This is a genomic window from Geobacter anodireducens (genome assembly GCA_001628815.1).
Lineage (GTDB): Bacteria > Desulfobacterota > Desulfuromonadia > Geobacterales > Geobacteraceae > Geobacter > Geobacter anodireducens.
Map to the genome: position 1 here is coordinate 1,582,572 of CP014963.1, position 115,343 is coordinate 1,697,914.

Genomic DNA, 115,343 nt, shown 5'->3' on the forward strand with positions numbered 1-115,343 from the left:
TTCACGGCTACTACTTCTATCTCGGCCTGCTTCTCTTTGTAGTGGTTTCCCTGGTCAATCTGGAGGGGACGTATTCTCATGCCTCTCTCCTGGAGCGCTGGCGAATCAAATTCGATTTCATCGGCGCGACCAGTTACCTTGCGCTTCTGGTGCTCTACTACAGCCAGGGGCTGCTCCATCGTTCCCTCAACATGGGGCTGTTGCCGGTACGGTCCCTGATCCTGGCCCTTGCCGCCGCCATGATGCTCTATTCGCTTCTCGCGCGGGGCAGCGGCGTGCGGATCGCGGTCTCGCGGAACATGGCCTACAAGTCGGTGGTGCTGGTTGCCGTAGGGCTGTACCTGGTTGCCGTGGGGGTGATGGGGGAGGGGCTGCGCTACTTCGGGAAGGCTTCCCCAAGCAATGGCCATTGCCACCCTGTTCTGCATGGGTATCGCCCTGGTGGTCATTCTCCTGTCAGAGACCCTGCGGCGCAGGGTCCGGGTCTTCATTCACAAGAATTTTTACCGGAGCAAGTACGATTACCAGACCCAGTGGCTCCACTTCACCGATCTGTTGGCCTCTGCCCGCAGCTCTGATGGTCTCATGGAGGCAATCCTCGCCGGCTACAGCGGGGTTTTCGGCATGAACAGCGGAGTTCTTTTCCTTAAAAGCGGAGACAACGGCCCATTCCGCTGGGCCGTTGCCCGGGAGCAGGCACCGGTTGGTGCTTTTTTCTCGTCTAACGATCTTCCGGTGCGCCGGATGGCGGAGGAAGGGTGGATCGTCAATCTCCGCGAGGCAAGCCCTGAGGAGTTCTCCGGCGCCGGTGAGTTTGTGCGGGAGAACAGCGTCGTATTCCTCATCCCTCTGTCGTCCGGCGAGGGGCTTGAGGGAATCGTCGCCCTGGGGCGGCCCGTCCATGAAGGAGAGCTCTACCACTACGAAGATTACGACCTGATGAAGACCATGGCCCGCCAGGCCGCGTCGGCCCTCATGAACCTGCGCCTCTCCGAGGAGCTGGCAAGCGCTCGGGAACTGGAGGTTATGGGGCGGGTGTCGACGTTCATCCTCCACGATCTCAAGAATCTGGTCTACACTCTCTCGCTCACCGTGGACAATGCCCGCGACCACATCGCGGATCCCGAGTTCCAGGACGACATGCTCGGTACCCTCGGCAATACGGTGAACCGGATGAAGCTCCTCATTGCACGGTTGCGCGGCCTTCCCGAGAAGCAGTCCCTGAACCGGGAGGAGGTGGACCTCCTTCTGCTTGCCGGGGAAAGTGCGGGGCTGGCCGGGGGCCGGGACTGCGTCCGGGTCGGCGGGTCAGCGGTTTGCGCCCACGTGGACCGGGAGGAGATCCAGAAGGTGGTTATGAACCTGGTGGTGAACGCCCTGGAGGCCACGGAAGGGAAGGGCCCGGTGATGGTGGAGGTGGGCTGCGGCAACGCCCCCTACATCCGCGTGAGCGATTCCGGCTGCGGCATTCCCGAGGCCTTTCGCGCCCACCTGTTCTCGCCCTTCAGGACCACCAAGAAAAAAGGGCTTGGCATCGGTCTCTACCAGTGCCGCCGGATTGTGGAGGCCCACGGCGGGAGGATAGACGTGGAGAGTGCGCCCGGACAGGGTGCGACGTTTACGGTGTGGCTGTAAGGGGGTGGGAGATTCCATGGAAAAACTGCTGATCGTCGACGACAACGAGGATATCCGCAAGCAACTGAAGTGGGGCATCGGCAAGGAGTACACGCTGTTCCTGGCGGCCGATGCCCGGGAGGCCATTGATGTTTTCCGCAAGCAGCGGCCGGCGGTGGTTACCCTTGACTTGGGGTTGCCACCCCATGAGGACAGCTCCGAGGAGGGTTTCCGCTGCCTGGAGGAGATGCTGCGCATTGCTCCCGATGTGAAGGTAATCGTCATTACCGGTAACGATGGCAGGGAAAACGCGGTCAAGGCAGTTCAACTGGGGGCCTACGATTTTTACCAGAAGCCGATCGATCTCGACGAATTGAAGGTGATCGTGAAGCGGGCGTTTCATCTCCAGATGCTGGAGGAGGAGAACCGGCGCCTCCAGAGCGTTCTGGACGGCGGTTCCACCGAATTCAGGGGGCTTGTCGGCCAGTGCCCCGAGATGCAGCAGGTCTTTTCCACCATCCGCAAGGTTGCGGCTTCCGATATCTCGGTGCTGATCCACGGCGAGAGTGGCACGGGTAAGGAACTGGTGGCCCGGGCGATCCACGCCATGAGCCTGCGCAAGGACGGGCCATTCATTCCCATCAACTGTGGCGCCATCCCTGAAAACCTTCTGGAGGCGGAGCTCTTCGGTCACGAGAAGGGGGCGTTCACGGGCGCCCTCAATCGAGTGCTGGGCAAGGTCGAGTACGCTCATAAGGGCACCCTTTTCCTCGATGAAATCGGTGAGTTGCCGCTCAATCTTCAGGTAAAGCTTTTACGTTTTCTGCAGGAGAAGGTTATCCAGCGGGTCGGCGGCAGGGAGGACATCGCCGTTGATGCCCGCATCGTGGCTGCCACCAATGTGGACATCGCCCGCTCCATGGCCGAGGGGACCTTCAGGGAAGACCTGTTCTACCGGATCGGGGTGGTCTCCATCACCCTGCCGCCCCTCAGAAGCCGGGGAGAGGATGTAATGCCCCTGGCAAATCTGTTCCTGAAGCGGTTTTCGGTTGATTTGCGCAAGAAGGCGAAGGGGTTCAGCTCGACCTCGCGCGAATATCTCGAAGCCTACGCCTGGCCCGGCAATGTGCGTGAGTTGGAGAACAAGGTGCAACGGGCCGTGCTCATGGCCGCATCGCCGATTATCGAGCCGGATGATCTGGGATTCACCGAACGGCCGATGCCGCGGGCTTCCGCGTCGCTGGAGGGGGTATCGCTCCGCGAGGCGCGGGATCGGGTGGAGCGTGAGATGGTGCGGGAGGCCATATCAAGGTGCAAGGGGAACATTGCCCGGGCGGCCGAGGAGTTGGGGATCAGCCGGCCCACTATCTACGACCTGATGAAAAAACACGGGGTCAGCGGATGAGGGGGGCGGGCAGGTCAGGGGTGCATTGACAGGGGCTGTTTCTTTTTGCCGCCCGCGGCCCGTGACCCGTTGCCGGTTTTACCGTTGGGTCCATGGCCGGTTTCTTTGGCTTTTTCCCGCTGAACCTCCAGGACGGCTTCAAGGGCTTCCACGACGCGAGGATCGTACACGGTCCCCGCTTTTGTTTTGATTTCCTGCAGGGCGTGCCGGACGGGCACCCGTTTGCGGTAGGGGCGGTCCGAGGTCATGGCGCAGAAGGAATCGACCACTGCCAGGACGCGCGAAATGAGAGGGATGTCGTCCCCCTGGAGCCCGTCGGGGTACCCGCTGCCGTCAAGGTGCTCGTGATGGTGGAGGATGCCGCGCTTGACCTCTTCGGAGAACTCGATGGCATTAATCAGCCCGACCGTGGTGTAGGGATGGACCTTGAGGCTGTTGCGCTCGGACGGCAGAAGCGTTTCCCGTTTGTTCAGGATGCTCTTTTCCATGACCACGAGCCCCAGGTCGTAGACCATGGAAGCATAGAGCGCCACCCTGCACATGTCCTCGCCGGCACCCAGCCGCTCCATGATCCGCACCGTCAGTTCCGGCAGGATCGAGTCCTTTTTGTGGTATTTCTTCTCTGCTGAGATCAGGTTGTCAAACGATGTCATGAAGTTGCGGAAATTGTCCTCATGGTGTTCGCCGGCATGGAGCCGTTCGATGAAGTAGGATACCCGCTCGCTCAGAAGCGAGGCAACGTCGTAGTCACGCCGGGTGAAGGGGGTTGCGGTGCGCTTGTTGTTGAGGTTGAGCACGCCGATGACCTTGCCGCCGACCCTGAGGGGGAGCGAGATAAGGGATTTGTTGTTGTACTGGGAGATGTTTCTTCTGCCGAACCGCGAATCCTTCTCGATGTCTTCGATGAAGAGCGGTTTCCCCTCCAGGGCGACCCAGCCGGCGATCCGGTCGCCCAGCCGCACCCGCGTCTGCTTGATGAGATAATCTTCAAGCCCCCGGGCACTCTTGATGACCAGGTCGCCGGAGATATCGTCGCACAGCATGATGGAACAGATATTCAGGTCGAGCACTTCGGCGATGAACTCCAGGAACATCTCAATGGTATTGTTCATGACCGCGTCGACCTTCTGCCGGGTGCTCTTGGGAATCGCCAGGTTGACGACGAGCCCCTGCTCCCGGTTCTCCGCGGTCAGCTCCCACTGGTGGAGGTCCACCACCTTGCGGGCAAGGTAGAGCTTCAGCTTTTCGTCGGGCTGCGTAGCCTGGAAGATGTGGCTCGAACTGAAGAGGAAGGGGAGAATGGCCTCGGGGATCTGACGCGGCAGTTGGATGGAAACCTCCACGCTGTCGTTTTCGCCCACCGTCACGGTCATGGTGTCGCCCCGGTCGAGGAAGTGGCAGAGCCCTTCGATGACGTTCAGGAAGAACTGGACGATCCGCACCTTGTCACCGACAATGTCCGAACTTTCCTCGTCGATTGTGATGCCGACCATGACATTCTTGCGGGCCAGGAACGTTTTGAGGTTTTTCGACCCGAGGACTTCGTTGAGAACCTCCTTGAGATTGACCACGGTCTTGGTGATGATCATGGTTTCATCTTCGAAGCGGAGGAAATCGAGCTGGTTTTCAACGATGGCGATGAGCTTGTCGGTTTCAGTGGCAATGATGTCGTAGAACTCCTGCTGCTCCAACCGGGTCAGCCGGTCCGATTGCTGGAGGTAGTAGACGGAACCCTTGATGGAATTGAGAGGGGTGCGTAACTCGTGGGACACGCGGGTGATGAACTCGGTCTTGATCACATCGCTTTCGATGAGTTTGCGGTTGATTCCCTCCTGTTCACCCGCCTTGAACCGGAGCTGGTTGACCAGCATGGCGTTTTCCAGGGCGATGGCCGCTTGGTTGGCAATGATCTTGATGAGGGAGAACTCGTCGTCGAGAAACGCCGTGCCGTCAGCCTTGTCGTTGATGTTGAGCAGCCCCAGCAGGCGATCCTTGATGACGATGGGGCACGAGATGAACGAGGGGGTCTTGTACCGGTCGCGGGTCATCCCCTGAAACCGGGGCTCCTGGTCGATGTCCGTCACCAGGACGGGCACGCGTCCCTTGGCAATAACGCCGGCGATTCCCTCCCCGAGTCGTGCCCGGTAGGTTTTCATGAGTTGGAGGTCTATGCCGCGGCCCGCGAGGATGAACAGCTCGTCCCGCTCGTTGAGAAGCAGGAGAGATCCCTTTTCCGCCTTCGTATAATTCACGGCCAGATCGAGCATCAGGTTGGCGATGGCGCTGATGTTGTCGGTCACGACGAGCGCGCTCGATATTTCCTGGATGATCGCGAACTTTTTCTCGAAGAGGCGCAGATTTTCTTCGGCGAGGGTCATTGTTGGCCGTTTCCTGATCGCGTAACGAGTGCCGGGGAGTCTACGTCATCTGGACCAGTTCCTGACAGAGGAAAAGCAACTAGAGTGCCAGAGTGTTGATTGTAAAAAAGCTAATGATTCTTGCTTGTTGGTTTGACGGCGCCCGTTGTTGTCGAATGGAGTGTCGGAAATACTTACATTAATGGGGGGTACTATACCCCGTTGAGACGGAAAAATTGACACTCTTGCTTTACGGCTTCAGCTTTCTCTCCAGCTCAAGATCAAGGGTTTTGAGCTTTTCCAGGTTGAGCCTCAGTTCCTTGTTTTCCCTGGTCAGGGACAGGTTCAGGTCGCGCAGCGTTTTGAGCTGGCGGCGCAGCTCGCCCGCTGCCTCGATGCGGGCCGGAATCTCAGCGATGAAGTCGCTGAGGGGAAGGGCCTGGTGGGCCCAGGGGCTGTCGGGATAGTCCCGTTGCAGTTGGTCCAGAAGCTTTGTGGCCTTGGCGATGTCTCCGGTGCGGGGCTCGCTGGGCAGCCGCAGCAGGGCCAGGCGGAAGAGGGCCTCGTCGGTGACGCCGCGGACGGGTTTTTCGATAATGATGGCGTCGAGAAGCACGGCGGCGTTGTCGGTACGCCCCCGGGCGATGAGTTCCACCGCCAGGCTCAGCTTTTCTTCCTGGGCCGAGCGTTGCCGAATGTCCGTCACTGCTTTGCGCACGGGAGCGCAGCCGGTCGGCAGGATCAGGATCAGGACAGCCGCGAGCAGGCGAAGTTTCATCGTTTTCCTTTGCGCCGGTTGATGAGGTAGTTGCTGCCCGGCTTGCTTTTCAGCAAGTCTTTGATGTCGGCGGCCGCCTTGGCGACATCAACGGCTGAGGCGAATTTCTCGCGACTGCAGATGACCACGGCGATTGAAATGCTCATGATGGGGAAGGTACGCGGTACGCCGTAACGGTCGACCCCCTCGATGGCGCCTTTGGCCAGGTCCTCGGGGCTGTAATGCTGGCGGATGAAGTCGTCGAAGCGGGTGATGACGCGCTCGCATACCGGTCCGCCCTTGTCGGAAGCCACCACCATGACGAAGTCGTCGCCCCCCACGTGGCCCACAAAGGCATCGCCTCCCGCCACCTGCCGGACTATATCGTGGATCAACTCTGCCGTCAATTTTATCACTTCGCTTGCTTTTATATACCCGTAATGGTCGTTGAACGCCTTGAAATTGTCCAGATCGGCGTAGCAGACCGCAAAGGGTTCACCCGACTGGAGCCGACGGTTGAGGACCCGCTCGATGGCGATGTTGCCCGGCAGCCTCGTGAGAGGGCTGGCGTCGAGGCTCATCTGTTCCAGTTCCTTGAGCTTTTTCCCCATGCGGACGAAGTCGCCGGCCAGGGCGCCGATTTCGTCTCCGGCTGGCAACTGGGGATCGTAATCGAAATCCCCCTCGGCGATCCGGTGCATCCCCTTTTTGAGTTTGGTAATGGCGGTCGAGATTGAATGAACGGTCAACGAGGCCACGGTGAGGGCGAGGATGAAGCCCGAAAAGGCCAGGATCAGGGCCAGGCGTACCGTGGCCGATTTGCGCCGGTCCGCCTCGGCCAGCTTCTGGTCGAGGAGCGTGCGCCGCAGGGCCGAGATGGCGTCGATGCGGGCGGCAACTTCGTCCGAGTCCTTTCGGGCGGCCAGGGGGTCGCCGTTGCCGGTGGCGAAGATGCGTTCGGTGACCTGCCGGTACTTTTCATAGCTGGCAACCAGGTCGCGGAAGGCTGATCGTTGCCCCGTCTTCCCAATTCGCCGAGAATTGTCATGAACTCGCTCTGGCGCTGGTTGAAAAGATCTTTGAATTCGCCACTTTTGAGGATCAGGTAGCGCCCGGCAAAGCGGTCCTGGGCGCTGAGCGACTCGCGGAGTCGATAGGTGGCGCTGATGACGAAAAGGTCGGTCCGGGCGATTTCCTTTGCAGTCCTGTTTTGGGAGTAAAGACCCAGCAAAGCGAAGACCAGTGCCGCGGTCGTGAGGAATATGACGACCGCGTAGCTGGCGATCAACTTCTGGACGATGCTGAAGCGTCGCTGGAATGTGGGCATTGAATGGCGCCTTTCCGATGAGAAAAACGGTTTATTCTAATCCAGAGGGGGTGGTAAGTCAACGACTGGCTCTCGGCAGAGGGGTCGGTCCGCGCACCGCCGTAAACCGCGTGATGGCGCGCCCTCTTTGCGGTTGCGGGGTTCCGCGTCCTGTGCTATATAAGGCTCAATTTACCCGCGCGTCTGAAGCGCGCGGAGCCCAAGCGAGGTGCACCGGCATGACCGGCCTTGATTCCATTATCGACAACGCCTCCGGGAAGATATCCATACCGGCGACATCACGACCCTTTCCGTAGTCCCCGAGCCGCGTCCTGCCCGCGCCCGCCTGATTGCCAAGGAGCCGCTCGTCCTTGGGGGCATCGGCGTGGCGGCACGCGTTTTCCACCGTCTCGACCCGACCGTCAGGTTCGATGCCCGTTTCCCCGACGGTGCGCGAGTGGAGGCGGGTGCACTGCTCGCCGAGATGGCCGGTGATTCGGCCATGCTGCTGCAGGGTGAGCGGGTGGCGCTCAATCTTCTTCAGCGCATGTGCGGCATTGCAACGCTCACCGCCCGCTACGTGGAGGCGGTGGCCGGAACCGGAGCCCGCATTGTGGACACCCGCAAAACCATGCCGGGCCTTCGCATCCTGGACAAGTACGCGGTGCGGTTGGGCGGGGGCATCAATCACCGGACCGGCCTGTACGACGGCGTTCTCATCAAGGAAAACCACATTGCCGCTGCCGGCGGGATTGCCGAGGCGATTCGCCGGGCCCGGGCCTACATTCCCCACACCATGAAGATCGAAGTGGAGACCGAATGCCTTGAAGAGGTTGCCGAGGCCCTGGGGGCCGGGGCTGACATCATCATGCTGGACAACATGGACCTGGCTGCCATGCGCAGTGCGGTTGCCCTCATCGCGGGCCGGGCTCTGGTGGAGGCATCGGGGGGGGTGAACCTGGAAACGGTGCGGGGAATCGCCGAAACCGGGGTCGATATCATTTCCGTGGGCGCATTGACTCACTCGGCCCGAGCCATGGACATCTCCATGCTGTTGGAGGCCGAGTGAGCGGGGAGCGCCCACGCCCCGCAGAGGCGGCCGACCGGGACATGGACCGGAAGATCCTGGAGCTGTTCCGGAGCCGTTCGGGCGGGTTCGTCTCCGGGGAGGTCCTGAGCACTCTGCTGGGTGTTTCGCGGACGGCGGTCTGGAAGCATATCAAGAATCTCAAAAATCTGGGCTATCGCATCGAGTCGGTTCCCTCACGCGGCTACCGTCTCGTGGCCTCTCCCGATATCCTTACCCCGGCCGAAATCTCCGCCGGGCTCGCGGTTCGCCGGATCGGCACCCATGTTGTCTGTTTCAGGGAAACGGGGTCCACCAATACGGTGGCCTCGCAACTGGCCGCCGAAGGCGCTGCCGAGGGGACCGTGGTGCTGGCGGACGCCCAGACCGGCGGCAAGGGACGACTGGGCCGGCGCTGGGAATCTCCGCCGGGGGTAAACGTCTACTGCTCGGTCATCCTCCGTCCTCCCATCTCGCCGCTTCATTCACCGCAACTCACCCTTCTGTCGGCCGTGGCCACGGCCGAGGCCATCGAGCGCACCTCGGGGCTTGTGCCCGCCATCAAGTGGCCCAACGATATCCTGGCGAACGGCTTCAAGGTGGCGGGAATGCTCAGTGAGTTGAGCGCCGAGACGGAGCGGGTGGAGTACCTCGTTCTGGGGATCGGTGTCAACATCAACATGGAGCGGGATCAGTTCCCCGACGGTCTTCGCTACCCGGCCAGTTCCCTGGCCCTGGAGGCGGGGCGGACCGTGGAGCGCATTCCGTTTGTCAGGTCGCTGCTGGAGTCACTGGATCGCCTGTACGATGAGTATCTGCTGAAGGGGTTTCCTCCCGTGCGCGATGCCTGGCTGGCCCGCAGCGCCGTCATGGGGCGGCGGGTGACGGTGGATGGCGGTGCCGGCATCCTCGCCGGTACGGTTGAAGGGATAGACGAGATCGGCGCCTTGCTGGTAAGGACCGCCGGAGGCTCACTGGAGCGGGTGCTGGCGGGGGATGTTTCGCTCGAAGGGTGAGGGTGCGGCGGTAACGCCGTATTCCCGGAGGACGTCTCACAGTGTGGAGGACGTAGTGCTTCTTGTCATAGACGTGGGGAATACCAACATCGTGCTCGGCATCTACGACGGCGAGCGTCTGGTACGGGACTGGCGTCTCTCGACCGACAAGGCCCGTACCGCAGACGAGTACGGTATTCTCATAAATGAGTTGTTCCGGTTGGCCGGTCTCGGGCTCGATCAGATCCGCGCGTGATCATTTCCTCGGTGGTGCCGCCCCTCACCGGCGTGCTGGAGCGCCTTTCCCTGGGGTATTTCGGGATGCGCCCCCTGGTGGTGGGTCCGGGCATCAGGACCGGCATGCCGATCCAGTACGACAACCCCCGCGAGGTGGGGGCCGACCGGATCGTGAACGCGGTGGCGGGGTACGAGAAATACCGCACCTCTCTCATTATCGTCGATTTCGGCACCGCTACTACGTTCGACTACGTGAACCGCAAGGGAGAGTACTGCGGGGGGGCCATCGCGCCGGGACTCGTCATTTCCACCGAGGCCCTGTTCCAGCGGGCCAGCAAGCTGCCCCGGGTTGATATCGTGCGTCCGCCTGTCATCATTGCCAGGAACACGGTCAATTCGATGCAGGCGGGAATTTACTATGGCTACGTGGGACTCGTGGATGAGATCGTCACCCGGATGAAGGCCGAGAGCAAGGATGCGCCCCGGGTCGTCGCCACCGGGGGGCTGGCGTCGCTCTTGGCTCCCGAGTCCAAGACCATCGATGCTGTTGAGGAATATCTGACACTGGAGGGATTGCGCATACTGTACGAACGAAACAGGGAGTGAGACAGCGGATAATTGCAGCGGATGTGAAGTGCCCACTGTGGGAATCACGGGTCGGCGTCGACCCCTACCTTACACGTCACGGGAGGATGTATGGGCAAGTATGATACCGCGAAGCTGAGAAACCTTGGAATTGTGGCCCACGGGGCGCCGGCAAGACCTCGCTTGCCGAGGCCATCCTGTACACGGCCGGGATGATCGACCGCCTCGGCCGGGTGGACGACGGCACCTCCACCATGGATTTCGAGCCCGAGGAAATCAAGCGCAAGATCACGATTTCGTCCTCCCTGGACCACTGCGAGTGGAACGGTCATTCACTGCATATCGTCGACACCCCCGGCTACGGCAACTTCATCGCCGATACCCGGGCCTGCATGCGTGCCCTGGGTGGCTGCGTCGTCATCCTCTCCGCCATCTCGGGGGTCAAGGTACAGACCGAGGAGGTCTGGGAGTGGGCCAACGAGTTCGAGCTGCCGCGCATCGCCTTCGTGAACAAGATGGACCGGGAATATGCCAATTTCCTGCGGGCCATCGACGACATGGAGAAATCGCTCAAGGCCCGTGGGGTTGCCGTCCAGATGCCGCTTGGCGCGGCCGAGACCTTCGAGGGGGTCATCGACCTGATCACCATGAAGGCGTATCGTTACGCCAAAGACACCTCCGGCACCTTCACGGAAGAAGACATTCCCGCCGAGTACCGTGACGAGGCCCAGCGGCTCCGCGAACATCTGGTTGAAACCGTGGCCGAGGCCTATGACGGCCTCACTGAGAAGTACCTGGAAACGGGCGAGCTGACCGAGGAGGAGATCCTGGACGGCCTGCGGGTGGGAACCCTGCGGTACACCTTCACGCCGGTCTTCTGCGGTTCGGCCACCATGAACATCGGGGTGCGCCATCTGCTGGACTATATCTGCGCCTGCCTGCCATCCCCCCTGGACCGTGGAGCCGTTGCCGGCACCAATCCCAAGAACGGCGAACCGACCGAGCGGCGACCGGAGGAGAGTGAGCCCTTCTCGGCCCTGGTCTTCAAGACCACCTCCGATCCCTACACCGGCAAGATATCCATCTTTCGGGTCTATTCCGGCACCCTCAACTCAGACTCCACCATCTACAATCCGGTCCGCGAATGCGAGGAGCGGATCGGCCAGATCTATGAGCTGGAGGGCAAAAAGCAGAAGCCGATCAAGCAGGCCGTTGCCGGCGACATCGTTGCGGTGGCCAAGCTCAAGGAAACCCTCACGGGCGACACCCTCTGCGACAAGGATCACCCCATCGTCTACGAGCCGGCAAAACCGCTCCAGCCGGTAATTTCCTACGCGGTCCAGCCCAAGACCAAGAATGACGAGGACAAGATCCACGGCGCGCTCCAGCGGCTCATGGAAGAGGACCAGACCATCCAGGTCCGCCGCGACGAGAAGACCCGCGAGCTGATCCTTTCCGGCATGGGGCAGGTTCACCTGGAAGTGACCATCGAGAAGCTCAAGCGGAAGTTCAACGTTGACGTGGAAATGAAGACCCAGAAGGTTCCCTACCTGGAAACCTTCAAAGCCCAGGTCAAGGCCCAGGGCAAGTATAAGAAACAGTCCGGCGGCCGGGGTCAGTACGGCGACTGCTGGGTGGAATTCTCGCCGCTCGGCCGGGGAGACGGGTTCCAGTTCGAAGACAAGATCGTGGGCGGCGTCATCCCCCGCCAGTATATTCCGGCCGTGGAAAAAGGGATATTCGAGGCCTCCCAGGACGGCTTCCTGGCCGGCTACCCCCTGGTGGACTTCAAGGCGGCGGACTCATCGGAAATGGCATTCAAGGTGGCCGGCTCCCTGGCGTTCAAGAAGGCCATGGAGACGGCCAAGGTGGTACTGCTGGAGCCAATGATGAACATGAAGGTCACCGTGCCCGAAGAGACCATGGGCGACGTCATCGGTGATCTGAACTCCCGGCGGGGCAAGGTGGTGGGTGTTGAGCCCAAGGCCAATTCCCAGATCATCCGTGCCGTGGTCCCCATGTCCGAGGTGCTGGCCTATGCCAACGATCTCAAGTCCATGACGAGCGACCGGGGGCTGTTCACCATGGAGTTCTCCCACTACGAGGAAGTGCCGACGCATCTGGCCCAGAAGGTCGTTGCCGAGGCCCAGAAGGCGGAAGGCAAGAATAACCATTAAGCTGCTGCGGTCACGGGCGGCGGAGCGTACGGCACGCTGCTCCGCCGCCCTGCGCACGGCAGCGGTTTCCGGAGGAGGTAACGAGCGTTATGAACATCGAATTCGATCAGGAGCCCGCGGGCCGGGAGCCTGAAAACAAAGGGGGCAACACACGGGTACTCCTGCTCGTTCTCCTGCTGCTCGTGGCGGTATTCGGGTACCTCTACTATTTCACCGGTTTCATCAAGCCCCGTGAAGAAGCGAAGGCTCCCGCACCGGTTCAGCCGGTTCAGGTCAAGCAGCCCATCCCTCCGCGGCCCGAGGGGCAGCCTGCCGGTGAAGGTGCCAAGGACGCGGCGACAAACGAGCTTGCCGCTGCCCCGAAAGCCGAACCCGCCAAACCCGAGCCTGCCAAGCCGGAGGCCGGGAAAGCCGAGGCTCAGAAAGAGCCGGCCCCGAAGGCCGCGCCGCCCAGGGATGCTGTAAAAAAGCCCGAACCCGCATCTGCCAAGGCCGCGAAGCCGGTTCACGCGCCCCAGGCAGTGGCCAAGGCCGCTCCGGCTAAACCCGCACCGGCGCCTGCCGCAGTGGGCAAGGCCAAGGCGGAAGCCGCAAAGAAAGCCGCGCCAGCCGCAAAGCCGGCTGCCGACAAGGGGGCAAAGCCCGAAGCCGCTGTTGCCGCAAAGGCGGATGGTGGTGCTTCCGGCAAGAAAAAGCCTTTAACAGCCGAACCGGTCGCAGCAGCCGCCAAGATCGGCGACACAAAAGGGACTGCTGCGACAGCCAGGAAGGAGAAGCCCACGGCCGCCGCTGTGGCGAAAAGCGCAGCCACCGGCGCGAAAGTACCTGCCACGGGGCCGTACACCCTCAGAATCGGCGAATATGTTGTTCCCTCCGCCATGGACAAGGATAAGGACCGGGTCCGGAACGCCGGGCTCGCACCGGTTGTGAAGGAAGGGAGCAAAAAGAAGGAACCGATGGTCCGCCTGTTGCTGACCGAGGCCGCTGATCAGGAAGGCGCCCGCCGGGAGCTTGCCCGCCTCAAGGATGCCACGGTGGAAGGGTTTATTCTGAACGAAGGCGGTATCTATCGGGTCTATGCCGGATCCTATTTCGTTGCCGAGCGGGCCCACCGCGAACAGGCCCGGCTGGCTTCCCTGGGGATAAAGGTGGCCCTGCGCAAGGCGTCGGTATCCGTGCCCACCCTTGTGCTGACCGCCGGCACGTTCGAGACGAAGGACGAGGCACTCAAGGCCGCGGCAATGCTCAGGAAGGCCGGGCTCAAGCCTGTCCTTACCGGGGCCGGCAAGTAGCGGGAGGAACGTCCTGGCAGTTACCCTGAGAATATCATCCGCTGCAGCGGCACTTCTGCGCAAGGATACACCCCGGGAGGAGAAACTGAGGGTCACCGCCGGAGCGCATGCGCTTCCCGCTGCCGAGGAGGTGACGGTCCTGTTTTTTCTTGCCCTGGATGCAGATACGGCGGTCCACGGGAGCGCGAGAAAACGGTTGAGAGACATGCCGTTGGCCGTCCTGGCCGGTGCAGTGGCGTGCCGTACCCTTCACCCCCGCGTTCTGGATGCCCTTGCGCGTCTCCACTACCGGCACGGGGAACTGGCCGCCCACATCGCCGTTCACCCCAATTGCGACGATGGTACCCGTGCCTTTCTGGCCGAACGGGGGATTGCCGCGGCAACGGGAACGGCGGCAGTGCACCCTGTGCACGCTGCAGAGCACCCGCCGCAGGATGAATCGGCCCTCGAAGAGGATGATGAACCGGTGGACGAGGAGAGTGAGCAGTTCAAGAGCAAATATCAGCTCGCCAAGGTGATGGGGGTTGCCGAGAAGATCAAGATAGGCCAGACCGGCGACAAGGAATGGCGGATGATTCTCATCAAGGACTCCAACAAGCTCGTGTCGGGGACGGTTATCAGAAACCCGCGCATTACCGAGTCGGAAGTCCTTGCTATTGTCAAGTCATCGATCCAGAACGATGAGATTCTCAGGGTCGTCTGCGCCAGCAAGGAATGGCTCAAGAATTACCAGATCCGCAAGGCACTGGTCGAGAATCCCAAGACCCCGATCCATTCAGCGCTTCGCCTGCTGACGACCCTGACCGAGAAGGACCTGGCCCATCTGGCCAAGAGCAAGAACATCCAGACGGTTCTCTCGACCCAGGCGAGGAAGCTGCTCATTGCAAAAAAAGAGAAGCGGTAGCGGGGGCAACTGCGCCTTGACGCACCATCTTTCCGGAGATTCCCATGGCCCTGCTCAACAGCGCGAAACGCGAGATCAACGCCAAGATCGTCTTCTTCGGCGCACCCCTTTCCGGTAAAGCCACGCTGCTTCGCCATATCCACGGCAAGCTGAAGCAGGAGCACCGGGGGCCCCTCAAAACCGTGGGGGGGCACCGGGATCGCCTCTTCTTTTTTGATGTGATGCCGCCGGAACTGGGCGAGGTGAACGGCAGCCGGGTCCGTTTTCATCTCTACACGGTGCAGGGCGAGGTTGCCGATCTCGCCACCTGGAAAATGGTGCTCAAGGGTGCGGATGGGGTGGTGTTCGTCGCGGACGCCTCTCCCGGCGGTTTTGCCGGCACCCGGCGGAGTCTTGAGGATTTGAGGGAGATTTTCCGCGGGTACGGCCAGGACCTTTCGACGCTGCCATTTGAGATGGTGTGCAACAAGAGCGACCTGCCGGATGCCGTTTCCGCCGACGACCTGCGCTGCGAGCTGGGAGTCGATGCGGTTGCGCTCCCCTGCTCTGCTGTCACGGGGGAAGGCATCCTGTCCGCCTTGTCGCGCGTGGTCTCGTCGGTGATCCGGAACCTGCGGGCCCGGCAGGCGTCTGACGGCGAAGGGGTGGAGGGCTTCACTGCGGACGTGGGGGAACCTCCTGGCGATGGGGTCGCCCGGCAGTCGGAGCGCGGGGATACAGCATCGTCCGCCGTCGGCGGCCAGCCTGTGTCCCCTGAGGTTCCGGTCATCGGCGGGGGAGAGCCCGAGTTGCACCTGGTCGGCACCCCGACCGTCAGTGACGGGGGCTGCCGCATGACTCTCGCGGTTCGGGCCGGTGGCCGCGAGTCCCGCTACACCCTGACCATTGCGCTCGCGCCGGAGCCAGCCGCCGGCTGACACCACCCGCCGTCGGACCACGTGCCGACGCCTGTGAGGAACCATGGATTTCACGTTGGAGATGATAGGGAGACTTGTTCTCGCGTCCGTCCTTGGCGCCCTCATTGGTTTGGAGCGCGAACTCCACGGCCGGCCCGCCGGTTTCAGAACCCACCTGCTCGTTTCCCTCGGAGCTTGTCTCTTTGTTGCCACTTCCATCGAGTTCCATCGCCTCTATGCCAACACGAGCGGCATAGGCCCCATAGGCGTCGACCCCGGCCGTGTGGCGGCCCAGGTGGTGACCGGCATCGGCTTTCTGGGAGCCGGGGCCATAATCCGTGAAGGGACCTCCATCCGAGGGCTTACCACTGCTGCCTGCCTCTGGGTCGCCGCTGCCATCGGATTGTCCTGCGGCATCGGCCTGTTCGCCATCCCGCTGTTCGTGACTGCCATCTCGCTGGCGGCTCTCCTTCTGCTCAAAAGGGTCGAGGGACTGCTTTCCCGGGATATGTACACGTCCGTCAAGGTCTGGAGCGACGACCTGGAAGGACAGTTGGAACGTATCGAACATATCTTGCAAGAGTGTCGCCTCCAGGTGCTTACGATGAGTGTGGAACGGGATGTGACTGCCGCGAGTCTCCGGATCTCCTACCAGGTCAAAGCCACTTCCCGCAGTCCCGCATGCGGCATCATGGATGCAGTGGCGTCCGTGTCCGGCGTTAAACGGGTCAGGATCGTCTGATTTCCCGGGTCGGCGTCGCAAGCGGGTTATCGCCCGCTCGTGTCTTTCGGTGCGTTTTAGCGTTCTGTTATGAGTATGTTTAAAAGATGTAATAACAATGCATTTGAGACCGCAGTGCGCAGGCGCGGCACTATGGGGAAGGGCCTATGACAAGGGGGATATCCCTGTCCCTTGACCGCAGGCTCACCCTGGTCACCATGGCCACCTGCGTGACAGTGCTGATCCTGGCGTTTGCCGGATTCGTGGCGCGGGACCTGACAATGGAGCCCGCAGAACTCCGGAAACGGCTGGAGATCATTGCAGAGGTCGTTGGCGATAAAAGCGCGGCCAGCATCGTGTTTAACGATGTCCGCACCGTATCGGAGATGCTGGATGTCCTCAAGGCGGACCCGCACATCATCGTGGGGCGTATCTACCTCAAGGATGGTTCGATCTTTGCGCATTACCGGCGGAAGGGGTCACTGGCATCGCCCGCCTCAGACTCGTCGGCAGATGATGTGACCACCTGGATCGAGTATCGGCAACAGATGGTGGAAAAGGTGGGAGATCCCCTCCCCAGTCACCGCTGGCATGGCGATCACCTCGACGTGTTCAGGCCGGTAACGTTAGACGGTGAAGTCATCGGCACCGTCTATCTGCGGGCCGATCATCGGGAGATCCGTTCGCGTTTGCGCTGGTATGCGCTGAGCGGAGGGGCGTTGCTGATTATGCTCTCCGCCTTTGCCTACGTTCTTTCGTCAAAGCTGCAGCGACGGGTTTCTGCGCCTATTACCGAGCTGCTTGAGGTTACGCGGCGCGTTTCTGAAGAGCACAACTACTCGGTACGGGCCGCGGGGGGGGGCGTCGACGAGATCGGCGAACTCGTGTCGGGCTTTAACAGGATGCTTCAGATCATCGAAGAGAGCGACGCGAGTCTGAAGCGGAATCGCGAAGACCTGGAGGCGGAAGTCACCCGCCGCACCGAGGATCTGTCGCGGACCAACGAGGAACTGGGACGGGCTGTTGCCGACCTGAGCAAGGCAAAAGAGGCCGCTGATTCCGCCAGCCAGTCGAAATCACGGTTTCTGGCCAACGTGAGTCACGAAATCCGTACGCCCATGAACGGCGTTCTCGGCATGGTCAGCCTCCTTCTCGAAACCGACCTTCAACACAAGCAGCGCGAGTATGCGGAGATCATCCGATCATCCGGCGAACTGCTCATGCAGGTCATTAATGATCTGCTCGATTTTTCCCGTATTGAGTCGGGAAAGCTGAAGATGGAACAACTGCCCTTTGCGGCCCGCCGTGTCTTTGAAGAAATGGCCACCATCTATGGTGAGCGGGCTCGCCAGAAGGGGGTCTTCCTGGAATACGCCATGGAAGGGGAGGTGCCCGACCGGCTTATGGGTGACCGTCACAGGCTCCGCCAGGTGTTGGGGAATCTTCTCGACAATGCCGTGAAATTCACCCTCAAGGGGACCATCACCCTGACTGTTCGCGGGAGCGTGGAGGGGGGGATCTGCCGACTCAATTGCATCATAAGCGATACGGGGATCGGCATTCCCCAGGATATGCTGCCCCGTCTGTTCCACCCGTTCACCCAGGCCGATGACTCCAATACCCGCCGATTCGGGGGAACCGGGCTGGGGCTCGCCATTGTCCGCCACCTGGTGGAGCTCATGGGGGGTACGGCCAGTTGCGACAGTGAGCCGGGGTGCGGGTCGATCTTCCGGTTTACGGTCACCCTGCCGCTGGTGCCGGATACGGGTGAGCCGGAGCCGGAACCGTCCCCTGAAGCAGTCGGGTCTTTCCCGTTCCGCCTGCTGCTGGCAGAGGATAACGCCGTCAACCGAACGGTACTGCAGGAGATGCTCCGGAGCCTCGGCGCGGATGTCGTGGTGGTCCCGGACGGTGCCGACGCAGTGGCTGCCATCTCGGCGGATCGGTTCGACATGGTGTTCATGGATTGCCAGATGGCAGGCATGGACGGGATTGTCGCCACCACCGAAATCCGCCGCATGGAGCGCGCCGGACAGCTCGCAGGCCGAACTCACATCATCGCCCTCACCGGAAGGGTAGAGGCTGGGGACCGGGAGGCCTGTCTGGTGGCGGGAATGGATGATTACCTCATCAAGCCGGTTCTGCGCCATGACCTGGTGACGGTTCTTAGGCGCTGGCTGAGCACGCCTGACGGAGCGGCGCCGTTCACAACATGCGCTGGCACGGATGGAGAGGGGAGCGGGGAGGCGGAAGGCATCCTCGACCGTCACATTCTGGATGGCATTCGTGCCCTGGAGGCGGGCGGATCCGAGGGGCTCCTCGACCGTGTCATTGATATCTTCATTTCCGATTCACCGCGGCACCTGCGTGACATGAGGGAGGCACTGGCACGGGAGAACCTGCCTGCTGCGCGTCGGGCCGCCCACACCCTCAAATCGGGATGCCTCAATCTGGGAGCCGTTGCCCTCGCAGCCCTGTGCGGGGAGATGGAACGACCCGGCGAAGGGGAAGACGCCCTGCCGTTGCGGCTGCTTTCACGCATGGAGTCGGAATTCATCAGGGTGTGTGCCGCGCTGGAGCATGAGCGCACCGGAGCGTGAGATGAGAAAAGAGGGCAAGGACGGGGCCTCAACCACCGTAATGATCATTGACGACGATGAGCTGGTGCGCGTCCTTGCCCGGCGCGCCGTGGAGCAGGGGGGCTTCGCGGTGGTCGAGGCCGGCGACGGCGCTACCGCCATTGAGATGTTCAGCCGGCTTGTCCCCGACATCGTTCTGCTCGACGTGGTGATGCCCGGCATGGGCGGGTTTGACGTCTGCCGGCGTATTCGCCGTCTGCCGGGAGGAGACCGCGCTCAGATCGTCGTCATGACGAGTCTCGATGATACCGGTGCCATTGATGAAGCCTACGAGGCAGGGGCCTCGGACTTCCTGGCCAAGCCGATCGACTGGGTTCTGCTGCCCCGTCGTATCCGTTATCTGCTGCGCGCCAAGCTCGCTTTCGATGAGCTTCACAAGAGCAGGACCATGCTGTACAACGCTCAACGCATTGCCCGCCTGGGAAACTGGGAGTTCGACCTGGAGACCAACGTCTTTACCTGCTCCGAGGAGTCGTGCCGCATTTTCGGCATCAGGGACCATCGGCAGGGGAAGAGTCACCGGGCCCTGATGCGCCGGGTGCATCCCGAAGACCGGGTAACGGTCAAGAAGGCCATCTTTCAGGCGTTCCGGACCGGTATCGGCTACTGCATGGATCACCGGATCGTTCTCGATGATGGTGTTGAGCGGATCGTCAGCCAGCATGCCGAGCTTCTGTCCGCAGATGACGGGCGGACGTCAAGGCTGGTGGGAACGGTCCACGACATAACCGACCGCACCCTTGCCGAAGAGCGGATTCGCTACCTTGCCCATCACGATACCCTGACGGCACTGCCCAACCGGTTCCAGTTCGAGGAGCGGATGGAGCAGGCCCTGGCCTTTGCCCAGCGCAACGGCTTCATGATGGCAGTCCTGTTCCTGGATCTCGACCACTTCAAAAAGGTTAACGATACCCTGGGGCACCATGCGGGCGACCGGCTGCTTCAGGAGGCGGCCGGCCGGCTGATGAAATGCCTGCGGCGCAGCGATACGCTCACCCATGCCTCCCACGAGGATGCGAGCCCCTTCATCTCCCGCATGGGCGGGGACGAGTTCACCATTCTGCTGACCGATCTGGCCCATCCCCAGGATGCCGCCAGGGTTTCGCAACGCATCATCACCGCCCTGTCGAAACGTTACGTTATCGGCGGCCACGAGGTCTTCGTGGGGGCAAGCATCGGCATCAGCCTCTTTCCAGCCGATGGCGAAGACTGCGACCAGCTTCTGCGCAATGCGGACACGGCCATGTATCACGCCAAAGAACTGGGCCGCAATACCTATCAGTACTATTCGGGCTCCATGAACGCCATGGCGCTCGAGCGGCTGACCCTGGAAAACAGCCTGCGTTGGGCGCTCAAACGGAATGAATTCCGCCTCTGCTACCAACCTCAGTTGGATGCTGCCACGGGACGCGTGGTGGGGATGGAGGCCCTGTTGAGCTGGCACCGGCCGGGTTGCGACGTGGTCCCGCCGGACGACTTCATCCCCTTGGCCGAGGAAACCGGCCTGATCGCATCGATTGGCGAGTGGGTTCTCTGGAACGCCTGTGCCCAGGCGGTTACCTGGCTCCATGAGGGGCTCCCGCCGGTACGGGTGGCGGTTAATCTTTCCAGCCTCCAGTTCCGGTCGCGCCGCCTGGCCGAGTTGGTGAGGAAGGTGCTGCGCGCCACCGGGCTGCCTCCGTCGCATCTGGAGCTGGAAATCACCGAGGGGGTCTTCATGTCCAACGAAGAGGATGCGGCAGCGGTCATTCGCGATCTGAAGAAGATGGGGGTCCGTTTTTCCGTCGACGATTTCGGCACCGGCTACTCGTCCCTCAGCAGGCTGTCGCGCTTTCCGCTCGATGCTCTCAAGATCGACCGCTCCTTTGTCCGGGACATTTCCGCCGATCCGGCCGCGGCGGGCTTGACGGCCGCCATCATTGCCATGGCCCGCAACCTTGGTCTGAACGTTATTGCCGAAGGGGTCGAAACCCTTGAGCAGTTCGCCTTTCTCCGGGCAAACGGCTGTGCCGAGGTCCAGGGGTTCCTCTTCAGCCAGCCGCTTACCCCTGACGCGGCCGCAGCGTTCCTGCGCGCACGGTCGCACTGAGAGGCACCGCTACTCTTTCGCCGCGAATCTCCCCATCCGCGGGATGAACATCGGAACTTGGCGCCGGTAGCTGCGATAGGCGTCACCGAATTCCCTTTCGAGCCTCCGTTCCTCCACCACGGCCCCCACCACGAAATATCCCCCTGCCATAAGGGTAAACAAGAGCCATTTCACGGTCATGAGCGGGTTGAAGAGGCAAAAGACCATGGATAGCCCGTAGAGCGGGTGGCGGACTGTGCCGTAGCATCCCGTGGTGACCAACTCGTGTGCGGCAATCTCCCGCCTCAGGTGCGGGATGCCGAGGAAATCCGCCATGCCGGTCCGGGAGACGCAGCGTATCATCTGCAGCAGGGCGAAGGCCTGCACCGCATGGAAAGCCAGGCTTCCCGCACCGGGCACCAGATAGATAACCGGTGACAGGGGCCATGCAGCCATAACCCACCCGAAGGTGACCAGTGCGGCAAGATTGTAGGCTGCCCGATAGAAGCGGAATCCCCTCGGAAACACGTTGCCGATGCGCTGCTGAACGCCTGGCAGGGCCGCAACCGAGTGAAGCATGGCGAACAGAAGGAACCGGATGACGAGATCAAAGGCGCCGTTCACGACACACCTCGTCCGCACGCCGGCGCATAGACTTTAACATGCTGTAATTGCTGGTCAAAATAACTCCTTGTATACACCAATTCCTCATGCTAGGATTAGTCACTTTCCCCAGAACAGGAGGGCACATGGCAGTAATTACGATCTCCAGAGAGATGGGTACGGGAGCTTACCAGATTGCCCGCGAGGTGGCCAAGCGCCTCAAACATACCCTTGTCGACGGCAATAAGATCGCGGAGCTTGCACCCCGTTACGGCCTTGACAAGGAGCTCCTCAAGCGGGTGGACGAGAAGCCGCCGGTCTATATCACTACCGAGGACCGGATGCATGCCGCACATCTCAACACCATCGAAATCGTAATTCTCGACTGTGTCAAACAGGGAAACGTGATCCTGTACGGCCGCGGCGCCCAGGACCTGCTCTCCGACGTGGAGAATATTCTCAGAATCCGCTTCATCGCCCCCTTTGAACACCGGGTTGAAAGCTTTTCCGAGCGCGAATGGATCGATCCTGATCTGGCGCGGGAACTGATCCGCAAGAGCGATCACCAACGGGGCGGCTTCATTCATTTTTATTTCAACCGCAACTGGAACGATTCGCTCGGCTACGACCTGACGTTTAACACCGAGCGCATGAGCCAGACTGCGATCATCGAAAGCATCATCGCGGCGGCGAAGGACCCCCGGCTCAAGGAGGGGGAGGAGCGTCTGAAGCAGGTGATCGATGAAACCATTCTTGCCAAGAGAGTGGAAACGGCCTTTCTCAAGTCTGCCGACATCGAGTACATCCATTTCAGGATCAGCGTGTCCGGCACGGTAGTGAACTTCTCCGGTCACGTGCATTCCGAGGCGGAAAAACGGGAGGCGATCCGCCTCGCCACCGCCGTCGAAGGTGTCGAGAGGGTCGAGGGGGATTTGCAGGTCCTGAACTACAAGTCCCACAAGGGATAGCCGAAGGCTCCGCACTCTCTGCCCCTCATGCATCAGACGCATTCCGGCGTGCCGGCGGTTGCTTTCCGTCCGGCGCGCCGTTTGTTTTACGGAGCGGATACCTGTACGACCGAGCTGGTTTCGCCACCGGGATTGATGACCTGCAACCGTAGATCCTTGTCGGTCGGATCGACCGGATACCGCTGGTAGACCAGTCTCGAACAGTCCACGTAGATCAGCATGTCTCGTTCCCCTGTTGCCCCTGCCCTGAGGCGTTTGCCCCCCCCCGCGTTAAGCCCCAGTTGCAGGCCGCTCTCCTCGATTGACAGCGTTGCCCCTGGCTGGAAGTTCCTGCCCTCGATCACCAGGTTGTAGTAATTCACCGAGCTCTCGCCGCGCACCACGCCGAAGATTTCCGGGGTACCGCGCACCACGAGGGTGACGGGAGTGGTAGCCGTGTCCTCGGCGTTTTTTACCTGTATCTGATGAAGTCCCGCCTGGACGGGAGGGACGGTGAAGGAGAGGATCTGGGATGAGCCGAAACTGCTCTTCACCACTGCACCGTTGAACAGGACCCTGCTCTCGGCCTGAAAATTCCTGCCAGTGATGGTGACGGACCGCTCGCCCCCCGGGGAGCACATGTCCACGGTTTCGGGGTACATGCTTTCCACGACCGGTTTTGGCGGGAGAACAGAGAAGTTGTAGGTGCGGCTCGTGATGCCGTCTCCTCTTTTGACGAAAAGAGCGTAGAGCCCGGGTTGCAGGCGCGGTATCTCGAAGGAGAGAACGTCCGTAGCGACAACCCGCGCGGGGATCTCGGTGTTGCCGAGGTAGGCCGTGGTGCCGGCGGTGAATCCGCTCCCCGAGAGGGTTACGGTCGTGTTGGGCTCGCCCTGGGCGGGAATGATGCTCAGGATGTTGACCGGCACCGGTTCCGGTGCCTTTGTGGTGACAGCGGCCGCAGTAATTTGCTTCTGTTTGGCCGGACGGGTGGCGCCTCCGGCGGTGCCGGCCGCCAGAACGGCTACCAGCAGGAGCGGTACGAGCATTCGATGGATCATGGGTTTTCCCTCTGCGCATCGCCTCGACGGGACGACCATCGTGCCCGGTCCCGATGTGCCAAGTAGACCACGCCCCGGCGTCGTGTCAACGGTCCAGGGTCATTGCCAGCCAGATGCCCGACAGGGCAAAGAGCACGTTCGCCGCCCATGCGGAGATCAGCGGCGGAAGGATGCCGGTCTGGCCGAATGAAATGAGGATGGAGTTGGTTATGAAATAGGCGAACCCGATGCCGATGCTCGCCGTAATCCCCAGAGCGACCCCGCTCGACCTTCCTCCCCGCAGGGCGAACGGTATGCCCAGAAACGCCATGATGAGCGAGGCGAAGGGAAGGGATATCTTCGAGTGCATCTGGGCCTCGTAGCGGGTGGTGTCATATCCTCCCGCCTTCAGTTTCCGCACGTAATCGCGCAGCTTGAAAAAGCCCATGTTATCGGCATACTTGTCCACCACCTTAAGGTCCTCAATCTTGAGGTTGAGCTCCGCCGGGAGCGAGGCCAGCGTTCTCGTCTCCACCGAAGGGCCGGCGAGCCCCCGTACCGTCACCGTCTTGAAGGTCCACCTCGCACCGTCCCACGTCCCTTCGGCGGCATCGATCCTGCTGACCGGGCGCATCCCGTCCGAAAAACGCCAGAGGGTGATCCCCCGCAGCGTCTGCTGGGCCGGGTCAAACACCCTGGCCATCATGATCGCACTCTCGTCTTTGTGCCAGATGTTGTTCTGGCGGAAAAACGTGTTGGTTCCCTGCTTGCGGATCAACACCTGGTCCACGTAGCGCATCTGTCGATAGCTGGAAGGCAGCACGAATTCGTTGGAAAAAATCGTGATGAGGCTGACCGCGGCGGCAATGACGATGAGCGGCGCGCTGATTCTGCCGAGCCCCACGCCGCAGCCGCGCATGGCGACGATCTCGCTGTTGCGGGAAAGCATGCCGAGGGTGAGGAGCGTGGACATGAGCACTGCCAGCGGGATGACCTGGGTGATGATCTCGGGTAGCTTGCAGATGAAGTACTGGATGATATCGATCCACCGGGGCTGGAAGCGGAGGAGCCGACCGATTTTTTCCAGAAAGTCGATGACCAGGTAAATGGCGACGAAGGACGCCAGGCAGAGCCCCAGAATTTTCAGGTAGGCACCGGCGATGTAGCGGGTCAGGATGGTCACGTCTTCCTCCGCTCAAATCTGTGCCGTACCCATGCCAGGGCCGTTGTCACGTACCCCGCCAGCGGGATTGCCCGGTCGAGGGCCGCCCGTTTCAGGAGAAATATCCCCAGGCCCAGGAACAGTGCATTGGGGATCCAGACAGCAACGAATGCCGGAGCGATTCCCTTCTCGTTGACGGTTTTGCCGGCGGACATGAGAATATAGTAGAGCATGAGCAGGATGATGCCCGAGGCAAAACCTCCGGCACGCCCGGATCTCTGGTTCTGGATACCCAGGGGAACGGCTATGATCGCAAACACCACGCAGGCGAAGGGAAGGGCAAAACGCTTGTGAAGCTCGAAGTGCATCTCGCGGACCAGCTTGGGCTGTTCTTCGGGGGATTTCGTACGGGCGAGGAGTTCGCCCAGGGTCATATCCTCCTCGTTGAGGCGAGCCTTTTTCTGCTCCTGTTGCAGGGCAATGCTCAGGTCGTAGCTGGTGAATTCCACGAGACGGTAGCCGCCGGTACCTATGCCCCGATGAATGCCGCCGTTATCCAGCCGCAGGCGAACGATGCGTTCCTCGGGGTTGGTTGCCAACTGGCCGGAAGCGGCAAAGATGGTCGAGGGTTCGTCGGGGTTGCGCTCGTCATGGATCAGGATGCCGCTGATCCGTCCGGATTTGGGGTCAAAGCCGTCCACGTAGATCACGAGGCCGGGGAATTCGTCGTTAAAGACCTTTTCTGTGATACTCATGGCGGCGCGCGTCTCTATGACCCCGTGGAGGAACTTCTTGAACGCGGTATTGCCCCAGGGAAGCGCGTAAACCGAGACAAACGTAGTGACGGCGTACGTAATAACCCCGAAGACGATCACCGGCACGGCAATGGTCCCGATGCTCATGCCGCTGGCCTTCATGGCGGTCACCTCGCTGTCGGCCGAAAGCCGTCCCATGGCCAGGAGCACCGCCAGGAGAAATGCCATGGGAATCGCCACCAGGAGGAATGAGGGGAGCATGTAGAGGATAAGGCGGGCAACGTCGAGGAACGGGACTCCGCGGGCGAAAACCATCTCGGCGAGCTTCAGGAGGCGTCCCATCAGCAGGACAAAGGTGAATACCGTGAGGCCGAGTGCAAAGGGGACTGCGGTTTCAGCGCAGATATAGCGAAACAGGAGTCGGGACATTGGGCTGCCATGATACACGAAGGGGTGCGGCATGTAAATATAAGAGCATGGCGGCGCCAATCTTTGGTGTTGCGAAAGCGGGGTGCTCTATGGTATATGGATTTGCTGTTCAAATCACGCACGCCTTCCATCGGGCCGGCGGTGTCCCAAGCGGATTCCGGCCATCAGCAGGAAGGCGGAGGCACAACCGAAAAGGAGAGAAAGCATGTCGAACATCACCATGAAGGAGCTTCTGGAGGCCGGCGTTCACTTCGGCCACCAGACCAAGAGATGGAACCCGAAGATGAAGCCCTATATCTTCGGGGCGCGTAACGGTATCTATATTATCGACCTCCAGAAAACCGTACGCCTCTTCAAGAATGCGTACAATTTCGTTCGCGAGAATGCCCAGGCCGGCGAGACCATGCTCTTCGTGGGCACCAAGAAGCAGGCACAGGACGCCATCGGCGAAGAAGCAGCCCGCTGCGGCATGTATTTCGTCAACCAGCGCTGGCTCGGCGGCATGCTGACCAACTTCGTCACCGTAAAGCAGAGCATCGACCGCCTCAAGCGGCTGGACGCCATGTTCGCCGACGGCTCCATTGAGGCGTACACCAAGAAGGAAGCCCTGAAGATCGAAAAGGAGCGTGAGAAGCTCGAAAAGATCCTCGGCGGCATCAAGGGGATGGGCAAGCTTCCCGGCGCGCTCTTCGTGATCGATCCCAAGAATGAGACCATCGCCATCAGTGAGGCCAAGAAGCTCGGTATTCCCGTGGTGGCCGTGGTCGACACCAACTGCGACCCTGATCCCATCGACTACGTCATTCCCGGCAACGACGACGCCATCCGTGCCATCCGTCTGCTCACTTCCAAGATGGCCGATGCGGTCATCGAGGGTTCCCAGGCTCGGGACGCCGCTCTTCAGACCGGTGACGAGGAGGCTGTGGAAGCCGTGGCGGAAGAGAGTGGCGCCGAGGCCTGATCCGGCCCGATTCATCACATCGCATATTGATCGGGACGGCGCTTCGGCGTCCGTCCCTTCACCAGGGAGGATACAGTGAGCATTACAGCTGCACAGGTCAACGAACTGCGTAAAATCACCGGTGCCGGCCTCATGGACTGCAAGAAGGCCCTCACCGAAACCAATGGCGACATCGAGCAGGCAGTTGATTACCTCAGGAAAAAGGGTCTTGCTGCCGCTTCGAAAAAGGCTGGCCGGGCAGCCACCGAAGGTGCCGTTGGTTCCTACATTCACGCCGGCGGCAAGATCGGGGTCCTTGTGGAGGTAAACTGCGAGACCGATTTCGTGGCGCGCAACGATAATTTCCAGGTGTTCGTGAAGGACATCGCCATGCACATCGCCGCCGCTTCCCCCCAGTTCGTGCGTCGCGAGGAAGTTCCCGCAGAGATTCTCGAGCGCGAGAAGGAGATTTATCGCGCCAAGGCCCGTGAAACGGGCAAGCCGGAAAATATTATCGAGAAGATCATCGAGGGGCAGGTCAACAAGTTCTACGCCGAGATATGCCTCCTGGAGCAGAATTTCGTCAAGGATTCGGACAAGACCGTTCAGCAGTTCCTTAACGAGACCATCTCCTCCATCGGCGAGAACATCTCGGTTCGGCGTTTCGCGCGCTTCGTCCTGGGTGAAGGGCTCGAAAAGAAGGACACCGACTTTGCCGCGGAGGTAGCCGCCGCAGCGGGTCTGTAGCACGACACACGGGCCGGTCATGGAACATGGCCGGCCTTTTTTGCGTTCGCGCCGCCAGGCGCCTTAACAGCGTGTACGAGGACAGAACATCATGGGTACACCCTATTACCGACGAGTGCTGCTGAAGCTTTCCGGAGAAGCCTGGCAGGAGACCAGGGATACGGCATTGATCCCCGGACCATTACCGCCATCGCTGCCGAGATCAAGGAAGTTGTGGCCACCGGCTCCCAACTGGCCCTGGTGATCGGCGGTGGCAACATTTTCCGCGGGCTTGCCGCTTCTTCCAAGGGAATGGACCGTGCCAGCGCCGACTACATGGGCATGCTTGCGACCATGATCAACTCTCTGGCCATGCAGGATGCTCTGGAGAAGGTCGGCGTCGACACGCGGGTCCAGTCGGCCATTGCCATGCAGGAAGTGGCGGAGCCCTACATCAGGAGGCGGGCCATCCGCCACCTGGAAAAGGGGCGGATCGTCATCTTCGGCGCCGGCACCGGCAACCCCTATTTTACGACCGATACGGCGGCAAGCCTGAGGGCCATGGAAATCGGGGCGGACGTCATTCTCAAGGGGACCAAGGTCGACGGCGTCTATTCGGCCGACCCCAAGAAGGATCCGACGGCTATGAAGTACCCCAGGCTTACCTACCTTGAGGTGCTCAAGAAGGGGCTACAGGTCATGGATGCCACGGCAACCTCGCTCTGCATGGACAATAATCTTCCCATCATCGTGTTCGATATCACCACCTACGGCAATATCAAGAAAGTGGTGTGCGGCGAAGAGATCGGCACCATTGTGAAAGGAGAATGACATGACAAAGGACGTCATCAACGATATGAAGTCACACATGGAGAAGTCGGTCGAATCGTTGCGTCGCGAATACCAGAAGGTTCGCACCGGTCGGGCCAACACCGGTCTTCTTGACGAGATCAGGGTGGATTTCTACGGCAATCCCTCTCCGCTCAACCAGGTGGCGACCCTTGCCGTGCCCGAGCCGCGGACCATCACCATCCAACCGTGGGAAGCAAAGATGATTTCGGTCATTGAGAAGGCGATCCTGAACGCCAACCTCGGTTTTACACCATCCAACGACGGCAAGCTCATCCGGATCAGCCTTCCTCCCCTCACCGAGGAACGTCGCAAGGAAATCGTGAAGTCGCTCAAAAAGACGGCCGAGGATGCCAAGATAGCCATCCGGAACATCCGTCGCGATGCCATTGACGGCCTCAAAAAGCTGGAGAAGGACAAGAAGATATCCGAGGACGACCTCAAACGCGCCGAGAAAGAGGTCCAGGATGTGACGAACGTCTACGTCGCCAAGGTTGATGAGGTCCTGGCGCACAAGGAAAAGGAAGTCATGGAGGTGTGAGGAGGCGCGGGCAATGGCGGCGCAACCTCGTCATTTCGTTTTTTCCCTTGCGCCCATACTGCTTTTATGGTTTAATCCCCTTTAACCCCCCGTTTAAAGGGGATTTTTTGTTTCTGGTGAAGATATGCACGGCCTCATACCCGATAAACTCCCCAGGCACTTGGCCATTATCATGGACGGTAACGGCCGCTGGGCTCAGGAACGGATGCTCACGCGGATCATCGGCCACCAGAAGGGGGTGGAGACGGTCAGGGTCATTGTTGAGGAGTGTTCCCGGCTCGGTATCGGTTATCTGACTCTGTTCGCCTTTTCAGCCGAGAACTGGCTCCGGCCGAAGACCGAGGTCAAGGCGCTCATGGCTCTGCTGAAGAAGTACATAGCATCCGAGGCTGCGCGGATGGATGCGAACAATATCCGCTTCAACGTCATCGGCAACCGCGATGAACTGCCGCCGGATGTGAACAAAGCCGTTCAGGGGGCCATCGACCGGACCAGCGGCAATACCGGCATGATCCTAACCCTGGCACTTTCCTACGGCGCGCGCCAGGAGATCATGACGCAGCCGCGCGGATCGCCTCTGATATCGCTTCCGGCGTGCTCAAGGCCGATGAGGTTAATGAGACCGCCTTTTCCTCGTATCTGTTCACCGGCGGACTCCCGGATCCCGATTTCCTCATCCGCACGAGCGGAGAAATGAGGATCAGCAATTTCCTTCTCTGGCAACTGGCCTATACGGAGCTCTACTTTTCCTCGGTCAACTGGCCCGAGTTCACGCCGCAGGAACTGTACCGGGCGTTAAGCGACTACCAGGCACGCGAGCGGCGCTTTGGCCGCACGAGCGATCAGATCAACACGAGGAGCTAGCCATTAAGCGCGTCATTACCGGGATTATTGCCCTCCCTCTGCTGATCCTGTTCATCCTCAAGGCAAGCTATGTCCTTTTTGCCTCGTTCGTTGTTGTCCTCACGTTCCTGGGACTCGGCGAATACTACCGCATGGCTCTTCCTGACCGCAGGGTGGAGGGAGTGGCGGCTTCCTTGGCCGGGGCGCTTGTTCCGGCGGTCCTGGCTGCCCAGGATCGTCTCGTTGAAATGGTTCCTTTCCGCACGTCGGCAACCCTGCTCGCTTTTGTCCTGACGGTTGTTTTCCTGGCATACGCGCTCAGGGTTCTCTTCAGCTTCCGCGATATCAGGGCAGCCGCTGCCGAAACGGCCCTGTTCGCGACGGGGTTTCTCTACGTGCCGCTGCTCCTGACCCACATGGTATGGTTGCGTGCCCTTCCGGACGGGGTCGACTGGATCTTCCTCGTTCTCGTTATCGTCATGTCCGGAGATACGGCAGCGTACTATGTGGGAAGCAATCTGGGCCGACGCAAGCTCTATCCGTCAGTCAGCCCCAATAAGAGCGTTGAGGGGGCGATCGGCGGATTACTCGGCAGCCTTGCCGGAACCTTTGTGGCGCGTCTTACCTTTTTCCCCGGGCTGACCGTGCTTGACTGCATTGCCACGGCGCTCCTGCTGGGAGTTCTCGGCCAGGTCGGCGATCTCTTCGAGTCGTTGCTCAAGCGCAGTTTCGGCGTCAAGGATTCGGGGGCGATCGTGCCCGGTCACGGCGGCATCCTCGACCGGCTGGACAGCATTCTGTTTGCTGTGCCGGCTGCCTACTACTACGCTCTTTTCGTGTTCATGAACCGATAGGTTTGGCAGGGTATCCATGAAAAACATCACCATACTCGGATCAACAGGCTCCATTGGGGTCAGCACGCTGGAAGTCGTCTCCGCCCATCCCGACCGCTTCCGTGTCGTTGCCCTTACTGCCGGCAACAACCTTGAGATGCTGAAGCGGCAGATCGAGACGTTCCGGCCGCAAATGGTCAGCGTTCTGAGCGAAAAACTGGCCGTTGAACTGGACCGGAGTCTGTCGGGGTGCAAGCCGGAGATCCATCATGGCGTTGAAGGCTTATCGCCGCAGCCACGGCTGGGGATGCCCATATGGTTGTTGCCGCCATAGTCGGTGCCGCCGGGCTGGTTCCGACCGCCGCAGCCATACGGGCCGCAAGGATGTGGCCCTTGCCAATAAGGAAACCCTGGTCACGGCCGGCCGGCTTATCATGGATCTGGTGCGGGACAAGAATGTCAGGCTCTATCCCGTTGACAGCGAGCACAGTGCCGTGTTCCAGTCCATGGAGGGGCAGAGCCGCAAGGATGTGTTGCGGATCATCCTTACCGCCTCGGGCGGGCCTTTCCTGAACCTGCCGCTCGATCAGCTCTTCCGGGTGTCGATCGACGACGCCCTCAACCACCCCAACTGGTCCATGGGCCGCAAGATAACCATCGACTCGGCCACCATGATGAACAAGGGGCTGGAGGTGATCGAGGCCCGCTGGCTCTTCGATACGCCGGCGGAGCGGATCGACGTGAACATTCACCCCCAGAGCATCATCCATTCCATGGTCGAGTATGTGGACGGCTGCGTCATGGCTCAGTTGGGCGTTCCCGACATGAAGGCCCCCATCGCCTATGCGCTGACCTATCCCGAGCGGGTTCCCACCGGGGTGAATCCCCTTGACCTCACTACTCTGTCCGGGCTCACCTTTTTCAAGCCGGACTATCGCCGCTTCCCCGCCCTGAAGCTTGCCTACGACGCGTTAGCCGCCGGGGAAAGCATGCCCGCGGTCATGAACGCCGCCAATGAAGTGGCGGTAGAGGCTTTTCTGTCCGGGGCGATCGGATTCATCGACATTGCCGCCACTATCGCCCGAACCATGGACGCCCATGAATCGCACACCCTTTCCACCATCGAGGAGGTGCTCATCACCGACCGCTGGGCGCGAGAGAAGGCGCGCGAGCTCGTGGGGCTTGTCCGCCGCTAACCGCAGCACGAGAGGAGACCATGGTCAGCATCATCTCCGCCGTCATCGTTTTAGGCATACTGATCTTCGTTCACGAACTGGGGCACTTCATTTTCGCCAAACTCTTCGGTGTGGGGGTCGAAAAGTTCTCGCTCGGCTTCGGTCCCAAGCTCATCGGGAGGAAGGTGGGCGAAACCGAGTACCTTATCTCCGCGTTTCCCCTGGGCGGGTACGTGAAGATGGTGGGAGAAGGCGTCGAAGGTGAACTTTCCGACGAGGACAAGGCCCGTTCCTTTGCCGAAAAGCCTCCCCTCAAGCGAATCGGGATCGTTGTGGCCGGACCGGGCTTCAACCTGATCTTTGCCTGGCTCGTGTTCATTGCGATCTTCATGATCGGCGTTCCCTCGGTAACCTCCAAGGTCGGCGAGGTCGTCAAGGACAAGCCCGCTGCCAAGGCGGGCATCATGGCAAGCGACGTCATTACCGGCGTTAACGGCAAGGCTGTCTCCCGCTGGGAGGAGATGGCGGCCGAGATATCCGCGGGAAAGGGCGCTCCCCTTGTCATAGAGGTGAAGAGGGGGGAAGAGATCAAGACCTTCCGCGTGACGCCCGAAACGCGGACCGGCAAGAACCTTCTCGGTGAAACCGTCACCACCCCGGTCATCGGCGTGGTTGCCTCGGGCGAAACGGTCATTGACACGTATCCCGTCGGCGACGCCCTGCAGCGGGGAACCGTTCAGACCGGCAACGTGATCCGGCTTACGGTCGTTTCCCTGGTGAAGATCATCGAGCGGGCCGTCCCCCTCGATACCATCGGCGGACCGATCATGATCGCCAAGATGGCCGGCCAGCAGGCCGAAGCAGGAGGAGTCAGCTTTCTGGCATTCATGGCGCTTCTCTCGATCAACCTGGGCGTCCTGAACCTTCTTCCCATCCCGATTCTGGATGGCGGCCACCTGATTTTCTACCTGTGGGAGCTGATCTTCCGCAAACCGGTCAGCATGAGAGCGCGCGAGATCGCCCAGCAGGTCGGGCTTGCCCTTCTTATCGGTCTGATGGTGTTGGCGTTCTACAACGATATCGCCCGCTACATCGTGGGACAGGGATAGCGTGAAGATCCTCACCGTTGACACCTCCACGTCCACGTGCAGTGCGGCACTGAGCATCAACGGCCGATGCGCGGGCGAATACCTGCTGGAGGCCGAGCGTCATCCTTCGGAGCGGCTGCTGGCAGCCGTAGATCTTCTGCTGCGGGATACCGGCATGGAGTTGGAGGAACTGGACGGTTTCGGCGTGGCGTTGGGGCCGGGATCGTTCACCGGTGTCCGGATCGGAGTAGCCACGGTCAAGGGCCTGGCCCTGGCAACCGGCAAGCCTGCCGTTGGGTTCTCGTCCCTCGCCATGCTCGCCCTGAACCTCCCCTGGAGTTCGTTGCCGGTCTGCACCCTGTTCGACGCTCGAAAAAAAGAGGTGTACGGGGGGCTCTACCGGGTGACGGCCGCTCCCGAGCCGATCATTGCCGACTGCGTTGCGCCGCCCGAACGCTTCCTGGAGGCGATCGAAGGGGAGGCCATATTCGTGGGAGACGGGGCCATCCGGTACCGGGAAGCCATCGAGTCGATCCTGGGACATCGCGCTTTCTTCGCCCCTGCACACTGTCACCAGCCCCGAGCCTCAGCCGGAGCACTCCTGGCGGGCGAACTGCTGCGCACAGGAGCCGCTGTCCCGCTGCCGCTTCTCAATCCCACCTACATCAGACCTTCCGAGGCGGAGCTCGCCAGGATGTGCCAAAAGGCGGTATAACGCCATTTTATTGGAGTTGACACCGCACCCCCGGTTGTATTATGTTCACACTTTACCTTACCGGCCACGTCAGATTCTTCCCCTTCCGCAGAGGGTGGTTGGTGCCGGTCCATACTTTGCCAGTCGCGAGGTAAGTTCCCATGCGCAGCGATACCATAAAGAAGGGCATTGAACGCACGCCGCACCGCGCTCTCATCAAGGGCACCGGCGTCCCCCAGAGCCAGATGGACAAGCCGTTCATCGGCGTGGCCACCAGTTTCACCGACCTGATCCCCGGCCATGTGGGGATGCGCGATCTGGAGCGCTTTATCGAAAAAGGCATCCACTCGGGCGGTGGATACGCCTTTTTCTTCGGCATTCCCGGGGTCTGCGACGGCATCTCCATGGGACACAAGGGGATGCACTACTCGCTTCCCACCCGTGAACTCATTGCCGATATGGTGGAGTCTGTTGCTGAAGCCCATCGGCTCGACGGCCTGGTGCTGCTCACCAATTGCGACAAGATCACGCCCGGCATGCTTATGGCGGCGGCACGGCTCAACATCCCTTCGATCGTGGTTACCGCGGGTCCGATGATGGCCGGCCGTGGCACGGAGGGGCGCCGTTATTCGTTCGTTACCGATACCTTCGAGGCCATGGCCCGCTACAAGGCCGGGGTGATCGACGAGCGTGAGCTCGGTGTTTGCGAGGACAATGCCTGTCCCGGCATGGGATCCTGTCAGGGGCTTTTCACTGCCAATACCATGGCGATTCTGACCGAAACCCTGGGAATGAGCCTCCCCCGCTGTGGCACGGCTCTGGCGGTGTCGGCCCTCAAACGGCGCATCGCCTTTGCGTCCGGGGAGAAGATCGTCGATCTTGTCCGTAACGATATCACCCCGCGCCAGATCCTTACCCGCGACGCTTTTGAGAATGCCATTCGCGTGGACCTTGCGTTGGGCGGCTCATCCAATACGGTGCTCCATCTCCTGGCCATTGCCCGGGAGGCTGGAGTTGACCTGCCGCTGGAGACATTCGACACGCTAGCCAAGGAAACCCCCCAGATATCTTCCATGAATCCGGCGGGCGAGTACTTCATGGAGGATCTGGACGCCGGTGGCGGCGTCATGGGTGTACTCCGGCAGCTTGGTCCTCTGGTCCGTGACAACCCGACGGTCATGGGGCTCTCCACTCTCGAGCTCGCTTCAACCGTGGAGTCTGTGGACGAACGAGTCATTCGTCCCCTGTCGAACCCGGTGAAGAAGGAGGGGGGGATTGCCGTCCTCTTCGGCAACCTGGCGCCCAAGGGCGCCGTAGTCAAGCAGTCCGGCGTCTCGGATGCCATGATGACATTCGAGGGGACTGCCCGGTGCTTCGATTCTGAAGAGGCGGCCATGGCGGCTCTCATGGGGGGCAGAATCGTTGCCGGCGACGTGGTGGTCATCCGCTACGAGGGCCCCAAGGGGGGGCCGGGTATGCGGGAGATGCTGGCACCCACGGCGACCCTCATGGGGCTCGGTCTCGGCGATTCGGTTGCGCTCATCACCGACGGCAGGTTCTCCGGGGGCACCCGCGGTCCCTGTATCGGCCACATTTCTCCCGAGGCCGCAGAGGGCGGACCCATTGCCCTGGTGGAGGAGGGTGACCGCATCCTGCTCGACATCCCCAACCGTCGGCTGGAACTCCTCGTTGACGAGGCGGTTCTGCAAGAGCGTCGTTCCCGCTGGACGGCGCCCGAGCCGAAGATCAAAACCGGCTGGCTCGCCCGCTACGCCAAGGTGGTGACATCCGCCTACACCGGTGCGGTGACCTCGGCCGACTGAAACTTTTTCCATTTGCCCGCAGGAGGCTTTGCATGAAAATGACAGGAGCGAGAATATTACTCGAATGCCTCAAGCTCGAAGGGGTCGATACCGTGTTCGGCTACCCCGGCGGCACGGTAATCAACATCTATGATGAGCTGTTTTCTTTCAAGGAGATACGTCACATTCTTCCCCGGCACGAACAGGCCGGCGTCCACGCGGCCGACGGTTTTGCACGTGCCACCGGTCGGGTGGGGGTAGCCATCGCCACGTCCGGCCCCGGTGCCACCAATACCGTCACCGGCATTGCCACCGCATACATGGATTCCATCCCCGTGGTGGTCATTACCGGCCAGGTACCCACGGCCCTTATCGGCAACGATGCGTTCCAGGAAGTCGATATTGTCGGCATCACCCGGCCGTGCACCAAGCATAATTTCCTGGTAAAGGACGTGAAAGATATCCCGTCCATCATCAAGAAGGCATTCTATATCGCCCGCACGGGCCGTCCGGGGCCGGTCCTCGTGGATCTTCCCAAGGACGTGCAGATCGCCACCGCTGAGTTTCACTACCCGGACTCCATCGAATTGCGGAGCTACAAGCCGACGGTGGAGGGGCATTCCAAGCAGATCGAAAAGGCCGTCTCCCTCATGCTGGAGGCCAGGAAGCCGGTGATCTACGTGGGTGGAGGGGTGATCTCCGGCGATGCAGCCGGCGAACTGTATGATTTCGCCAAAAGGCTCAATATGCCGGTTACCACGACCCTCATGGGTCTCGGCTCCTTTCCCGAGGATGATCATCAGGCTCTGCGACTCCTGGGAATGCACGGGACCTACTACGCCAACATGGCGGTAACCAACTGCGATATGCTGTTTGCCGTGGGCGCCCGGTTCGACGACCGCGTAACCGGTAAGGTCGCCACCTTCGCCCCCCACGCGAAGATCATCCATGTGGACGTGGACCCCACGTCCATCCGGAAGAACGTGCGGGTCGACCTTCCGATCGTGGGCGAGGTGAAGAAGGTCCTGTCCCAGATGCTCAAGGTGCTGGAGGAGCAGGGGGACAAGGTGGAACGCTTCCGCACAGGTATTGAACCCTGGATGGCCGAGATCGAAGGGTGGAAACAGAAGCATCCCATGACCTACAAGCAGACAACCTCGGTCATCAAGCCCCAGTACGTTATCCAGAAGCTTCGGGAGCTTTCCGAGCCCGACGCCATCATCGCCACGGACGTGGGGCAGCACCAGATGTGGACTGCCCAGTTTTTCACCTTCACCAAAGCACGGACCCTCCTGTCATCGGGCGGACTCGGCACCATGGGTTATGGACTGCCTGCCGCCATGGGCGCCCAGGCTGCGTATCCCGATCGCCAGGTCATCGCCATATGCGGTGACGGCGGCTTCCAGATGAACATGCAGGAACTGGCGACCCTGGTCCAGAATCGGTTGCCGGTCAAGATCTGCATTCTCAACAACAATTTCCTCGGCATGGTCCGGCAGTGGCAGGAGCTGTTCTTTGACCGCCGCTACTCCCAGACCTGCATGGAGCTGCCCATCGACTTCATCAAGCTGGCAGAGGCCTTCGGTGCGACCGGCCTCCAGGCCACCAAGGTGGACGAGGTGGAAGGCACCATCAGGAAGGCATTCGAGACGCCCGGACCGGTTATCATGGAGTTCAAGATCGCGCGGGAGGAAAAGGTCCTCCCCATGGTGCCCGCCGGGGCTTCTCTCAATGAAATGGTGCTCAACGCCTAACCGTGCAAGTCGGGTCGGCCGTCGTCGGTGACGCCCGACCCGCTCTCCCATTCCTCAGGAGGCTTCATACATGCGACATACGATCACCGTTCTGGTGGAAAACGAATTCGGTGTTCTCTCTCGCGTGGCCGGTCTCTTCTCCGGCCGCGGCTTCAATATCGACTCACTCTCGGTTGCGCCCACCAATGACGAATCCATCTCCCGCATGACCATCGTCACCCGGGGGGACGACCAGATTCTCGAGCAGATCACCAAGCAGCTCAACAAGCTCATCGATGTCATCAAGGTCATTGATTTCACCGACGGGGAAGTGATTGAGCGGGAAATGGCCCTCATCAAGGTGACCGCCGAGGACGATGCCCGGGCTGAAGTGCTGCGGATCGTCGATATTTTCAGATCCAAAATCATTGATGTTACGCCCCGTTCCTTTACCATCGAGGCCACGGGAACGCCGGCCAAGATCGATGCGATCCTTGAACTGCTCCGCCCCCTGGGGCTCAAGGAGCTCGTCAGAACCGGTCCGGCGGCCATCGGGCGCGGCGCCAGGGGGTGGAAAGGGTAGGGCCGATTACATTCACCGTTCGTTTCAGGTGTTGATCGAACAAATACGAGGAGGAAAGTGATGAAGATTTATTACGACAAGGACTGCAATCTGAGCGTGCTCAAGGGAAAAAGGGTAGCCGTCATCGGCTATGGCTCCCAGGGCCACGCCCATGCCAATAACCTGAAGGATTCGGGTGTCGACGTGGTGGTCGGCCTCAAGGCCGACTCTCCCTCCGTGGCCAAGGCCACCGGCGCCGGGCTGACGGTTCTCCCCACCGCGGATGCGGTGAAGGGTGCCGACGTGGTTATGATTCTCCTGCCGGACGAGATCCAGGGCGATGTCTACCGCGAGGAAGTCGGCCCCTATCTGAAGCAGGGGGCCTATCTGGCATTCGGCCACGGCTTCAATATCCATTTCGGTCAGATCACTCCGCGCCCGGACATCAACGTCATCATGGCTGCTCCCAAGGGACCCGGTCACCTGGTGCGTCACGAATACACGAGGGGAGGCGGGGTTCCCTGTCTTATCGCCATTCACCACGATCCGTCCGGCAACTCCCGCGATGTGGCTCTGGCCTATGCTTCCGCCATCGGCGGCGGCCGCGCAGGCATCATCGAGACCTCCTTCAAGGAAGAGACCGAGACCGACCTGTTCGGTGAGCAGGCCGTGCTGTGCGGCGGCATTTCGGCCCTGATCCAGGCGGGCTTCGAAACCCTTGTGGAAGCGGGCTATTCGCCGGAAATGGCCTACTTCGAGTGCCTGCACGAAACCAAGCTCATCGTTGATCTGATCTATGAGGGCGGTATCGCGAACATGCGGTACTCCATCTCCAACACCGCCGAGTACGGTGACCTGACCCGCGGTCCCCGCGTCATCACCGACGAGACCAAGAAGGAAATGAAGCAGATCCTCTGGGAAATCCAGAGCGGCCAGTTCGCCAAGGAGTGGATGCTGGAGAACAAGGCCAACACGCCGACCTTCAATGCGTTGCGCCGCAAGGGCATGGAGCATCCCATCGAGGACGTCGGCGCACGGCTCCGCTCCATGATGTCGTGGATCGGTTCGTCCAAGATCGTCGATAAATCCAAAAACTGATACACTCGGCTGCACCCACGGTGAGGCCGGATACGACGGGAGTTCTGACTCCACGGTCGCATCCGGCCTCATTTGCCGTTTGACGGGTGGCATCCGGTGTTGACCCGAGGTCCATTGATGCGGAATGAAAACACCCCCATAGCAGTCGAGGGGTATCCCTTTATCGCCATTGCCGGCGTTCTGACGCTCATCCTTGCCGCCGTATCCTGGCATGTTCCCGTTGTCTGGTCGGGGACGGCTCTCTTTCTGGCAATTACGCTGTTCATTGCCTTTTTCTTCCGCAATCCCGAACGGATAACCCCCGGTGACGAGAATGCCGTAGTTGCACCCGCAGACGGCGTTGTCATCTATCTCGGACCTGCCCGCGAAGAGCACCTGGGAGTGGAAACCACGAAAATCAGCATCTTCATGTCGGTGTTCAACGTCCACATCAACCGGGCACCGGTGAGTGGCACGGTGCTCGATACCTTCTACGTGAAGGGCAAATTTCTCGATGTGCGAGACGAACGGGCCACTTTTGAGAATGAGCAGGCGGGGCTGGTCATTGAGACGGCCCGTGGCCTTCGGCTGGCTGTCGTGCAGGTGGCAGGTCTCATTGCCCGGCGCATCGTCTGCTACGCAGGGAAGGGGGACCGGCTCACCAGGGGAACACGCTATGGCCTGATCCGCTTCGGCTCGCGTCTCGACATCTATCTGCCGACCACTGCCGAGATCAAGGTCACCATGGGTGAAAAGACGGTAGCCGGTGAGACCGTCCTGGGGATTCTGCCATGAATGGTGAAAAAATCGATATGTCGGAGAGCATGCGCAAGGGTATTTACATCCTTCCCAACCTCTTCACCACAGGGAGCCTCTTTGCTGGCTTCTACGGCATGGTCGCCACCATGAACGGCGATTTCAAGACGGCAGCCCTCTGGATCCTCATCTCCTCCATTTTCGACGGGCTCGACGGAAAGGTTGCGCGGCTTACCGGCACATCGAGCAAGTTCGGAGTCGAGTACGATTCATTGGCCGACGTTGTTGCCTTCGGGGTTGCTCCCGGTCTGCTCATGTACAAGTGGGCGCTCCAGCCTTTCGGCCGCCTCGGCTGGCTTGCCGCCTTCCTTTTCGTGGTTTGCGGCGCTTTGCGTCTTGCCCGCTTCAATGTGCAGGTCAATACGGTGGAGAACAAGCGGTTCGTTGGACTTCCCATTCCGGCCGCAGCGAGCATGGTTTCCGCAACGGTGCTTCTTTTCTACCATTTCGGCTGGCCAAGTTCGTACAAAAAGGTAGCGATACTCGCGCTCATCTATCTCCTGGCGTTTCTCATGGTATCGAACTTCCGCTACTACTCCTTCAAGGATCCGGAGCTGATCAAACGGCAACCCTTCGCCATGCTGGTGCTGGCCGTATTGCTTTTGATCGTCATAGCGGCTGAGCCGGTCGTCATGCTCTTTGTCATCTTTTTCTGTTACACATTCTCAGGGATCATCGGATTTTTAATGAGCCTGCCGCGCCGTCGCCGCCTGGAAAAAGCGCTCCATCATCGGCATGCCAAGGATGACCACTGACCTGTCTAGGTGTTTTCTTGTGTCAAACAATGTTTGGTATCTTGGAACATGTCATAATTACGAAGAAAATGTCTTGACAGGCCGAGAAGTCGTTCTCTATTATCACTAAACAATTTAGAAAAAGGCCATGAAGAGGAGTAGTAGTCCGACCCCTTATCCTTGTCGAAATGCCGACGCCAGAGAGCCGGTGGGTGGTGCAAACCGGTATAAGGAAGGATGAACTCGCCTCGGAGCCGCCCCCGCGAAATCGGTCGTTGCCGATTGACGATCCGCAGGTAGTTGGGGCCGTATCCCGCGTTAAGGGAAAATGAGGTTCTTGTGCCGCCGTTTATCGGCGCGTGCGAGGACGAAAAAGGGTGGTACCGCGAGCGTAAGCCTTCGCCCCTTTATCAGGGCGGAGGCTTTTTTGTATCCGGCCGATTTTCCGGCCAAGCGACGGTTGCATTTGGCATTGCAACTGGTATGAAACGTCTATCACCAATGAGGAGGTATGCCATGGCAGAGCAGAAAATTATCAAGATATTCGATACAACACTGCGTGACGGTGAACAGTCTCCCGGCAACAGCATGAACATCGAGGAAAAGCTCAGGGTTGCCAAGCAACTCCAAAAACTGAACGTGGACGTCATTGAAGCCGGCTTTCCCATCGCGTCCGAGGGTGACTTCGAAGCGGTCATGCGGGTGGCGCAGACCATCAAGGGCCCCGAGATCGCGGGCCTGTGCCGCGCCAACGACAAGGACATAGACCGGGCCTGGGATGCCCTGAAGTATGCCGGCGAGAAAGGGCGAATCCATACCTTCATCGCCACCTCGGACATCCATATGAAGCACAAGCTGAAGATGTCCCCCTCACAGGTACTGGAGGCGGCGGTCAAGGCGGTGAAGCGGGCCAAGTCGTACACCCCCAACGTGGAGTTCTCCTGCGAGGACGCCGTGCGCACCAACCTGAAGTTCATGGCCGAAGTGGTGGAGGCGGTCATTGATGCGGGGGTGACTACCGTGAACATCCCCGATACGGTGGGCTATACCATTCCCTTCGAATATTTCAACATCATCAAATACCTGAAGGATAACGTTCCCAACATCGAGAAGGCGGTCATATCCGTCCACTGCCACAACGACCTCGGTTTGGCGGTTGCCAACTCCATCGCTGCGGTGCAGGCCGGTGCGGGCCAGGTTGAGTGCACCATCAACGGTATTGGTGAGCGTGCAGGCAACTGCTCACTGGAAGAGTTCGTCATGGCAATCCGGACCCGGCGCGACATCCTTCCGTTCAAGACCAATGTGGCCACGGATCAGATTGTGCCGGCCAGCAGGCTCCTTTCCACCATCACCGGTATCGGCGTCCAGCCCAACAAGGCAGTTGTCGGCGCCAATGCCTTTGCCCACGAGTCGGGCATCCATCAACACGGCGTCCTGATGGAAAAGTCCACCTATGAGATCATGACCCCGGAATCGGTCGGACTCCGGGCTAACGTTCTGGTTCTTGGCAAGCATTCCGGTCGTCACGCTTTCAAAAAGCGCCTTACCGAACTGGGCTATGAGTTGAGTGACGAGGACCTGAATAAAGCCTTCGAGCGTTTCAAGGCCCTCGCGGATATGAAAAAAGAGGTTTTCGACGAAGATCTGGACGCCATTGTGGCGGATGAAGTTATGCGCCCCTCCGAAAAGTATCGGTTGGCACATATTACGGTGACCTGCGGATCGTTTGCTGTGGCAACTGCGACAGTGCAGATGGAGATCGACGGGGTTGCCGTACGTACCGCAGAGTTGGGAGATGGTCCTGTCGATGCCACACTCAAGGCCATCAAAAAGCTCACCAAGACCAAGGCCCGGCTCCAGCAGTACAATGTGGGCTCCATCACCGGCGGTACCGATGCCCAGGGCGAAGTGACCGTGCGCCTCGTGGATGGCAACGAGACAGTGGTTGGCCGCGGTTCATCCACTGACATCATCGAAGCATCGGCAAAAGCCTACATCAACGCCCTCAACCGCCTTCACTTCAGGAAAGAGCGGGCACCGGAGAGCCTGTAACCGGATTGTCGCGATCGCTGTATTACGTTCCAATGAATGTACACACGTAATGCAGCGGTCGCGACCGGTGATGCGAATCGGCACGATGAAACGCAAAAAGCCCGCTGGATGAGCCAGCGGGCTTTTTGTCGGTTAGGCTATGTGGGCCTTGTCTAGGCCTTCTTGACGTTGGCGGCCTGGAGCCCCTTGGGGCCGTTCACCACGTCGAAGGAAACTTGCTCACCCTCGGCGAGGGACTTGAAACCATCCTGCTGGATGGCGGAGAAATGCACGAACACGTCCTCGCCATTGTCCTGCTCGATGAAACCAAAGCCTTTGGCGTCATTGAACCACTTAACTCTTCCGATAGCCATTGTCCTACCTCCTTTGTGCCTCCGGATCTGTGCCGGACTTCGTGGGGATGCTGCTTAAGTTTCCGGAGTTTTGAGGCAGGAAAACCGTGAGAGTCGGGGGGACTTTGCTCAGTTTTCAAGGGCTGCAACAACTTCCGAAACTTGCTGCATTGTCACACTAACACCGGCAATTCATCCTGTCAACAAAATTTTGGCCCGTTTCATGGATGAATTCTTTGTGTCAGAACATGTTGATTTTTCTGATGAATGCAACGAGGAGGCCGTAGTGTTGGTGGTCGAACTGGAGCGAAATGCGTGGCAGCTTCAGCAGGTCGGGCTCATCCGCCTCTTCGGGAAGTGGCGGGCAGCAACTGATGCGGGTACCCGGCTGGCGTAACTCGGGGAATTCATTTTCGAGCTCTTCGATCTGTTCCCGGGTGAGCTCTTTGTTGAGCCGGATGACGAGCCGCTCCTCGAAGAAGCGGAGGGAGTGGTAGTTGCGGTAGAACTCCTCGATGACCCTGATGGCCTCGTCCTCGTCGCGGGTAATGGTGAAAATGGAGAAGTCCTCTGCAGAGATGAATCCTTTGCCGAGGATGCACGAGGTGACGAAATCGAACCAGCGATCCCAGTAGCCGTCGCTGTCGTCGATGAGGACGAGGGGCTTGGGAGAGGTCTTGCCCGTCTGGATGAGGGTGAAGACTTCCATGGCCTCGTCAAGCGTGCCGAAGCCTCCGGGGAAAACGGCGATGGCGTTCGACTCCTTGACAAAGGCGACCTTGCGGTTGAAGAAGTACTTGTAATTGATGAGCCGCGGATTCTGGAGCATCACGGGGTTGGGCTTCTGCTCGAAGGGAAGGCGGATGTTCACGGCAAAAGAGCGGTCGCTGCCCGCGCCCTCATTCCCGGCCTGCATGATACCCGGGCCTCCGCCCGTGATAATCATGTATCCCTTGTCGGCAAGTTTCCGGCTGAAGCGGATGCAGGTCTGGTAGATCGGTTCCTGGGGCTCCGTGCGAGCCGAACCGAAGATGGTCACCTTCCGGCTGGTGCGGTAGGGGGCGAACACGTTGGTCGTGTAGCGCATCTCCTTCATGGTGTTGTTGAGCAGCTTGAGATCTGCCGGATAGCTGGATTCCAGGCCCGATTTGAGGGCTGAAATGATCATTTCACGTATCAGGGCCGGGTGATGGATGGTTCCGACCTTCTCCATAAGGGTGTCGATGAGTGTGTCGATTTCGCCGTTGGTGCGCGTAAAGCTCAGTTCCATGTCTCGCTGACGTCTCCCCGTGAAAAATTTGCGTATCCTAGCATGTCTGTTGCGGTGCAAGCAAATGTTAAACCACATCGAACAAATATTACATTGATTTATAGACCCTGTTTGTTTACATTGGCACCACATTCCATCATGTTAGACGCGAGGATAGTGCGAAATGGGGAAAACTATTGCGGAGAAGATTTTTGCCAGTCATCTGGTTGATGAACCCTTTGCCGGCACTAAGGTGCTGAGGCTCGACGTGGTGATGTGTCACGAGATCACCACGCCCATCGCCATTGCCGACCTGATGGCGCGCGGCAAGGACCGGGTTTTCGACCCGACAAAGATCAAGGCGGTCATTGATCACGTGACCCCCAGCAAGGACTCCAAGACGGCCACCCAGGCGAAGATGCTGCGCGATTGGGCGCGGCGCCACGGCATCGTGGACTTTTTCGACGTGGGCGCCAATGGCGTCTGTCATGCGCTGTTTCCCGAGAAGGGGTTCATCCGTCCCGGCTACACGGTGATCATGGGTGATTCCCACACCTGTACTCACGGTGCGTTCGGCGCGTTTGCGGCAGGCATCGGTACCACCGATCTCGAGGTCGGCATTCTCAAGGGAGTCTGCGCCTTCCGCGAACCGAAAACGATCCGCATTAACCTGAACGGCTCCCTGCCTGAAGGGGTGTATGCCAAGGACGTGATTCTCCACGTCATCGGCCGGGTCGGCGTGAACGGGGCGACCGACCGGGTAATGGAGTTCCGCGGGCCGGTGGTTGACGCCATGACCATGGAGTCGCGGATGACACTGTGCAACATGGCCATCGAGGCGGGGGGCACCTCGGGGATCTGTATGCCCGACATGGTGACGGTCGATTACCTCTGGCCCTTCATCAAGGATGAGTATTCGTCCCGGGAAGCCGCCCGTGAGGCATTCAGCCAGTGGCGGTCCGATGAAGACGCCGTCTACGAACAGGTGCTCGATTTTGACGTGTCGAGCCTCGAGCCCATCGTCACGTTTGGCTACAAGCCGGACCAGGTGAAACCGGTCTCTGAGATTGCCGGTACCCCCGTGGACCAAGTTTATCTCGGCTCCTGCACCAACGGCCGGTTGGAGGATCTGCGCATTGCCGCACGCATTCTCAAGGGAAAGAAGATTGCGCCCACGGTACGCGGCATACTCTCTCCCGCTACGCCGAAGATCTACCAGGATGCCATGCGTGAGGGGCTGATCGATATCTTCATGGAAGCCGGCTTCTGCGTGACCAACCCCACCTGCGGCGCCTGCCTCGGCATGAGCAACGGCGTCCTGGCCGAAGGAGAAGTCTGCGCATCGACCACGAACCGTAACTTCATGGGGCGGATGGGCAAGGGGGGGATGGTCCACCTCATGTCTCCGGCAACGAGTGCCGCAACCGCTATCGAGGGTAAGATAGCCGATCCCCGGAAGTATCTGTAGCGTCCATATTCCCAGCAAGGAGACAGACCGATGAAACAGTTTGGCGGCCCCGTGCTCTTTCTCGACCGCTCTGATATCAATACCGACGAAATTATCCCGGCCAAGTATCTGACCGAGATCACCAAGGAAGACCTCAAACCGTATATCCTGGAAGATCTGAAGCTGCCCGGCTTCGATCCCAAGGGGGAAAAGACGAAGGCTGCGCGTGTCGTTGTCTCCCGGGCCAATTTCGGGTGCGGCTCATCCCGCGAACACGCGCCGTGGGTGTTCGAGGTGAACGGCATCACTGCTGTGATTGCCGAGTCGTTTGCCCGGATCTTCCGTCAGAACATGTTCAACTGCGGCATGGCTGCCATTGAACTCTCAGCCGATACGATCGAGGGGCTGTTCACCTATGCCGGCTGCGCCGACGCGGCCATCTCCATTGATGTGACAGGGCAAACGCTCACCATCTCGGGTGGGGGCACGTCGGAAACCCACTCCTTCGATATTTCGCCCTTCGACAAGGCCCTCGTCCTTGCCGGTGGCTGGGTTGACTACGCCGACAGCAAGTATTGAACATCGTTACATTGCATCGGATTGAAGCTGTTCGAAGGCCCGCCGCACGCGGGCTTTTTTTCTGTTCGCGCGGGCTGGGGTCTTTTCTGTTGACTCCCCGGGTTGCCAAGGGTATTAAAGCTGTCTATACATTATTTTGACACGGCGGATTATACGTGAAGTGCTTTCGTCTCCTGTTCCTGGCAACCCTGGCAACCATAATTGCGGCATCGCCGCTCCGGGCCGCCGATGACAACGGAAGGGAAGGAACGATATTCACCTTCTGGCCCCTGATCGATTACCGGGAAAGTCCGGCCGAGGAGTTCAGCAACCTGTCGATCCTCGGCCCATTGGTCAAGATCCAGCGTCAGGGGGATGAGACGGTCACTGCCCTTCGTCCGCTGGTGTATCGCACATCCGTGGAGCGGGACGATGCCGCCGGGACAAGCATCCTCTATCCCCTGGCTTCGGTCACCAGCGCGCCGGAGCAGTGGAATCTCCAGGTGCTCCAGCTTTTGCAGGTAAATGCGTTCCGCAGGGATGAACCGGGCGAGACCGAGGACACTTCCATGCTGTTCCCCCTCTATATCAGGGGGGAGTCCCGTGAGCACGGCACGTACACGTCGGTTTTCCCCTTTTATGGAACGCTGTACAATCGGCTCTTCCGGGACGAGATACACTATGTGCTCTTTCCCCTGTACGGACGCACCGTGGCAAAGGGGACTACGACGCGTCATTATCTCTATCCGTTCTTTGCCACCATCGAGGGACAAGAAGAGTCCGGTTGGCAATTCTGGCCCCTCTACGGCAGGTCGAGCGGCGAAGGGCGCTATGATAAGCAGTTCGTGCTGTGGCCCTTGTACCTCAGGGAGCGCGCCGGTCTCGATACGGACAATCCGACCGAGCGACTCACGATGTTTCCCTTCTATGCATCGACGGAGTCGCCCCGGCTATCGTCCCGCTCCTATCTCTGGCCCTTTGCCGGATGGTCCAGCGATCACGCGACCGGTCAGGAGGAGCGCTATTACCTGTGGCCCTTCATCATGACCGCCCGGGGGGAGAAGCGGGAAGTCGATCGCTTTTTGCCGTTCTATTCCCGCGAACAGACCAGGGAGTCGGTCAAGCAGTGGTATCTCTGGCCGTTGGTCAATCATGACGAGATCACGTCGGACACCTACTGCCGCGATCGGGACCGGCTTCTGTTCTTCCTGTACTCCGACAGCATCGAACGATGGCCGATTGATGGCGCGGAGCGGAGAACCACGGCGCTCTGGCCACTGTTCACGTTCCACCGCAACGAACGGGGGGTGAAGAGTTTCAGCTTCCCGGCTCCGCTGGAGCCGTTGACACCCCGCGAGGGCATTGAGCAGAACTGGGCGCCACTCTGGCGTCTCTATATCCAGAAGTGGAACGATGGTGGCGATTCGGCAGTTTCCTTTCTCTGGAATCTTTACTGGCATGAGAAGCGGGGCAATGATCTGGCGTATGAGGTTTTTCCGCTTCTCGCGTATCGCACCCGGGGCGAAGGTTCAGATGTGTCGATCCTGAAAGGCCTCGTACGTTATCGTTCGTCAGGTGACAAGAGGATGCTCCGCCTGTTCTGGCTTCCCTTCGGCCTGGAATGGACGGAAGGCAGCCACGAGGCGCGGGGCGCGACGCCTCCCGGCGAAACCCGTATCGAGGCGAGGTATGAACCTGATGGGCATGTTTGAACGAGTTGGCAAAAAAGTTCTGTCCTTCCACGAGGTACTGGGTGAAATGCTGATGCTGCTCGGCAGAACGGTCTGGTTTTTCCGGGAAGCCCCCCGGAACCTGCCGAGCATTTTCAACCAGATGGCGATCATCGGTTATGAGACCGTGCCCATTGCGTCGGTCATGGCTTTTTTCGTGGGGATGGTCCTGGCGCTCCAGACCGGCGTCGAACTTCAGAAGTACGGAACCCAGAACATCATCGGCGGCATCGTGGGGCTTTCCATGGTGCGCGAGCTGGGACCGGTCATGACCAGTTTTCTCGTGGCCGGTCGGGTGGGTTCGGCCATGGCGGCGGAGATCGGCGTGATGAAGGTCTATGAGGAGATCGATGCGCTCAAGACCCTCGATATCAACCCGGTGCGCTACCTGGCCATGCCGCGGCTCATCGCCTGCCTGGTGTGCGTGCCGGCCCTGGTTATCTTCGCCAATGCCGTCGGAATCGTGGGCGGGGCCATCATGAGCCACCTCCACCCGAAGATATTCATTTCCTACTCGACGTATTACGACAGTCTCAATACGGCCCTCAAGCTGAAGGAGGTGGGGGCCGGCCTGGTGAAGGCAACGGTTTTCGGCGGGATCATCGCGCTCGTTGCCTGTTATACGGGATTCAAGACCAGCGGTGGCGCCCGGGGCATCGCGCAGGCAACGACCCGGGCCGTGGTCTTGTCGTTCATGCTGATTCTGGTGGCCGATTATTTCCTCACCAGGATTCTGATGTAGCTAAGAGGATTGACCTGTCGGGAGACGGGGGGGAGAGTTCATGGCGCTGTCGACTGAAAAGAAAGTGGGTTTTTTCTTCATGGCCGGATTGGTGGTCCTGGGGGTGATGCTCGAATTGGGCGAGCGGTGGAACCCCTTTGAGAAGAGCATCCCCTATGTGACCTATCTTTCGAGCACCACCGGCCTCAAGGTGGGAGACCCTGTTCGCCTGGCCGGTGTTGAGGTCGGGAAGATTACCCGGATCGATATCGAGGACGGCAGAGTGAAGGTCGGTTTCGAGGTCAAACCCGGGACCCGGATCAGAACCGATTCAGTGGCGACCATCCGGCTGACGAACCTTCTGGGGGGGCAGTTTCTGGGGATTTCCTTCGGTACTCAGACCGCTGACATCCTTGCGCCGGGCTCCGAGGTGAAGAGCAGGGAAATTGCCAATATTGACATCATCGTCGACAACGTGAGCGATCTGACCAAAGATGCGCGGACGTTCCTCAACGATCTGAACACCAACCAGAACGAGGTGTTGGGGAAAATCTCGACCATGCTCGACGAAAACAGGGGGAATCTCAAGGGCGCGGTCCAGAATCTCAACAGCATCACCGCAAAGATGGACCGGGGCGAAGGCTCACTTGCAATGCTGCTGAATGACAAGGCCCTCTATCACAACACCAACGAGCTCGCTGCGAGCCTCAAGACCGTCACCGCGAAGATAGAGCGGGGCGAGGGTTCGCTGGGCAAGCTGGTAAACGAGGATGCGCTGTATGTCGAAGCCAAGGGGGCATTGGCCGAGTTGAATGCCGGCGCCAAGGATATCAAGGAAATCGCGGCCAAGATCAACAAGGGTGAGGGGAGCGTCGGCAAGCTCGTCAATGATGAGACTCTTTACAACGAGCTGCGTGACGCCTCCAGAAACATCAGTGACGTGGCACGCAAAATCAACGAGGGGCAGGGCACCCTTGGCAAGCTGGTGAACGATGACAAGCTCTACCGTGATACCGCCGCCGCCATGAAGAAACTGGACAAGGCAGCCGACGGCCTCTCCGATTCGGGGCCGATCTCGGTGCTTGGAAGTGTTGTCGGCACGCTGTTTTAACGGGTACTAGCTGGAGCAATACTGTAATGACGTGAGCGCGGAGCCGTGTGGTGCGGCTCCGCGTTTGTTCGTCAGGAGGAACTATGGAAGACGTTCTGCGAATCGCGGTGGGAACCGTGACCATGCGGCCCTACGTATTTGCCTTTTTTGCAGCGTACCTGGTGGCGGCGGTGCCGCACCTCGGCTGGCGCAAGACCCTGTTGTTCACCGCGGCCGGCTATCTGATTTCCTTTGCGTCCGAGTTCAGCTCCATCAATACGGGAATACCCTACGGCTGGTACTATTACATCGACGCGACCCGCGATCGTGAGCTGTGGATCGCCGGGGTACCGTTTTTCGATTCCCTTTCCTACGTGTTTCTTGCCTACTGCAGCTATGCCACCGCACTGTTCGTTGTGTCACCGGTCAAGGCGTGGCGATGGGATGTCGTTACGCTCGAATCGCGGTCTATCCGGGGATCCTTTGCGGTTCTCTTTCTCGGCTCCCTGTTTCAGGTCTTCCTCGACATTATCATCGATCCGGTGGCCCTCCAGGGGTATCGCTGGTTCCTGGGCCAGATTTACGGTTACCGGGAGCCCGGCATCCATTTCGGCGTTCCGCTCTCGAACTACGTGGGATGGTGGGTCGTGAGCGTGATCATGGTGTTCGTCCTGCAGCGGATAGATCTATGGAGCGAAGGGAAGGGAGGGAAGCCCGCAGGGGTAGCCAATCCGCCCCTGCGCTCGCTCTACGGGCCGATCCTCTATCTGTCGGTGCTCGTCTTTAACCTGGCAGTGACCCTCTGGCTCGGTGAATACCTCATTGCGCTGACCGGGATGCTGATCTATGTCCTGGCGGGTTCAATTGCGATTGTTACCATTGTGCGCCGGACCAACCGCTACCGGAAGGAGGAGCTGGCCGAGCATCTGAGTGATTATCCCTGGTCCGCCGTATCGGGACGCAGCGCAAAAGAGTAGGATCGGGGGGACGCGGTAATGGCAGGCAGCGTTTCCGCCAGCGCGATGACGGCCGCGGCCAGCAGTGTGCCGGCCCGTCTCGATGAACGCGCCAGCCTGACGAGCTGCGGCATGATCCAGGGTTTTCGGAGCAGGGTGGCCATGACCCGGTGCGGCCTGATATTCAGGCCGGCATCGGTAAATTCGTCCAGCGAAAAGCCGAACTCTTCCCCGGCATCGTCGGTAATGGCCCGCAAAGCCAGGAGCGGGATGCCGTGCCGGGCGGCAACGCCCGCCACGGCGGCCGTTTCCATGTCGAGCACCGGTGATGTCACAGCGGCCGGAATCAGTGGCGCGACGAGATGTTTGGCGAGGATTGTGCCGGCGGTAATGACGGTGCCGGCGGTCAATGCAACGGAGGTGCGCTGTGCCAGGGACTTCATGGCACTGGCGGCGAGGGGGGCGTCTATCCCGGCTGCGGGGGTGAAATCCCTTCCGTCATAGTTCAGGCACCCGGTTCCCATCACCAGGTCGCCGACCGACAATCCCGGCAGCACGCCGCCTCCGAATCCGAATGAGACGACCACGTCGGGGCAGGCCAGCCCGACAAGCCGCTCCGCCGCCGATTCCGCCCGCTCCGGCCCCATGCCCGACTGGGCGAGCCAGATAGCCGCATCGCCCATCTGTGCGCGCCAGATGGGAAAGGGCTGGTGCGCAAGCAGTGTTGCCCCGCGCAAGAGGCGCAGCAGGGGGCGGGTTTCGTCCGGCATGGCAGCCATGAGGCCGATGGTTATGGGGGGCATGACCGGTCTCCGCATGAAGGTGAATGAGGGCACTCTATCAGAGCTGGTGCGCCCCGGGCAACGCATTTCACTCCTTGACACGCCCCTGCCTTTGCGGTAGCGTTATACGTCCCACCTGTCGGAAGGGACACACTCTGCAGTACATCTCTTGCCTTCACTCGGTCAATCTCGTTGGTAGCGTCATTTCAGCCAGTTGCACGTTTCGCCCCTGCAGGGCGCGTGACGTTCGCGCATGCCGTTCAGGGCGAGTGCAGGTATGTGGGGGCCTTTGTATGAACATTACTGCCATAATCCCCGCCCGCTTCGCGTCGACCCGCTTTCCCGGCAAGGCTCTGGCCGATATTGCGGGCAAGCCGATGGTTCAGCATGTGTACGAGCGAACCGCACGGGCGCGTCTTGTGTCTGAGGTTGTCGTGGCAACGGATGACGACCGGATCGCCCAGGCGGTCCGCGGCTTCGGCGGCAGGGTCGAAATGACCTCCCGGGACCACGAGACGGGAACGGATCGTCTCGCCGAGGTGGCCTCGCGCATCGGGGCCGAGATCATAGTGAACGTGCAGGGTGATGAACCGCTCATTGAGCCCGCCATGATCGACGAGGCGATTGCTCCGCTTGCGGAGAATCCTGCCGTTCGCATGGGGACCCTCAAAAGCCGCATCCGGACGCTTCACGACTTTCTGAGTCCCAACGTCGTGAAGGTTGTGACCGATCTGGAGGGGTATGCGCTCTACTTCTCCCGCTCGCCGCTTCCTTTTTTCAGGGACAAGTGGAATGACTTGAAAGACGAGTCCTTTGCATCGGGGCGGCTGCTCTGCTACAAGCATGTGGGGCTCTATGTCTATCGGCGCGATTTCCTGTTGGAGTTCGCAAAAATGCCACCCACCGTCCTCGAGTTGGCGGAAAAGCTCGAGCAACTCCGGGCGCTGGAGAACGGCTGCCGGATCAGGGTGGTTGAAACAGCGCACGAGTCGATCGGTGTCGACACCCCCAACGACCTGGAAAAGGTTCTCGAAAAGTTGAAATAATCTGACTCAGGAGTGTGCATGAAAACCAAGTTCATCTTCGTAACCGGCGGCGTCGTGTCCTCCATCGGCAAAGGGCTTGCCTCGGCGTCGCTCGGGGCACTGCTGGAGTCCCGCGGTCTGCGGGTCACCATGCAGAAGCTGGACCCTTACATCAATGTCGACCCCGGCACCATGTCGCCGTTCCAGCACGGCGAGGTCTTTGTCACCGACGATGGTGCCGAGACCGATCTCGATCTGGGGCACTACGAGCGGTACACCTCAGCCCGTCTCTCCAAACGGAGCAATTTCACCACGGGTCAGGTCTACTTTTCGGTCATTGAAAAGGAACGGCGCGGCGATTACCTGGGTGGGACCGTGCAGGTCATTCCCCACATCACCGACGAGATCAAGCACAAGATCCTGGAGAACGCCAAGGGGGCCGATGTGGCCATCGTGGAGATCGGAGGAACGGTCGGCGATATCGAGTCGCTTCCGTTCCTGGAGGCGATCCGTCAATTCAAGGCAGACCGGGGGGTAGGGAATGTCCTTTACCTTCATGTGACCCTTGTGCCGCACATCAAGACAGCCGGCGAACTGAAAACCAAGCCGACCCAGCACTCGGTCAAGGAACTGCGGGAGATCGGCATTCAGCCCGATATCCTCATCTGCCGCTGCGAGATGGAGCTGCCCCGGGACATGAAGGCCAAGATCGCCCTGTTCTGCAATGTGGAAGAGAAGGCGGTCATCACCTCCACCGACGCGGAACACATCTACGCGGTGCCCCTGGCGCTTCACAAGGAAGGTCTCGATGAGCAAGTGGTCGAAAAACTGAACATCTGGACCAAAGCGCCTGATCTCAGCCCCTGGCACAGCGTCGTGGAGAAGCTTCGCTCGCCCCTGAGGGGAGAGGTCCGCATTGCCATCGTGGGCAAGTATGTCAATCTCACCGAGTCGTACAAGTCCCTGTCCGAGGCCCTTACCCACGGCGGAATCGCCAACGACTGCCGGGTGGCTCTCACCTATCTGGATTCCGAGCGGATCGAGAGCGAAGGGGTCGGTAGCGCCTTTGACGACGTAGATGCCATCCTGGTGCCGGGTGGCTTCGGCGAACGGGGAACCGAGGGCAAGATCAAGGCCATCGAATATGCCCGCACCCGGAAGATTCCGTTCTTCGGCATCTGTCTCGGCATGCAGATGGCGGTGGTGGAGTACGCCCGCAACGTTTGCGGGCTCGACGATGCCTGTTCCAGCGAGTTCCGTCCCGATTGCACCCACCCGGTCATCAGCCTGATGGAGGAGCAACGCGACATCGACCGGTTGGGCGGCACCATGCGGCTCGGTGCCTATCCCTGCAGCCTCACCAAGGGGACCTTTGCCCAGAAGGCATACGGTTCACTGGAAATATCAGAGCGGCACCGCCACCGCTACGAGTACAACAATGTCTTCCGCGAGACCCTTGTGGCCAACGGCCTCGTCATTTCGGGGCTCTACAAGGAAGGAGACCTGGTGGAGATCGTGGAGGTCGCCGATCATCCCTGGTTCCTCGGCTGCCAGTTCCACCCGGAGTTCAAGTCGAAGCCGCTCAACCCTCATCCTCTGTTCAGGGCGTTCATCGCAGCAGCCATTGAACAGAGGGACAAAAGGCGATAGGCTGTCAACCTATTCCCACAACGAGAGGTTTGTATGACCAGAGAAATTACCATAGGCTCCGTAAAGATTGGGGGCGATCGTCCGCTGGTGCTCATAGCCGGTCCCTGCGTGATCGAAAACGAGGCGGCAACCCTGCGCTGCGCCGAGCGCCTGATGACCATCTGCAACGGCGTATCCCTGTCGCTCGTGTTCAAGGCATCCTATGACAAGGCGAATCGCACGTCGGTTACCTCGTTCCGCGGCCCCGGTATGCAGGAGGGGCTGCGCATTCTCCAGAAGGTGAAAGACTCCCTCGGTATCCCGGTCATCTCGGACATCCACTCAATCGAGCAGGTAAAGCCGGCCGCCGAGGTACTCGACATCATCCAGGTTCCCGCGTTTCTCTGCCGCCAGACCGACTTGGTGGTGGAAGTCGGCCGGACGAACCGGGTGGTCAATGTCAAGAAGGGGCAGTTCATGGCCCCTTGGGACATGGAGAACGTGGTCGGCAAGATCCTGTCGACCGGCAATGAGCGCATCATCCTGACTGAGCGCGGGGTATCGTTCGGTTACAACAATCTCGTTTCCGACATGCGGAGTCTCCCCATCATGCGCCGCATCGGCTTCCCGGTGGTCTTCGACGCAACCCACAGCGTTCAACTACCCGGCGGCCAGGGCGGTTCCTCAGGCGGACAGCGCGAGTTCGTGGAGTACCTGTCCCGGGCCGCGGTCGCCACCGGAATCGACGGTATCTTCATGGAAGTCCACGAAGACCCGGACAAGGCCCTGTGCGACGGCCCCAACTCGGTGAGGCTCGACGATCTGCCCGCGCTGCTCAAGAAGCTGAAGGCAATCGACGCCATCGTGAAATAGAACCCGGACCCGCCATTGGCCGGTTCCTGAAACGGAAGCACAATGATTCTTGAAGAAGCGCGAAAAGTCATACGGGTCGAAGCAGCAGCACTCATGCGCCTTGCCGATTCCATCGACGGCGAGTTTGAAAAGGCGTTGCGCCTCATTCTCGACACCCGCGGACGGGTTGTCGTTACCGGCATGGGGAAGTCGGGGCTCATCGGCCAGAAAATAGCCTCAACCATGGCGTCCACTGGCACGCCGGCCCTGTTCCTTCACCCGGCGGAAGGGGTTCATGGCGACCTGGGGATGATCATGAAGGGGGACGTGGTCATTGCCATCTCCAACAGCGGTGAAACCGAAGAGGTGGTGCGCATCCTGCCGATCATCAAGCGACTCGGTGCTGCCCTCGTTTCCATGTCGGGCAATGCCTCGTCCACGCTTGCCAAGGCGGGCGACGTGTTCCTCGATATTTCGGTTGCCGAGGAGGCCTGCCCCCTCGGTCTGGCCCCCACCGCATCCACCACCGCAACCCTTGCCATGGGTGATGCACTTGCGGTGGCTCTCCTCATTGAGCGCGGGTTCAGGCCCGAAGATTTCGCCCTGTTCCACCCGGGCGGCTCCCTGGGAAAGAAACTTCTCCTCACGGTGGAAGACCTGATGCATTCGGGCGACGCCGTGCCGCTGGTGGACACTGCCACGCCGATCCGCGACGCCCTGTTCGTCATCACGGCCAAAGGGCTCGGCATCACCGGCGTCTGCGCGGAAGACGGCTCCCTGGTGGGGGTGGTCACCGACGGGGACCTGCGCCGCTCTCTCGGCAAGGGGGTCGATGTCCTTAATCAGGCCGCCGGGGAGATCATGACCCGCAATCCAAAGAGAATCAATCGTTCCGAGCTGGCTGCCAAGGCTCTCCAGGTAATGGAGTCCCACTCCATAACGTCCCTGTTCGTCTTCGACGATGCGGCCGCTAACCGGCCGGTGGGGATCATTCACCTCCATGACCTGTTGCGGGCGGGCTTGGCATGACCGCCGGGGAACGGGAACTCATGAACGGGCGCCTTGCCGGGATCAGGCTGTTGCTGCTCGATGTGGACGGCGTCATGACCGATGGCCGGATCATCTTCGACTCCAACGGGGTGGAAAGCAAATTCTTCAACGTCAAGGACGGCCACGGCATCAAGATGATTCAGCGGGCCGGCATTCAGGTGGGGATCATTTCGGGCCGGCAGTCGGTGGTGGTTGCCAATCGGGCCGCAGAGCTGGATATCCCGATACTCTTTCAGAAGGCCATCGACAAGCTGGCACCGTACGGGGAGATTCTCAGTGCCACCGGCCTGGAGGACTCGCAGGTCGCCTTTGTGGGTGACGATGTGATCGATATTCCGGTGCTGCGGCGGGTCGGCTTTGCCGCCGCCCCCGCCGATGCCGTCCCGGAAGTGCTGCCGTTCGTGCATTTCATTACCCGCAATCGCGGCGGCTGGGGAGCCGTCCGCGAGGTCTGCGATCTCCTTCTCAGGGCCCAGGGAAAGTGGGACGAGATCACCGCACGCTATTACCGCTAGAGCGGTATTCATCATGCTCTTCTTCTGACGCTCCTCCTTCAGTAAGCCTGCGCCTAAAGCCCCGTCCGTTTTGTCCGAAAAGAGAGTATCTCCCATCATCTTCCCCTTGTTCTCGGGGGCGGCGCCGGAGCGTGTCCGTCCTTCCGTAAGGAGCAATCACCATGCTCAAGCGACACGATGGAACCATAGTCGTCATCGATGACGACCCCTACGTGCTCGAAAGCCTGTCGGCGCTTCTCGTTGCCTACGGTTATGCCGTGCATCCCTTCGGCCGGGGGGCCGATGCCATGCGTCGCCTCGCCGGCGGCGGGATCGACATTGTCATTACCGACATCAATATGCCCGAGATGACGGGGATAGAAGTCCTGCGGGCCATTCGGACCTCCAACCAGGATGTGCCGGTGATCCTCATGACCGGTTATGCGGAATTGTCCGTGGCGGTGGAAGCGATCAAGCAGGGCGCCTTTGACTTCATTATCAAGCCCTACGATCCGCTCTATCTGTTTCATGCAGTAGAAAAGGGAATCAATTATTACCGCCTGCTTAAGATCGAAAAGAACTACAAGATCGAACTGGAAAATACGGTCAGGCAGCGGACCGGAGAGCTGGCCGACACCCTGCAGATGCTTAAAGACATGAGCAAGGAGGTTGTGCAACGCCTCACCGCTGCGGCGGAGCTCCGCGACGAGGACACCGGCGCCCACATCTCCCGGATCGGGCTCTATGCCAATCATATGGCGCGTGAGCTGGCCATGAGCGATGAATTCGTCGATACGATAACGCTGGCGAGCGCCATGCACGATATCGGCAAAATCGGCATTCCCGATTCAATTCTCTTCAAGCCGGGGCCGCTTTCCAGTGAGGAATTCGCAACGATCCGCACTCATACGGTGATCGGGGCGCACATCCTTCGGGGATCGTCCTACGGCATGCTCCGGATGGCCGAGTCGATTGCCCTCTGTCACCATGAGCGGTGGGACGGAACAGGCTATCCCTACGGGGTGAAGGGGGAGAATATCCCCGTGGAGGGGCGCATTGTCATGCTCGTGGATCAGTATGACGCCCTGCGCAGCCCACGGGTCTACAAGCCCCCCTACGACCATGAAACCGCGTGCAGGATCATTCTTGAAGGTGACGGTCGGACCATGCCGGCACACTTTGATCCGGCACTGCTCAGGGCCTTTCGGAATAGTGCTGGCCGTTTCGATGAGATATTCGAAGGGGAAAACCAGTCTGATACGGGCGGGGCCGTGGGGACTTGCGCGGCTGCGGGTGCGGAGTTGCGGAACATGAGGTACTAGCACTACAATCTTTGTGCCAAAACAGGCATAAGCGCATTGAAATTCCTTTACAGGGTAAGGGTGAGATGGTATACTGCCCCTGTTTTTATGGTAAAGACCAATAAAATCAGGCATATTCTTGCCGTTGTCATCGTTCTCACGACGCTCTATCTCGCGGCGGCGCTCGCCATTCGCCTGGTGGGCGGCAATGAAAAAGAGGCGGGATTGCCCAAGCTTCCCCGCAACATAGATCTCTCGCTGAAGACCCTTCATTATGCCGAAACGCGGGAGGGGGTAAAGAAGTGGGACCTCTATGCCGACAGGGGCGAGTACGATCGGCAACGCGACGTGACGCTCCTGACGGGGGTGCGGATCGTATTTCCCGGCACGGACAAAACTGGGGAGATCACCCTCAGGTCGGACAAGGCCGAGTACTTCAACGCCACAAAGGACGTGACGCTTACAGGAAACATCAATGCCCGAAGCACATCCGGCATGGAGTTTACGACCGGCAAGGCATTCTACCGGGCGTCGCGCCAGCTTGTGGTGACCGATGACCGGGTCAGGTTTCGGGATGCCCGGTTTATCGTCGAAGGGGTTGGAATGGAGTTTCTCGTCCCGACCCGCACCTTGCGGATACTGAATGATGTGCGGGCTACCATCGCGCCCGCCCCAAAGGATTGAAATGAAGCGGACGCTCATCTCCGCGCTTTTCCTGCTGGCCGTGACGGCGGCTGCCGTTGCCGGACCGTTGCCGGCCAGTCGGGGAGGGCAGCCGATCACTGTAAAATCCAACGAACTTTCCACTGACAGCCGCAGCCGGACCGCCACATTTAGCGGTAAGGTCACGGCCAGGCAGGGCGATCTGACCATTTACTCCGATCGGCTCGTCATTCACTACCGCGAGGACGGCGGCGACGTGGAAAAGGTCGAGGCGGTCGGCAACGTGAAGATCGTCCAGGGCGACCGCCTTGCAACGGCCAGGGAGGGTGTTTACTACAACACGGAACAGAAAATCGTCCTGAGCGGTGAGCCCAAGGTGTATCAGGGGGAAAACATGATCTCCGGCAAGGTCATCACCTACTTTGTCAACGAAGAACGGAGCATCGTGACCGGTGGCGGCGACTCCCGGGTCGAGGCTGTCATCCATCCGAAGGACAAGGGGAAGAATGGCGGCACGAAACGCTGAAACGGCCCTCAGGGCGCACGGTCTTAAAAAATCCTTTGGCAAGCGTACGGTGGTGAACGGCGTCGATCTCCTGGTGGCTCCCGGCACGGTGGTTGGCCTGCTGGGCCCCAACGGTGCGGGCAAGACGACCACGTTTTACATGGTTGTGGGGCTCTGCCGTCCCGACGGCGGCCAAGTCGTTCTCGGCGAAGAGGATATCACGGCGTTGCCCATGTACCAGCGGGCGCGGCGCGGCATCAGCTATCTCCCCCAGGAGCCGTCAGTATTCCGCAAGCTCACGGTTGAGGAGAACCTGCTCGCGGTCCTGGAGACCATGGATTACTCCCCGGCTGAACGGAGGGAGAGGGCCGACGAGCTTCTGGTGGAGTTCAAGATAAGCCATATCGCGCGGAGCAAGGGCTATTCCCTTTCCGGCGGCGAACGGAGGCGGGTCGAAATCGCCCGCGCCCTTGCAACGAATCCGTCGTACATTCTCCTTGATGAGCCCTTCGCCGGCATTGACCCCATTGCGGTCATCGATATCCAGGGGATCATTACGGCCCTCAAGGAGAGCGGCATAGGCATTCTGATCTCGGATCACAACGTGCGCGAAACCCTCGGTGTATGCGACAGCGCATACATCATGAATTCCGGAGAGGTCATAGAGCATGGCGATCCGGTCGCCATTGCCGAAAGCAGGACAGCCCGGGAGATTTACCTGGGAGAATCATTCAGGCTCTAGCAGCGGTCGGAGTCCGGTGCGCAACCCGTTCACGAGGGAGAGCGAGCCGGTTTTACAGCCGGATCTTCCATCAAAGGTGTGTCGTGTATGGCCATTGAAATGCGCCAACAGATGAAGATGACCCAGCAACTGGTGATGACGCCCCAGTTGCAGCAGGCCATCAAGCTTCTCCAGCTTTCGCGGCTGGAGCTTCAGGATCTGGTCCGTCAGGAGATGGAGGAGAATCCACTTCTGGAAGAGTCTCTGGAGGCTGAGGAGGTCAAGGAGCAGGATCTGGTAGAACTTTCCGAAAAGGAGGATGCTCCCGCTCCGGCTGAACAGGATTTCCGCGAGGTCACCACGGGGGAAGAGACCCGGGAGTCGGACTGGGACAGCTATCTTGAGGGCTACAATTACAGTTCCGGCGAACAGTACTACGACGATGAAGATCGTCCATCCTATGAAAACATCCTGACCCGCAAGGGAACCCTTGCCGATCATCTCATGTGGCAGCTCAATATGACCAAGCTGAACGATGATGAGGCGCGGGTCGGCGCGGAGATTATCGGCAACATCGATGAAGACGGTTACCTGCGCGCCACGGTTGAGGAAATCGCCCAGGCGTGCTCCGTGAGCGAATCCGTGGCAGAGTCGGCCCTGAAGAAGATCCAGGAGTTCGACCCCATGGGCGTGGGGGCGCGCAACCTGAGGGAATGCCTCCTGCTCCAGGTGGAGCAGCTCGGTATGGCCGGAAGCGTTGTGGACGGCATCCTCCGCAATCACCTCCACGACCTGGAGACCCGCAAGTACAAACAAATTGCCAAGTCTCTCGGGGTCGACGTGGACAGCATCCTCATGGCAGCCAAGATTATCGCCGGCCTGGATCCGAAGCCGGGCCGCGTCTATGGCTCCGAAGATGTCCACTACATTTCGGCTGATATCTTTGTCCACAAGATCGCTGATGACTATGTTGTGGTGCTTAACGACGAAGGCCTGCCCAACCTGAGAATCAGCCCCTTTTACGCCGGCGAGATCAAGAACGGCGCTGCCGTCGACGCCAAGGCCGAAGAGTACATCAACGAAAAGTCCCGATCCGCCATGTGGCTCATCAAGAGCATCCATCAGCGGCAGAGAACCATCTACAAGGTCGCGAAGAGCATCGTGAAATTCCAGCGCGAGTTTCTCGACCGCGGCATCGAACACCTCCGCCCCCTGGTGCTCAGGGATGTGGCTGAGGATATCGGCATGCACGAGTCGACCATCAGCCGCGTCACCACCAACAAGTACATGCAGACCCCCCAGGGGCTCTATGAGATGAAGTATTTTTTCAACAGCGGCATTTCAACTACCGAAGGAGACTTCATCGCCTCAGAGAGCGTCAAGAACAAGATCAAGGAAATCGTTGATTCCGAGGATCCCCGGAAGCCCTACAGCGACCAGCGTATCGCTGAATTGCTTTCGGCGCACACCATCAACATCGCCCGACGAACCGTAACGAAATACCGCGAGATGTTGAAAATCGGTTCATCATCAGAGCGCAAACGTCATTTTTGACCAGCTTACATTTTGAGTTATTCTTTCGATGTTCCGGGTTGAAGGATCGTCATTTCGTGCTTTGATTACAGTGAAGACCACGAAGGGCGGTTAGTCCCGGAACGCGGCCATTACAGCAAGGAGGAAGTCATGCAGATTACCACGACATTCAGACACATGGAGCAGAGCGAGGCCCTTAAGAGCTACGCCGCTGAAAAGCTGGAGAGGGTAAAGAAATATATCGACGAGCCGATTACCGCTCAGGTATTTCTCACGGTGGAGAAGATCCGCCACATCGCCGAAGTGACCCTTACCGCCAAGGGAGTTACCATCAAGGCCGCGGAAGAAACCAATGACATGTATGCCGCGCTGGATGCGGTGATCGACAAGATCGAGCGGCAGCTTCGCCGCTACAAGGAGCGGCTCAAGGAGCACAAGCCGTCTGCCGACGATCGGGCCCTGGAAATCCAGAAGAGCGTCGTTACGGCCGAAAGCATCGAGCAGCGGACCGAACCCGTCGTGATCAGAAGCAAGACCATCTCCATCAAGCCCATGTCCGTGGAAGAGGCTGTGATGCAGATGGATCTCCTGCACAAGGATTTCCTCGTGTTCACCGACGCGTCAACCGAGGCCATCAATGTTGTCTATCGCAGGAAGGACGGCAACTACGGCCTCATCGAGCCCCAGCGCAAGTAGGCTGTCCCCTGTCGGCGGCCGGAATTCGGGAGATTTCGTGAATCCGGCCATGGGATGTCGATCATTGCAGGGATTCTCATCATCCGGCGAGTTGCCTGGCAGCTCGCCGGATGTGTGCTCTCCCGGTCACCGGCGCGGGCCGGCACGGTCCCGCGCCCAGGAAAACCACCGTTGAACAGCATCAGTCTCGCTATTCAGGATCTCCTCGACGATACGGAGTACGGGCTCGAACTCGTGCTGCTCGCCGGTGGCGCGGGTGTGGGGCACCGCATTCACAGTTCCCGCATCCAGAAGCCGGGGCTCGCCCTCACCGGCTATACGGAACACCTGCACCCCGACCGGGTCCAAGTGCTCGGCAACACGGAGATTTCGTATCTCCGACAGATAGCGGAACAGCAGGCGCTCACCCACATCCAGAAGCTCTGCGGCTACCCCATCTCCTGCTTCATCGTCACCAAGGGGCTCGATCCGCCGGCCTTTCTCAAGGCCGAAGTGGAAAAGGCCGGCATTCCCCTGCTGGTGACGCCGCACCAATCCTCCACGTTCATTTCGCTGATCACGAAATTCTTGGAGGAACGCCTTCTTCCCACCACCCACATTCACGGCGTCCTGGTTGATGTCCTTGGGGTAGGGGTGTTGATCCTGGGCAAGAGCGGCATCGGCAAGAGCGAGTGCGCCCTTGACCTCGTGATCCGGGGGCACCGCCTGGTGGCGGACGACGTGGTGTATGTCAAGAAGAAGATGCCGGCGGCGCTGGTGGGCCAGGCAGCCGAAGCGATCCAGCATCACATGGAGATCCGGGGGCTCGGGGTCATCAACGTCAAGAATCTGTTCGGCGTCTCCTCCATCCGCGAGAAAAAGATCATCGACATGGTGATCGAACTCATCGATTGGGACCCTGTCCAGGAGTACGACCGGCTCGGCCTGGATGACGAGGTGTACGCCATCCTCGATGTGGATCTGCCCCACATCAAGATTCCCGTGCGTCCGGGCCGCAACCTTACCTCCATCATCGAAGTGGCGGCCCGCAACCACCTTCTCAAGGGCATGGGCTATCATTCCGCCCGTGAATTCCACGAAAAACTTCTGGCCCGCATGGAAGTCCGTCCCCTCGGGAACGAGGTTGAATAGCCATGCGCGTTCTTGTGATCACAGGGCTTTCGGGCTCCGGCAAGTCAACGGCGGTACGCGTGCTGGAGGACGAAGGGTTCTTCTGCGTCGACAACCTACCGGTTCTTCTGTTCCCGACCATCATCGATCTGGTCTGCCGCTCGGGTGAGAATGTGGCTGGCGTGGCACTGGTCATGGATATCCGCGGCCGGGACTTTATCAAGGGATTTGAGAACATTTTTCAGCAGATCGACGAAGCGGGGCACTCGGTTGAGGTAATCTTTTTCGATGCCACCGATGAAGTGCTGGTCCGCCGGTTCTCTGAGACCCGCCGTCGCCACCCGGCCCTGGAAAGCGGGTCTGTGCCGGAGGGAATCCGCTATGAACGGGAACAACTTGCCGGGCTCAGAAGGCTGGCCACGCATGTGATCGATACGTCGGAGCTGAACGTGCACCAGTTGAAGGAACTGGTCCACGCCCGCATCAAGGGCGAGTCGGGAACACGCCCCATGACAATTCACCTGCAATCCTTCGGCTATCGGTTCGGGATTCCTCTGGAGTCGGACATCGTGATGGATGTCCGTTTTCTTCCCAACCCCCATTTCGTGCCGGAACTGAAGCCGGGGACGGGGTTGGACGAGAACGTCCGCACCTATGTTCTGGAAAAGCAGGAAACCAGGCAGTTTCTCGAACGGTTCAAGGGGCTGCTGGAGTTTCTCGTTCCCTCCTACCAGCGCGAGGGGAAATCATACCTGACCGTTTCCGTGGGATGCACCGGCGGCCGGCATCGATCAGTCGCCATTGTCGAAGAACTGCGGACATTCTTCGCCGGGCTCGGACTGGCTGCGAAGGTGTCCCATCGGGACAAGGAAAAAGGATGAGATAATGATAGGACTTGTTCTTGTAACTCACGCCGGCCTGGCAAAGGAACTGCTGAGGGCCGCCGAAATGATAGTGGGCTCCATTGAAGAGGCCCAGGCAATAGGTATCGAACAGGGCGATCAGGTGGAAGGCATCATGGACAGGATTTCCGCTGCCGTCAAGCAGGTGTCCGGCAATGGCGCCATCATCATGACCGACATGTTCGGCGGCACTCCTTCCAATATGAGTCTGTCCTTTCTCGAAGGAGAACGGGTAGAGGTCCTCACGGGTGTCAACCTCCCGATGGTGATCAAATTCGCGAGCGAGCGGCAGAAAGCTACCGTCGCGGAACTGGCGGGTTTGCTCAGGGACTGCGGACGGGAGAGCATAGCCGTTGCCGGCGATTATCTGAAATGATCCGAGGTAGCCAGCGAAATGCTTGAGAGGGAATTCACCATAGTAAACAAACTCGGCCTCCACGCACGGGCATCTGCCCTGCTGGTCAAAACGGCCAGCCGGTTCCATTCGGACATCAAGATCGAGCGGGAAGGGGTCGAGGTGAACGGCAAGAGCATCATGGGCATAATGATGCTCGCCGCTGCCAAGGGAACGACCATCCGAGTACGGGTGGCAGGAGACGATGAGGAGGAGGCCATGGCCTCTCTCGGCGAGATAATCACCAATGGGTTCGGCGAGGAGTGAAACCAGGGTATTCAGCGGCATAGGCGCGTCGCCGGGGATCGCCATCGGCACTGCCCGCGTCACTGACCGCAGCCGCGTTATTGTGGTCGAAGCCGCGGTGCCGCCCGAGGATATTCCGGCGGAGGTGGCACGATTCACCACTGCCCTGTCACGCTCGCGGGACGACCTGCTGGCTCTCAAGGAATCTCTCGCCGCCCGCAGGGGCGCAGAGCACCTCTATGTGGTCGACGCCCACCTTCTGATCCTCGACGACAGCATGCTGCGCCAGGGCACGATTGATCTCATCGAGAGGGACGGGATCAACGCCGAGGCTGCGCTCAAGAAAAACCTCGACAAGTTCAAGGAGTTCTTCGCAGGGATCGACGACGATTATCTGCGGGAGCGTTTCGGGGACGTGGAAACCGTGGTCGAGCGGATTCTGCGTCACATGGTCGGCAAACGTCATGAGCGTATCGACGCCATTGACGAGGGAAAACGGCTCATTGTCGCCCATGATCTCTCCCCCACCGATATCCTCCAGATGGACAAGGGGAAAGTCGTCGGTTTCGTCACCGATCTGGGGGGGAGGACCTCCCACACGTCCATTCTGGCCCGTGCCTTCGAGATCCCGGCAGTGGTCGGCCTTGAAACCATCACGGCTGAGGATATCGATGGCCTGCCGGTCATCATCGACGGCACCACCGGCACCATTGTCGTCAATCCTTCCGAAGAGATGTTCCGCGATTACCTGCGGAAAAAACAGCATTACGACTACCTGGAACAGGAGCTCCTGAAGCTCAAGGACCTGCCCGCCGAGACCCAGGACGGTCACCGCATGAGACTCATGGGGAATATCGAATTTCCCGAGGAAATTCCTTCCCTCACGAGCCACGGTGGCCAGGGCGTGGGGCTCTACCGCACAGAGATGCTCTACATGAACCGGCCGGAGCTCCCTGACGAGGAAGAGCAGTACCGGGCCTACGCAGCCATTGTGGAGAATGTCGCACCCGACCCGGTCGCCATCAGGACCCTCGACATCGGCGGGGATAAGCTGGCCACCGATCTGCACCTGGAAGACGAGATGAACCCTGCCATGGGGCTGCGCGCCATCCGGCTGTCCCTTCGCAGGCCTGAAGTCTTCAAGTCCCAGTTGCGGGCGATTCTACGGGCCGGCCGCAAGGGTACGGTGCGGCTCTTCTTCCCCATGATTTCCGGTATCGAGGAAGTGCGGAGCGCCAAGGCAATCCTCCGTGAATGCATGGAAGAGCTGCGTTCGGCCGACATCCCCTTTGACGAGGAGATCGAGACGGGCATCATGATCGAGGTGCCGTCCGCGGTGACCATCGCCGACCTGCTGGCGCGGGAGGTGGATTTTTTCAGCGTGGGGACCAATGACCTGATCCAGTATTCGCTGGCCATCGACCGGACCAATGAGCATCTGGCGCACCTGTATCAGCCGCTTCACCCCGCCATTCTCCGTTCGCTCAAAACCGTGGTCGATGCGGCCCATGCCGCGGGAATCCGTGTCTGCATGTGCGGTGAAATGGCGGGCGAGCCCCTCTACCTGCCGATCCTGCTCGGGCTCGGGTTTGACGAACTGTCGATGACAGCCGTTTCCATTCCCCGGGTCAAGAAGATCCTTCGACGCGCCAGGCGCGCCGACGCCGAGCGGTTGGTTGCCCGCGCACTCACCTTTGCCACCGCAGCCGAGGTGGAGTCCTTTGTGAAAAGCGAGATTTCAGCGCGTTTTTCCGAGAGTTTCGACTGATCGTCCCGGTTTTAGCCCTTGATTTTCTCTCCCCCAATCGATACAATCCATCGTCTTTTTCAACCGCTACCCCCATACCCACACGAGGAGGAATGAACCGCGATGGAGATGAAGGATTATATTTTCACGTCCGAATCGGTATCCGAAGGCCACCCCGACAAGGTTGCCGACCAGGTTTCGGACGCCGTTCTCGATGCGATACTTACCCAGGACAAAACGGCGAGGGTTGCCTGTGAAACCCTTGTTACCACCGGCATGGCGGTAATCGCCGGCGAAATCACCACCACCGCTGTGGTTGACTATCCGAAGGTCGTGCGCGAGACCATCAAGGAGATCGGCTACAACGATTCAGCCATGGGCTTCGACTGGGAAACCTGCGCGGTTCTCGTCTCCATCGACAAGCAGTCCCCCGACATCTCCCAGGGCGTCACCGAGGGGGAGGGCATGTTCAAGGAGCAGGGCGCGGGCGACCAGGGGCTCATGTTCGGCTATGCCTGCAATGAAACTCCCGAGCTCATGCCGATGACCATCATGTACTCCCATCGGCTGACCCAGAAGCTGGCCGAGGTCCGCAAGAACGGAACCCTCGGTTTCCTTCGCCCCGACTCCAAATCCCAGGTTTCCATCCAGTACGTCGACGACAAGCCGGTCCGGATCGACACCGTGGTCATCTCGTCCCAGCATACGCCGGAAGTCTCCTATGAAACCATCAAGGAGGGGATCATCGAGGAGGTCGTCAAGAAGATCATCCCCACGGAGCTCATGGACGACAAGACCCGCTTCCTCATCAACCCCACCGGCCGGTTCGTGGTCGGCGGCCCCATGGGCGACTGCGGCCTCACGGGCCGCAAGATCATCGTCGACAGCTACGGCGGCCACGGCGCCCACGGCGGCGGCGCCTTCTCGGGCAAGGATCCTTCCAAGGTCGACCGTTCGGCTGCCTACATGGGGCGTTACGTGGCCAAGAACCTGGTGGCGGCGGGGTTGTGCGAGCGTTGCGAGGTGCAGGTGGCATACGCCATCGGCGTTGCCGAGCCCGTGTCGGTCATGGTCGACACCGCGGGCACCGGCAAGATCCCCTCTGTCCGAATCGCCGAGATCATCCGCGAGGTCTTCGATCTGCGCCCCCGCGCCATCATTGAGCAGCTTGACCTGCTTCGCCCCATTTACCGCAAGACCGCTGCCTACGGCCATTTCGGACGTGAACTCCCCGAATTCACCTGGGAGCGGACCGACAGGGTCGACATCATCCGTCAGAAAGCCTAAGGACCGGGGCCAGGAGGGACCGGACCAGCAATGGCAAAAGGCCGGGAGGGGATACCTTCCGGCCTTTTTTAGTTTTCTCGTCCTGCATGGCTCCTTCAGATGTTTCCGGTCCCCGATTCCCGGTCCCCGGTCCCGGGTTTCCTGCTGAAGCGGTATCCCACCCCCCTGACGGTCTGGAAATAGAGCGGTTTTGCCGGGTTCGGCTCGAAGTACTTGCGCAGTCGGACAATGAAGTTGTCGAGCGTACGGGTCTCGGCATCGGAGCTGTAGCCCCACACGTTTTCCAGGATATCTCCCCGCGGGATCGCTTCCCCTTCACGGTGAAAGAAGAGCGACAGCATCTTGACCTCCAGTTCGGTCAGGTCCACTTCGCCCTGGGCGGTCCGCGCATGGTAGGAGAGGAGAAAAACCTCGTTGTCGCCGAAGCGGTATCCCTCTTCCACCGGTTCCGGCCGGTACCAGGCCGAGCGGCGCAGCATGCCGCGCACGCGAAGAAGAAATTCGTTCAGATTGAACGGCTTGGTCAGATAATCGTCCGCGCCCCGGTCGAGGCCCGTGATCCGGTCGCCGTCATCGGCCCGGGCGGTGAGGATGAGTATCGGCACGCGTGCGTCGGTGGCGCGCACCTGTTCGCATACGGTAAACCCGTCGATGCCCGGCAGCATGACGTCAAGGATGATGAGCGCGAACCGGTCATAGGCCAGCCGCTCCAGGGCAGCTTCGCCGCTCTCCACATGACTGACGCGGTATCCTTCCATCTCCAGGTTGAAGCAGATCCCCCGAGCCAGGTGGATTTCGTCTTCAACCAGCAGAATGTGCGGTTTTTCCTCAGTCATTGACGATCCCCTCCGCGGGCCAGCGGCAGTGTAATGGTGAAGGTCGTCCCCATGCCGTTTCCCCGGCTCGAAACGGCGATCCGTCCCCCATGCTCCCGGATCACCGATTTGACGATCCAGAGTCCCAGGCCGGTTCCCCGGATGGTTTCTCCTGGTCTGCGAACCCGGTAGAACATCCTGAATATCTTCCTGATGTCGTGGGGGGCGATGCCAATGCCCTGATCGCTGAAGGTGAGGACGCAGTCCCCGCCGGAGCGGGTCAGGGCAACCCTGATATCGGGAGCTCCGGGGCTGTACAGGATCGCATTTTCAAAGAGGTTGCGAAGCGCCGTCTCCATGGCCTCCGCATCGATGGCTGCCCGGATTCCCTCGTCTATCTGGAGCGTCAGGTTTCCTCCCTCGGGCAGATGTTGTCCCAGGCGCTCCATTGAGCGGACGAGGAAGGCGGAAAAATCGACGACAGTCTGCTGGGTCGTGCGGAACTTTTGCTCAAGCTTGGCCGCCATGAGGAAATTGCTGATGAGGTTGTCGAGGCGCTCGGTGTCCTCAAGCATGGTGTCGAGGAACCGCTCCAGCTTGTCGGGCGGCGGCTTGCGCAGCCGGATCGTCTCAAGGTGGAGCTTGATGGATGCCAGCGGCGACTTGAGCTCGTGGGTAACCTGGGAGATGAATTCCTTTTGTTCGCGGTAGAGCTTGGACTGGCGGCGCCAGAAGATGAAGAGTGCATAAACCCCGGCCAGGATGAGCACCAGCAGGATGAGTCCCTCCACGAGCACTATCCAGTCGAAGCCGCGGACGAGCAGTTCGGGCCGGTAGCGGAGGGCCAGTTCCCGGAACTCCTTGTGCCGCCCCACGAACCAGTAGATCCAGTAGAAGACGAAGAGTCCCCATACCACCTGGATGCCGATGAGGGCGAAAAGCGGATTGGCTAGCTTCCTGAGCCATCTCATGGGATTGTGTGTAGCACCCTGGCGCCGGGTTTGCAAGGTTTCCTTTTACAAAACTATTACACCTGCACCCTGCCGGTTCTGCTATGGTGTAACGGGCGTATACAAACGGCACCACGGAGGTGTACATGGTCGGACCGCTGAAAATCGGCAGGCATGAAGTGAAGTATCCCCTCATCCAGGGCGGGATGGGGGTGAGGATATCGGGGGGACGGCTCGCCGGTCATGTGGCAAAGTGCGGCGGAGTCGGCCTGGTGGCTGCTGCGGGGATATCCCTCAACAGCGGCCTGTTCACGGGCGCGAATTACCTCCAGAGCAATCCCGAGGCCATGAGGCAGGAATTGCGCAAGGCTTATGCCATCGCTCCCGACGGGGTCATTGGCGTGAACATCATGGTGGCGCTGACCGATTACGAGGAACTGGTCCGTGCCTCCGTCGAAGGCGGGGCCAAGGTCATCGTCTGTGGCGCAGGGCTTCCCCTGACCCTGCCGGAACTGACCGCCCACGCCCCCGAGGTCGCCCTGGTCCCCATCGTCTCGTCGGTCCGGGCGGCCCAGCTCATTGCCAAGAAGTGGGAAAAGGGATTCAGCCGTCTGCCCGATGCGGTGGTTGTGGAAGACCCTGACACCGCCGGCGGACACCTGGGCGAGAAACTGGAAAACATCGGCGCCGGCACCTATGACCAGTACGGCACCATCAGGGCGATCAAGGCCTTTTTCCTCGAAGAATACGGAGTTTCGGTGCCGGTTGTCGCTGCGGGAGGAATCTGGGATCGCGACGACGTGCTCCATGCCCTTGAGCAGGGGGCAGACGCCGTGCAGATGGCCAGCCGGTTCGTGCCGACCGTCGAGTGCGATGCCGACGAGGCCTACAAGCAGGCGTACCTCGAGTGCCGCCGGGAAGACATCGGGCTCATCATGAGCCCGGCAGGGTTGCCCGGGCGCGCCATCCTCCGCAACCAGGACCAGATCGTGCTCCACGATCAGCTCAAGGGGGTTGCCTGCGGCAATGGCTGTCTCAAAAAGTGCTCCTATAAAGAAACCGGCGAGCGGTTCTGCATCGTCAGCGCCCTTGACCGGGCCCAGCGCGGCGATGTGGAAACCGGGCTGATCTTCTGCGGAACCAACGCCTGGAAGGCGGATCGGATCACCACGGTTCAGGAGGTCTTCGACGAACTCTTCGCAGTGGGTGAGGAGGCGGTAAAAGCCGCCTGACCCTTTCTATGATTTTCCTGCCCCGCGACGGTTGCCGTTGCGGGGTTTTCCCTTTGCTGCCGCGCTGTTGACCTGCTTGCGGTGTGGTATACTATGTTCCGTTGTGTAGCACTGACATTCCGGTAAGGAGACCAACGCATGAGAACAATCCTGGCAATGGTGGCGGCAATCCTGTGTCTGACTGCGTCAATCTGCACGGCGGCCACGGGGGGCACGGGAACGCGGGAAGAGGCAAAGGCCCTGGTGGAGAGGGCGGCCGCTTACATCAAGGAACACGGCAAGGAAAAGGCGTTCGTGGAGTTCAGCAATCCCAAGGGCAAATTTGTCAAGAACGATCTGTACATCTTTGCCGTCGGCTTTAATGGCGTATTTCTCGCCCACGGATCCGATCCGACCCTTATCGGCAAGAACCAGCTCCAGTCCAAGGACGAAAACGTCCGTCTCGTAACGATCGGCCTGATCGATACTGCCCGCAAGGGGGAGGGGTGGTACGACTACAAGTGGCCCCATCCCAAAACCAGGGTGATGCAGAAGAAATCGTCCTACGTGAAGAAAGTGGACGACACGGTCTTCATCGGCTGCGGCGTCTATCACTGATCTTCGACGCCGCGAACGTTCGCGTCTCGGGGCCGTCCCCGGCATCCAGCCGGCGGACGGCCTTTTTCGTTGCAGGATGGTTTCTTTTTTGACCGGATTGGATGTGACGTGATATATAGTTCGTTTAAATTACTCTCTCATCAGGATGGAGGCTTCAGATGACCCAACCCGTTGCGCGGGATACCGCCGGAACGTTCAATGACTGTTGCATCAGGGATATTTCCCTTGCCGCCTGGGGACGCAAGGAAATGATCATTGCCGAGACCGAAATGCCGGGCCTCATGGCGATCCGCGAGGAGTACGCCGCCACCCGGCCCCTCCAGGGCGCCCGCATCGCCGGCTCGCTCCACATGACCATCCAGACCGCCATGCTCATCGAAACCCTCGTGGCCCTCGGCGCCGAGGTGCGCTGGGCCTCGTGCAACATCTTCTCCACCCAGGACCATGCCGCCGCCGCCATCGCCGCCGCCGGCATCCCCGTTTTCGCCTACAAGGGCGAATCCCTTGAGGAGTACTGGGAGTTCACCCACCGGATTTTCGAGTGGCACGACGGCGGCACTCCCAACATGATCCTCGACGACGGGGGGGACGCGACGCTGCTCCTGCACCTGGGAAGCGACGCCGAAAAGGATCCCTCGGTCATTGCCAACCCCACCTGTGAGGAAGAGCAGTACCTCTTTGCCTCCATCCGGAAGCGTCTCGCCGAGAAGCCGGGGTGGTACTCGAAAGTCGCTGCCGCCATCAAGGGGGTCACGGAAGAGACCACCACCGGCGTGCACCGCCTCTATCAGATGCATGAAAAGGGCACGCTCAAGTTCCCGGCCATCAACGTCAACGACTCGGTGACCAAGTCCAAGTTTGACAATATCTACGGCTGCCGCGAGTCGCTGGTGGACGGCATCAAGCGGGCCACCGACGTGATGATTGCCGGCAAGGTTGCCGTGATCTGCGGCTACGGCGAGGTGGGTAAGGGGTGCGCCCAGGCCATGCGCGGGCTTCAGGCCCAGGTATGGGTAACCGAAATCGATCCCATCTGCGCCCTTCAGGCCGCCATGGAAGGATACAAGGTGGTTACCATGGAGTATGCCGCCGACAAGGCCGACATCTTCGTCACCACCACCGGCAACATCAACGTCATCACCCACGACCACATGAAGGCCATGAAGCACAATGCCATTGTCTGCAACATCGGCCATTTCGACAACGAGATCGAAGTGGCGGCGCTGAAGCAGTACCAGTGGGAAAACATCAAGCCCCAGGTGGATCACATCATCTTCCCGGACGGTAAGCGGATTATTCTGCTGGCCGAGGGTCGCCTCGTGAACCTCGGCTGCGCCACGGGACATCCGTCCTATGTCATGTCTTCCTCCTTTGCCAACCAGACTCTTGCCCAGATCGAGCTCTTCTGCAACCCTGGCAAGTACCCGGTCGGGGTCTACATGCTCCCCAAGGAACTGGACGAGAAGGTTGCCCGGCTGCAGCTCAAGACCCTGGGCGCCATGCTGACCGAGCTCACCGACGAGCAGGCCGCCTACATCGGGGTGCCCAAAAACGGCCCCTACAAGTCGGGCCACTACCGCTACTGACAACGGGCGGTCGTGAAGGTTACGGCAAGGCCGCCGGCGGGATGACGCGGCGGCCTTTGTCACATTCCGACGCCCGCTGCAGATTTGTCTCAAGAAGTGGCTCAGTGGTGACGATACGAACTTCACGTTCATCACACCAGCAGGGAGGACAGCATGGGAATCAAGCAACTGGTCGGGGCGGTACTGCTGCTCGCGGCCACCGCCGCATCCGCCGGCGCCATGGGGATCGAGGCGGCAGTGGGCGGCTGGAACACTACGCCCCGGGGTAACTTTGCCTACAAGGGGACGAGCCTCGATGTTAAGGACGAGTTGAAATATGACGACGAGACGCGTCTCATGGGGCGAGTGAAGATCGAAACACCTCTGTTCTTCCCCAACCTCTATCTTATGGCTACCCCCATGGAGTTCAACGGCCAGGGGAGCAAGAGCGGCACGTTCCAGTTCGGGGACGTGACCTTCGACGGCACCATCCCCTTTACCTCTGAGTTAAAGCTCGATCACTACGACCTGGGCCTCTACTGGGGGGTCCCGCTGCTCAAGACCGCCACCGCCGGCATCCTGAACGTTGACCTGGGCATCGACGCCCGGCTGATCGACCTGAAGGCCGAGGTCGTCCAGGGTGGTGTCACCGAATCGAAATCGCTGGTACTCGGTGTTCCCATGATCTACGCCGGAGTCCAGGTCAAGCCGCTTTCGTGGTTTGCCGCCGAGGGAGAGGCCCGCGGCATGGCGTACGGCGACAACCGCTATTATGACCTGATTGCCCGGGGCAAGCTGATCCTCTTCGATCACCTCTTCGCCGCGGCAGGGTATCGCTACGAGAAAATCGAGATCGATGAGAGCGACATCAAGGCAGATGTCGATTTCGGCGGACCCTTTGCCGAGGTGGGATTTCAGTTCTAGGATACGGTAACACAGGATCTCACAACGTTACGCGATAAGGCCGCCGGTGGGTATCCCCCGGCGGCCTTTGTTGTTCGTCAATGCTGACGCTGTTCCACCAGCCCCTTCAGTTCTTCGATCAGTTCCGCAAGAAAATCGTATCCCTTCTGCCAGAAATGCGGGTCGGCCAGGTCGATGCCGGCGGGCCTGACCGTATCGGCGGGCGAGAGGGAACCGCCGCTTTCCAGGATGGACAGATACGTCGGGATGAACCGGTCTCCCTGTTCCAGGTAGTTGCGGTAGAGGGAAAGAACCAGCAACTCCGCAAAGGTGTAAGAGTAGCAGTAGAACCGCGCGTGGATGAAGTGGGAGATGTAGCTCCAGCCCCAGCGGTAGGGGGGGATCATGTCCACGGCATCGCCGTAGAGCCTCCCGTTTTCCTCCCACCAGAGATCGCACAGCCGTGATGAGGTGAGAAGGCCCCCCTGCCGCTCCCGGTGCATCCTCTCCTCGAAGCGGGTGAGCACGTTCTGACGGAAGGTCGTGGCAATGATGTCCTCGATCTTGGCGCACAGCAGCGAGATCTTCACACTCGGGTCGCTCTCCCGCTGGAGGAGGAAGCGGGTCAGGAGCATCTCGCCGAAGACCGACGCCGTTTCCGCCAGAGGAAGCGGGGCATGGTAGTTGAGCATGGTCTGTTTCCGGGCCAGCTCGAAGTGGAGGCCGTGCCCCAGTTCATGGGCCAGGGTGGCCACGTCGCGCAGGTTGCCGGTGTAGTTCAGGAGCAGGTACGGAGAGAGGTGCGGGGTCATCCCCATGCAGAACGCTCCGCCGCTCTTGCCGGGGCGGGGGAGGACATCGATGCGCCGCTCGTCGAAGAATGCCGCGGCCATCTCCCGAATCGGGGGTGAAAACGGCCGTAGGCTTCAAGCACCAGTTCCCGTGCCTCGTCAAAGGAGTACGTCCGGTCGCTGTCCCCAACGGGGGCATAGACGTCGGTGTTCTTCAGTTTCGGCAGTCCCAGGAGCCGGGCCTTCAGGCGGAAGTAATCGCGCGCCAGCCCATAGTTGGCCTCGGACACGTCCATCAGCCGGTTGACCACCTCTTCGGGGATCTCATTGCCCAGGTTCGTCGGCTCCATGGGGTGGCGGTACCCCCTCAACTCCAGTTCCTGGGAGTGATCCAGGGCAACGTTGTTGAATACGCTCGAAAAAACGATGCCGTTTTCCTCGTGGCGATTGAGGAACGTGGCAAAGGCACGTTCACGCACCCCGGCCTCGGGGTGGTGGAGGAGCCCGAGGAGTTCCTCGCCGGTGAAGTCCCGCTCTTCACCGTCAAGTTCCATCCGATAGCTAAGAGAGGCCGACAGCTCGTCGAAGAGCCGCGAAAAGGCATCGGTGCCCGTGAGGCTCTTCATTTTCAGGAGCTGTTCCTCCCGTTCCTTCAGGGTGTGGGGCCGAAACCGCCGCACGCTTTCCAGGTAGTGCCGGTAGGGGGCGAGAAGCTCGTTGGACAGCAGCCCGGCGAAGCGATCATCGGCTATTTCCATGATCTCCAGGTCGAAGAAGAGAAGCTCGCGGCTCATGAGATTGCCGAACTCGGCAGTTCGCTGGGAGAGCCGCTTGTGATCGTCGGCCTCCGAGTCGGCGGCAAAGAGGAGGTGGGCGTACAACTGGGGTTTGGCCAGAAGCTCGCCGAGGTCCTCGTAGCGACGCACCGCCTCTGCCACCTCAGCCGCATCAAGGGTTGCCACCTTTCCGGCGTAGCGTTCACGGAACGCCCGGGCCTCCGCAGCGCCGCGGGACAGGTCCCGGTCTATGTCTTCACAGGTTGCGGATGCGTAGAGGGGCGACGTATCCCAGAGCAGGGAATTCAAATCTGTTGTCATTGGTATCCTCGCGCAAAAAAATGGGAGCGCATCAGGCGCTCCCATTCTTGGTTACCACAGGGAGAAGAGAAATCAATAGAGCTTTTGGATGAACTTGACGATGTTCTCCCCCAGGCTCTTGGCCTGGTGAGGGAAAAGGTCCGCGAAGTTTTCCAGGGTCATGGTGCCGCGGTATCCCGTCTCGCGGTCCTCAAAGGTGGCGAGTTCCTTGCCCGACTCGGCATCGATCAGCCGTCCCTTCACCTTCAGGTAGGTCTTGCCGGCCCCGAAGCCCACCCAGAACCTCACGGCACGATTGCCCGCATTGAACTCGGTGAAGGCTCCTTCGAGGATCACTGCCTTGCCCTTGGGCTGAGTGTTTTTCTGAATGGTTTTGAACAGCTTGTTCAGCTTGAGCTCCATTTCGATGCTGTCGGTGACGGTGCGGACCAGTAACGGCTTCATGGCCTCAAGCTTTGTCATCTCTTCGCTGTCCAGGTTCGACAGCTCCGCGCCGTCGGTGGTGAGGTCGCGGATGATGATGGTGTCATAGACTGCGGAGAGGCGCTGCGATGTGTACACCGTCTCCTCGGTAAGAACATCGGGTTTTGGGAGCGGTTTCTCATCGGCAGCAAACGCGAAGCCGGCAACGAACGTCAGGGCGAGAGCCACGAGGATTCTTTTCATAACGCCTCCTTCTGGAATGGGTGGTGCTATGCGCACTCCGAATAGCCGCAGACCCGGCAGACCGCGCAGCCGCCCTCATGCTCAACAATGCCGCCGCACTCGGGGCAGGCGCCGCGTTCGGGGGCCTGGGTTTCCAGGCTGACATCGTAACCGGCTGCCTGCATGTGGGCCTGAATCGCCTTGGCAACGGCATCGGCGCAGGACAGCACCTTGTTGTCGCCAAAGCCGGCGGGAAGGTGACAGGAGATACCGAGGAGCTGCTTGATCACCTGGCGGGCCTGAACGCCGCTGCGCCAAGCCAGCGATACCATCCGGCCGATGGCCTCGCACTGGGAAGAGGCGCATCCGCCCGCCTTGCCCATGGTGGTGAAGAGTTCGAAGAGGCCGGCCTTGTCCTCGTTGATGGTCACGTACAGGGGGCCGCACCCCGTCTGCATCTGGTAGGTCCACCCCTTGAGCGCCTTGGGACGATCGCGCTTCACGGCCCGTTTCTCCTCGGTTTGAACCACCTTCTCCCTGTCCTCTTTGACACCGGTGGAGAGGACCTGTTCGTCGCGGGAGCCGTCGCGGTAGATAGTTACACCCTTGCAGCCCGATTTGTAGGCCAGCCGGTAGACTTTCTCCACATCTTCGATGGCCGCGCTATTGGGGAAGTTAACCGTCTTGGACACGGCGTTGTCGGTGTACTTCTGGAAGGCCGCCTGCATCTCGATGTGGTCTTCCGGCGTGATGTCGTGGGCGGTGACAAATATTTTCCGGATATCTTCCGGAATCTCGGGCAGATCGTGGATGGTGCCGTGCCGGGCGATCTTCTGCATCAGCTCCTCGGAGTAAAAACCCCGCTGGCGGGCCACTTCCTCGAAAATCGGGTTGACTTCCACCAGAATGTTCTTGTCGAGCACCTGGCGGATGAAAGAGACCGCAAAAAGCGGTTCCACGCCGCTGGAGGCATTGGCGATGATGGATATGGTGCCCGTGGGCGCAATGGTAGTCACCGTGGCGTTGCGGATGGGGCCTTCGCCGGCCCGGTCGTAGATGGAGCCGGCGAAGTTCGGAAAGGATCCCCGCACGGCTGCCAGTTCGCGGGAATAGACATGCCCTTCGTCGTTGATGAAGCGCATCACCTTCTCGCCCAGGCTGATGGCCTGCGGTGAATTGTAGGGAATGCCCAGCAGGATGAGCATGTCGGCCCAGCCCATGACGCCGAGGCCGATCTTGCGGTTGGCGCGGGTCATCTCGCTGATCTGGGGGAGGGGGTAGTTGTTCACCTCGATCACGTTATCCAGGAAGTGCACCGCAAGCCGCACCACTTCCCGCAGCCGGTCCCAGTTAACGTCGCCGTCCTTCACCATCTTGCCCAGGTTGATGGAGCCCAGGTTGCACGATTCATAGGGGAGCAGGGGCTGTTCGCCGCAGGGGTTGGTGGACTCGATGACGCCCACGTGGGGGGTCGGGTTGTCTTTGTTGAGGCGATCCAGGAAGATGATGCCCGGCTCGCCGTTCTTCCATGCCTGCTTTACGATCCGGCTGAACACCTTGCGGGCGTTCAGGGTGCCGCAGGGTTTGCCGTCACGGGGGTTGTTGAGGTCATAGTCGGCGTCCCGCTCCACCGCCTCCATGAAGCTTCGGTGAGCCCCACGGAAATATTGAAGTTGTTCAGGTGCTTCTGATCGTCCTTGCACATGATGAAATCCATGATGTCCGGGTGATCAACCCGCAGGATTCCCATGTTGGCGCCGCGCCGCGTGCCCCCTTGCTTGATGGTCTCGGTGGCGGCATCGAAGACCCGCATGAAGGAAATGGGACCGCTGGAGATTCCCGACGTGGAGCGGACCACGTCGTGGGCGGGACGGAGGCGGGAAAAGGAAAAGCCGGTGCCGCCGCCTGATTTGTGAATCAGGGCCGTGTACTTGACCGCGTCGAAGATGTCCTCCATGGAATCGCCCACCGGCAGCACGAAGCAGGCGGAGAGCTGGCCCAGTTCCCGGCCGGCATTCATGAGAGTCGGCGAGTTGGGGAGGAACTCGAAGGAGGTCATCAGCTCGTAGAATTGTGCGGCAAGAGCCTTGACATCCGCCTTCTTGTCGAAGTTCTTGTCGGCTTCGGCGATGGATCGGGCCACCCGTTGAAACATGTCCACCGGAGTTTCCAGCACGTTGCCCCCGGTATCGCGCTTGAGGTAGCGCTTCTCGAGGACCGTCACTGCATTTTTCGAGAGTCCGGGGATATCGGCGGCCTTTGTCATCGTTTCTGCCATGATTTCATTCTCCTTGGTTCGTGGGGATGTCTTGTTGGTAGGAACCATATATGTTGTGTTGCGGTGAAAAGATAGCCACAATATATATGGTGTGTCAAGCGGTAAAAATAGAATCTCATAACAGGTTGAATCGACGGGGCAATGCTCTGCCGAGGCAGGTGCGCGGGCCCTGTTCCGTATGCCCTGGCAGACTGTCCGATTTACTTTGCCGGCCTGCTGTGCTACTAATTACCATTTCAGGAGGAAAAGGATCCCTATGGAACGCAGCCCCGAGCGCACGCGGGAAATGCTCGAAGCCGAGGTGAGCGCGCTGAAGGACCTGATCGAGGTGGCCGGTGCCGTGGTTTCCACCCTTGACCTCGATTCGGTGCTCAGGCACATCCTGACGAGCGCCATGCGCTTCGCCGAAACACCGGCCGGCAGCATAGCCCTCTACGACGGGTACCGTCACGATCTTACCCTCCATGCCCACAAGGGATTGACTCCGGAGTTCGTCAAGACCGAGCGCTGGAACGTCCAGCCCGGCGGTCTCACGGAGCAGGTGCTGACCCGTGGCGAGATTCTCTTTGTCAACGACACGGCCGACACGAGCTTCTTCCACAATCCCACCGCCCTCAACGAGGGGATACGATCCCTGATCTGCGTTCCTCTCATGATCCAGAACCGCATTGTCGGCATCCTCTACCTGGACGATTTCGTCCCCCGGCAGTTCGACCAGAAGCGGATGAAGCTCCTGTCGGTACTCGCATCCTTCGCTGCCATGGCCATCGACAATGCCCAGCTTCACGCGCGGACGCGACTGATGGCCATCACCGATTCCCTCACGGGATTGTACAACCACAGATATTTCCAGCAGGTTTTCAATCGTGAGCTGAACCGGGCCAAGCGGTACGAAAAGCCTCTTGCCATCATCATGCTTGACGTGGACGACTTCAAACGGTTCAACGACACCTACGGCCACCCCCACGGAGACAAGGTGCTGGCAGCCATGGGCGACTTCCTCGGCGAGGCCCTGCGGAGCTCGGATTTTGCCTTCCGCTACGGAGGGGAGGAGTTCATTGTCCTGCTGCCTGAAACCGAATTCGACAGTGCCCTCCAAGTGGCGGAGCGGCTGCGTGAACTGGTGGAGCGGCAGAGCCTCGACGTGCTCAAGGGGATAGCTCCCCACGGCATTACGGTCAGCGTCGGCGTTGCCTCCTTCCCCCGCGACGGGGGAAGCCGCGGGGAACTCCTCAAGCGGGTCGATGATCTTCTCTACCGGGCAAAGGAGTACGGGAAGAACCGCGTGTACAGCAGAAGTGAGGATGAGCCATGACAACGAACCATGCGCGGCGCTTCATCCGGATAATGGCCTGTGGCCTGGCCGTGGCAGGTTTCGGGATCTTGGCCGGCTGCGCCACCCTGGCTGAGTTCATGGGAAGGTGGCATGTTCAGCCGGTGCCTGTTGAGACGCCGGCAACCACACCTGCCGGCGCGTCCGTTGCCGAGTCCCCGGTGGTTGCGGCGGAGCGCCCCGTGGCCCAGGGCAGCGCCGGACCATCTCCCGAGCAGGCTCTTCCCGTGCCGGCCGTTGGTGCCGGTGTCGATACCCCCCGGCGAACCCTGCCGGGACTCGATCGCCTCGCACCGGCCGCGCCGGCGTCGGCAACGGTCCTGCGCAACCTTCTGATCACCGAAGACACTACCTGGCGCGGTGAAGTCGCCGTCGAGGGCTGGGTGCGGGTCGCTCCCCAGGCTACCCTGACCCTGGAGCCCGGCACCGTGGTCCGGTTCAGGCGCACTGCCCCGGGAGGGGCATCGGCGCCGGGTCTTCTCGTGCAGGGGCGCCTCGTGGTCCGGGGCAGTATCGATACCCCGGTCCGCTTTACCTCGGCGAACGGGACTCCCCTGGCGGGCGAGTGGTACGGGATCGTCCTGCTGGCCAGCGAAAAGAAAAACATCATTGAGCACTGCCGGGTCGAGGGTGCCGTCATGGGGCTCGACGCCTCCTACTCCACCCTGACCATGAACGGTGCGAGTTTCAACTCGTGCGGCACCGGTGTGCGGCTGGCCGAGTCGGTGGTCACCTTTGCCGGCGGCGAGGTGAGCGGTTGTGAGGTGGGAATGGAGCTGGACGGCAGTGAGATCGATCTGCGTGACGTCCTGCTCAACGGGAATGCCGATGGGCTCAAGGCACGGCGGAGTTCCCTCTATATGGTCGGTGTGCGTCTTGCCGCCTGCGAAGGGACAGGGATCAATGCCTCCGATACCCGCCTGAAGCTGGAGGGCGCCGTCGTGGAAGGATGCGAATCCGGCATCGTCCTTACGGAGTGCGAGGGGAGCGTGCTGCGTAGCCTCGTTGCGGGCAACCGTCGGGCGGGGCTCCATCTTTCCCGGTCCGGCGTAAAGCTCAGCGGCAGCGAAATTACGCGAAACCACGTGGGGCTGCGAGTGGAGGACGGCAGGGGTATGGCGTGGGGCAACAGCTTCAGCGGCAACGGCACCTATGACATATACAATGCCGGCTCCGAGGATTTCCGGGCCATGGCCAACTGGTGGGGGGCGGGACAACTCCCTGAAAGCCTTGGCAGCCGCCTGTACGACGGCGATGACGACCCTGGCCGGGGAATGGTCCTGGTGGGGCCGCTACTCGAATCGGTCCCGCTGCTCGCTATCCCGAATTCCGTTGCCAAATGACCGGGGTGCGTGCTAATTTTTTCTCATGTCAGTATATCTGGATAATGCCGCCACTTCCTTTCCCAAGCCAGAAGCAGTCTACGAAGCCGTTGACCACGCCCTGCGCCGCATGGGGGTCGGTCCCGGCAGGGGAGGGTACCGGCGGAGCATCGAGGCAACGCGGATAGTGTTCGAGGCGCGAGAGGCGGTGGCAGCCCTGCTGGGGGTGACCGATTCTTCCCGCGTGGTATTCACCCACAGTGCCACCGAAGCGCTCAATCTGGCGGTTTCGGGACTCCTCTCTCCCGGCGACCACGTGGTTACCACCACCATGGAGCACAACTCTCTGGTCCGGCCGCTGCATGTGGCTGCGGGGCGCGGCGTGGAGGTAACCAGGGTTCCCGCAGACCGCCGGGGATTCGTTACCCCGAAAGCCGTTGCGGCGGCCATGAGGCCAAACACGCGTCTCGTGGCCCTCTCCCACTGTTCCAATGTTACCGGGGCCCTGCAGCCCGTGGAAGAGATCGGCGCTGAAGTGAAAAAGCGGGGCGCCCTGCTGTTGGTGGATGCGGCCCAGTCTGCCGGCATGATTCCCCTGGATGCGCCGGCAATCGGCATAGACCTGCTGGCTGCGCCGGGGCACAAGGGACTCCTCGGCCCCCAGGGAACCGGTATCCTCTACGTGGCCGAAGGGACCGAACTCACGCCGCTCATGGTGGGGGGGACCGGCATCCACTCTTCCGACGAGGAACAGCCGGACGCCATGCCCGAACGGTACGAGAGCGGCACCCTCAATACTCCCGGCATCGCCGGCCTCGGGGCGGGGGTGGCGTTCATCGCCCGGACGGGGCTTTCTGCCATCAGGGAGCGGGAGGCCTCTCTGGTCCGGCAGATTCTGGAAGGGCTTGCAGGCATGCGACGGGTAACCGTTCACGGTCCCGCTGCTGACGAACCCCGCGGGAGCGTCATCAGCTTTTCAGCCGCGGACATGGACCCGCAGTCGATCGGCTTTCGCCTTGACCGCGACCACGACATCAGCGTCAGGGTTGGCCTCCACTGCGCACCCTCGGCTCACCGGACCATCGGGACCTATCCCGCGGGAACGGTGAGGGTGAGCCCCGGTTTTTTCACCACTGACAACGATGTGGAGTTCTTCCTGCGGGCGCTCTGCGAGATTGTCGGGGGAAGGGGAAGGTGACAGCCATGAAGAGCATCCCGGTAACCGCTGCAGGCGTACGTATCGCTGCCGCGGCTTTTGTCCTGTTTTTTGCCGTTGCCGGCTGCTCGCTCCCCCCGGAGCGGCCCGTAACCAAGGATGAGCTTTACGGAACCGGGGTTTACAGTTTCTACCAGATCAAGGAATCCCCCGAGAGCGTCCTTGCCGCCCTCAACCGCGAGGGCGAGGTGATCCTCGATGCCCGGTACCGGGACCGTCCGGTCTACATCAAGATTCTCGCCCTCTCCTCGGGGCTCCAGGTGCATGTGATCGACAGATAGTGCGTCCGGCAGGACGCGTCATTCCACTCTAGCCAACGAAAGCAAACTCACATGATCAAAAATTTCGTGCTCGATACCAACGTCCTCCTCTACGATCCGCAGGCCATCTTCAAGTTCGAGGAAAACAACATCATCATCCCCATAACCGTTATCGAGGAGATCGACCGGTTCAAGAAGGACATGAACGAAACCGGCCGCAACGCCCGGCAGCTTTCGCGCTACATTGACGAAATGCGCGCCGCCGGCTCTCTCTCCAACGGCATTGCCCTCGAAAACGGCGGGACCCTGCGCGTAGAGATGTATGCAGAAAAATTCATGAAGGTGCTGCCTCCCGAGTTGCGCGAAGAACGGGGCGACAACCGGATTCTGGCCGTGGCGCTCAGTGTCAAGGAGCAGGATGAGGCCACGCCGGTCATCTTCGTGACCAAGGACACCAACCTGCGCATCAAGTCCGACGCCCTCGGCCTCAAAGCAGAGGACTACGAGTCCGACAAGGTCGATATTGAGGAACTCTATCCCGGTTTTACCGAGCTCGAGGTGTCGGCGGAGATGGTGGATCGCTTTCACGGCCAGGGATGGGTCGACCTTGCCGGCTACGACCTGCACCCCAACCAGTTCGTCACCCTGCGCGATGCGGCCAACCCGTCCCATACGGCCCTGGGGAAATACCGTGCCGACCAGAAGCGGATCATTCCCATCGCCAAGAACGGCAAAGACGGGGTCTGGAGCATCCATCCCCGCAACCGGGAACAGGCCTTTGCCTTTGACGCCCTGCTGGACGACTCCATCAAGCTCGTGACACTGGTGGGCAAGGCGGGCACCGGCAAGACGCTGTTGGCCATAGCGGCCGGACTGCACAAAACCGCCGAGGAGAACGTCTACAACCGGCTTCTGGTCTCCCGTCCCGTATTCCCCATGGGACGCGACCTGGGTTTCCTCCCGGGCGACATCGAGGAAAAACTGACCCCGTGGATGCAGCCCATCTTCGACAACGTGGAACTCCTCCTCTCGGGCCACGAGGCTGAAAAGCGGCACAGCAAGGGGTACAAGGAGCTCATGGCCATGGGGATCATGGATATCGAACCCCTGACCTACATCCGCGGTCGTTCCATTCCGCTTCAGTTCATGATCGTGGACGAGGCCCAGAACCTCACCCCCCACGAGATCAAGACCATCATCACCCGGGCCGGCGAGGGGACCAAGATCGTGCTCACGGGCGATCCCTACCAGATCGACAACCCTTACGTGGACGCGTCTTCCAACGGCCTCACCTACGTGGTGGAGCGCTTCAAGGGGGTGCCCATCGCCGGTCATGTCACCATGACCAAAGGCGAACGGTCGGAGTTGGCTGAACTGGCTGCAAACCTTCTCTAGCGCTCTATGCTCGTACTTGCCATAGAAACATCGTGCGACGAAACCGCCGCCGCCGTGGTGCGCGACGGGCGCACCATCCTGTCGAACGTGGTTTCCTCTCAAGTGAAGGATCATGCCGTGTACGGCGGGGTTGTTCCCGAAATTGCCTCGCGCAAGCACCTGGAGACCATCCCCGCGGTTGTCGGCGAGGCCCTGCGCCTGGCGGACGTGACCCTCGATCACGTGGAAGGGGTTGCGGTGACCCAGGGGCCCGGACTGGCCGGCGCCCTTCTGGTCGGTCTGTCCGTGGCCAAATCCATCGCCTTTGCCCGTGGGCTTCCCCTGGCAGGAGTCAATCACATCGAAGCGCACCTTGCCGCCATTTTTCTTGAACGCGAGGTCGCCTATCCCTATCTGGCCCTGGTGGTGTCAGGGGGGCATTCCCACCTGTACCGGGTCGACGGCATCGGCCGGTGCACCACCCTCGGCCAGACCCTGGACGATGCTGCGGGCGAGGCCTTCGACAAGGTGGCCAAGCTGTTGGGGCTCCCCTATCCGGGCGGCATCGAGATCGATCGCCTGGCCTCCGCCGGTGATCCGGATGCCATCGCCTTTCCGCGGCCCCTGCTCCACGACGGCAGCTTCAACTTCAGTTTCAGCGGCCTCAAGACCGCAGTGCTCTCAGCGGTAAAAAAACAGGGAATTCCCGAAGGGGAAAAACTTGCCGATTTCTGTGCCTCGTTTCAGAAAGCAGTCTGTCATGTGCTGGTGGAAAAGACCTTCCGCGCCGCGGATGCGACCGGCATCGACCGGGTCGTGGTGGCAGGCGGAGTGGCCTGCAATAGTGCGCTGCGGCGGGAAATGGCCCATGCCGCCGCTGCGCGGGGCGTGGAGCTCATGATCCCGTCGCCGTCGCTGTGCGGCGACAATGCCGCCATGATCGCCGTGCCGGGTGACTATTACCTGCGCTGCGGCGAGCAGGGCGGGCTCGCGCTTGACGCACGGGTGAACTGGCCCCTGGACCTGCTCGGGTCGGGGAGGGAAGGGTGAGAGGAGACGGCATCCGTGCCCGCAAGGCACTCGGGCAGAATTTCCTCACTGACCGTTCGGTTCTTTCCCGCATTGCGGCCCTGGTGAGTGCCGGCACCGGCGAGCGAGTCCTGGAGATCGGCCCCGGCAAGGGAGCGCTGACGTCATATCTGGCGGAACAGGCCGGGCGGCTGGTGGCCGTCGAACTGGACGACCGCCTGGTGCCGCTGCTGCGCGGCAGTTTTGCCGACAATCCCCGGGTCACGATCATCGAGGGCGACATCCTCGACCTGGATATCCGCGAAACCCTGGCCCGCTACGGCACGCCTCCCTGGAAGGTTGCGGCAAACCTGCCCTATAACATCTCCACGCCGGTCCTGTTCAGGCTGCTCGATGTCCGGGATCTTTTCACCCGACTCGTGCTCATGCTCCAGAAAGAGGTGGGCGACAGACTCGCCGCAGGACCGGGGGGCAAAGAGTACGGTGTCTTGTCGGTCCTGTTCCAGCTTCACTTTGATGTGACCCGCGAGCTCCTCGTCAGGCCGGGCTCGTTCCACCCCGTGCCCAAGGTAGATTCGGTGGTTCTCTCGTTTGTTCCCCTGGCGCAGCCCCGGGTGGACGTGGGGGACGAGGACTATTTCAGGCGGGTGGTCAAGGCGTCCTTTGCCATGAGGCGCAAGACGCTCTGGAATTGTTTGAAGGGGGGAGCGCTGGGTGTGCCGACGGACGGCATCAGGGATGCTCTGGCACGCTGCGGCATCGATGAGGGGAGACGCGGCGAGACGCTTTCGCTGCAGGAGTTTGCCCTGTTGACCAAGGGGCTGCTGGCAGCCGGGGGTACGCTCCCGCCCCGCGCACCATAGCCGGTACGGAAATGAAAAAAGCCGTTCGCTAGAACGAACGGCTTCCGGAACCACGGGCAGGATATCGCAATCAGGCAGTGGCTTTCTTGGCGCGGGTAGCCTTGGCCTTAGCCGGCTTTTCGGCCGCAGCAGCCTTTTTCTCCTGAATCTTGGCGGCGCGCACGGCGCGTGCTTGGCGAGGTTTTCGGCAAGCCCCCGGTCTTTGGCCATCTGCTTGCGCGCCTCGGAGAACTTTTTGGCGGTAAGCGGCTGGCTACTGGGGATGTTGAACTGCTTGCGATATTCGCCCGGCTTCATCTGGTGCACCTGGGCCAGGTGGCGGGTAAGGGTTTTCATTCCGCCCTTGCCACAGATCATGCAGCATACCTGGTCGGCCTGGAACGCCTTCTTGAGCGTCATGGCCGGGGCCTTGGCTTCTTCTGCCGCAGCCTCGGGTGCAGCAGCACCGCCCTCAAGCTGTTGCAGCGTGGCATGGACCTTTTGAATTTCCTGAACCAGTTCTTCCGTGGAAAGCTCTGACACAGCAGCGTGTGAGGATACAATACTTGCGGTCAATTCCAATAATGTAGGTGCCATTGACTCCCTCCTTTGAGTTGTGAGAATTACATGAATAACCTGAGTACATATTTAGCTGTATCGTCAGACAAAAGCAAGTGATAAATCGTTGAAATATACCTGTAAAATGAGATTGACCCATTGCTTTGATTTTTGATACGGTAAGCACGCTTCTGTATACGGTAATACAGAGGAGAAAGGATACGGCTTCATGGCTCAAATTGAGATTGATGAATCGAGGTGCAAAGGGTGTGGTCTCTGTACGCTCGCCTGCTCGCGCAAACTGATCGTGATGAGTAGCACGATCAATAAATACGGCTATGTCACCGCCGTCATGACCAGCCAGGATCAATGTACCGGCTGTGCTCTCTGTGCGGAGATATGCCCTGACGTTGCTATTAAGGTTTATAAATAGGGTCGACAGTATCTGAAACACCATCTGTATGGAGGCAGCTTTGACAAAGCGACTGTTCATGAAGGGTAACGAGGCTCTGGCCATGGCCGCCATCGAGGCCGGATGCCGTTACTATTTCGGCTATCCCATCACGCCCCAGAGCGATATCCCCGAATACATGTCCCGCGAACTCCCCGGCCTGGGCGGCGAGTTCATTCAAGCAGAGAGCGAGATCGCATCCATCAACATGCTCTTGGGGGCCTCGGCCACCGGCGTCCGGGCCATGACATCATCGTCGAGCCCCGGCATATCGCTCAAGCAGGAGGGGATCTCCTACATGGCCGGCGCCGAGCTTCCCGGCGTCATCGTCAATATTTGCCGGTCGGGTCCGGGGCTCGGCGGCATCGACGCATCCCAGGCGGATTACTTCCAGGCGGTCAAGGGGGGAGGGCACGGGGGCTATCACATCATCGTCCTCGCACCCTCGTCGGTTCAGGAGATGTACGATCTGACCATGCTCGCCTTCGACCTTTCCGACATCTACCGGATGCCGGCCATGATCTTCGGTGATTCGGTCATCGGCCAGATGAAGGAACCCCTCACCCCGAACCCGCGCCCCTCGTGCGTGCTGCCGTCCAAAGACTGGATCGTACGGGGCAAGGGTGACGGCGAACAGCGCGTGGTCAAATCCCTGTACCTGGGCGACGGCGAACTTGAGGCCCACAACTGGAAACTCCATGCCCGCTACGCCGAACTGAAGGAAAAGGAGGCGCGCTGGGAGGAATTCATGCTCGACGATGCCGAATTCCTGGTGACCGCCTTCGGCTCCGCGGCCCGCATCGCCAAGACCGCGGTTATGAGCGCCCGGGAGCAGGGGCTTAAAGTGGGGCTTCTGCGGCCCATTACCCTGTTCCCCTTTCCGGAGAAAGCATACCGCACCGTTACGGCGCGCTGTAAAAAGGTGCTCGATATCGAACTGAACGCGGGTCAGATGGTGGAGGATGTCCGTCTCTCCGTGACCGCCGGAACCGACGTTTTTTTCTACGGCAGGCCCCCCGGTGCCGGTTCGCTCCCCACGCCGGAAGAACTGCTGGAACAGATCAGAAAATTTTATTGAGGTACATATGCAACAGGTCTTCAAGAAACCGGTCAGTCTCAAGGATGTCCAGACCCACTTCTGTCCGGGGTGCCATCACGGCACCTTCCATCGCCTCGTGGCCGAGGCCATGGATGAATTCGGCGTGCAGAAGAAGACCATCGGGGTTGCCTCGGTGGGATGCTCCGTTTTTCTCTACGGCTACTTCGATATCGATGTGGTCGAGGCGCCCCATGGCCGGGCTCCCGCCGTGGCCACCGGGGTCAAACGGGCCCGTCCCGACGCCTTTGTCTTCACCTATCAGGGGGACGGGGACCTGGCCGCCATCGGCACCTCCGAAATCATCCATGCGGCCAACCGCGGCGAAGACATCACGGTTATCTTCGTCAACAACACCACGTACGGCATGACCGGCGGTCAGATGGCTCCCACCACTCTGGTCGGGCAAAGGACCTCCACTTCGCCCTATGGCAGGAAGAACGAGAAGGACGGCTCGCCCATCCGGATGGCGGAACTGCTGGCCCAACTGGAGGGGGTGGCCTTTTCGGCCAGGGTCGCCGTGAACAACCCCAAGAATCTCATGGACGCCAAGCGCCAGATCAAGAAAGCCTTCCGTTATCAGGCCGAGGGCAAGGGATTTTCCTTTATCGAGGCACTCTCCTCATGTCCCACCAACTGGGGCATGGACGCCCTGGCTGCCAACGAACGGGTAGGGACCGAAATGTGTGCCTATTTCCCGCTCGGCGTCTTCAAAAACACCGCTCAACTCTAAGCAGGGAGTATTTTCATGCGTCATGACGTATTCATTGCCGGCTTCGGCGGCCAGGGAGTCCTGCTCGCCGGAAACATCCTGGGCCAGGCGGCCATCATCGAAGGGAAAAACGTTTCGTTCTTCCCCTCCTACGGTGTCGAGAAGCGGGGCGGTGCTGCCATGTGCACCGTTGTCATCGCCGACGACGAAGTGGGATCCCCCGTCATCGGCAGCCCCTCTGTTGCGGTCATCCTCAACCAGGCATCCTTTGACAAATTCTTTGCCAAGGTCAAAACCGGCGGGCTCTGCATCGTCAACGGCTCGCTGGTGGACGTGCCCGCAGGTCTGCGTTCCGATATTACGGTCGTCACCATCCCCATGAACGACATTGCCGTGGAACTGGGCGATCCGCGCATGGTCAACATGGTTGCGCTCGGCGCCTATGCCGCCAGGACCGGCGCGGTTTCCCTCCAGTCGCTGGAAGATGCCCTCAAGGAAACGCTCCCCGAGCGCAATCATCGCTTCATCCCCGCCAACGTCAAGGCCATTGCAGCTGGCGCGGGTTTTGGCGGCTAAGGATTCATCCGCAAACGTACTTCGCGGACCCGCATCCGGTCTCCGTGTCGTCTTTGACCGGTTCATGCTCGCAAAATCCTCAACGTAGCCCTGCTACGCCTGTGGTTTTGCTCGGTCGACCCGGCCGGGTCGTCACGAATCCGGGCACGAGTCTTTGAGAAGTTGTTTGCTGAGGCGCACGGGGGATCTGTCTGGTAAAAGAATGGTAGGGATGCCCGGAAGAAAAAGTTGAAAAAAATGCTTGACGCTCCATGGGGTCTCGTGATAGATAATTGTCCTTCCTCTTGGGGTGTCGCCAAGCGGTAAGGCACCGGATTTTGATTCCGGCATTCCAAGGTTCGAATCCTTGCACCCCAGCCAGTTCAACATCTGGCGGACGGCCAGTGTCGACAGTGGCTGCGGCACAGGTTCAGAAGCAAACGATAGAGTTTGGTCCCATCGTCTAGTGGTTAGGACACCGGCCTTTCACGTCGGTAACAGGGGTTCAAGTCCCCTTGGGATCACCATCCAAAGCGGCAATCCTTCATAGAGAGGGTTGCCGCTTTTTTTATCCACATCCTGCCGGGCAAAAGCGTTGACCATCTTTTCCTCACGTAGTATCACCTGATTCTTCACCGAATTTTTCGTGTTATACTGAGATCATTTTCCGGTCCGCATTGGGTATACATATTGCTGTTACGTAATAATACAGTGATTACTCTTCCGGGGCTACCTCTGTCGGGAAGAGCGTGAAGCGGTATTTTACAGGCTCGAAGGAGGATTGGGAAAATGGTCATACATGGTCGGGTTTTTGGCAACATACGGTTGTTTTTGACGTTGATCTTTACCCTGCTCACGGCCACAAGCGCCATGGCGTATAACATTTCGGGGACCGTCATCAATAGCAGCGGTAAGCCCGGCCGTATTTTCATCACTGCCTTTCCTTCATCAGGAGGAGATCAAGGTCCCGGGGTCAGTATCGAATCTGCCGGGGCTTTCACTATCACCGGGGTTCCATCTGGAACGTATACGCTCCAGGCATTTGTCGCTACCCAGGGGACCAATATCCGCCACGCCAACGATCCAGCCGGTTCTGCCCAGGTTAACGTCAACTCGACGAATGTGACCGGTCAAACGATCATCTTGAATAATCCGCCGCCGGTAGCTCCGGCAGCACCACAGGTGATTGTCTACCGTAGTAACGGCGGCAATTTCGTGATGTGGAATGGGGAAACCGACAATTCCACCGGCAGCGAACTGCCCATTGCCGATAAGTACCGAATCTCCTGGAGCTCGACGAACGGAGGGGCGACTATCGGTTCGAAGGATGTCGCTTCCGGCGACAACGATTTCTTCGCCCATGTCGGCGGATTGGCCAATTATTGGTACAAGGTTGAGGCCCTGGTCGGCGCAGCGTCGGCAGCTTCTTCCTGGACTCCTGTTACCACCACTTCTGGCGTTACGGTTACCGGCACCGTTAATTTGACCGGAATATCGGCCACTGGTCCACTGTTGGTCGCTCTTGTCAACGAGTCGGGCGACATTCCGGTGTTTTGTACTACCTTCGTTTCGAGTCCCTCCGGCTCCCAAAGTTATACCGTCAATAATGTCCCCCCCGGCACATATCAGGTGTATGGGCTGCTCGACATGAATAATAACGGTACGCTCGATTACGGCGACATCCAGCAGACGAATGCCGATCAGGCGGCACCGTCGATTACCGTTGCTTCAAGCAATAAGGTCGCGCCGACAGTAACCCTTTCAGCAGGAAATGCAAGGGCCATCGTCACCACCAATCATGGGATGGTGCAGAGTGGTTACAGTTGGTTGAATCTTGACTTGGGGTTGGAGGGCATGCAGAAACAACCGGTCAACGTCACGGTTTCAGGCCCTGGCATCTCCGCCACGACCATCGGATTGTCCCGTTGGAACGAATTCAACTGGTGGTTCTCGCCGAGCGGTTCGGTCAATGTCGGCGACACCTATGCGTTCACGACGTATTATTCCGATGGTACTTTTGAAACTCTCAACGCCTCAATAACGGCAATTATCGACAGTTATCCGACTCCTGTTTCGCCGGTTGGTCTAGTTCCGTACAGCACCAATGCAACGCCGACTTTTGCCTGGACGGCACCTGCTGCACCGCCGGCCACCTACACCTATCAGATTTGGCTTAGCGGCCCCGGTGGCCAGTTTTGGAGCCCGTCAAGCGATACTCCGATCTCGTCGGGTACTACGTCTGTCGTCTATAACTACGACAATACCGCCAGCCAGAGTTTGCTGGTTGACGGCACTACCTATTACTGGACGATTTCCGTGGTTGACTCCAATGGCAATTCTGGCGGGTATCAGACCCAGTTCACGCCGACCAGTCAACCGGCCATATCCGCTTTCTACCCGGCATCCTCGAATGTCGGCGGTACCGTTACCATTCGCGGCATCAACTTCGATCCGGTTGCAGCCAACAACTCTGTCACGTTTGGCGGCAATGTTTCGGTGACAGCCTCGTCAGTGTCTCCTGATGGCACGACCTTGACCGCAGTTGTACCGAATGCCGGAAACGGGAATCTTACGGTAACCATTTCCAGTAAGTCTCCGGCCACCAGTTCCCAGCCCTTCTATATCGGGAATACCGTTTCTTTTACCGGCAAGGTGTTGAATTCCGGCAACCTCCCCGTCGCCGGCGCCACCATCGAGATGGAACATTACCCGCTGGAAAAAACCACCTCGGCTGCTGACGGGACTTTTACCCTTTCCGGGCTGCCAGGCAACAGCACACCGTTCAGGCTGATCATCGCCAAGGATGGCTACTTGCCGGTCTATACCGATATTTTGTATACATTTACCGCCAATATCGACTACAGCAACACGCCATACTACCTTTACACCGGCAGTGAGCTGGGGCTTGGTAGCGGCAAGTCCGCCGTTTTGGCCCGAGTTCTCAACAGTCAGGATTATTCGGGTGTCAGTGGCGTTACGGCAACGGCCTCCAGCAGCTTTCATCCTCAGTCACCGTATATGGTTGAGTATTTGAATTCCACGACCTTCACCGGTTCTGCCACTGACGAGAGTGGCATCTTCCGGGTGCGCAACATCGATGCGAACGACTATGTCACCCTGACCGCGACCAGAAGTGGCTGGTTCTTCACCACGCCAAGCTTTCTCGTTCCTGGAGGTGCTGTAGTCGAACTGGGCATTATTGGTTCTCCGCCTCCGTCGCCCGCAATCTCTACTGTTTCTCCGAGCAAGGCGAAGGCCGGGACCCAAGTAACGATTTCCGGTAATAACTTTGGTGCCACTCCGACGGACAATGTCGTGAAGTTCAACGGCGTTACCGCCGGCATCATCAGTGTTACTGCCAGCTCACAGATTCTGGTCACCGTTCCTCAAGGTGCGACCACCGGCCGGGTAACCGTTACCACCGTCGGCGGTACGGCGACCAGCGCGGAAAACTTCACCCTGCAGAACACCCTGTCCGTGAATGTGGCCGGCACCGGCAGCGGTACGGTCAACAGCATTACCGAGGGGCTGGCCTTTGTCTGTTCCAGCGGGACCTGTAGTTCCGATTTCGATTCCAGTTCTTCGCTCGTCCTTGCCGCTACCCCCGGCAACGGGTCACTCTTCACCGGCTGGTCCGGCGCCTGTGCCGGAACCGGCAATTGTTCGGTGACGCTCGGTACCGATAAATCAGCAACAGCGACATTTGACATTGTCCCGAATGTTCAGATGGGAACGGTTTATTTCGGCTCGATTAGTGATGCCTATGTGGCTGCCGTCACCGGCGCCACGATCAAGGCCAAGGCGATGGCCTTTACGGCCCTTGATCTGAACCGGGATATTGCAGTAACCTTGTCGGGGGGGTATGATCCGTCCCTCAATTCTGTGACTGGCTATACAACGATCGGCGGACTGACGGTGTGGCTCGGCAGCGTAACACTCAGTAATGTAGCGGTTCAGTAACCTGTGTGTTACGTGTTACAAAATTATAATTTGCGGTTCACCTCGCGAATTGTGTAAAGTGTGGTATATCAAGTTTTTACAGCTCACCTTCCGCTCACGATTGCTTCGTGTGCAAGGAGAACTAGCATGAATTCTCAGCGCAACAGGTACACAAAGAGGTTTGGGGGAATGATTCTCCTGGCGGTCGGGGTACTGGTTGCCATGCCCATGGATCAAGATGCAGAAGCAGTCGTGAGTAAGGCGTTTGTTACGGTTGGTCTCACTCCGTCGTTTACGGGGGTAGGCTCGATATCATTCTTGCTCGACAATACCAACTCGGCAACCTACGCCGACTCGACACTTCTCAATCAGGCAGCCACGCCGGGTGCAGTTCCCATTCCCATTGAAAAGGATAGCAACACCTTGTTATATGTGTGGGCCGATTTTGACGGTATCAACACTACAGCGCTACCGCTTTTCGGGTTTGAATATTCCATTATTCCAGGAGACCCTCTTCCGGCATTTACTGTAGCGATGGACCAGGGACTAGGGACTGGCATCAAGGATACAAACGACGTAACTTTGAGTGCCTCTGAATCATCATTCGTGCTGACAGCCTGTTATCTTTCCGATACCCAGGCACCGGTTGCGGCAACCGTAACCGGTGCCGGAACGGGAACCGTGACCAGCGTTCCCGCCAGCATAGCCTGCGTAGCGGGCACCTGCATGAGCGGTTTCGAAAAGAACAGCCAGGTAACCTTTATCGCGGTTCCGAGCGCAGATTCTTATTTCAAGTCATGGACTGGCGCGTGCACCGGAACCGGTGATTGTGTGATCGCGTCCCTCGATGCAGTAAAATCAGTGGGCGCGGAATTCGCCAAATACCAAGCCATCCGGATAGCGGGAACTACATCTTATTTTGACACTGTGCAAGATGCTTACAACACTGCAACAACCGGAGCCGTACTGGAGGCCATGGCAACCACTTCCGCCTCCCTTGGACCTCTGACCATGAACGCAGCCAAGACCATAACATTGAAGGGAGGTTACAACGGAGATTATACACCCAGTACGACCCTGACGACCACGGTCGGCACGATCACGGTGGCGGCTGGCACATTAATTGCCCAGAATATCGTTGTAAACTAAACCTCATTTTGCTATGTTAGCACACATCCTTACGGGGAAAGGAGCATCACATGAAGAGAAAGGTTACGTTGGCGGTTGCGGCTTCAGTTGTAGCACTTATGCCGGTGATGGCCCAGGCGGCGAATAAGCTGATTGTGAAGGATGCGACAGGCACCACGGATAAGATGGTGGTGACGGATACGGGATATGTAGGGATTGGGACGAATGCTCCGGCAGTTCCCCTGCATCTCAAAGGCACGAATATTAACGATACCAAGATTATCTCTCATTATACTGGCACTACGTCTGGCGGGGGCGGGAACATTCTCATGTTCCACAATAACGATCCCGCAACGAACAACGGTCTACCCCAAGCAAATGACCGTCTTGGCAATCTTATGTTTGGTAGTTACATTGGCTCACTTGGTGTCGCCGGCGCGGGGATTTCTGCATACGCTGACGGTGTATGGACGAATAGCTCGGCGCCGACTTACCTGTCATTTCAGACAGCCCCTGCAGGGACTACGGGAAGAGCAGATCGAATGAGAATTACGAGTGTTGGGAACGTAGGTATTAATACTGTTTCTCCTACCCAAAAACTCGAAGTAAATGGTGGCATCAGAATTAACACAACTGCCACGAAACCTACCTGCAGTTTAACGATTCGCGGTACTATGTGGTTCACTCAAGCAGCCACAGGTGTTGCAGATACTCTGGAAGTATGTGCTAAACAAGCTAATGGTACCTACGCCTGGATGCCGCTTTTCTAATGCCTTGACTGGGAGTCGGTATTGTTTATCATGGGGGGTGGTCGGGATAATGATCACCCCCTATCTTTTTGTTGATCAGTTGGATAGTTTTTTGAATGATTTTGGGAAATTCGCGTAGACGTCGTTGCTGCGTGGGAATGATAAATCATCCTTTTTAAGTACTGAGGTCGGTATGCAGGGTAGTCAGCCAGGTAACAACGGAACAACCAACGAAACCATCAACCTTCTCGATTATCTGGAAGTCCTAGCAAAGCGAAAGAGTCTTATTGTTCGAACGACACTGGCCGTATTCGTGCTCTCTGTTTGCGGGAGTCTCCTCCTGACCAAAATTTACAGCACTACTGCTCTGGTTCTTCCTCCTCAGCAGGACCAAAGCCTGATGGGGTTGATGATTGGGCAAGTGGGTGGCGGAATGGCCAACCTTGCTGGCGACCTGCTCGGTAATGGTACTTCGGCCGATCGCTGTATCGGGATATTGAAAAGCAATGCCGTGAGCGATGATATCATCGACCGGTTCAATCTCATGAAGGTCTTCAACGCAAAGTCCCGCGATGATGTGTACAAGACACTGGGCAGAAAAGTGGACATCGTAGCCGGAAAGAAAGACGGCATCATCTCGATAACCGTCGAAGACAAGGACCCACGGCTAGCGGCAGACATTGCCAATGCCTATGTTGATGAGTTGGCAAAGATGATGATTAACCTCAATGTAACCGGTGCGGTCCAGAATAAGGCCTATCTCGCGGAACAGCTCGCTAAGACAAAGGTCAGCCTGAGCAGTGCGGAAGAAAAGATCAAGGGGTTCAAGGCAAAGAACAAGATGGTAGATGTTACTGAACAGGCAAAGGGTGCTATTCAAGGAATTGCCGATCTGACTGCGCAACTGGCAGCCGAGCAGGTGAAGCTTGCGGTGCTACAACGCTCGCTGACAGATTCCAGTCAAGAGGTCAAAAACCAGAAGGTAGTTATCGATCGACTCAGAGAGCAGATTGCCCATTTCGAGGGCAACGGGAAGGGCGGGGCAATCCCCTCAGTAGGAAGCGTACCGGCGCTTGGTGAAGAGTATCTCCGTTTGATGCGGGATTTCAAGATCCAGGAGTCTTTGGTGGAGCTGCTAACCAAACAGTATGAAATGGCCAAATTGACTGAGGAAATGAACGTTGCAGGTATCCAGGTGATTCAACGTGCTCGAGTGCCGGATAAGAAGGCTAAGCCCAAGAGATCGGCTATAGTGTTGATGGGGACGTTACTGGGATTGATGGGGTCGACTGTGGCAGCCTTCTTGATTGAGTATCGAGAGCGGATGACGATTGAGGAGCGACAACGCTGGCAGTACATATTTTCTCTGGTTAAAGGCGAATAGCCGCTCACGCGGGAAGCACGAGTGATAGTTGACATTTTTGAAAACTGGGCGCTTTATTTCTCCGGCGATGCCTGGAAAGCAGTACTTGAGTTTCTTGCCAATCTGGATGAAAACAGCGCCGATGGCGAGTATCCACTGATAGGCAACGACGTCTTCGCGCGTGTTATGAGTTATCAAACCAAAAGCTCCAATGAGGTCGCGTTCGAGGCTCATAAAGAATATATCGACATTCAGACGGTTCTTGCTGGCGCTGAGGGAATGGCATGGCAACCAGCGAGTAGCATGACGGTATCCCAGCCCTATGATGCCGCCAAAGACGTGGAGTTCTACTTGATGCCGCCGACTTTTTCTCTCCGCGTTGATCTTACCAAAGAGAAGTTCGTCGCTTTTTTCCCCTCTGATGCCCATGCGGGGCAGTTACACGTAGAAGGGATGCCAGCCTGGATAAAAAAAGTAGTAGTAAAAGTGCGGACCTCGTATTACTTGAAAACAAGTATCTCACAATGATGGTGGCCCGAGCCAAAACATACTTGGCAAGCTGTTGGAATTCCCCGACCCTCATGACATGGGGAAGTTTTTTGTCCAAGTCTTTAAGCTTGATTATTGTTCTTCCTCTTCTATTGACCAGACTGAGTGCCGCTGAGATTTCCCTCTGGTATCTCTTTATGACCATGATTGGGCTTCAGGCAATTGTGGATGCAGGCTTCAGTCCCACTTTTATTCGTGTAATTGCCTATGTGAGGGGTGGGGCAGGTATCAGGGAATTGAAAGAATGTCATCATGCTGGCACCGGCACGTTTGATCTCCAGACCCTGAATCAGGTCTACTCGACAATGAGTCGGGTTTATCGCTACCTAGGAGTGATTTGGACCTTTCTACTGCTTGTTGCCGGCACAATCGCCCTGCAACGACCTGTTACTGCGGTCTCAGGCAAGGGCGCAGCCTGGCTTGCCTGGGGGATTATTGTCATCGCCTCAGGCATTTCTTTTCAAGGGGCATTATACAGTTCCTACTTGCAGGGGATGAATCAGGTCGCCCTTGTGCGGAGATGGGAAACCGTAACGTCCCTTGCGGCGATTATGTCCAGTTTTCTCGTATTGCTTGCCGGCGGTGGCCTGCTTGGCTTGGTAATCGCCAATCAGGCGTGGTTGGTTATTAATGTTGCCCGGGATCGATGCCTTGCAAGATGGGCGGAGCATGGGATTCTACGCACATTTGTCCGCCAGCCGTTTAACAGGGACATCTTCGATGCCGTATGGCCGAGTGCGTGGCGTAGCGGGTTGGGTATTCTGATGAGTTATGGGCTGATCCAGGCTAGCGGCATAATTTATGCTCAAATCGGTAATGCCGCCAGTGTCGCTACTTATTTATTGGGACTGCGCCTCATTCAGATGGTCAGTCAGTTTTCACAAGCGCCCTTTTACAGTAAAATCCCGCTTCTTTCCCGGCTTTACGCCGAGGATCGACGCGCTGATCTGTTGCGGGTGGCAAAGAGAGGAATGACTTTTGCTCACTGGACATATGTAACAGGGTTTGTCGGGCTGGGGCTTGCCGGTGCGCCAATCCTTAGCCATATTGGGAGTCACGCGCCTTTTCCCGAAGGATTACTCTGGTCGCTCATGGGGTTGGCTTTCTTCCTCGAGCGTTATGGAGCCATGCATGTCCAACTCTATAGCACAACAAATCATATTATCTGGCATGTAGCGAACGGTGGGATGGGGATTATCTATCTCTTGACCAGTTGCTTACTGCTACAATCTATTGGGGTCTATGCCTTTGTGGTCGGGATGATAGCCGGATATCTCGGGTTCTATTGTTGGTTTGCAGCATACCACTCATACAAAGCCTTTAACCTCAAATTTGTGGAGTTTGAACTACAGACCTCATTTGCGCCTTTTCTGTCGGGCGTACTTGGTTCGTTTCTGATATTCCTTAACTGCAGGTGATCAATGGTATCGAGATTTCTGAACTGTAAAAGCTTCAAGGCTGATCTGAATAAAGTCCAACAACAGTATAGAGCAAGTTTTTTAAAAGCTATAGATGGCGGCGAGATTGTCACCAGCGTGAGGGCTGAATGTCTTTGCGGTAGTGCAGAGCCTGAAAAGATTGCTTCATATGATAGATTCGGACTCCCATTTTCAGCATACATATGCCGCGTGTGCGGATTGATCTTTACAAACCCATATATATCGGAAAGATCGCTTGGCCAATATTACAACACGTTTTACCATCCGTTGACTTTTGGTACGTTGCAGGAGGATATCAACCTCTTCTCAAAAGGCCAGGGTGCTAAAATTTATCAGATGGTAAAACCTTACCTCGCTAAAATGGATTTAAAAATATTTGAAATCGGTGCGGGCAATGGTTCTAATCTGAGAGAGTTTACTGAATCGGCTTGTGCAGATGGGATCAAGGTCGAATCTTATGGCCTGGAATTTAATCAAAAATTTGTAGAGTACGGTTGCAAAACTGGCATCAAACTGACAGACGAAAGTTTGTCTTCATATGTACGCAATTGTAATGAAACCTTTGATATAATAATTTTGTCTCACGTTTTGGAGCATTTTACAGATATATCTTATCAGCTAAAGCTCTTGAGTAAAATTTGCACAGTAGATAGTATAATTTATGTCGGTGTGCCCGGACTATTAGATCTCAAAAACAAATACGTGTATTGTTGTGATTTTATAAAATATCTTACCCATGCACATAATTACAATTTTTCTCTATCATCGTTAAAATATATTATGAATTTATATGGTTATAGATTTATTTGTGGCAATGAAAAGATTGAATCATTGTTTAAGGTAGATCCGCTTTATGGTGATAGTCTAACTCAATGTTGTGAAGCCAATTACCAGGAAATAGTCAATTATTTAAAACAGCTCGAGGATTACAGATTTGTTTACAATTTGATTGCACATACTAACTGGTATTGCAAACGTTTAGTAAGCAAGTTGTCCCGATTGAAAAGGTAAAAGCATGAAAATTACGGCTCTCCTACCCATGAAAGGTCATTCTGAGCGGGTTCCCAACAAAAACATGCGTCTGTTCTGTGGGCGCCCACTGTACCATTGCGTTGCAGGAGTGCTTCAAAAATCAACCTTGGTATCCTCCTTCGTTATCAATACCGATAGTCGTGAGATTGCCGAGGATGCGCGGAGGCACTTTTCGAAAGTGCGCGTGAACGAGCGTCCTGAGCATCTGTGTGGCGACTTTGTACCGATGAACGATATTATCGGCTGCGATCTTTCGGCTTCGACGGGAGAACATTTTCTCCAGACCCATAGCACGAACCCCCTGCTCACAATCAATACGCTTGAGAAGGCCATCAGGGACTATTTTGCCGGAATTGGCGTCTACGACTCACTTTTTTCCGTTACCCGTTTGCAGAGCAGGCTTTACTGGGAATCGGGAGCGCCTGTTAATCATAATCCGCAGGAATTGTTGCGTACCCAGGATTTGCCGCCACTTTTCGAGGAAAACTCCAATTTTTATCTATTCTCCAAAGCCTCCTTTGCTGCCGCCGGAAACAAGAGAATCGGGCTCAGCCCGAAGATGTTTGAAGTCAACAAGCTGGAAGCCGTAGACATAGATGAAGAGGAAGATTTCCAGTTGGCTGAATTGCTATTCAAATCGCGGGTGAGAAAGTAGGGGGGATGATGTCTATCAAGCTAAAACTGAAATCGGGACAACCGGTTGTTGGCTCATGGCTTAATTCGGCAAGCCCGATTATTGCCGAAACAATGGCTTTGACGGGTTTCGATTTCCTGACCGTGGATGTCGAGCACTCTGCCGTTGATCTAGTGCAAACCCAGATACTGTTTCAGGCCATCAGGTCGGGCAATCCGCACTGCGCACCACTGGTCCGGTTGGCAGGTAATACTTATGCCGAGACGAAACGCTTTCTGGATGCGGGAGCGTCGGGGGTCATAGCTCCTTTCATAAACAATGCTGACCAGGCTCGCGAATTGCTCAGAGCGGTCAAATATCCGCCGCAAGGGATGCGAGGGGTTGGCTTTTGCCGGGCTAACGGCTACGGCATGCATCTTCAGCAATCGGTGGCAGTGGCAAATGACGAAACCTTTGTCTGCGTGCAAATTGAGCATATGGATGCGGTGCGCAACATCAACGAGATACTCGCTGTGCCCGGAATAGACGCAGTAATGATAGGCCCCTACGATCTATCTGCTTCAATAGGGATAACGGCGCAGTTCGATCACCCCGAGATGGTTGCTGCAGTTAATACCATAGGTGCAGCCTGCCAACGACACGGGGTTGCTGCCGGTATCCATGTCGTGCAACCTGATGTGGCTGAAGTCGTTCGGCGATACCGCGAAGGATACCGTTTCATTGCATACAGTTTGGATATCACAATGCTTATGAATGCCTGCATGAACGGTTTGTCGGAAATACACAGGCAGATTCCAGTTAAGTGAGAGAGCTATGAACAACGTACTAATCACTACGTCGTCTTTTGCGGCTGATGTTCCCGACCTCCTTGCTTCGATGGAGTCTGCTGGGTTGAAGCCGATATTGAACCCTTACCGGCGAAAACTTTCCGAAGACGAGGTTGCTGCTTTAATTAAAGAGTTCCGGCCGATAGGGATGATTGCCGGCGTAGAGCCGCTAACGCGAGCGGTTATGACAACGGCCCCTTTTCTCAAGGCCATTTCCCGATGTGGAATTGGTATGGATTCGATTGATCTCGCCGCAGCGACGGAGTTGGGCATAACAGTTACCAACACACCGGATGCTCCGACCATTCCCGTTGCCGAGTTGACGATCGGGTTGATACTCACCCTGCTCAGGTCTCTTCATCTTTCCGATACATCCATCCGCCGGGGCGAATGGGAACGCCCCATGGGCACGCTGTTGTACGGCAAAACGGTCGGGATCATCGGCTGTGGCCGAATCGGCTCGTGCGTGGCGCGTATTGCCTCGGCGTTTGGTTGCCGCTTGATTGGCTACGATCCTTATTGTACCGGCCATCCGAGCATTGAATTGACTACACTCGAATATCTACTGCACGTAGCAGATGTGGTTTCCCTGCATCTCCCGTACTCAAGGGAAAGTCATCATTTTGTTGATGGTGAAAAACTGGCGTTAATGAAGCCGGAGGCTGTACTTATCAATGCTTCGCGGGGTGGTCTCGTTGACGAAGTTGCCCTAGCCGGTGCGCTTGCGGCTGGAAAGCTTTCCGGTGCTGCCTTGGATTGTTTCGAGATCGAGCCTTATTCCGGTCCGCTCACAGGGCTGAAAAACACTCTCCTCACGGGTCATATTGGGTCCTATGCCCGGGAGGGGCGCATGATCATGGAGCGCCAGGCAGTTGATAATCTTCTGAAGGCGTTGCAGGAACTAGTGTCGTAATGTTGCTTGAGGCTGAGAACCCATTCTGCCGTATTGGGAACCCATGCCGGAGTGAGTTGGTACACAGCTAAGGCCAACATTGAGTGGTACACAGTAATTGATGTCAGGAGAAGTAGAAATGAAGATTTTGGTAACAGGTGGCTCCGGTTTTCTCGGTAGTCATGTAGCCGATGCCTTGACCGAAGCAGGACACGAAGTTTCCTTATTTGACGTTCACCCCTCTCCTTATTTGAGGGAAGGACAGTCAATGATCAACGGGGATATTCTCGATGAAGCCGCAGTTGAACGGGCTGTTGAAGGCTTTGATGTAATTTATCATTTTGCCGGCATTGCCGATATAGATGAATGTACGAGCCGGCCGGTCGATACCGTCAAGTTTAATATCCTCGGTACGGTTAACTTGCTGGAAGCAGCCCGCCGGGCCGGCATACAGAGATTTGTCTTCGGCAGTTCTGCGTACGTCTATAGCGATTCTGGCTACTTTTATCGCTCCAGCAAGCAAGCCTGCGAATCCTTTATCGAAAATTATCATGAACTATTTGGCCTTAAGTATACCTGCTTACGGTATGGCTCCCTGTACGGTACCCGTGCCGACGAGCGCAATAGTATCTATCGGTTGATTCTTCACGCCCTGCGTGACAACATGATTACCTATCACGGGACCGGAGAGGAACTGCGAGAGTTTATCCATGTCCGGGATGCCGCGGAAATTAGTGTAAAGATTCTGGCCCCGGAGTTTGAAAATCAGCATATCACCTTAACTGGCAATGAGAAAATGCGCTATCGTGACCTGCTTGACATGGTTAAGGAAATGATAGGCGCACACGTCAGTATTGAAATTCTTCCTTCACAACGGAAAGCTCATTACAAAATCACCCCCTACAACTTTAGCCCCAAGCTTGGGCGTAAGCTCGTGAATAACCCCCATATCGATATGGGACAAGGCCTGCTGCAATGCATGGCAGAACTTTACGAGTTGGTTCACCAGGAGAAAATGGAAGAGGGCGGCTTGCTGGTGGACAGGAACGGCGTAACATCGTGAATCGGATCTATCTTTCGCATTTCTTGGGGGACGATACCCCTTTTTACGGTGGAGATGAAACGTTTCAGGTTGAATCCGTCCGTTCCATTGCCGCCGGTGACGTGTGCAACACTTCCAGATGGTCGTTTCTCAACCATGCGGGAACTCACGTTGATCTCCCACTCCATTTTTTCTCTGAGGCAAAAGCCTGCAAGAGTATCCGCCGGATTACTGGATTTTTTCAAAGATCGCATTACTGGATCTTTCCGACCGTTTGCCAGTTAGGGTTGTCGGCCCGGAAGTGCTGGAACAAGTCCAGTTTCCATCCGACATCGAGTTGTTGCTCATCAAGACGGGGACCGGCGAGCTCAGAGGGACTCCGACCTATTGGCAAGCCGGGCCGGTATTTCGCCCCGAGATGGCAGACTATCTGCGTACAAGATTTTGTTCTCTGCGCGCAATCGGATTTGATGCAATTTCCGTTTCCTCTTGGACTGATCGCGTTACTGGGCGTAGCGCCCATCGCGCCTTCCTTGGGGGGCCGGCGCCCATCCTCTTGATTGAGGATGTAAATCTCACCCCCCTCAACGTATCTCAACGAATTCTCAAGGTGACGGTGGCGCCCCTCCTCGTACGAGAGACTGATGCCGCGCCATGCACCATTATTGCCGAGGTGACAGGATTATGAAATTACAGGCTGTTTTCTGGGATTTTGATGGGGTAATACTTGATTCGGTCCACGTAAAAACGAAAGCTTTTGTGCGTATGTTCAGTAAGTATGGCCCGAAGGTTGAGCAGGCGGTCTTGGAATACCATCTTGCCAATGGTGGGATCTCTCGTTTTGAAAAGTTTCGGCATTATTACAATAATTTGTTGAATAGGCCAATTTCCGATGCCGAGTTGAAATTGCTCGGCGATGAATTTTCGAGCTTGGTTATGGAAGAGGTATTGAACGCACCATTCATCCCCGGCGTGCTGACGACACTTGATGATCTTTGGGCCAGAGGAATCCCGTCTTTCGTCGTTTCTGGGACGCCGGAAGAGGAGGTGCGGCATATCGTAAAAGAGCGGCAACTTTCCCGCTATTTTCTTGAGGTGTGCGGATCGCCGCGGAAAAAGGTCGAAATTATCACCGACATCCTGGTGCGTAAAGGGTACGATGCATCCAAATGCGTATTCCTGGGTGATGCGTTGACCGATTACGAGGCAGCTAGAGAATCAGGCGTGTATTTTATAGGAATAATCAATGGGGAAACTTGTAGTTTCCCGGCGGGGACACATACTCTGAAGAGCATTGAGTTAAAGGAGTGGACGTGTTGAATGACAATGAAGAAAATCACTTGCGTGCGTTGCGGCCGACTATAAATCCTTATGGCCATGCATTGAAGGTGGTTTGTGATCGGATAAAATGGGACTTGCATGTCCAGTCTTGGATATCTCGCAAGCGTCTTGGCTTCTGGAAAGATAGATATTCGGGAGGAAAAGCGGTAATCATCTGCAATGGCCCCAGCTTGTTGAAAAGTGATCTCTCGCTTCTGAAGGGTGTTTTCACCTTTGGTCTGAACAAAATTAATTTACTCTTCGACAAGTCTGATTTTCGTCCTTCCTGTATCGTAGCAATGAACCCATTTGTTATAGACCAAAATTGTCAATTTTTTAATGAAACTAACATCCCGCTATTCCTCGACCGTTATGCGACAAAGACGGTGAGATCACGTAATAACATTATATATCTTCATAGTGCCGAACAGCAGAAATTTGCCCGCGATTGCTCAATAAGTGTCTTTCAGGGATACACGGTAACATTTGTCGCTATGCAACTGGCATTTCACATGGGATTCAAGGATGTTGCCCTTATTGGGTGCGACCATAATTTCGCTGTGAAAGGGCAATCAAACAAGGTCGTGGTTTCGGGCGTCAAAGATGAAAGTCACTTCGATCCTAACTATTTTGCGGGCGGCGCAAGGTGGCAGCTCCCAGATCTAATGCAGAGCGAAGTTGCCTATGCGTTGGCGCGGGATATGTACGAAAGCTATGGTAGAAAAATAGTGAATGCCACTGAGGGCGGAAATCTTGAGATATTTGAAAGATATGGTTTGACTCAATTTTTATCATGAGGATATATGGAGCTTAATTTTAAAAATACGAGTAAGACATTAATTAATGTATTGTTGCTCGTTTTGATTTTCGGACAAAGATTTGTTGTGACTTTTGGCAGTTTTCAGTTCCCAATAATATTATTTGTCGTGTTTGTTGCCTTGTTTGCTTTCCTTTTATTCAATAAAATCACAATAAATAGACACGCTCTATTTATGTATTTGGCATACAATACAGTTATTTTATTTAGCCTTGCCACAGGCAAATGGATGAAAAGTGGCTCAATATATTCTTTGCTCTATTTTAGTCTGTTGTATCTTCCATTTATATTCTGGGTAAATCATCAATGTACCAGAGAATATGTTTTTGGTACATTTCAAAAATATATGTTTGCAGCTTCAATTATTGGTATCACACAATTTATAGCATCTTCATATTTAGCTATCAATTTAAATGATTACTTTGAATATATCCCTAGTGACTATATCCAAGCAGGGTTTAAGACTTATTACGAAGCTAAGCAGGGTTCTGGATGGATTAAATCTAATGGGGTGTTTTTTTTAGAACCATCATTTTTTTCACAATTTGCAGCATTGTCATTAATTATTGAGTATTTGTTTTTTAAAAGATTGAAAAATTATTTAATTTACTCAGTTGCGTTGATAGTTTCCTTCTCTGGTACTGGTATTTTGCTACTATTGGTATTCGCTATTATTAACTTCCATAAGTTATTGAGATTGAAAAATATATTGTTATTTACTTCTGTTCTAGGGTTACTGTATTATTTTTTACCCTCATACGTCAATATATTGCTGAGCAGATTGGATGAGTTTAACTCTGAGAGTGCAAGCGGCTTTATAAGGTTTGTTGCCCCTTTTGTTGTATTAAAAGAATTTTTATCAGGGTCTTCGGTATTGTATGGGCTAGGGCCTGGAACTGTTGATAGGTTAAATTTGCCATTTGAAGTAGCTTTTTCTGTAATACCGAAGATATATATTGAGTATGGCGTTATTGCAGGAACAATTTTTATGTTTTTTATTTTGACATCGGTTCTTGTTAGACAGGATTTTAAAAAAATATCTATTGTTGTAATGTTTATGTATTTGTTCTTAGCAGGCAATTTGCTATCTCCGCAGATTGTTCTTTTGTTCTACATCTTGGTATAATTAACGCCATGTTAGTCTGTCTAAAGCTAAGGAGGCCAATGTGGGCAAACATAATCAGACTACTTGTGTATTTACTGTAAGTGGACAGATTGGTAATGCTGATAATATGGTAACTAGAATATTGATATTTACTGCTTTGATATGCTTACTGCTATTATCATGTGTCTATGCTGCGCCAAGTAAACTTGAGCCACCAAATAATCTATTATATCATGGGGTGGGTTTAAATGTTGAAGATCCGAAGTTTTATGACTATTACGATAATTATGTCGCACTTGTTGGTCATAAGCCTAAGGTTATTACTTTTTTCGCTCCTGTATGGAGTAATGGTCAATATCGAGATTGGACATTTTATATAAAAATGATGGAAAAGGTTGATAAGATTGGTGCAATTCCATTTATTAAGGCATCGACTGCTGATTGGAATACAAAGACGGGGTTATGGTGGAGTGCTGAAGATATTATTGCTGGTAAGTATGATAGTTATTTTTCCCAAGCTGCAGATGCCGCGAAAGCTTTTAAAAAACCATTATTTATGAGCTGGAATCATGAAATGAACGGAGACTGGTGGCCATGGTCGCAAGCATTTGCTGCAAAGCATCCCGAGAAGTCTGATTGGACGGCAGGTAGGTATATAAAAGTATGGCAAAGAATAATAAGAATCTTTAGAGATAGGGGGGTTACTAACGTTGCATTCGCTTGGGCTCCAGATGTAAATGGCAGAAAAATTGATAATTATCCTTCTAAGGAAGGATGGAAAGCTTATTGGCCAGGAGATGATTTTGTAGACTGGGTAGCCCCTAGCCTTTATAATGCAATAAGTCCGATTGAATTACAATACTTGGCCAATAGCTATGATAAACCAATTTTTATATCTGAATGGGCGACTGGTGATAATTATAGTAAATGGTATCCTGGTCCATATCCGGGCGATGCTGCTTGGGTGAGAATGTTTATGGATGTGGTGTTGAATAACATACCGGCAGTAAAAGGCATTAGCTATTTTAATTATATGCCTAGCTATTATATTGATAGGAATAGAGCACAATTGGAGGTTTATAAAAAGGCTTTGTCTAATAAACGATTTATTGATGCTCAATGAAGAGAGATGGAGCCCGGAATTCTGACGGTGTGATAGGTGGACAGTCGCAGACTGACGAAGGAGGGAGGCAATTCAAGTTGCTTCAGGCGCTTGGCATCAGATACATTTCTGCCGCCGTACTTCTTGCGCCAAGTGTAAAAAGTAGCATCGCTGATGCCGTGCATCCTGCGGCGATCAATGATCTTCATGCCGGCTTCTGCCTGTTTCAGGATGCCAATGATCTGCTCTTCGATAAATCGTTTCACTTTCATGTCTAGTCTCCTCTGGGAGTTCTAGACCTAAATCTCTAGGGTTGCAATGGCTGAGTTTTCGGGGGGGCAAAACGGCAAGGGGCGCCGGAGGGACAACGTCATGATCGAATGGCTCTGGCGCTCTCTGAAGTACGAGTGCATTTACCTGCACGCCTATGAGCCCGGCAGCGAGATACTAGAAGGTCTCAATCGCTGGATCGACTACAACATGAATTGTCCTCACTCCAGTCTGGACGACAGAACACCGGGTGAGGCATATTGGCAAAGACCGCGCCGCCCGCTCCTTCAAAATGGCGGCATGACCATGGAGGCTTTCTACCTCCTCCCCGCCAAACTGTCCTGTCCGGAGGGGTCGCCCTCTCAGTGCCCACTGAGGTCCTGAGGTCAGATAATCTAACCACAAATTCTGCGAAAGAACCCCTTTTAGTAAGAGGCTTAGCATGACCCCAGAAATGTTTTGGGAGCTATTTTTAGCAGGGTCTTGAAAAACTCCCTGTTTTTGCCCCCATGACCTCCAGGAGAGATTTTTCGGGACGGCTCAGTTTGATTTTGTTGTTTGTTCTGCGGTTATCTTGCTCTTTGAAACTCTTTTTGGCCGATTATTCGGCCCGGTTTCGCCTTGTGGGCGGTTTTCTCCCCACTTTATGCGGTACCAACCCCCAAGTTTCGCATTCGGACCAGGTTGTAAGCGGTTACCGCCAGGGTGAAGTACCAGTTGATTTTGGTCACTCCCCGATAGCGGGTCTGCCGAAACTGGCCGGTAGTCTTGAGCCAGCCGAATACTTCTTCGATGCGCTTACGGAATTTCTGGCTCACTGCATACCCACTGTGCCGGGTGGTGCGTCCGTCAATGGCTGAACCACCGTTGCGTTCTGTATTCTGGGCAACATGGGGCGTCGCTTCATGGTACGAGCTGCTTTGACGAATCCCTTGGTGTCGTAGTTCTTGTCGGCAGCCACCGTGATGCGCCGCTTGCCATTGACAACGCTGCCAAGCATCTTTTCTGCGGCATCGCGTTCGGCAAAGCCATCGGCTTCGGTGACGGTGCTGACCATGACCAGCCCATTTCTGTTCTCGGTCAGGACATGGGCCGCAAACGACAGCTTGGCCTCATGGGTGCTGCTCTTGCGATACAGCTTTGCTTCCGGGTCGGTGGTCGAGGCATGAGTATCGTTGACCAGTTTCTCACCCCGGAAGTCACGGGTCGGATTCTTTCCCGCTGGCGGCTCCTGATCGTCATCTCGGGGTTTGAAACTCTTGATGGAGGCCCATGCCTGGATCAGGGTACCGTCAACACTGAAGTGATCTTTTGACAGCAGCTTCTTGCCTCTGGCCTGCTCAAGGATCGCTGCCAGGAACTTTGTGGCAACATCGGTCTCAATCAGGCGCTCCTGGTTCTTGCTGAAACTGGAGTGATCCCAAACTGGCTCATCAAGACCGAGACCGAGGAACCAGCGGAACAGGATGCTGAAGTGAATCTGTTCCACCAGCTTGACGTTGCTGGGAATCGAGTACAGCACCTGCAGCAGCATTGCCTTGAGCAATTGCTCTGGCGGAACCGATGGCCGGCCGGTGTGGGAGTACATCTGACAGAAAACCGGAGACAGATCATCAAGGGCCACATCAACCATCTGCCGGATGGGCCGCAAGGGATGATCCTTGGGCACAAAGGATTCCGGCGAGATGTAGACGAACAGAGCATCAGATTGCTGCTCAAAACCGCGCATACTGTTTCTCCTGTAATATCAGTGAGATATGCGCGGCATCATAACACAAAACCGAATCAAATTGTACGTAAATACAGTGAGTTTTTCAAAGACCTGTTAGATGAACTTTGCAATAAAGAATCAACTCCCATGCACAGTTACTATAAGTTTGCCAAAAAAGACATTTCTTTTGAATTTAGAAAATTGTATTTCCTGAAAAGGCTTAATTATGTCTACAAAAATATTGTAGGCAGTGACAATATTGTTTGGGATTGTGGTTGTGGCTATGGGACTACTGGATTGTTTTTAGCCATGAACGGAATCAGAACAATTGGTTATACCATTGAACCAGTTTTTTATAATTTAATTTTTGATCGCTTTAATTACTGGAGGCAGTTCGGTCCTGTAGAATTGTTTACGGTAGAATATCGTAATATATTTTATGATCCGCCAGCTCCATCATTTGCTGATATTATTATAGTCCAGGATACCTTACACCATCTAGAGCCACTTTCAGATGCGCTTTCTATATTGAAAAATGCTTTAAAAGCGAATGGTAGAATTATTGTAATTGAGGAGAATGGGGCAAATCCCATACAGCAGTCTTTACTATATTGGCGTCGGGGACATAATAAAGTTAGAATTTATTATGATGATGTTTTAGGTCGAGAAGTAGTTATTGGGGATGAAAATATACGGAATATTAAACAATGGTCATCATATTTTAATTCCGCTGGTTTAGATTTAGAGTTAAATTCCCTTGAATATATAAGATTTTTCCCTCCATTCGTATATTCTCTTGTTAAATCTGAAACAGTAAATACCATTGAAAATTTTTTGGTTCGGAAATTGTCCTTGGTAAATGTACTGTTCTTCGGGATGAATTTTATAGCTAGGCATAAGATAGATTCTACTCGTAACTGAAGTGTTGCCGGCAATTGAGACAGGTGTATAAACAACGGACTGCACATGAAAGGGGACGGTTCGATGCACGGAAAACGGAAGCACCGCTCGGCCGAGTTCAAGGCATATGTTAGCTTGGCAGCTCTGTCCGGGGGAAAGACCCTAGCAGAACTGACCAGTGAGTACAAGGTTCACCTTTCTCAGTTTCCCCCTGGAAGCAACCGCAAGTATCAACCGGTCTGAGACAAATTTCAGACTTATTAAGGGGCGAGTACCTTAAACCTGGAAGTTTATCAACCTCAAGTTTTGAGGTTTAACATGGTCAGGATATAATATGAATTCCTTTAAGACAATACTTGGAGGTGGCAGGCGTTTAAATGGTTTTCATAAACAATCGTTACCAGACAAGCCGCTTGTTACGATAATTACCGCTTCTTTTAACAGTGTTAAGCACCTAGAACAGTGCATACAAAGCGTTGTTGCACAAACTTACGATAACATCGAGTATTTGATAGTTGATGGTGGTTCAACTGACGGTTCCGTTGATATTATCAGGAAGTATGAATCACATATTGATTATTGGATTTCGGAACCGGATGAAGGTATAGGAGATGCCTGGAATAAAGGTTTGCTTCTTGCCAGAGGCGAAATCATCGGTTTCCTCAATACTGATGATTATTATGATTCTTCATCTGTTTCAATTGCTATCAGTGGGATCGATATCACCCGACCGATGTTAACATATGGGAATACAAAATTTATCGATGAATTTGATTTTGAGGTCGGTAGAAACAGCAAAATTTTCAGACCCAACAAGATATGTATTGGCTTTGGCTTCATGCACACGTCCTGCTTTGCAAGTAAAAAGGCTTATGACGCTGTGGGAAAGTTCAATCCGGGTATACCGATAGCGGTGGATACCGACTGGTTGGTTCGGGCCCATAAGGTGGGGGTCGAATTCAAACGCTTGGATAACACAATCAATATGCGGATAGGTGGGATCAGCGATCGTCAGAAAATGCAGGCCTTCCGACAATATATGGGCATTCTGTTGAAGCATGGATTCCCTCGTAGTAAGGTCTATGCTGGTTTCATCGAGCACTGGTTGAAAGTGACTATCAGGCGAATATTAAATATTCCATCTGTGCAACAAGTAAAGACACAACTTGTGTTTATACTCCTGAAATATTTGAATCTGTCATATAGTTTCATTCCGCTCTTTGTGATTAAAAAATTCTATTTACGCATATTTGGTATAAAAGTAGGCAAGAAAAGCTATATACATTCACCCGTGCGTTTTTTCCATTTCGGCAGACTGGAGCTAGGCAATAATACTGTTGTGAACTCCGGTTGTTATCTCGATAACAGACGTGGCATATTCATTGGGAAGAATGTGTCGATTGCCCACGACGTAAAAATCTATACTCTTGGACATGAGATAGACGACCCGTTTTTTCGTTTGAAAGGTGCCAGCGTCAAAATTCACGATAACGTTGTAATTTTTGCAAATTCTTTAATTATGCCTGGTGTCGAGATCGGTGAAGGGGCAGTAATCTACCCCGGTTCCGTGGTGGTAAAGCATGTCAAACCGTACAGCGTAGTGGGAGGTAATCCGGCCCGGGAGGTACGTCAAAGAGCCAACGATGTCAGATATGAACTTGACTATGGGTACTGGTTTGCAAATTAAATGGATCACGAATAAGGACCGTCGATGTTAACAGTTTTGTTCGTTTCCCATGTCAAGGATGAAAGTTTATCCAATGGCGGCTCCGTATTCTCTTCATCAGTTGTTAAGCTTATTAATTCTGCGATCCCGGATATTGAGATCTCGGAGTTGTATTGCCTGCCATCAAATCCCAAAGTTACCAAGACATTTAGGAAAATCTCTTCATTGTTACAGTCTGCCTGTTCGGAGTTTCCAGCAAAAGTACGATATTTTTATTCACGAGAATTTTCCGAAAGAATCCAGCATGAATTGACAGTAAACGAATACGATCTTGTTGTTCTCGACCACGCTGAGATGCTTTGGGTAGTTGACTTGCTCCCTCGTAATGTACCGGTAATCCATATTTCCCATAACATTGAGCATTGTTTGTACATGCAATACGTTGAAAAGTATAACGGTTGGCCTGTTATGGGCTCTATGTTGAAGAGAGATGCTGTTAAATACAGACAATTCGAACGCGATAAGGTGCGGGAAGTGGGTAATTTGATCACCATTTCCTGCGAAGACCGAGAATTCTGGAACGCGCTCGGTGCCGGAATGAACGTACTCGCCTTGAATCCATCCTTTGATTATTCACCTGTGGTGCGGCAGAGGAGTGCGTTTCAGGGGGGGAAGGTGTTATTGGGGTTTCTCGGGAATATGGAGTGGTGGCCAAATCGTGATGCTGTTTCATGGTTGTCCCGATATATTCTGCCATATCTTTCGATCGACTATGAACTGCATCTATTCGGTTTGATGTCGGAGCACCTTGGTAATGGAAGAAACGTTATTGGTCATGGCTTTGTTGATGATATCGGAATGATCTGGAATGCTGTTGACGTAATGGTTAATCCGATCGTCACTGGTGCAGGCGTCAATGTCAAAGTCGCTGAGGGCATCTATAATAAAATGCCTATGATATGTACGCCACTTGCTATTCAAGGGCTGAGTCTTGCCCCGGATCCATCAGTGGTTGTTATGGATACGCCAGAGCAATGGATCGATTTTATAAACACGCAAGGATCACTTGATAAACTCGTTTTCTGCGGTGAATTTCCCAATGCGGATAGTTTCTCGTTTTTACGTCAGACACAGAAGTTACAACAGTTTTTAGCGGAGGTGATGTGTTAAGTTGCCGGTTGCCAAAGGTTAAGTATAAAGGAGCCGTGATAGGTGGTTAGAGTCTTATATATTGCCACAAGAAAACCAGTGCCCGTTACTGGCGGGCGCGAAAGAATGATAGTCCAGTCTCTGTCGATGCTCAAAAATAAATATCGACTCGGCCTTCTTTATTTCGAAAAAGATCCCGCCAATTCCGAAGAAACCTGCGCGGAAATCAAAAGAGAATTAGGATTAAGTCTTGTTGAACCACTCTATTTCCCTTCCAAACCTGAATTGTTGTTCAATTTCTTGTTTCAACATCGTAAGTCTTTGCAAGAAAGGCTTTTCTTTTCTCGTGCTGCCTGCAGGAAAATACGTGCCACCTTGGCGACGTTCAAACCGGATATTGTCATAGCGGACATGATCAGATGCGGTCAGTTCATTGAGGATGAGGATATCCCCAAGGTTCTGGAAATGGACGATCTGCTTTCGGGACGTTACATACGGTTTTCATATAATATGTCTGCTGATGATGACCTGCTGGGAACATTTTATGCGATTTCCCCACGAGCGATAACCCGTCTGGCGAACCGTTATCTGAAACCCATCGTGCTGCGATACGAGGCTCTGAAGATAGGCCGACGCGAGAAAGAGGCGGTCAATCGATTCGATGTAGTGACTCTTGTCTCACCATTAGAAGCGAAGGGGTTGAAAACAACAACGGGGGGGGGGAATATTCATTCAATTCCCCCGACGGTGAGGCGCGTTTCCCCCGGCACGTTATCTAATTGCATTTTTCCCTGCCGATTGCTGTTTTTCGGGAATTTGTTAACCAACCAGAATCTCGCCAGTATAAGATATATCATTGATGAAGTCTTGCCAGCCCTCGAACAACGAGGTTTCAGCTATATTTTCGACATCGCCGGGAGCTATGATGACAGAGCAGTGATGATTACCCAACGAAATCCTCGAGTGCATCTTTCGGGTTACGTGAATTCAGTTGATGATTTGTTTGCGGAATGTCATATATTTCTGACGCCAATAGCGTTTGGCAGCGGGATCAAGACGAAGATACTCGATGCGATGGCGCACGGCATTCCGGTCGTAACCAATGATATCGGGATTGAAGGGATTCCGGCAAACCATGGCAAAGAGTGTCTGATCGCCAACTCACCAGAAGAGATTGCCGCTTCTGTCATCAGGCTTTTCGGCGATGTCGCTTCATGATGGAAATTTCCGAGAACGGCAAGAAAATGATTGGTAGGTACTTCCTATTCGAAAAGGTTGAACGAGACTATTTGCATCTATTGGCGGGGTTAGCCAGGTAAGTAGGTCGTTGCTGTTAGCGGCCCTGTGTGTGCGGAACTTGCTTGAGGGGTAGACGCTTACGTAGGCTTGGCTGCTGCATTCGGATTTGACAGGTGGGATTTAGGGCTTGCAAGGAATCGAGACACATCACTTTCTCTTTTTCGATGTTGGTTTTGCCGAAATAGCAGGCCGAGGTTGTCACTGTGAAAGAGTGAACTTATCTGGTTTTCTACGGTTGCAATCCCTGTTACAATCTGGCTCACATAACCCTCTTTCTGTACGGGTGGATTTATTGGGAAACAAAGCTTTTTAAGCCAGATCAAGATGTCAAACTAATAATAATCATGGGGTGTTACACGTTTTGCTGGGTACGGAAGTCGAGTTGAAATTATAACTTATTTATACAGACTTGTACCTCAGCAGTTTAGTGTCGTTATCGAATATGTTGAAAGAACAAGCTAAACAATTTACCTTGCTTAACAAGCTTGTCGATGTATTGCTCATATTTATCGCTTTTGCCGTTGCTTATGAGATAAGGAGCAGAATCGGCAGCATTGGCGATTTCTATCACTACCTCTGGGTTTTGCTGGTAATTATCCCCGTCTGGCACCTCTTGCTTTCAAAATACGGGATGTATGCATCGACGCGAACCCATTCCATCCCCAAGCTCATAAGTGATTTACTCAAAGTTCACGTTATCGGCGGCATAATCACCGCATCGTTGATTTATTTCATAGAGCCCGGCGGCTTCAGGCGAATACTGTTCGGCATTTTCATCCTGCTTTCATTCTTACTTCTTACCCTCGGTAAACTGACCCTCAAGCTGATTCTCTCCCATATCCGGCGACGCGGTTACAACTTCAGAAATATTCTCATAGTCGGCACTAACGAGCGTTCGAAACGGTTCATTCATCTGGTTGAGCAGCACTCCGACTGGGGACTCAAAGTAGTCGGGTTTCTCGGAGTGAAAACAAATTCCCTGCCTGACACGTTGTCAGGCTACAAGGTGCTGGGCACCATGCCTCAACTTGTGGACATCTGCAAATCAAACCCCGTTGATGAAGTTGTCTTTTGTCTTTCCCGCCAGTGGGAAGAGAATATCGACGACTATCTGCACGATCTGGAGGAGATGGGGATAACGGTCCGCATGGTGTTGGACCATTATGAGATGCAGATTTCCCGGCGTGAGATGAGCATGTTTCACGATGAGATCCCCATTCTCACGTTTTACAGCAAGAATTTCGATGCCACCCAATTGTTCCTCAAACGGTGCCTTGATTTTTTCGGCTCCACCATAGGGCTGCTTATTACCGGCGCCCTGTATCCTTTTATTGCCTTGGCGATCA

89 protein-coding genes, 2 tRNA genes and 14 pseudogenes (2 of these 105 cut by a window edge) are annotated in these 115,343 nt (G+C 57.3%); 87 read left to right on the plus strand and 18 right to left on the minus strand.

What is annotated here, in order from left to right; translation table 11 throughout:
- A pseudogene (locus A2G06_07150) lies at positions 1-1,635 on the plus strand (histidine kinase) (it extends 400 nt beyond the left edge of the window).
- 16 nt (positions 1,636-1,651) lie between these two features.
- Positions 1,652-3,019, plus strand: a complete 1,368-nt coding sequence (locus A2G06_07155) for a sigma-54-dependent Fis family transcriptional regulator (protein ID ANA40125.1) — start codon at positions 1,652-1,654, stop codon at positions 3,017-3,019.
- A 14-nt stretch (positions 3,020-3,033) separates the two neighbouring features.
- On the opposite strand, the gene A2G06_07160 is transcribed toward A2G06_07155, so the two are convergent.
- The 3 genes and pseudogenes from A2G06_07160 to A2G06_07170 form a co-directional block, all read right to left on the minus strand.
- Positions 3,034-5,397, minus strand: a complete 2,364-nt coding sequence (locus A2G06_07160; GenBank protein ID ANA40126.1) for a histidine kinase — start codon at positions 5,395-5,397, stop codon at positions 3,034-3,036.
- A gap of 229 nt (positions 5,398-5,626) precedes the next feature.
- Positions 5,627-6,154, minus strand: a complete 528-nt coding sequence (locus tag A2G06_07165; protein ANA40127.1) for a hypothetical protein — start codon at positions 6,152-6,154, stop codon at positions 5,627-5,629.
- Positions 6,151-7,460 (minus strand): annotated as a pseudogene (locus tag A2G06_07170) (diguanylate cyclase). The gene A2G06_07165 and the pseudogene A2G06_07170 overlap by 4 nt, the downstream one beginning before the upstream one ends.
- Before the next feature lie 218 nt (positions 7,461-7,678).
- Between A2G06_07170 and A2G06_07175 the strand changes: the two are divergent.
- From A2G06_07175 to A2G06_07220, 10 genes and pseudogenes are all read left to right on the plus strand, one after another.
- A pseudogene (locus A2G06_07175) lies at positions 7,679-8,508 on the plus strand (nicotinate-nucleotide diphosphorylase (carboxylating)).
- A complete protein-coding gene (locus A2G06_07180; GenBank protein ID ANA40128.1) occupies positions 8,505-9,521 on the plus strand; it encodes a bifunctional biotin operon repressor/biotin--[acetyl-CoA-carboxylase] ligase in 1,017 nt (338 codons plus the stop codon). The pseudogene A2G06_07175 and the gene A2G06_07180 overlap by 4 nt, the downstream one beginning before the upstream one ends.
- 55 nt (positions 9,522-9,576) lie before the next feature.
- A pseudogene (locus A2G06_07185) lies at positions 9,577-10,343 on the plus strand (type III pantothenate kinase).
- A gap of 90 nt (positions 10,344-10,433) precedes the next feature.
- Positions 10,434-12,499: pseudogene (gene fusA, locus A2G06_07190) on the plus strand (elongation factor G).
- A gap of 89 nt (positions 12,500-12,588) precedes the next feature.
- A complete protein-coding gene (locus A2G06_07195) occupies positions 12,589-13,791 on the plus strand; it encodes an SPOR domain-containing protein (protein ANA40129.1) in 1,203 nt (400 codons plus the stop codon).
- On the plus strand, positions 13,766-14,695 hold the full coding sequence (locus tag A2G06_07200; GenBank protein ID ANA40130.1) for a hypothetical protein: 930 nt from the start codon (positions 13,766-13,768) through the stop codon (positions 14,693-14,695). Before A2G06_07195 ends, A2G06_07200 begins: the two co-directional genes overlap by 26 nt.
- 44 nt (positions 14,696-14,739) lie before the next feature.
- Positions 14,740-15,612, plus strand: a complete 873-nt coding sequence (locus A2G06_07205; protein ID ANA40131.1) for a GTP-binding protein — start codon at positions 14,740-14,742, stop codon at positions 15,610-15,612.
- A gap of 43 nt (positions 15,613-15,655) precedes the next feature.
- A complete protein-coding gene (locus tag A2G06_07210; protein ID ANA40132.1) occupies positions 15,656-16,333 on the plus strand; it encodes a magnesium transporter MgtC in 678 nt (225 codons plus the stop codon).
- Positions 16,334-16,479: 146 nt separating this feature from the next.
- The gene (locus tag A2G06_07215) at positions 16,480-18,912 is read left to right on the plus strand and encodes a hybrid sensor histidine kinase/response regulator (protein ID ANA40133.1); all 2,433 of its coding nucleotides are present in this window, start codon (positions 16,480-16,482) and stop codon (positions 18,910-18,912) included.
- A 1-nt stretch (position 18,913) separates the two neighbouring features.
- Entirely contained in the window at positions 18,914-21,040 is a 2,127-nt protein-coding gene (locus A2G06_07220; protein ANA40134.1) for a diguanylate cyclase, read from the plus strand.
- Between the two features lie 9 nt (positions 21,041-21,049).
- On the opposite strand, the gene A2G06_07225 is transcribed toward A2G06_07220, so the two are convergent.
- Complete coding sequence (locus A2G06_07225) at positions 21,050-21,643, minus strand: hypothetical protein (protein ID ANA40135.1); 594 nt, start codon at positions 21,641-21,643, stop codon at positions 21,050-21,052.
- Positions 21,644-21,768: 125 nt separating this feature from the next.
- Here A2G06_07225 and A2G06_07230 point away from each other — a divergent pair, with 125 nt between their 5' ends.
- Complete coding sequence (locus A2G06_07230; protein ANA40136.1) at positions 21,769-22,590, plus strand: transporter; 822 nt, start codon at positions 21,769-21,771, stop codon at positions 22,588-22,590.
- 86 nt (positions 22,591-22,676) lie between these two features.
- On the opposite strand, the gene A2G06_07235 is transcribed toward A2G06_07230, so the two are convergent.
- The 3 genes from A2G06_07235 to A2G06_07245 form a co-directional block, all read right to left on the minus strand.
- The gene (locus A2G06_07235) at positions 22,677-23,630 is read right to left on the minus strand and encodes a transcription factor (protein ID ANA40137.1); all 954 of its coding nucleotides are present in this window, start codon (positions 23,628-23,630) and stop codon (positions 22,677-22,679) included.
- Between the two features lie 85 nt (positions 23,631-23,715).
- Positions 23,716-24,792, minus strand: a complete 1,077-nt coding sequence (locus tag A2G06_07240; protein ID ANA40138.1) for an LPS export ABC transporter permease LptG — start codon at positions 24,790-24,792, stop codon at positions 23,716-23,718.
- Positions 24,789-25,955 (minus strand): LPS export ABC transporter permease LptF, encoded by a 1,167-nt coding sequence (locus tag A2G06_07245; GenBank protein ID ANA40139.1) that lies wholly within the window; start codon positions 25,953-25,955, stop codon positions 24,789-24,791. Before A2G06_07245 ends, A2G06_07240 begins: the two co-directional genes overlap by 4 nt.
- Before the next feature lie 205 nt (positions 25,956-26,160).
- Here A2G06_07245 and A2G06_07250 point away from each other — a divergent pair, with 205 nt between their 5' ends.
- The 16 genes and pseudogenes from A2G06_07250 to A2G06_07325 all read left to right on the plus strand — a co-directional run bounded on the left by A2G06_07250 (position 26,161) and on the right by A2G06_07325 (position 42,423).
- Complete coding sequence (locus tag A2G06_07250; protein ANA40140.1) at positions 26,161-26,916, plus strand: 30S ribosomal protein S2; 756 nt, start codon at positions 26,161-26,163, stop codon at positions 26,914-26,916.
- A gap of 75 nt (positions 26,917-26,991) precedes the next feature.
- A complete protein-coding gene (tsf, locus tag A2G06_07255) occupies positions 26,992-27,642 on the plus strand; it encodes an elongation factor Ts (protein ANA40141.1) in 651 nt (216 codons plus the stop codon).
- A gap of 91 nt (positions 27,643-27,733) precedes the next feature.
- Positions 27,734-28,452 (plus strand): annotated as a pseudogene (pyrH, locus tag A2G06_07260) (UMP kinase).
- Between the two features lies 1 nt (position 28,453).
- The gene (frr, locus tag A2G06_07265; GenBank protein ID ANA40142.1) at positions 28,454-29,011 is read left to right on the plus strand and encodes a ribosome recycling factor; all 558 of its coding nucleotides are present in this window, start codon (positions 28,454-28,456) and stop codon (positions 29,009-29,011) included.
- A 124-nt stretch (positions 29,012-29,135) separates the two neighbouring features.
- Positions 29,136-29,875, plus strand: a pseudogene (locus A2G06_07270) (isoprenyl transferase).
- Between the two features lie 2 nt (positions 29,876-29,877).
- Positions 29,878-30,708 (plus strand): phosphatidate cytidylyltransferase, encoded by an 831-nt coding sequence (locus A2G06_07275; GenBank protein ANA40143.1) that lies wholly within the window; start codon positions 29,878-29,880, stop codon positions 30,706-30,708.
- 16 nt (positions 30,709-30,724) lie between these two features.
- Positions 30,725-31,883, plus strand: a pseudogene (locus A2G06_07280) (1-deoxy-D-xylulose-5-phosphate reductoisomerase).
- Between the two features lie 20 nt (positions 31,884-31,903).
- Positions 31,904-32,971 carry an RIP metalloprotease RseP gene (locus tag A2G06_07285; GenBank protein ID ANA40144.1) on the plus strand — a complete coding sequence of 356 codons (1,068 nt, stop codon included), beginning with the start codon at positions 31,904-31,906 and terminating at the stop codon, positions 32,969-32,971.
- Between the two features lies 1 nt (position 32,972).
- A complete protein-coding gene (locus A2G06_07290) occupies positions 32,973-33,665 on the plus strand; it encodes a tRNA threonylcarbamoyladenosine biosynthesis protein TsaB (GenBank protein ANA40145.1) in 693 nt (230 codons plus the stop codon).
- Between the two features lie 140 nt (positions 33,666-33,805).
- Entirely contained in the window at positions 33,806-35,467 is a 1,662-nt protein-coding gene (locus A2G06_07295; protein ID ANA40146.1) for a dihydroxy-acid dehydratase, read from the plus strand.
- Between the two features lie 32 nt (positions 35,468-35,499).
- Positions 35,500-37,200 carry an acetolactate synthase catalytic subunit gene (locus A2G06_07300; protein ANA40147.1) on the plus strand — a complete coding sequence of 567 codons (1,701 nt, stop codon included), beginning with the start codon at positions 35,500-35,502 and terminating at the stop codon, positions 37,198-37,200.
- Between the two features lie 70 nt (positions 37,201-37,270).
- On the plus strand, positions 37,271-37,762 hold the full coding sequence (locus A2G06_07305; GenBank protein ANA40148.1) for an acetolactate synthase small subunit: 492 nt from the start codon (positions 37,271-37,273) through the stop codon (positions 37,760-37,762).
- A 60-nt stretch (positions 37,763-37,822) separates the two neighbouring features.
- Positions 37,823-38,839 (plus strand): ketol-acid reductoisomerase, encoded by a 1,017-nt coding sequence (locus tag A2G06_07310; GenBank protein ANA40149.1) that lies wholly within the window; start codon positions 37,823-37,825, stop codon positions 38,837-38,839.
- A 117-nt stretch (positions 38,840-38,956) separates the two neighbouring features.
- A complete protein-coding gene (locus tag A2G06_07315) occupies positions 38,957-39,613 on the plus strand; it encodes a phosphatidylserine decarboxylase (protein ANA40150.1) in 657 nt (218 codons plus the stop codon).
- Positions 39,610-40,389, plus strand: a complete 780-nt coding sequence (locus tag A2G06_07320) for a CDP-diacylglycerol--serine O-phosphatidyltransferase (GenBank protein ANA40151.1) — start codon at positions 39,610-39,612, stop codon at positions 40,387-40,389. The genes A2G06_07315 and A2G06_07320 overlap by 4 nt, the downstream gene beginning before the upstream one ends.
- A gap of 495 nt (positions 40,390-40,884) precedes the next feature.
- Positions 40,885-42,423, plus strand: coding sequence for a 2-isopropylmalate synthase (locus tag A2G06_07325; GenBank protein ANA40152.1), 1,539 nt, complete (start codon positions 40,885-40,887; stop codon positions 42,421-42,423).
- Positions 42,424-42,575: 152 nt separating this feature from the next.
- Here the strand turns inward: A2G06_07325 and A2G06_07330 are convergent, their stop codons facing one another.
- Positions 42,576-42,776: a cold-shock protein gene (locus A2G06_07330; protein ID ANA40153.1), complete on the minus strand. Its 201-nt coding sequence runs from the start codon at positions 42,774-42,776 to the stop codon at positions 42,576-42,578.
- Positions 42,777-42,996: 220 nt separating this feature from the next.
- Positions 42,997-44,025 (minus strand): Rossman fold protein, TIGR00730 family, encoded by a 1,029-nt coding sequence (locus tag A2G06_07335; protein ID ANA40154.1) that lies wholly within the window; start codon positions 44,023-44,025, stop codon positions 42,997-42,999.
- A 163-nt stretch (positions 44,026-44,188) separates the two neighbouring features.
- On the opposite strand from A2G06_07335, the gene A2G06_07340 reads away from it, so the two are divergent.
- The 6 genes from A2G06_07340 to A2G06_07365 all read left to right on the plus strand — a co-directional run bounded on the left by A2G06_07340 (position 44,189) and on the right by A2G06_07365 (position 50,527).
- On the plus strand, positions 44,189-45,472 hold the full coding sequence (locus A2G06_07340) for a 3-isopropylmalate dehydratase (protein ID ANA40155.1): 1,284 nt from the start codon (positions 44,189-44,191) through the stop codon (positions 45,470-45,472).
- Between the two features lie 30 nt (positions 45,473-45,502).
- Entirely contained in the window at positions 45,503-46,030 is a 528-nt protein-coding gene (locus tag A2G06_07345) for a 3-isopropylmalate dehydratase (protein ANA40156.1), read from the plus strand.
- A gap of 155 nt (positions 46,031-46,185) precedes the next feature.
- Positions 46,186-47,721, plus strand: coding sequence for a hypothetical protein (locus A2G06_07350; GenBank protein ID ANA40157.1), 1,536 nt, complete (start codon positions 46,186-46,188; stop codon positions 47,719-47,721).
- Positions 47,708-48,481, plus strand: coding sequence for a hypothetical protein (locus tag A2G06_07355; protein ID ANA41621.1), 774 nt, complete (start codon positions 47,708-47,710; stop codon positions 48,479-48,481). Before A2G06_07350 ends, A2G06_07355 begins: the two co-directional genes overlap by 14 nt.
- A 40-nt stretch (positions 48,482-48,521) precedes the next feature.
- Positions 48,522-49,571 (plus strand): ABC transporter substrate-binding protein, encoded by a 1,050-nt coding sequence (locus A2G06_07360; protein ID ANA40158.1) that lies wholly within the window; start codon positions 48,522-48,524, stop codon positions 49,569-49,571.
- Between the two features lie 83 nt (positions 49,572-49,654).
- A complete protein-coding gene (locus A2G06_07365) occupies positions 49,655-50,527 on the plus strand; it encodes a hypothetical protein (GenBank protein ID ANA40159.1) in 873 nt (290 codons plus the stop codon).
- Here A2G06_07365 and A2G06_07370 read toward each other — a convergent pair.
- A complete protein-coding gene (locus A2G06_07370; protein ANA40160.1) occupies positions 50,485-51,309 on the minus strand; it encodes a nucleosidase in 825 nt (274 codons plus the stop codon). The genes A2G06_07365 and A2G06_07370 overlap by 43 nt on opposite strands.
- A gap of 272 nt (positions 51,310-51,581) precedes the next feature.
- On the opposite strand from A2G06_07370, the gene A2G06_07375 reads away from it, so the two are divergent.
- From A2G06_07375 to A2G06_07455, 17 genes are all read left to right on the plus strand, one after another.
- Complete coding sequence (locus tag A2G06_07375; protein ID ANA40161.1) at positions 51,582-52,334, plus strand: 3-deoxy-manno-octulosonate cytidylyltransferase; 753 nt, start codon at positions 51,582-51,584, stop codon at positions 52,332-52,334.
- 18 nt (positions 52,335-52,352) lie between these two features.
- A complete protein-coding gene (gene pyrG / locus A2G06_07380) occupies positions 52,353-53,963 on the plus strand; it encodes a CTP synthetase (GenBank protein ID ANA40162.1) in 1,611 nt (536 codons plus the stop codon).
- 33 nt (positions 53,964-53,996) lie between these two features.
- Positions 53,997-54,815 (plus strand): 3-deoxy-8-phosphooctulonate synthase, encoded by an 819-nt coding sequence (locus A2G06_07385; protein ID ANA40163.1) that lies wholly within the window; start codon positions 53,997-53,999, stop codon positions 54,813-54,815.
- Between the two features lie 42 nt (positions 54,816-54,857).
- A complete protein-coding gene (locus tag A2G06_07390; GenBank protein ANA40164.1) occupies positions 54,858-55,823 on the plus strand; it encodes a D-arabinose 5-phosphate isomerase in 966 nt (321 codons plus the stop codon).
- Positions 55,824-55,843: 20 nt separating this feature from the next.
- Positions 55,844-56,359 carry a phenylphosphate carboxylase subunit delta gene (locus tag A2G06_07395; protein ANA41622.1) on the plus strand — a complete coding sequence of 172 codons (516 nt, stop codon included), beginning with the start codon at positions 55,844-55,846 and terminating at the stop codon, positions 56,357-56,359.
- A 161-nt stretch (positions 56,360-56,520) separates the two neighbouring features.
- Positions 56,521-57,660, plus strand: a complete 1,140-nt coding sequence (locus A2G06_07400; GenBank protein ID ANA40165.1) for a two-component system response regulator — start codon at positions 56,521-56,523, stop codon at positions 57,658-57,660.
- An 87-nt stretch (positions 57,661-57,747) separates the two neighbouring features.
- Positions 57,748-58,323: an LPS export ABC transporter periplasmic protein LptC gene (locus tag A2G06_07405; GenBank protein ANA40166.1), complete on the plus strand. Its 576-nt coding sequence runs from the start codon at positions 57,748-57,750 to the stop codon at positions 58,321-58,323.
- Between the two features lies 1 nt (position 58,324).
- The gene (locus A2G06_07410; GenBank protein ANA40167.1) at positions 58,325-58,828 is read left to right on the plus strand and encodes a lipopolysaccharide transport periplasmic protein LptA; all 504 of its coding nucleotides are present in this window, start codon (positions 58,325-58,327) and stop codon (positions 58,826-58,828) included.
- Positions 58,809-59,549: an ABC transporter ATP-binding protein gene (locus A2G06_07415; GenBank protein ID ANA40168.1), complete on the plus strand. Its 741-nt coding sequence runs from the start codon at positions 58,809-58,811 to the stop codon at positions 59,547-59,549. Before A2G06_07410 ends, A2G06_07415 begins: the two co-directional genes overlap by 20 nt.
- 87 nt (positions 59,550-59,636) lie before the next feature.
- Complete coding sequence (locus A2G06_07420) at positions 59,637-61,082, plus strand: RNA polymerase sigma-54 factor (protein ID ANA40169.1); 1,446 nt, start codon at positions 59,637-59,639, stop codon at positions 61,080-61,082.
- A gap of 129 nt (positions 61,083-61,211) precedes the next feature.
- A complete protein-coding gene (locus A2G06_07425; GenBank protein ID ANA40170.1) occupies positions 61,212-61,757 on the plus strand; it encodes a pseudouridine synthase in 546 nt (181 codons plus the stop codon).
- 171 nt (positions 61,758-61,928) lie between these two features.
- A complete protein-coding gene (locus tag A2G06_07430; GenBank protein ANA40171.1) occupies positions 61,929-62,888 on the plus strand; it encodes an HPr kinase/phosphorylase in 960 nt (319 codons plus the stop codon).
- Positions 62,889-62,890: 2 nt separating this feature from the next.
- Positions 62,891-63,748, plus strand: coding sequence for an RNase adaptor protein RapZ (locus A2G06_07435; GenBank protein ID ANA40172.1), 858 nt, complete (start codon positions 62,891-62,893; stop codon positions 63,746-63,748).
- Positions 63,749-63,752: 4 nt separating this feature from the next.
- The gene (locus A2G06_07440; protein ID ANA40173.1) at positions 63,753-64,145 is read left to right on the plus strand and encodes a PTS sugar transporter; all 393 of its coding nucleotides are present in this window, start codon (positions 63,753-63,755) and stop codon (positions 64,143-64,145) included.
- A gap of 18 nt (positions 64,146-64,163) precedes the next feature.
- Positions 64,164-64,430 carry a phosphocarrier protein HPr gene (locus tag A2G06_07445; protein ANA40174.1) on the plus strand — a complete coding sequence of 89 codons (267 nt, stop codon included), beginning with the start codon at positions 64,164-64,166 and terminating at the stop codon, positions 64,428-64,430.
- Complete coding sequence (locus A2G06_07450) at positions 64,411-66,177, plus strand: phosphoenolpyruvate--protein phosphotransferase (protein ANA40175.1); 1,767 nt, start codon at positions 64,411-64,413, stop codon at positions 66,175-66,177. The genes A2G06_07445 and A2G06_07450 overlap by 20 nt, the downstream gene beginning before the upstream one ends.
- Before the next feature lie 102 nt (positions 66,178-66,279).
- A complete protein-coding gene (locus A2G06_07455) occupies positions 66,280-67,443 on the plus strand; it encodes a methionine adenosyltransferase (protein ANA40176.1) in 1,164 nt (387 codons plus the stop codon).
- Between the two features lie 95 nt (positions 67,444-67,538).
- Here A2G06_07455 and A2G06_07460 read toward each other — a convergent pair whose 3' ends face one another.
- A complete protein-coding gene (locus A2G06_07460; protein ID ANA40177.1) occupies positions 67,539-68,279 on the minus strand; it encodes a DNA-binding response regulator in 741 nt (246 codons plus the stop codon).
- Positions 68,276-69,265, minus strand: a complete 990-nt coding sequence (locus A2G06_07465) for a two-component sensor histidine kinase (GenBank protein ID ANA40178.1) — start codon at positions 69,263-69,265, stop codon at positions 68,276-68,278. The genes A2G06_07460 and A2G06_07465 overlap by 4 nt, the downstream gene beginning before the upstream one ends.
- A gap of 89 nt (positions 69,266-69,354) precedes the next feature.
- Between A2G06_07465 and A2G06_07470 the strand changes: the two genes are divergently transcribed.
- The 4 genes from A2G06_07470 (at position 69,355) to A2G06_07485 (ending at position 73,526) form a co-directional block, all read left to right on the plus strand.
- On the plus strand, positions 69,355-70,440 hold the full coding sequence (locus A2G06_07470) for a 2-nitropropane dioxygenase (protein ANA40179.1): 1,086 nt from the start codon (positions 69,355-69,357) through the stop codon (positions 70,438-70,440).
- 138 nt (positions 70,441-70,578) lie between these two features.
- Entirely contained in the window at positions 70,579-71,037 is a 459-nt protein-coding gene (locus tag A2G06_07475; GenBank protein ANA40180.1) for a hypothetical protein, read from the plus strand.
- Positions 71,038-71,195: 158 nt separating this feature from the next.
- Positions 71,196-72,623 carry an adenosylhomocysteinase gene (locus A2G06_07480; GenBank protein ANA40181.1) on the plus strand — a complete coding sequence of 476 codons (1,428 nt, stop codon included), beginning with the start codon at positions 71,196-71,198 and terminating at the stop codon, positions 72,621-72,623.
- Between the two features lie 219 nt (positions 72,624-72,842).
- Positions 72,843-73,526, plus strand: a complete 684-nt coding sequence (locus A2G06_07485) for a hypothetical protein (GenBank protein ID ANA41623.1) — start codon at positions 72,843-72,845, stop codon at positions 73,524-73,526.
- A gap of 77 nt (positions 73,527-73,603) precedes the next feature.
- Here A2G06_07485 and A2G06_07490 read toward each other — a convergent pair.
- From A2G06_07490 to A2G06_07500, 3 genes and pseudogenes are all read right to left on the minus strand, one after another.
- Positions 73,604-75,393 (minus strand): annotated as a pseudogene (locus tag A2G06_07490) (oligoendopeptidase F).
- A 72-nt stretch (positions 75,394-75,465) separates the two neighbouring features.
- The gene (locus tag A2G06_07495; GenBank protein ANA40182.1) at positions 75,466-76,059 is read right to left on the minus strand and encodes a hypothetical protein; all 594 of its coding nucleotides are present in this window, start codon (positions 76,057-76,059) and stop codon (positions 75,466-75,468) included.
- A 26-nt stretch (positions 76,060-76,085) separates the two neighbouring features.
- Positions 76,086-78,316 (minus strand): annotated as a pseudogene (locus A2G06_07500) (ribonucleotide-diphosphate reductase subunit alpha).
- 256 nt (positions 78,317-78,572) lie between these two features.
- On the opposite strand from A2G06_07500, the gene A2G06_07505 reads away from it, so the two are divergent.
- The 7 genes from A2G06_07505 to A2G06_07535 are packed head-to-tail and all read left to right on the plus strand — an operon-like array spanning position 78,573 to position 85,713.
- Positions 78,573-79,631 carry a diguanylate cyclase gene (locus tag A2G06_07505; GenBank protein ID ANA40183.1) on the plus strand — a complete coding sequence of 353 codons (1,059 nt, stop codon included), beginning with the start codon at positions 78,573-78,575 and terminating at the stop codon, positions 79,629-79,631.
- Positions 79,628-80,992, plus strand: a complete 1,365-nt coding sequence (locus A2G06_07510; protein ANA40184.1) for a hypothetical protein — start codon at positions 79,628-79,630, stop codon at positions 80,990-80,992. The genes A2G06_07505 and A2G06_07510 overlap by 4 nt, the downstream gene beginning before the upstream one ends.
- Positions 80,993-81,017: 25 nt before the next feature.
- Positions 81,018-82,169, plus strand: coding sequence for a cysteine desulfurase (locus A2G06_07515; protein ID ANA40185.1), 1,152 nt, complete (start codon positions 81,018-81,020; stop codon positions 82,167-82,169).
- Between the two features lie 14 nt (positions 82,170-82,183).
- On the plus strand, positions 82,184-82,468 hold the full coding sequence (locus tag A2G06_07520; protein ID ANA41624.1) for a hypothetical protein: 285 nt from the start codon (positions 82,184-82,186) through the stop codon (positions 82,466-82,468).
- A gap of 51 nt (positions 82,469-82,519) precedes the next feature.
- On the plus strand, positions 82,520-83,842 hold the full coding sequence (locus tag A2G06_07525; protein ANA40186.1) for a phosphate starvation-inducible protein PhoH: 1,323 nt from the start codon (positions 82,520-82,522) through the stop codon (positions 83,840-83,842).
- Positions 83,843-83,848: 6 nt separating this feature from the next.
- Positions 83,849-84,871, plus strand: a complete 1,023-nt coding sequence (locus A2G06_07530; protein ID ANA40187.1) for a N(6)-L-threonylcarbamoyladenine synthase TsaD — start codon at positions 83,849-83,851, stop codon at positions 84,869-84,871.
- Positions 84,868-85,713: a 16S rRNA (adenine(1518)-N(6)/adenine(1519)-N(6))-dimethyltransferase gene (locus A2G06_07535; protein ID ANA40188.1), complete on the plus strand. Its 846-nt coding sequence runs from the start codon at positions 84,868-84,870 to the stop codon at positions 85,711-85,713. The genes A2G06_07530 and A2G06_07535 overlap by 4 nt, the downstream gene beginning before the upstream one ends.
- Positions 85,714-85,783: 70 nt before the next feature.
- Here A2G06_07535 and A2G06_07540 read toward each other — a convergent pair.
- A pseudogene (locus A2G06_07540) lies at positions 85,784-86,289 on the minus strand (MucR family transcriptional regulator).
- Between the two features lie 190 nt (positions 86,290-86,479).
- Between A2G06_07540 and A2G06_07545 the strand changes: the two are divergent.
- The 19 genes from A2G06_07545 (at position 86,480) to A2G06_07635 (ending at position 104,775) form a co-directional block, all read left to right on the plus strand.
- Entirely contained in the window at positions 86,480-86,683 is a 204-nt protein-coding gene (locus A2G06_07545) for a tungsten formylmethanofuran dehydrogenase (protein ANA40189.1), read from the plus strand.
- 40 nt (positions 86,684-86,723) lie between these two features.
- Entirely contained in the window at positions 86,724-87,779 is a 1,056-nt protein-coding gene (locus A2G06_07550) for a 2-ketoisovalerate ferredoxin oxidoreductase (protein ANA40190.1), read from the plus strand.
- 7 nt (positions 87,780-87,786) lie between these two features.
- On the plus strand, positions 87,787-88,530 hold the full coding sequence (locus A2G06_07555) for a 2-oxoglutarate oxidoreductase (protein ANA40191.1): 744 nt from the start codon (positions 87,787-87,789) through the stop codon (positions 88,528-88,530).
- Positions 88,531-88,545: 15 nt separating this feature from the next.
- Positions 88,546-89,085, plus strand: coding sequence for a 2-oxoacid:ferredoxin oxidoreductase subunit gamma (locus A2G06_07560; protein ID ANA40192.1), 540 nt, complete (start codon positions 88,546-88,548; stop codon positions 89,083-89,085).
- Positions 89,086-89,370: 285 nt separating this feature from the next.
- A tRNA-Gln gene (locus A2G06_07565) sits at positions 89,371-89,445 on the plus strand.
- 71 nt (positions 89,446-89,516) lie between these two features.
- Positions 89,517-89,591 (plus strand) — tRNA-Glu (locus A2G06_07570).
- Between the two features lie 262 nt (positions 89,592-89,853).
- A complete protein-coding gene (locus tag A2G06_07575; protein ID ANA40193.1) occupies positions 89,854-93,024 on the plus strand; it encodes a hypothetical protein in 3,171 nt (1,056 codons plus the stop codon).
- Positions 93,025-93,192: 168 nt separating this feature from the next.
- The gene (locus A2G06_07580) at positions 93,193-94,152 is read left to right on the plus strand and encodes a hypothetical protein (GenBank protein ANA41625.1); all 960 of its coding nucleotides are present in this window, start codon (positions 93,193-93,195) and stop codon (positions 94,150-94,152) included.
- A 50-nt stretch (positions 94,153-94,202) separates the two neighbouring features.
- Positions 94,203-94,901, plus strand: a complete 699-nt coding sequence (locus A2G06_07585; protein ANA40194.1) for a hypothetical protein — start codon at positions 94,203-94,205, stop codon at positions 94,899-94,901.
- 172 nt (positions 94,902-95,073) lie between these two features.
- Positions 95,074-96,264, plus strand: coding sequence for a hypothetical protein (locus A2G06_07590; protein ID ANA40195.1), 1,191 nt, complete (start codon positions 95,074-95,076; stop codon positions 96,262-96,264).
- A gap of 21 nt (positions 96,265-96,285) precedes the next feature.
- Positions 96,286-96,771 carry a hypothetical protein gene (locus A2G06_07595; protein ID ANA40196.1) on the plus strand — a complete coding sequence of 162 codons (486 nt, stop codon included), beginning with the start codon at positions 96,286-96,288 and terminating at the stop codon, positions 96,769-96,771.
- Positions 96,772-96,842: 71 nt separating this feature from the next.
- A complete protein-coding gene (locus tag A2G06_07600) occupies positions 96,843-98,210 on the plus strand; it encodes a hypothetical protein (protein ANA40197.1) in 1,368 nt (455 codons plus the stop codon).
- 1,036 nt (positions 98,211-99,246) lie between these two features.
- Positions 99,247-99,918: an acylneuraminate cytidylyltransferase gene (locus tag A2G06_07605; GenBank protein ANA40198.1), complete on the plus strand. Its 672-nt coding sequence runs from the start codon at positions 99,247-99,249 to the stop codon at positions 99,916-99,918.
- Between the two features lie 5 nt (positions 99,919-99,923).
- On the plus strand, positions 99,924-100,703 hold the full coding sequence (locus A2G06_07610; GenBank protein ID ANA40199.1) for a hypothetical protein: 780 nt from the start codon (positions 99,924-99,926) through the stop codon (positions 100,701-100,703).
- 7 nt (positions 100,704-100,710) lie between these two features.
- The gene (locus tag A2G06_07615; GenBank protein ANA40200.1) at positions 100,711-101,637 is read left to right on the plus strand and encodes a hydroxyacid dehydrogenase; all 927 of its coding nucleotides are present in this window, start codon (positions 100,711-100,713) and stop codon (positions 101,635-101,637) included.
- A gap of 118 nt (positions 101,638-101,755) precedes the next feature.
- Complete coding sequence (locus A2G06_07620; protein ID ANA40201.1) at positions 101,756-102,679, plus strand: NAD-dependent epimerase; 924 nt, start codon at positions 101,756-101,758, stop codon at positions 102,677-102,679.
- 280 nt (positions 102,680-102,959) lie between these two features.
- The gene (locus tag A2G06_07625) at positions 102,960-103,346 is read left to right on the plus strand and encodes a hypothetical protein (protein ID ANA40202.1); all 387 of its coding nucleotides are present in this window, start codon (positions 102,960-102,962) and stop codon (positions 103,344-103,346) included.
- Positions 103,343-103,978: a hypothetical protein gene (locus tag A2G06_07630; GenBank protein ANA40203.1), complete on the plus strand. Its 636-nt coding sequence runs from the start codon at positions 103,343-103,345 to the stop codon at positions 103,976-103,978. The genes A2G06_07625 and A2G06_07630 overlap by 4 nt, the downstream gene beginning before the upstream one ends.
- 20 nt (positions 103,979-103,998) lie before the next feature.
- Complete coding sequence (locus tag A2G06_07635; protein ID ANA41626.1) at positions 103,999-104,775, plus strand: hypothetical protein; 777 nt, start codon at positions 103,999-104,001, stop codon at positions 104,773-104,775.
- Positions 104,776-107,094: 2,319 nt separating this feature from the next.
- Here the strand turns inward: A2G06_07635 and A2G06_07640 are convergent.
- Positions 107,095-107,274 (minus strand): annotated as a pseudogene (locus A2G06_07640) (transposase).
- Between the two features lie 46 nt (positions 107,275-107,320).
- Here A2G06_07640 and A2G06_07645 point away from each other — a divergent pair.
- Positions 107,321-107,554, plus strand: a pseudogene (locus A2G06_07645) (hypothetical protein).
- A gap of 362 nt (positions 107,555-107,916) precedes the next feature.
- Here the strand turns inward: A2G06_07645 and A2G06_07650 are convergent.
- Positions 107,917-109,001: pseudogene (locus A2G06_07650) on the minus strand (transposase).
- A 2,008-nt stretch (positions 109,002-111,009) separates the two neighbouring features.
- Between A2G06_07650 and A2G06_07655 the strand changes: the two are divergent.
- From A2G06_07655 to A2G06_07670, 4 genes are all read left to right on the plus strand, one after another.
- Complete coding sequence (locus tag A2G06_07655) at positions 111,010-111,570, plus strand: transferase (GenBank protein ANA41627.1); 561 nt, start codon at positions 111,010-111,012, stop codon at positions 111,568-111,570.
- A 411-nt stretch (positions 111,571-111,981) separates the two neighbouring features.
- Positions 111,982-112,719 carry a hypothetical protein gene (locus tag A2G06_07660; GenBank protein ANA40204.1) on the plus strand — a complete coding sequence of 246 codons (738 nt, stop codon included), beginning with the start codon at positions 111,982-111,984 and terminating at the stop codon, positions 112,717-112,719.
- A gap of 42 nt (positions 112,720-112,761) precedes the next feature.
- Positions 112,762-113,916, plus strand: coding sequence for a hypothetical protein (locus A2G06_07665; GenBank protein ANA40205.1), 1,155 nt, complete (start codon positions 112,762-112,764; stop codon positions 113,914-113,916).
- Positions 113,917-114,439: 523 nt separating this feature from the next.
- Positions 114,440-115,343, plus strand: partial view of a UDP-phosphate galactose phosphotransferase gene (locus A2G06_07670; GenBank protein ANA41628.1) — the 5' portion only. It continues 506 nt past the right edge of the window; the window shows 904 of its 1,410 coding nt (coding positions 1-904); it begins with the start codon at positions 114,440-114,442; its stop codon lies off the right edge, out of view.

Bases quoted from the DNA above. Each gene is read 5' to 3' on its own strand.
- A2G06_07345 (ANA40156.1), top strand. From the start codon at position 45,503: ATGAAACAGTTTGGCGGCCCCGTGCTCTTTCTCGACCGCTCTGATATC.
- A2G06_07560 (ANA40192.1), top strand. From the start codon at position 88,546: ATGCGTCATGACGTATTCATTGCCGGCTTCGGCGGCCAGGGAGTCCTG.
- A2G06_07415 (ANA40168.1), top strand. From the start codon at position 58,809: ATGGCGGCACGAAACGCTGAAACGGCCCTCAGGGCGCACGGTCTTAAA.
- A2G06_07425 (ANA40170.1), top strand. From the start codon at position 61,212: ATGCAGATTACCACGACATTCAGACACATGGAGCAGAGCGAGGCCCTT.
- A2G06_07220 (ANA40134.1), top strand. From the start codon at position 18,914: ATGAGAAAAGAGGGCAAGGACGGGGCCTCAACCACCGTAATGATCATT.
- pyrG (ANA40162.1), top strand. From the start codon at position 52,353: ATGAAAACCAAGTTCATCTTCGTAACCGGCGGCGTCGTGTCCTCCATC.
- A2G06_07340 (ANA40155.1), top strand. From the start codon at position 44,189: ATGGGGAAAACTATTGCGGAGAAGATTTTTGCCAGTCATCTGGTTGAT.
- frr (ANA40142.1), top strand. From the start codon at position 28,454: ATGACAAAGGACGTCATCAACGATATGAAGTCACACATGGAGAAGTCG.
- A2G06_07515 (ANA40185.1), top strand. From the start codon at position 81,018: ATGTCAGTATATCTGGATAATGCCGCCACTTCCTTTCCCAAGCCAGAA.
- A2G06_07410 (ANA40167.1), top strand. From the start codon at position 58,325: ATGAAGCGGACGCTCATCTCCGCGCTTTTCCTGCTGGCCGTGACGGCG.
- A2G06_07660 (ANA40204.1), top strand. From the start codon at position 111,982: ATGCAATACGTTGAAAAGTATAACGGTTGGCCTGTTATGGGCTCTATG.
- A2G06_07585 (ANA40194.1), top strand. From the start codon at position 94,203: ATGAAGAGAAAGGTTACGTTGGCGGTTGCGGCTTCAGTTGTAGCACTT.
- A2G06_07450 (ANA40175.1), top strand. From the start codon at position 64,411: ATGGGTTCGGCGAGGAGTGAAACCAGGGTATTCAGCGGCATAGGCGCG.
- A2G06_07630 (ANA40203.1), top strand. From the start codon at position 103,343: ATGAAATTACAGGCTGTTTTCTGGGATTTTGATGGGGTAATACTTGAT.
- A2G06_07250 (ANA40140.1), top strand. From the start codon at position 26,161: ATGTCGAACATCACCATGAAGGAGCTTCTGGAGGCCGGCGTTCACTTC.
- A2G06_07285 (ANA40144.1), top strand. From the start codon at position 31,904: ATGGTCAGCATCATCTCCGCCGTCATCGTTTTAGGCATACTGATCTTC.
- A2G06_07400 (ANA40165.1), top strand. From the start codon at position 56,521: ATGCTCAAGCGACACGATGGAACCATAGTCGTCATCGATGACGACCCC.
- A2G06_07615 (ANA40200.1), top strand. From the start codon at position 100,711: ATGAACAACGTACTAATCACTACGTCGTCTTTTGCGGCTGATGTTCCC.
- A2G06_07605 (ANA40198.1), top strand. From the start codon at position 99,247: ATGAAAATTACGGCTCTCCTACCCATGAAAGGTCATTCTGAGCGGGTT.
- A2G06_07370 (ANA40160.1), bottom strand. From the start codon at position 51,309: ATGCCCCCCATAACCATCGGCCTCATGGCTGCCATGCCGGACGAAACC.
- A2G06_07335 (ANA40154.1), bottom strand. From the start codon at position 44,025: ATGGAACTGAGCTTTACGCGCACCAACGGCGAAATCGACACACTCATC.
- A2G06_07525 (ANA40186.1), top strand. From the start codon at position 82,520: ATGATCAAAAATTTCGTGCTCGATACCAACGTCCTCCTCTACGATCCG.
- A2G06_07165 (ANA40127.1), bottom strand. From the start codon at position 6,154: ATGAAACTTCGCCTGCTCGCGGCTGTCCTGATCCTGATCCTGCCGACC.
- A2G06_07460 (ANA40177.1), bottom strand. From the start codon at position 68,279: ATGACTGAGGAAAAACCGCACATTCTGCTGGTTGAAGACGAAATCCAC.
- A2G06_07455 (ANA40176.1), top strand. From the start codon at position 66,280: ATGGAGATGAAGGATTATATTTTCACGTCCGAATCGGTATCCGAAGGC.
- A2G06_07365 (ANA40159.1), top strand. From the start codon at position 49,655: ATGGAAGACGTTCTGCGAATCGCGGTGGGAACCGTGACCATGCGGCCC.
- A2G06_07445 (ANA40174.1), top strand. From the start codon at position 64,164: ATGCTTGAGAGGGAATTCACCATAGTAAACAAACTCGGCCTCCACGCA.
- A2G06_07195 (ANA40129.1), top strand. From the start codon at position 12,589: ATGAACATCGAATTCGATCAGGAGCCCGCGGGCCGGGAGCCTGAAAAC.
- A2G06_07420 (ANA40169.1), top strand. From the start codon at position 59,637: ATGGCCATTGAAATGCGCCAACAGATGAAGATGACCCAGCAACTGGTG.
- A2G06_07575 (ANA40193.1), top strand. From the start codon at position 89,854: ATGGTCATACATGGTCGGGTTTTTGGCAACATACGGTTGTTTTTGACG.
- A2G06_07580 (ANA41625.1), top strand. From the start codon at position 93,193: ATGATTCTCCTGGCGGTCGGGGTACTGGTTGCCATGCCCATGGATCAA.
- A2G06_07470 (ANA40179.1), top strand. From the start codon at position 69,355: ATGGTCGGACCGCTGAAAATCGGCAGGCATGAAGTGAAGTATCCCCTC.
- A2G06_07305 (ANA40148.1), top strand. From the start codon at position 37,271: ATGCGACATACGATCACCGTTCTGGTGGAAAACGAATTCGGTGTTCTC.
- A2G06_07505 (ANA40183.1), top strand. From the start codon at position 78,573: ATGGAACGCAGCCCCGAGCGCACGCGGGAAATGCTCGAAGCCGAGGTG.
- A2G06_07300 (ANA40147.1), top strand. From the start codon at position 35,500: ATGAAAATGACAGGAGCGAGAATATTACTCGAATGCCTCAAGCTCGAA.
- A2G06_07545 (ANA40189.1), top strand. From the start codon at position 86,480: ATGGCTCAAATTGAGATTGATGAATCGAGGTGCAAAGGGTGTGGTCTC.
- A2G06_07395 (ANA41622.1), top strand. From the start codon at position 55,844: ATGAACGGGCGCCTTGCCGGGATCAGGCTGTTGCTGCTCGATGTGGAC.
- A2G06_07355 (ANA41621.1), top strand. From the start codon at position 47,708: ATGGGCATGTTTGAACGAGTTGGCAAAAAAGTTCTGTCCTTCCACGAG.
- A2G06_07315 (ANA40150.1), top strand. From the start codon at position 38,957: ATGCGGAATGAAAACACCCCCATAGCAGTCGAGGGGTATCCCTTTATC.
- A2G06_07385 (ANA40163.1), top strand. From the start codon at position 53,997: ATGACCAGAGAAATTACCATAGGCTCCGTAAAGATTGGGGGCGATCGT.
- A2G06_07590 (ANA40195.1), top strand. From the start codon at position 95,074: ATGCAGGGTAGTCAGCCAGGTAACAACGGAACAACCAACGAAACCATC.
- A2G06_07555 (ANA40191.1), top strand. From the start codon at position 87,787: ATGCAACAGGTCTTCAAGAAACCGGTCAGTCTCAAGGATGTCCAGACC.
- A2G06_07495 (ANA40182.1), bottom strand. From the start codon at position 76,059: ATGAAAAGAATCCTCGTGGCTCTCGCCCTGACGTTCGTTGCCGGCTTC.
- A2G06_07230 (ANA40136.1), top strand. From the start codon at position 21,769: ATGGCAGTAATTACGATCTCCAGAGAGATGGGTACGGGAGCTTACCAG.
- A2G06_07360 (ANA40158.1), top strand. From the start codon at position 48,522: ATGGCGCTGTCGACTGAAAAGAAAGTGGGTTTTTTCTTCATGGCCGGA.
- A2G06_07440 (ANA40173.1), top strand. From the start codon at position 63,753: ATGATAGGACTTGTTCTTGTAACTCACGCCGGCCTGGCAAAGGAACTG.
- A2G06_07530 (ANA40187.1), top strand. From the start codon at position 83,849: ATGCTCGTACTTGCCATAGAAACATCGTGCGACGAAACCGCCGCCGCC.
- A2G06_07160 (ANA40126.1), bottom strand. From the start codon at position 5,397: ATGACCCTCGCCGAAGAAAATCTGCGCCTCTTCGAGAAAAAGTTCGCG.
- A2G06_07475 (ANA40180.1), top strand. From the start codon at position 70,579: ATGAGAACAATCCTGGCAATGGTGGCGGCAATCCTGTGTCTGACTGCG.
- A2G06_07480 (ANA40181.1), top strand. From the start codon at position 71,196: ATGACCCAACCCGTTGCGCGGGATACCGCCGGAACGTTCAATGACTGT.
- A2G06_07155 (ANA40125.1), top strand. From the start codon at position 1,652: ATGGAAAAACTGCTGATCGTCGACGACAACGAGGATATCCGCAAGCAA.
- A2G06_07235 (ANA40137.1), bottom strand. From the start codon at position 23,630: ATGATCCATCGAATGCTCGTACCGCTCCTGCTGGTAGCCGTTCTGGCG.
- A2G06_07620 (ANA40201.1), top strand. From the start codon at position 101,756: ATGAAGATTTTGGTAACAGGTGGCTCCGGTTTTCTCGGTAGTCATGTA.
- A2G06_07245 (ANA40139.1), bottom strand. From the start codon at position 25,955: ATGTCCCGACTCCTGTTTCGCTATATCTGCGCTGAAACCGCAGTCCCC.
- A2G06_07405 (ANA40166.1), top strand. From the start codon at position 57,748: ATGGTAAAGACCAATAAAATCAGGCATATTCTTGCCGTTGTCATCGTT.
- A2G06_07320 (ANA40151.1), top strand. From the start codon at position 39,610: ATGAATGGTGAAAAAATCGATATGTCGGAGAGCATGCGCAAGGGTATT.
- A2G06_07330 (ANA40153.1), bottom strand. From the start codon at position 42,776: ATGGCTATCGGAAGAGTTAAGTGGTTCAATGACGCCAAAGGCTTTGGT.
- A2G06_07375 (ANA40161.1), top strand. From the start codon at position 51,582: ATGAACATTACTGCCATAATCCCCGCCCGCTTCGCGTCGACCCGCTTT.
- A2G06_07390 (ANA40164.1), top strand. From the start codon at position 54,858: ATGATTCTTGAAGAAGCGCGAAAAGTCATACGGGTCGAAGCAGCAGCA.
- A2G06_07510 (ANA40184.1), top strand. From the start codon at position 79,628: ATGACAACGAACCATGCGCGGCGCTTCATCCGGATAATGGCCTGTGGC.
- A2G06_07325 (ANA40152.1), top strand. From the start codon at position 40,885: ATGGCAGAGCAGAAAATTATCAAGATATTCGATACAACACTGCGTGAC.
- A2G06_07435 (ANA40172.1), top strand. From the start codon at position 62,891: ATGCGCGTTCTTGTGATCACAGGGCTTTCGGGCTCCGGCAAGTCAACG.
- A2G06_07210 (ANA40132.1), top strand. From the start codon at position 15,656: ATGGATTTCACGTTGGAGATGATAGGGAGACTTGTTCTCGCGTCCGTC.
- A2G06_07310 (ANA40149.1), top strand. From the start codon at position 37,823: ATGAAGATTTATTACGACAAGGACTGCAATCTGAGCGTGCTCAAGGGA.
- A2G06_07485 (ANA41623.1), top strand. From the start codon at position 72,843: ATGGGGATCGAGGCGGCAGTGGGCGGCTGGAACACTACGCCCCGGGGT.
- A2G06_07205 (ANA40131.1), top strand. From the start codon at position 14,740: ATGGCCCTGCTCAACAGCGCGAAACGCGAGATCAACGCCAAGATCGTC.
- A2G06_07215 (ANA40133.1), top strand. From the start codon at position 16,480: ATGACAAGGGGGATATCCCTGTCCCTTGACCGCAGGCTCACCCTGGTC.
- A2G06_07610 (ANA40199.1), top strand. From the start codon at position 99,924: ATGATGTCTATCAAGCTAAAACTGAAATCGGGACAACCGGTTGTTGGC.
- A2G06_07295 (ANA40146.1), top strand. From the start codon at position 33,806: ATGCGCAGCGATACCATAAAGAAGGGCATTGAACGCACGCCGCACCGC.